This is a genomic window from Mycobacterium sp. E3339 (assembly GCF_001666915.1).
GTDB lineage: Bacteria > Actinomycetota > Actinomycetes > Mycobacteriales > Mycobacteriaceae > Mycobacterium.
This window is the reverse complement of the sequence record NZ_LZIZ01000057.1, coordinates 1-81,225: the sequence shown is the minus strand read 5'-3', so window position 1 is coordinate 81,225 and position 81,225 is coordinate 1. Positions and strand designations below refer to the sequence as shown.

The 81,225-nt window shown below is 69.3% G+C and carries 79 protein-coding genes, 1 tRNA gene and 1 pseudogene; 52 read left to right on the top strand and 29 right to left on the bottom strand.

What is annotated here, in order from left to right; all coding sequences use genetic code 11:
- The 3 genes from A5702_RS04990 to pimB all read left to right on the top strand — a co-directional run.
- A partial coding sequence (locus tag A5702_RS04990; RefSeq protein ID WP_082955949.1) for an NlpC/P60 family protein occupies nucleotides 1–288 on the top strand: 288 nt, incomplete at its 5' end.
- A gap of 34 nt (nucleotides 289–322) precedes the next feature.
- Nucleotides 323–1,168, top strand: a complete 846-nt coding sequence (locus A5702_RS04985) for a hypothetical protein (protein WP_068218717.1) — start codon at nucleotides 323–325, stop codon at nucleotides 1,166–1,168.
- A 47-nt stretch (nucleotides 1,169–1,215) separates the two neighbouring features.
- The gene (gene pimB / locus A5702_RS04980; protein ID WP_055401008.1) at nucleotides 1,216–2,358 is read left to right on the top strand and encodes a GDP-mannose-dependent alpha-(1-6)-phosphatidylinositol monomannoside mannosyltransferase; all 1,143 of its coding nucleotides are present in this window, start codon (nucleotides 1,216–1,218) and stop codon (nucleotides 2,356–2,358) included.
- An 82-nt stretch (nucleotides 2,359–2,440) separates the two neighbouring features.
- Here the strand turns inward: pimB and A5702_RS04975 are convergent, their stop codons facing one another.
- Nucleotides 2,441–4,243 carry a long-chain fatty acid--CoA ligase gene (locus A5702_RS04975; protein WP_067822290.1) on the bottom strand — a complete coding sequence of 601 codons (1,803 nt, stop codon included), beginning with the start codon at nucleotides 4,241–4,243 and terminating at the stop codon, nucleotides 2,441–2,443.
- A gap of 129 nt (nucleotides 4,244–4,372) precedes the next feature.
- Between A5702_RS04975 and A5702_RS04970 the strand changes: the two genes are divergently transcribed.
- From A5702_RS04970 to A5702_RS04950, 5 genes are all read left to right on the top strand, one after another.
- A complete protein-coding gene (locus A5702_RS04970) occupies nucleotides 4,373–4,762 on the top strand; it encodes a hypothetical protein (RefSeq protein WP_055401057.1) in 390 nt (129 codons plus the stop codon).
- A gap of 117 nt (nucleotides 4,763–4,879) precedes the next feature.
- Entirely contained in the window at nucleotides 4,880–5,314 is a 435-nt protein-coding gene (locus tag A5702_RS04965) for an SRPBCC family protein (RefSeq protein WP_055401004.1), read from the top strand.
- On the top strand, nucleotides 5,311–6,579 hold the full coding sequence (locus A5702_RS04960; RefSeq protein WP_197506502.1) for an ArsA family ATPase: 1,269 nt from the start codon (nucleotides 5,311–5,313) through the stop codon (nucleotides 6,577–6,579). The genes A5702_RS04965 and A5702_RS04960 overlap by 4 nt, the downstream gene beginning before the upstream one ends.
- Nucleotides 6,576–6,956 (top strand): hypothetical protein, encoded by a 381-nt coding sequence (locus tag A5702_RS04955; RefSeq protein WP_055401000.1) that lies wholly within the window; start codon nucleotides 6,576–6,578, stop codon nucleotides 6,954–6,956. The genes A5702_RS04960 and A5702_RS04955 overlap by 4 nt, the downstream gene beginning before the upstream one ends.
- A gap of 76 nt (nucleotides 6,957–7,032) precedes the next feature.
- Complete coding sequence (locus A5702_RS04950; RefSeq protein ID WP_055400998.1) at nucleotides 7,033–7,761, top strand: 1-acyl-sn-glycerol-3-phosphate acyltransferase; 729 nt, start codon at nucleotides 7,033–7,035, stop codon at nucleotides 7,759–7,761.
- A 10-nt stretch (nucleotides 7,762–7,771) separates the two neighbouring features.
- On the opposite strand, the gene A5702_RS04945 is transcribed toward A5702_RS04950, so the two are convergent.
- The gene (locus A5702_RS04945; protein WP_055400996.1) at nucleotides 7,772–9,067 is read right to left on the bottom strand and encodes a glycosyltransferase 87 family protein; all 1,296 of its coding nucleotides are present in this window, start codon (nucleotides 9,065–9,067) and stop codon (nucleotides 7,772–7,774) included.
- 108 nt (nucleotides 9,068–9,175) lie between these two features.
- Between A5702_RS04945 and A5702_RS04940 the strand changes: the two genes are divergently transcribed.
- From A5702_RS04940 to A5702_RS04930, 3 genes are all read left to right on the top strand, one after another.
- Nucleotides 9,176–10,042: a hypothetical protein gene (locus A5702_RS04940; RefSeq protein ID WP_156349465.1), complete on the top strand. Its 867-nt coding sequence runs from the start codon at nucleotides 9,176–9,178 to the stop codon at nucleotides 10,040–10,042.
- An 83-nt stretch (nucleotides 10,043–10,125) separates the two neighbouring features.
- Entirely contained in the window at nucleotides 10,126–10,665 is a 540-nt protein-coding gene (locus tag A5702_RS04935; RefSeq protein ID WP_067822278.1) for a polyadenylate-specific 3'-exoribonuclease AS, read from the top strand.
- Nucleotides 10,666–10,699: 34 nt separating this feature from the next.
- A complete protein-coding gene (locus tag A5702_RS04930) occupies nucleotides 10,700–12,088 on the top strand; it encodes a class II 3-deoxy-7-phosphoheptulonate synthase (RefSeq protein ID WP_055400990.1) in 1,389 nt (462 codons plus the stop codon).
- On the opposite strand, the gene A5702_RS04925 is transcribed toward A5702_RS04930, so the two are convergent.
- Complete coding sequence (locus A5702_RS04925) at nucleotides 12,085–13,314, bottom strand: protein kinase (RefSeq protein ID WP_197281134.1); 1,230 nt, start codon at nucleotides 13,312–13,314, stop codon at nucleotides 12,085–12,087. The two genes, A5702_RS04930 and A5702_RS04925, sit on opposite strands and share 4 nt — an antisense overlap.
- Before the next feature lie 80 nt (nucleotides 13,315–13,394).
- Between A5702_RS04925 and A5702_RS04920 the strand changes: the two genes are divergently transcribed.
- The gene (locus A5702_RS04920) at nucleotides 13,395–13,799 is read left to right on the top strand and encodes an Rv2175c family DNA-binding protein (protein ID WP_055400986.1); all 405 of its coding nucleotides are present in this window, start codon (nucleotides 13,395–13,397) and stop codon (nucleotides 13,797–13,799) included.
- Here the strand turns inward: A5702_RS04920 and A5702_RS04915 are convergent.
- Nucleotides 13,793–15,343: an alpha-(1->6)-mannopyranosyltransferase A gene (locus A5702_RS04915; RefSeq protein WP_068218710.1), complete on the bottom strand. Its 1,551-nt coding sequence runs from the start codon at nucleotides 15,341–15,343 to the stop codon at nucleotides 13,793–13,795. The two genes, A5702_RS04920 and A5702_RS04915, sit on opposite strands and share 7 nt — an antisense overlap.
- Nucleotides 15,344–15,347: 4 nt before the next feature.
- Nucleotides 15,348–16,397, bottom strand: coding sequence for a bifunctional (2E,6E)-farnesyl/geranyl diphosphate synthase (gene idsA2 / locus A5702_RS04910; protein ID WP_068218708.1), 1,050 nt, complete (start codon nucleotides 16,395–16,397; stop codon nucleotides 15,348–15,350).
- A 231-nt stretch (nucleotides 16,398–16,628) separates the two neighbouring features.
- On the opposite strand from idsA2, the gene A5702_RS04905 reads away from it, so the two are divergent.
- The gene (locus A5702_RS04905; RefSeq protein ID WP_055400979.1) at nucleotides 16,629–17,525 is read left to right on the top strand and encodes a mycobacterial-type methylenetetrahydrofolate reductase; all 897 of its coding nucleotides are present in this window, start codon (nucleotides 16,629–16,631) and stop codon (nucleotides 17,523–17,525) included.
- On the opposite strand, the gene A5702_RS04900 is transcribed toward A5702_RS04905, so the two are convergent.
- The gene (locus A5702_RS04900; protein ID WP_055401055.1) at nucleotides 17,522–18,169 is read right to left on the bottom strand and encodes a DUF3153 domain-containing protein; all 648 of its coding nucleotides are present in this window, start codon (nucleotides 18,167–18,169) and stop codon (nucleotides 17,522–17,524) included. The genes A5702_RS04905 and A5702_RS04900 overlap by 4 nt on opposite strands.
- Nucleotides 18,170–18,309: 140 nt before the next feature.
- A complete protein-coding gene (locus tag A5702_RS04895; RefSeq protein WP_055400977.1) occupies nucleotides 18,310–18,912 on the bottom strand; it encodes an N-acetyltransferase in 603 nt (200 codons plus the stop codon).
- Nucleotides 18,913–19,216: 304 nt separating this feature from the next.
- On the opposite strand from A5702_RS04895, the gene A5702_RS04890 reads away from it, so the two are divergent.
- The 20 genes from A5702_RS04890 to A5702_RS04795 all read left to right on the top strand — a co-directional run bounded on the left by A5702_RS04890 (nucleotide 19,217) and on the right by A5702_RS04795 (nucleotide 41,453).
- Entirely contained in the window at nucleotides 19,217–19,621 is a 405-nt protein-coding gene (locus tag A5702_RS04890) for a DUF3040 domain-containing protein (RefSeq protein WP_055400975.1), read from the top strand.
- 423 nt (nucleotides 19,622–20,044) lie between these two features.
- Nucleotides 20,045–20,476: a division/cell wall cluster transcriptional repressor MraZ gene (gene mraZ / locus A5702_RS04885; RefSeq protein WP_007170790.1), complete on the top strand. Its 432-nt coding sequence runs from the start codon at nucleotides 20,045–20,047 to the stop codon at nucleotides 20,474–20,476.
- Nucleotides 20,451–21,608: a 16S rRNA (cytosine(1402)-N(4))-methyltransferase RsmH gene (rsmH, locus tag A5702_RS04880; protein WP_156349459.1), complete on the top strand. Its 1,158-nt coding sequence runs from the start codon at nucleotides 20,451–20,453 to the stop codon at nucleotides 21,606–21,608. The genes mraZ and rsmH overlap by 26 nt, the downstream gene beginning before the upstream one ends.
- Complete coding sequence (locus A5702_RS04875) at nucleotides 21,605–22,774, top strand: hypothetical protein (RefSeq protein ID WP_055400971.1); 1,170 nt, start codon at nucleotides 21,605–21,607, stop codon at nucleotides 22,772–22,774. Before rsmH ends, A5702_RS04875 begins: the two co-directional genes overlap by 4 nt.
- Nucleotides 22,771–24,816, top strand: a complete 2,046-nt coding sequence (locus tag A5702_RS04870; RefSeq protein ID WP_055400969.1) for a penicillin-binding protein 2 — start codon at nucleotides 22,771–22,773, stop codon at nucleotides 24,814–24,816. The genes A5702_RS04875 and A5702_RS04870 overlap by 4 nt, the downstream gene beginning before the upstream one ends.
- 175 nt (nucleotides 24,817–24,991) lie before the next feature.
- Complete coding sequence (locus A5702_RS04865; protein WP_197506500.1) at nucleotides 24,992–26,542, top strand: UDP-N-acetylmuramoyl-L-alanyl-D-glutamate--2,6-diaminopimelate ligase; 1,551 nt, start codon at nucleotides 24,992–24,994, stop codon at nucleotides 26,540–26,542.
- Nucleotides 26,539–28,059: a UDP-N-acetylmuramoyl-tripeptide--D-alanyl-D-alanine ligase gene (gene murF, locus A5702_RS04860; RefSeq protein ID WP_068218703.1), complete on the top strand. Its 1,521-nt coding sequence runs from the start codon at nucleotides 26,539–26,541 to the stop codon at nucleotides 28,057–28,059. The genes A5702_RS04865 and murF overlap by 4 nt, the downstream gene beginning before the upstream one ends.
- Nucleotides 28,056–29,135 (top strand): phospho-N-acetylmuramoyl-pentapeptide-transferase, encoded by a 1,080-nt coding sequence (gene mraY / locus A5702_RS04855; RefSeq protein ID WP_068218700.1) that lies wholly within the window; start codon nucleotides 28,056–28,058, stop codon nucleotides 29,133–29,135. The genes murF and mraY overlap by 4 nt, the downstream gene beginning before the upstream one ends.
- Nucleotide 29,136: 1 nt before the next feature.
- The gene (murD, locus tag A5702_RS04850) at nucleotides 29,137–30,594 is read left to right on the top strand and encodes a UDP-N-acetylmuramoyl-L-alanine--D-glutamate ligase (protein WP_369817866.1); all 1,458 of its coding nucleotides are present in this window, start codon (nucleotides 29,137–29,139) and stop codon (nucleotides 30,592–30,594) included.
- Between the two features lie 6 nt (nucleotides 30,595–30,600).
- The gene (gene ftsW / locus A5702_RS04845) at nucleotides 30,601–32,199 is read left to right on the top strand and encodes a putative lipid II flippase FtsW (protein ID WP_068218697.1); all 1,599 of its coding nucleotides are present in this window, start codon (nucleotides 30,601–30,603) and stop codon (nucleotides 32,197–32,199) included.
- Entirely contained in the window at nucleotides 32,196–33,404 is a 1,209-nt protein-coding gene (gene murG / locus A5702_RS04840) for an undecaprenyldiphospho-muramoylpentapeptide beta-N-acetylglucosaminyltransferase (protein WP_068218695.1), read from the top strand. Before ftsW ends, murG begins: the two co-directional genes overlap by 4 nt.
- A 50-nt stretch (nucleotides 33,405–33,454) precedes the next feature.
- Complete coding sequence (gene murC, locus A5702_RS04835) at nucleotides 33,455–34,873, top strand: UDP-N-acetylmuramate--L-alanine ligase (protein ID WP_068218726.1); 1,419 nt, start codon at nucleotides 33,455–33,457, stop codon at nucleotides 34,871–34,873.
- Nucleotides 34,874–34,902: 29 nt separating this feature from the next.
- Complete coding sequence (gene ftsQ, locus A5702_RS04830; protein WP_068218729.1) at nucleotides 34,903–35,817, top strand: cell division protein FtsQ; 915 nt, start codon at nucleotides 34,903–34,905, stop codon at nucleotides 35,815–35,817.
- Nucleotides 35,818–36,044: 227 nt separating this feature from the next.
- On the top strand, nucleotides 36,045–37,196 hold the full coding sequence (ftsZ, locus tag A5702_RS04825) for a cell division protein FtsZ (RefSeq protein WP_055405771.1): 1,152 nt from the start codon (nucleotides 36,045–36,047) through the stop codon (nucleotides 37,194–37,196).
- Nucleotides 37,197–37,298: 102 nt separating this feature from the next.
- Nucleotides 37,299–38,006 carry a peptidoglycan editing factor PgeF gene (pgeF, locus tag A5702_RS04820; protein WP_068218692.1) on the top strand — a complete coding sequence of 236 codons (708 nt, stop codon included), beginning with the start codon at nucleotides 37,299–37,301 and terminating at the stop codon, nucleotides 38,004–38,006.
- A gap of 5 nt (nucleotides 38,007–38,011) precedes the next feature.
- The gene (locus tag A5702_RS04815) at nucleotides 38,012–38,800 is read left to right on the top strand and encodes a YggS family pyridoxal phosphate-dependent enzyme (protein ID WP_068218723.1); all 789 of its coding nucleotides are present in this window, start codon (nucleotides 38,012–38,014) and stop codon (nucleotides 38,798–38,800) included.
- A gap of 71 nt (nucleotides 38,801–38,871) precedes the next feature.
- Nucleotides 38,872–39,513, top strand: a complete 642-nt coding sequence (locus tag A5702_RS04810) for a cell division protein SepF (RefSeq protein WP_055403392.1) — start codon at nucleotides 38,872–38,874, stop codon at nucleotides 39,511–39,513.
- Nucleotides 39,514–39,658: 145 nt separating this feature from the next.
- Nucleotides 39,659–39,949 (top strand): YggT family protein, encoded by a 291-nt coding sequence (locus A5702_RS04805; RefSeq protein ID WP_007170773.1) that lies wholly within the window; start codon nucleotides 39,659–39,661, stop codon nucleotides 39,947–39,949.
- Between the two features lie 262 nt (nucleotides 39,950–40,211).
- Nucleotides 40,212–41,024 (top strand): DivIVA domain-containing protein, encoded by an 813-nt coding sequence (locus A5702_RS04800; RefSeq protein WP_068218689.1) that lies wholly within the window; start codon nucleotides 40,212–40,214, stop codon nucleotides 41,022–41,024.
- Nucleotides 41,025–41,120: 96 nt separating this feature from the next.
- Nucleotides 41,121–41,453, top strand: a complete 333-nt coding sequence (locus tag A5702_RS04795) for a hypothetical protein (RefSeq protein ID WP_055403390.1) — start codon at nucleotides 41,121–41,123, stop codon at nucleotides 41,451–41,453.
- Nucleotides 41,454–41,456: 3 nt separating this feature from the next.
- Here the strand turns inward: A5702_RS04795 and A5702_RS04790 are convergent.
- The 5 genes and pseudogenes from A5702_RS04790 to A5702_RS04770 all read right to left on the bottom strand — a co-directional run.
- Nucleotides 41,457–42,140, bottom strand: a pseudogene (locus A5702_RS04790) (phosphoribosyltransferase); the annotation flags it as partial.
- Nucleotides 42,141–42,155: 15 nt separating this feature from the next.
- On the bottom strand, nucleotides 42,156–42,527 hold the full coding sequence (locus A5702_RS04785) for an STAS domain-containing protein (RefSeq protein ID WP_055403388.1): 372 nt from the start codon (nucleotides 42,525–42,527) through the stop codon (nucleotides 42,156–42,158).
- The gene (locus tag A5702_RS04780) at nucleotides 42,524–43,615 is read right to left on the bottom strand and encodes a B12-binding domain-containing protein (protein WP_067816136.1); all 1,092 of its coding nucleotides are present in this window, start codon (nucleotides 43,613–43,615) and stop codon (nucleotides 42,524–42,526) included. Before A5702_RS04780 ends, A5702_RS04785 begins: the two co-directional genes overlap by 4 nt.
- Nucleotides 43,612–45,261: a PP2C family protein-serine/threonine phosphatase gene (locus A5702_RS04775; RefSeq protein WP_068218686.1), complete on the bottom strand. Its 1,650-nt coding sequence runs from the start codon at nucleotides 45,259–45,261 to the stop codon at nucleotides 43,612–43,614. Before A5702_RS04775 ends, A5702_RS04780 begins: the two co-directional genes overlap by 4 nt.
- Before the next feature lie 306 nt (nucleotides 45,262–45,567).
- Nucleotides 45,568–45,653 (bottom strand) — tRNA-Leu (locus tag A5702_RS04770).
- Between the two features lie 115 nt (nucleotides 45,654–45,768).
- On the opposite strand from A5702_RS04770, the gene A5702_RS04765 reads away from it, so the two are divergent.
- The 4 genes from A5702_RS04765 to A5702_RS04755 all read left to right on the top strand — a co-directional run bounded on the left by A5702_RS04765 (nucleotide 45,769) and on the right by A5702_RS04755 (nucleotide 49,313).
- Nucleotides 45,769–47,115 (top strand): M20/M25/M40 family metallo-hydrolase, encoded by a 1,347-nt coding sequence (locus A5702_RS04765; RefSeq protein ID WP_156669487.1) that lies wholly within the window; start codon nucleotides 45,769–45,771, stop codon nucleotides 47,113–47,115.
- A gap of 29 nt (nucleotides 47,116–47,144) precedes the next feature.
- Complete coding sequence (locus A5702_RS04760) at nucleotides 47,145–47,675, top strand: YbhB/YbcL family Raf kinase inhibitor-like protein (protein WP_067816128.1); 531 nt, start codon at nucleotides 47,145–47,147, stop codon at nucleotides 47,673–47,675.
- Between the two features lie 94 nt (nucleotides 47,676–47,769).
- Nucleotides 47,770–47,925, top strand: coding sequence for a hypothetical protein (locus A5702_RS26170; RefSeq protein WP_156669486.1), 156 nt, complete (start codon nucleotides 47,770–47,772; stop codon nucleotides 47,923–47,925).
- Nucleotides 47,922–49,313: an HNH endonuclease signature motif containing protein gene (locus tag A5702_RS04755; RefSeq protein WP_068218681.1), complete on the top strand. Its 1,392-nt coding sequence runs from the start codon at nucleotides 47,922–47,924 to the stop codon at nucleotides 49,311–49,313. Before A5702_RS26170 ends, A5702_RS04755 begins: the two co-directional genes overlap by 4 nt.
- Here A5702_RS04755 and A5702_RS04750 read toward each other — a convergent pair.
- Genes A5702_RS04750 through A5702_RS04740 form a run of 3 tightly spaced genes read right to left on the bottom strand, consistent with a single transcriptional unit; the run spans nucleotide 49,310 to nucleotide 51,731 of the window.
- Nucleotides 49,310–50,392 carry a quinone-dependent dihydroorotate dehydrogenase gene (locus A5702_RS04750; RefSeq protein ID WP_197506501.1) on the bottom strand — a complete coding sequence of 361 codons (1,083 nt, stop codon included), beginning with the start codon at nucleotides 50,390–50,392 and terminating at the stop codon, nucleotides 49,310–49,312. The genes A5702_RS04755 and A5702_RS04750 overlap by 4 nt on opposite strands.
- A 20-nt stretch (nucleotides 50,393–50,412) precedes the next feature.
- Entirely contained in the window at nucleotides 50,413–50,667 is a 255-nt protein-coding gene (locus A5702_RS04745) for a DUF5703 family protein (protein WP_055403381.1), read from the bottom strand.
- Entirely contained in the window at nucleotides 50,664–51,731 is a 1,068-nt protein-coding gene (locus A5702_RS04740; RefSeq protein WP_369817865.1) for a YncE family protein, read from the bottom strand. The genes A5702_RS04745 and A5702_RS04740 overlap by 4 nt, the downstream gene beginning before the upstream one ends.
- A gap of 110 nt (nucleotides 51,732–51,841) precedes the next feature.
- Between A5702_RS04740 and A5702_RS04735 the strand changes: the two genes are divergently transcribed.
- From A5702_RS04735 to A5702_RS04705, 7 genes are all read left to right on the top strand, one after another.
- Complete coding sequence (locus A5702_RS04735; protein WP_055403379.1) at nucleotides 51,842–52,144, top strand: hypothetical protein; 303 nt, start codon at nucleotides 51,842–51,844, stop codon at nucleotides 52,142–52,144.
- A gap of 79 nt (nucleotides 52,145–52,223) precedes the next feature.
- Nucleotides 52,224–52,988 carry a histidine phosphatase family protein gene (locus tag A5702_RS04730; RefSeq protein WP_068218675.1) on the top strand — a complete coding sequence of 255 codons (765 nt, stop codon included), beginning with the start codon at nucleotides 52,224–52,226 and terminating at the stop codon, nucleotides 52,986–52,988.
- 73 nt (nucleotides 52,989–53,061) lie between these two features.
- Nucleotides 53,062–53,649, top strand: a complete 588-nt coding sequence (locus A5702_RS04725; RefSeq protein ID WP_055403377.1) for a DUF3090 domain-containing protein — start codon at nucleotides 53,062–53,064, stop codon at nucleotides 53,647–53,649.
- Nucleotides 53,633–54,448 carry an SCO1664 family protein gene (locus tag A5702_RS04720; protein ID WP_068218672.1) on the top strand — a complete coding sequence of 272 codons (816 nt, stop codon included), beginning with the start codon at nucleotides 53,633–53,635 and terminating at the stop codon, nucleotides 54,446–54,448. The genes A5702_RS04725 and A5702_RS04720 overlap by 17 nt, the downstream gene beginning before the upstream one ends.
- A gap of 51 nt (nucleotides 54,449–54,499) precedes the next feature.
- The gene (locus A5702_RS04715) at nucleotides 54,500–55,300 is read left to right on the top strand and encodes a 3'(2'),5'-bisphosphate nucleotidase CysQ (RefSeq protein ID WP_055403375.1); all 801 of its coding nucleotides are present in this window, start codon (nucleotides 54,500–54,502) and stop codon (nucleotides 55,298–55,300) included.
- Nucleotides 55,301–55,324: 24 nt separating this feature from the next.
- A complete protein-coding gene (gene mshC / locus A5702_RS04710) occupies nucleotides 55,325–56,572 on the top strand; it encodes a cysteine--1-D-myo-inosityl 2-amino-2-deoxy-alpha-D-glucopyranoside ligase (RefSeq protein WP_068218669.1) in 1,248 nt (415 codons plus the stop codon).
- A 19-nt stretch (nucleotides 56,573–56,591) separates the two neighbouring features.
- Entirely contained in the window at nucleotides 56,592–57,473 is an 882-nt protein-coding gene (locus tag A5702_RS04705) for an SDR family oxidoreductase (RefSeq protein WP_068218666.1), read from the top strand.
- 161 nt (nucleotides 57,474–57,634) lie between these two features.
- Here A5702_RS04705 and A5702_RS04700 read toward each other — a convergent pair whose 3' ends face one another.
- On the bottom strand, nucleotides 57,635–58,525 hold the full coding sequence (locus tag A5702_RS04700; protein ID WP_055403372.1) for a PAC2 family protein: 891 nt from the start codon (nucleotides 58,523–58,525) through the stop codon (nucleotides 57,635–57,637).
- 386 nt (nucleotides 58,526–58,911) lie between these two features.
- Here A5702_RS04700 and metH point away from each other — a divergent pair, with 386 nt between their 5' ends.
- Entirely contained in the window at nucleotides 58,912–62,664 is a 3,753-nt protein-coding gene (gene metH, locus A5702_RS04695; protein WP_068218663.1) for a methionine synthase, read from the top strand.
- A 7-nt stretch (nucleotides 62,665–62,671) separates the two neighbouring features.
- Entirely contained in the window at nucleotides 62,672–62,950 is a 279-nt protein-coding gene (locus A5702_RS04690; RefSeq protein ID WP_055403371.1) for a hypothetical protein, read from the top strand.
- A gap of 23 nt (nucleotides 62,951–62,973) precedes the next feature.
- Here A5702_RS04690 and A5702_RS04685 read toward each other — a convergent pair whose 3' ends face one another.
- Genes A5702_RS04685 through A5702_RS04640 form a run of 10 tightly spaced genes read right to left on the bottom strand, consistent with a single transcriptional unit; the run spans nucleotide 62,974 to nucleotide 73,429 of the window.
- The gene (locus A5702_RS04685) at nucleotides 62,974–63,738 is read right to left on the bottom strand and encodes a mannan-binding family protein (protein WP_068218660.1); all 765 of its coding nucleotides are present in this window, start codon (nucleotides 63,736–63,738) and stop codon (nucleotides 62,974–62,976) included.
- Nucleotides 63,739–63,755: 17 nt separating this feature from the next.
- Nucleotides 63,756–64,454: a tetratricopeptide repeat protein gene (locus A5702_RS04680; RefSeq protein ID WP_068218657.1), complete on the bottom strand. Its 699-nt coding sequence runs from the start codon at nucleotides 64,452–64,454 to the stop codon at nucleotides 63,756–63,758.
- A gap of 30 nt (nucleotides 64,455–64,484) precedes the next feature.
- Nucleotides 64,485–65,744 (bottom strand): MlaD family protein, encoded by a 1,260-nt coding sequence (locus A5702_RS04675; RefSeq protein WP_068218654.1) that lies wholly within the window; start codon nucleotides 65,742–65,744, stop codon nucleotides 64,485–64,487.
- Entirely contained in the window at nucleotides 65,741–66,925 is a 1,185-nt protein-coding gene (locus A5702_RS04670; protein ID WP_369817864.1) for an MlaD family protein, read from the bottom strand. Before A5702_RS04670 ends, A5702_RS04675 begins: the two co-directional genes overlap by 4 nt.
- A gap of 11 nt (nucleotides 66,926–66,936) precedes the next feature.
- Nucleotides 66,937–68,067, bottom strand: a complete 1,131-nt coding sequence (locus A5702_RS04665) for an MCE family protein (RefSeq protein WP_068218648.1) — start codon at nucleotides 68,065–68,067, stop codon at nucleotides 66,937–66,939.
- The gene (locus tag A5702_RS04660; protein WP_068218645.1) at nucleotides 68,064–69,110 is read right to left on the bottom strand and encodes an MCE family protein; all 1,047 of its coding nucleotides are present in this window, start codon (nucleotides 69,108–69,110) and stop codon (nucleotides 68,064–68,066) included. The genes A5702_RS04665 and A5702_RS04660 overlap by 4 nt, the downstream gene beginning before the upstream one ends.
- Complete coding sequence (locus A5702_RS04655; RefSeq protein ID WP_068218643.1) at nucleotides 69,103–70,158, bottom strand: MlaD family protein; 1,056 nt, start codon at nucleotides 70,156–70,158, stop codon at nucleotides 69,103–69,105. Before A5702_RS04655 ends, A5702_RS04660 begins: the two co-directional genes overlap by 8 nt.
- On the bottom strand, nucleotides 70,155–71,717 hold the full coding sequence (locus A5702_RS26160) for an MlaD family protein (protein WP_068218641.1): 1,563 nt from the start codon (nucleotides 71,715–71,717) through the stop codon (nucleotides 70,155–70,157). Before A5702_RS26160 ends, A5702_RS04655 begins: the two co-directional genes overlap by 4 nt.
- 7 nt (nucleotides 71,718–71,724) lie before the next feature.
- Nucleotides 71,725–72,588 (bottom strand): ABC transporter permease, encoded by an 864-nt coding sequence (locus A5702_RS04645; RefSeq protein ID WP_055399360.1) that lies wholly within the window; start codon nucleotides 72,586–72,588, stop codon nucleotides 71,725–71,727.
- Between the two features lies 1 nt (nucleotide 72,589).
- Nucleotides 72,590–73,429 carry an ABC transporter permease gene (locus tag A5702_RS04640; protein WP_055399362.1) on the bottom strand — a complete coding sequence of 280 codons (840 nt, stop codon included), beginning with the start codon at nucleotides 73,427–73,429 and terminating at the stop codon, nucleotides 72,590–72,592.
- A 304-nt stretch (nucleotides 73,430–73,733) separates the two neighbouring features.
- Between A5702_RS04640 and A5702_RS04635 the strand changes: the two genes are divergently transcribed.
- The 5 genes from A5702_RS04635 to A5702_RS04615 all read left to right on the top strand — a co-directional run bounded on the left by A5702_RS04635 (nucleotide 73,734) and on the right by A5702_RS04615 (nucleotide 77,530).
- On the top strand, nucleotides 73,734–74,336 hold the full coding sequence (locus A5702_RS04635) for a TetR family transcriptional regulator (protein ID WP_068218639.1): 603 nt from the start codon (nucleotides 73,734–73,736) through the stop codon (nucleotides 74,334–74,336).
- 56 nt (nucleotides 74,337–74,392) lie between these two features.
- Entirely contained in the window at nucleotides 74,393–74,674 is a 282-nt protein-coding gene (locus A5702_RS04630; protein ID WP_055399366.1) for a phosphoribosyl-ATP diphosphatase, read from the top strand.
- A 2-nt stretch (nucleotides 74,675–74,676) separates the two neighbouring features.
- Nucleotides 74,677–75,534, top strand: a complete 858-nt coding sequence (gene hisG / locus A5702_RS04625) for an ATP phosphoribosyltransferase (RefSeq protein WP_055399368.1) — start codon at nucleotides 74,677–74,679, stop codon at nucleotides 75,532–75,534.
- 119 nt (nucleotides 75,535–75,653) lie between these two features.
- A complete protein-coding gene (locus A5702_RS04620; RefSeq protein ID WP_067816069.1) occupies nucleotides 75,654–76,163 on the top strand; it encodes a DUF4126 domain-containing protein in 510 nt (169 codons plus the stop codon).
- A complete protein-coding gene (locus A5702_RS04615) occupies nucleotides 76,160–77,530 on the top strand; it encodes an FAD-containing oxidoreductase (protein WP_068218637.1) in 1,371 nt (456 codons plus the stop codon). Before A5702_RS04620 ends, A5702_RS04615 begins: the two co-directional genes overlap by 4 nt.
- A gap of 4 nt (nucleotides 77,531–77,534) precedes the next feature.
- On the opposite strand, the gene A5702_RS04610 is transcribed toward A5702_RS04615, so the two are convergent.
- Both A5702_RS04610 and A5702_RS04605 read right to left on the bottom strand, forming a co-directional pair.
- Nucleotides 77,535–78,800: a DEAD/DEAH box helicase gene (locus A5702_RS04610; RefSeq protein WP_067816062.1), complete on the bottom strand. Its 1,266-nt coding sequence runs from the start codon at nucleotides 78,798–78,800 to the stop codon at nucleotides 77,535–77,537.
- 265 nt (nucleotides 78,801–79,065) lie between these two features.
- Complete coding sequence (locus A5702_RS04605) at nucleotides 79,066–79,938, bottom strand: RecB family exonuclease (RefSeq protein WP_068218635.1); 873 nt, start codon at nucleotides 79,936–79,938, stop codon at nucleotides 79,066–79,068.
- 73 nt (nucleotides 79,939–80,011) lie between these two features.
- On the opposite strand from A5702_RS04605, the gene trmI reads away from it, so the two are divergent.
- Entirely contained in the window at nucleotides 80,012–80,854 is an 843-nt protein-coding gene (gene trmI / locus A5702_RS04600) for a tRNA (adenine(58)-N(1))-methyltransferase TrmI (RefSeq protein WP_067816056.1), read from the top strand.
- On the opposite strand, the gene A5702_RS04595 is transcribed toward trmI, so the two are convergent.
- Nucleotides 80,851–81,150 carry a DUF503 domain-containing protein gene (locus tag A5702_RS04595; protein WP_055399380.1) on the bottom strand — a complete coding sequence of 100 codons (300 nt, stop codon included), beginning with the start codon at nucleotides 81,148–81,150 and terminating at the stop codon, nucleotides 80,851–80,853. The two genes, trmI and A5702_RS04595, sit on opposite strands and share 4 nt — an antisense overlap.
- Nucleotides 81,151–81,225 lie beyond the last annotated feature (75 nt).

The window sequence follows — 81,225 nt, the reverse complement described above, 5'->3', positions numbered from 1 at the left end:
GGTGGCGCCGCGCCCGGCGGATTCGACTGCTCCGGGCTGGTGATGTGGGCGTTCCAGCAGGCCGGCATATCGCTGCCGCACTCCAGCCAGGCGCAGGCCACGGGCGGCCAACCGGTGGCGCTGTCGGACCTGCAGCCCGGGGACGTGATCACCTTCTACAACGACGCGTCACACAGCGGCCTCTACGTCGGTGACGGCATGGTGATCCATTCCTCCACCTACGGCCAGCCGGTGCGGGTGGTGCCGATGAATGTCGCAGGCCCGGTCCACGACGCCCGCCGCTACTAATAGGGGCCCCCGGACGCCGCGCCAGCGGCTGACGATGCTGCTGGCCTGGGTATTCGTTGTCGAATTGATCGTCGCCGCGGCCGTGCCCTTCGACGCGGAAAGCGACAGCCGCGCACGCCCCGCGCAGCTGATCACTCCAGCGCGTAGCGAGGTCGCCGCGGCGACCAGGTCGCTGGTCGCCGGCGACCGCACCGTTCGGCTGCTGGGACTCGGCGGCGACCGCCTGCTGTCGCGCGTCTCCGCCGACATCGGCGGCGCGATCAACGCGGTCGAAGCGTTCTGGGGTGTCGACTGGTCGCGGGAGATCACCGTGATCGCGGCCCGCACCGACGAGGAGTTCCGCGCCGCCGCGGGCGGGGGCCCGCCGGCACAATGGGCCGACATCGCGGCGGTAACCGTCGTCGACCGTGTCGATCCCGCGCGCCGGGCGGCCATCAATGAGCGGATCGTGTTCGCGCCGGGTGCGGCCGGCATGACCGTGGGTGCGCTACGAATTGTGTTGGTGCACGAGCTTTTTCACTACGCCGCGCGTGTGGACACCGCCCCGGATGCGCCCCGATGGCTGGCCGAAGGGGTGGCCGACTTCATCGCCCGGCCCCAGACGCCGGTGCCCCCCGACGCGCTGCCGGTGCCGCTGACGCTGCCCTCGGACGCCGACCTGGACGCGCCCGGGCCGCAGCGCTCGCTGTCCTACGACCGCGCGTGGTGGTTCGCCCGCTTCGTCGCGGACACCTACGGGGCCGCCAAGCTGCGCGACCTGTATCTGGCGGTGTGCGGGGTCGGCCACACCGACGTGCCCACCGCCGTCCACGACGTCCTGGCCACCGATACGCCGGGCCTGCTCGTGCGCTGGCACGCCTGGCTGACCCACCCGGCCTGACGGATGCCCCGCACGGCCCGCGCGCGCCGCCAGGCTAGCCTGTCGCAGTGAGTCGGGTCCTGCTGGTAACCAACGACTTTCCGCCCCGGCCGGGCGGCATCCAGTCCTACCTCAACGACTTCGTCGGTCCGCTGGTCGCCGCCGGATCGCATTCGGTGACCGTGTACGCGCCGCAATGGAAGGGCGCCGACGCCTTCGACGACTCGGCCAAAGCGGCCGGCTATCGGGTGGTCCGCCATCCGGGCACGCTGATGCTGCCGGGTCCGGCGGTCGATTCCCGGATGCGCCGGCTGATCGCCGACAACGGCATCGACACCGTCTGGTTCGGCGCGGCGGCGCCGCTGGCGCTGCTCGCCCAGCGCGCCCGCCAGGCCGGGGCGACCCGGGTGGTGGCCAGCACGCACGGGCACGAGGTGGGCTGGTCGATGCTGCCGGTCGCGCGGTCGGTGCTGCGCCGCATCGGCGACACCACCGACGTCGTCACCTTCGTCAGCCGCTACACCCGCGACCGGTTCGCGCCGGCGTTCGGGCCGCACGCCTCGTTGGAATACCTGCCGCCGGGGGTGAACACCGACCGGTTCCGGCCCGACCCCGCCGCGGGCGCCGCGCTGCGCGACCGGTATGGGCTCGGTGAGCGGCCCACCGTCGTGTGCGTGTCCCGCCTGGTCCCGCGCAAGGGCCAGGACATGCTGATCAAGGCGCTGCCGTCGATCCGGCAACGGGTCGACGGGGCGGCCCTGGTGATCGTCGGCGGCGGCCCCTATCTGGACTCGCTGCGCAAGCTGGCCCGCGATTGCGGGGTGGCCGACCAGGTGACGTTCACCGGCGGTGTGCCGGCCGCCGAGCTCCCGGCCCACCACGCGCTGGCCGACGTCTTCGCCATGCCATGCCGCACCCGCGGCGCCGGCATGGACGTCGAGGGGCTGGGCATCGTGTTCCTCGAGGCGTCGGCGACGGGCAAGCCGGTGATCGCCGGCGACTCGGGCGGCGCTCCAGAAGCCGTGCAGCACAACAAGACTGGGCTGGTGGTCGATGGGCGCTCGCGGGACGCCGTCGCCGACGCGGTCAGCGCGGTGCTCGGCGATCGGGATCGGGCGGCCGCGATGGGCGCGGCCGGACGCGAGTGGGCGCTGGGCCACTGGCGGTGGGACGTGCTCGCGGCGCGGCTGGCCGGGCTTCTGCGGGCCTAGAGGGCGGCTCGAGCGTCACGCCAGCGTGGCGCCCGGCGTGCCGCGCCACGCCAGCGTGGCGCTCGCGGGCGAGGCGGGCGCGCTATTCCTTCTCGTAGATCGACTCGATGTCGGCGGCGAACTTCTCGGCGACCACGTTGCGCTTGACCTTCATCGTCGGCGTCAGCTCGCCGGTGTCCTCGGTGAAGTCGACCGGCAGGATGCGGAACTTGCGGATGGACTCCGCGTGCGACACCGCCAGGTTGGCGTGCTTGACGGCCGCATCCACCTCGGCGATGAGGTCGGGGTCGGTGGCCAGGTCGCCCACCGACGCGTCGGCGGCCTTGTGGTTGCGTTCCTTCCAGGCGCCGAACGCCTCGGGGTCGATCGTGATCAGGGCGCCGATGAACGGCTTGGCGTCGCCCACCACCATGGCCTGGCTGATCAGGGCGTGCGCCCGCAGCTGGTCCTCGAGCACCGCCGGCGCGACGTTCTTGCCGCCCGCGGTGACGATGATCTCCTTCTTGCGGCCGGTGATCTTCAGGAAGCCGTCCTCGTCCAGCGCGCCGAGGTCGCCGGTCTTGAACCAGCCGTCGGTGAACGCGTCGTTGGTGGCCTGCTCGTTGCGCCAGTAGCCGCTGAACACCACGCCGCCGCGCACCAGCAGCTCGCCGTCCTCGGCGATGCGCATGCTGTTGCCCGGCAACAGCGTTCCGACCGTCCCGATCCTGACGTTGCCGACCTGGTTGACCGTGATGGCCGAGCTGGTCTCGGTCAGGCCGTAGCCCTCGTGGATCGTCAAACCCACGCCGCGGTAGAAGTGGCCCAGCCGCGCCCCCAGCGGGGCCCCGCCCGAAACCGACGCGTGGCATTCACCGCCCAGGGCGGCGCGCAACTTGTGGTAGACCAGCCGGTCGAACACCGCGTGCTTGGCGCGCAGCACCAGCCCCGGCCGGCCGCGGTCCTGGGCCTGGCTCCAGTCGACGGCGGTCTGCACGGCGGCCGCGAAGATCCGCCCCTTGCCGTCGTTGACGGCGTTCTGCTCGGCGGTGTTGTAGACCTTCTCGAACACCCGCGGCACCGACACCACCACCGTCGGCTTGAACACCGCGAACATCGGCAGCAGGTTCTTGATGTCGCTGGTGAACCCGACCGTCACCTTGTTGGCGAACGCCGAGAGCGTCAGCGAGCGCGCCAGCACGTGGGCCAGCGGCAGGAAGATCAGCAGCCGCTGCCCCTCGTCCAGCAGGGTGGGCAGGCATTCCTTGGCGCCCCGGGTCTCGTACAGCAGGTTGGAGTGGGTCAGCTGGCAGCCCTTGGGCCGCCCGGTGGTCCCCGAGGTGTAGATGAGCGTGGCCGGGTCGTCGGCGCGCAGCGCCTCCTGGCGGGCGGTCAGCTCCGCGGGCTCGACCGACTCGCCGGCCTCGGCGAGCTGATCCAGCGCCTTCGGGCCCGAGCCGTCGATGTGCAGCACGCGGCGCAGCGCCGGCAGCTCGGCGGTGAGCTCGGTGACCATCGCGGCGTGCGCGTCGGTTTCGGCGAACGCCAGCACCGCCTCGGAGTCCTGCAGCACCCAGCGCACCTGCTCGGCCGACGACGTCTCGTAGATCGGCACGGTGACCGCGCCCACGGACAGGATCGCGAGGTCGATGATCGCCCACTCGTAGCGGGTGGCCGAGAAGATGGACACCCGGTCACCGGCCTGCACCCCGAGCCCGATCAGGCCCAGCGCCGCCGAGCGGACCTGTTTGGCCACCTCGGCGCAGGTGACGTCGGTCCAGACGCCGTCGACCTGGCGCCGGAAGATGACGAAGCCGGGGTCTTGCTGCTCGTGCTCGAAGACCATGGCCGCGATGTTGTCGTGCTCGCCGACGGAGAAGCGGGCGGGGACACTGTACTCACGCACTCTTACTGACCTCGTTTGGCTAGTGACGTATCCGGGGGACGGCTTGATGTCGTCCAGCCTAATCCGCGCATTCACGCAGGAACGGTGGCAGTCTGCCGGGCCTCGGGCGAGGTGTGTGAAGCTGAGGTGGTGAACAGCATCCAGATCGCCGACGAGACGTTCATCGCCGCCGACGGCGCGCGGGTCGGCGCCGCCGTCTCCGATCCGTCGTGCTGGCGTCGCTGGTGGCCGGACCTGCGCCTGCAGGTCGTCGAGGACCGCGCCGACAAGGGCATCCGTTGGGCGGTCACCGGCGCGTTGACCGGCACCATGGAGATCTGGCTGGAACCGTCGCTCGATGGGGTGGTGCTGCACTATTTCCTGCACGCCGAACCCACCGGGGTGGCGGCCTGGCAGCTGGCGAAGCTCAATCTGGCGAAAATGACACACCGCCGTCGGGTGGCGGGAAAGAAAATGGCCTTCGAGGTCAAAACGACGCTGGAACGCCTCCGCCCGGTCGGAGTTTCTCCGGTAGTTTAGCCGGGTCAGGTTTGCAGGGGAGAGTACCGTTTCGGACCGGAGGCCCGGGGGGTAGACCCGCACGGTAGTTTCCCCGCCGGCGGCGTCGACCGCTTGCAGGAGAGAGGGCAACACCAGGTGGCGGAGAAGACGTCGCAGACCATCTACATCGAGGCCGACCCGGGCACGGTGATGGACGTGATCGCGGATATCGATTCCTACCCGCAGTGGATCTCCGAATACCGGGAGGCCGAGGTCCAGGAGACGGACGCCGACGGCTACCCCAAGGTCGCGCGGGTGGTGCTGGACGCCGCGGTGCTCAAGGACACGTTGGTCATGTCCTACCAGTGGCCCAAGGACCGGCAGTCGGTCAGTTGGACGCTGGTCTCCAGCTCCTTGCTGCGTTCCCTGGAGGGCACATATCGGTTGGCGCCCAAGGGATCTGGCACCGAGGTCACCTACGAGCTCTCGGTCGACCTCGCCGTCCCCATGATCGGATTGCTCAAACGCAAGGCCGAGCGCCGGCTGACCGACACCGCGTTGAAGGATCTAAAGAAACGAGTCGAGGGCTGAGTGAGTCCAACGAATCGCGGGCGTCCACCCCGGCCCGGATCAGTCTATTCGTTGGCAAGGGCGGGGTAGGAAAATCCACGCTGGCGTGCGCCACCGCGGTCAGTGCCGCGAGCGCCGGCCAGCGGGTGCTGGTGGTGTCCACCGACCAGGCGCACTCACTCGGCGACGTGTTCGGCGTCCCCGTCCCGCCGAGCCAGGGCGAACTGGTTCGGGTGCTTGCCGATGACGAGCAGGCCGGCGGGGGCTTTCTCGACGCGCTGGCCCTGGACACTCTGGCCCTGCTCGAGTCGCGCTGGCGCGACGTGGTCGACACCCTGGATCGGCGGTTCCCCGAATCCGAACTGAGTACCATTGCGCCGGAAGAACTTTCGGCACTACCGGGCGTTCAGGAAGTGCTCGGCCTGCACGCCGTCGGTGAGCTGGCCGTCTCCGGGGGCTGGGACCGCGTCGTCGTGGACTGTGCCTCGACCGCCGACGCGTTGCGCATGTTGACCCTGCCCGCCACCTTCGGGCTCTACGTCGAGCGGGCGTGGCCGCGGCATCGGCGGCTGTCCATCGGCGCCGACGACGCCCGGTCGGCGGCGGTGGTGGAACTGCTCGAACGCATCAGCTCTAGCGTCGAGGGGCTGGGCGCCCTGCTGACCGACGGCGAATTGGTCAGCGCGCATTTGGTGTTGACCCCGGAGCGAGTGGTGGCGGCCGAGGCGGCCCGGACGCTGGGTTCGCTGGCGTTGATGGGCGTGCGCGTCGAGGAGCTGATCGTCAATCAGGTTCTGACCGAAGACGATTCTTACGAATACCGCAACCTGCCCGATCACCCCGCGTTTTACTGGTACGCCGAACGCATTTCCGAACAACGTGGTGTTCTCGACGAGCTCGACGCCACCATTGGTGAGGTGGCCCTGGTGATGACTCCGCACCTGTCCGGCGAGCCGATCGGCGCCAAGGCGCTGGGCGCGTTGCTCGACAGCGCGCGCCGGCTCGGCGGCGCCGCGCCGCCGGGACCGCTGCGGCCGACGGTGGACCTGGAATCCGGAACGGGACTTGGTTCCGTCTACCGAATGCGGCTAGCGTTGCCGCAACTCGATCCGTCTGGGCTGACGCTGGGTCGCGTCGATGACGACCTCATCATCAGCGCGGGCGGATTGCGGCGCAGGGTTCGGCTGGCGTCTGTGCTCCGGCGGTGCACGGTGCTGGACGCACACCTGCGGGGCGGCGAGCTGACAGTCCGATTTCGACCAGACCCGGAGGTGTGGCCTAAGTGAGTGAGGGTCATTCCGAGATCGGTCCGGAGCTGCGCAGGCTCGCCCAGGCGATCCTGGACGGGATCGACCCGGCGATGCGGACGGCGGCCGCGCTGACGGCGGGCCGGGGCGTCGGGACGGGGAAGTGTCAGCAGGTGTGGTGCCCGGTGTGCGCGCTGGCCGCGCTGGCGACCGGCGACCAGCACCCCTTGATCACCGTGATCGCCGACCACAGCATCGCCCTGCTCGAGGTGGTACGCGCCATGCTCGACGACGTCAACGGCGCGGCGCCTCCGCCACCGGACGGGCCGCCCGGCGACGGCGTCACCGAGGCGGAGACCCCGGACGCCGCCACCCGGACCCGCTATCAGCCGATCCCGGTCACCGTCGAGGAGTAACCGGCTGCGCCGAAGGTGGTCCCGTGCGCAAGCGATGGGTACAGTTGGCGCAGAACGGCGGGCGAGAGGGAGGGCCATGTGGTACTGGCTATTCAAGTACGTGCTCCTCGGCCCGTTGCTGGCCTTGCTCGGCCGCCCAAAAGTTGAAGGGCTGGAACACATTCCGAGTTCCGGTCCGGCGATCCTGGCCAGCAATCACCTGGCGGTGATGGACAGCTTCTATCTGCCCTTGGTGGTGCGTCGGCGGATCACATTCCTGGCGAAGGCCGAATACTTCACCGGAACCGGCCTGAAGGGTTGGTTTCAGCGCTGGTTTTTCACCGCCGTCGGCCAGGTGCCGATCGACCGGACCGACGCCGACAGCGCGCAGGCCGCGCTGACCACCGCCGAGCGGCTGCTGTCCCAGGGCAAGCTGCTGGGGATGTACCCCGAGGGCACCCGCTCGCCCGACGGCCGGCTGTACAAGGGCAAGACCGGCCTCGCGCGGCTGGCCCTGCACACCGGGGTGCCCGTGATCCCGGTCGCGATGATCGGCACCAACGTCGTCAACCCGCCCGGCACGAACATGCTGCGCTTCGGGCGGGTGACCGTGCGCTTCGGCAAGCCGATGGACTTCTCCCGTTTCGAGGGGCTGGCCGGCAACCGTTTCATCGAGCGGGCCGTCATCGACGAGGTGATCTACGAGTTGATGGGGCTGTCCGGCCAGGAGTACGTGGACATCTACGCCGCCAGCCTCAAGGAACGCCGCAACGGTGACGGATCGTCCAGCCAGGCCGAGCGGATCCCGGAAACCGCCGCCGGCTAGGTGTACCCGGTTATCCGGCGGCTGTCACCGGCGTCAATTGCTGCGGTGCCGTATCCCGCGACGGCGTGCGGGCGGTGACCGTCAGCCCGGCCACGACCAGGACCGCCAGCGCCCACCACACGTAGGACATCCCCGCCAGCTGGCGCCACCAGGCCGCGGTCGCCTCGTGGTGCTTGGGCAGCAGGTCGATCGGCGACCACCGCATCAGCGCGACACCGGCGAGGCCGACCACGGCCAGCGCCACGTTGCGGCGCCGCCAGGCCAGCACGGCGAGCACCACGACCGTCGGCAACCCCCACACCCAGTGGTGCGACCACGAGACCGGCGAGACCACCAGGCCAAAGAGCGCAACGCACACCACCGCAAGCGCGGGCTCGTCGGCCCGCAGCACCCTGCGCATCGCCCATACGGTCAGCGCCAGCACGAGCAGGCAGGCCGCCACCCACAGCAGGAAGCGCGGCTGCTCACCCAGGCCGATCCGGGCCAGCGCCCCGGCGATGTTCTGATCGGTGTTCAACGCCGCCTCGCCGATCCGGTCCGTGTGTTGCAGTGTGTGCGTCCAGTACTCCCACGAATCGCTCCACGCCAGAACGAAACCGACCGTCGTCGCCGCCACGAAGGACAGCACCGCCGTCAGCGCCGCACGGTTGTCGCGGCGCAGCAGGAAGTAGAGCAGGAAGACCGCCGGCGTCAGTTTGAGCGCGATGCCCAGCCCCAGCAGCAGGCCGCGCGGCCACGGCGTGCGACGGGGCATGCAGTCCGCGATCACCAGGGTCATCAGCACGACGTTGATCTGGCCGAAGGCGAAGTTGGAGGTGATGGGTTCCAGCCACAGCGTCGCCCCGACGGTGATGACGATGGCCAGCCACCAGCGGCGCAGCCAGGCCGGGCCGGGCAACGCCGACGAGGCGGCCCAGACGTCCAGGCGGGTCAGCACGATCACGGTCGACACCACCAGCAGCACCAAGGTCAGCGCGGTGATCGCGACGCTGGCGGCCGGCATGTGCAGCCAGGCGAATGGGCAGAACACGATCGCCGCCAGCGGGGGGTAGGTGAACGGCAGGTCAAGGCCGATCGGCGTGTGGAACAGCACCTCGCCGTGGTACAGCGAATGCCCGTGCATCCAGGCTTGCGCGCCCATCTGGTACACGTCTATGTCGATGCGGTAGGGGATGTGCCCGAACAGTTGCCAACCCGCGTAGCCCAGCCCCGCCGCCGCCAGCACCCAAAGTCCGCACCACAACAGCACCTGACCGGGGCCACGTTTGCTTGGTAAGCCCTGGTCGGGCGCCCGCCATTTACTCATGTCGCACAACAGCGTAATCGGTGGGTGGGCGTGGCACGTGGCACAGCGCGGCTCCCGCGGCGTCGGCGCTCACAGGCGTAGGTTTCAAGAGTGCTCCACTGGTTCGTGCTGCGGGTGACCCACTGGTTCGCGCACGACATCATCGAGGCCGGCCGGTTGCCCCTGCTGTGTTGCCTGGTGGCGTTCATCCTCACGTTCTTCGTCACCCGATCTTTCGTGCGCTTCATCCGCCACCGCGCCGACGCCGGCCGCCCCGCCCGATGGTGGCACCCGCGCAACGTGCACGTCGGTGGGATCCACATCCACCACGTGACGTTCGGGGTGGTGTTGGTGTTGCTGTCCGGCCTGACGCTGGTCACGCTGTCCATCGACGGGCAAGAGCCCGACTTCACCTTGGCCGCAATCTTTTTCGGGATCGGGGCCGCCCTGGTGCTCGACGAGTACGCGCTGATCCTGCACCTGTCGGACGTCTACTGGTCCGAGGATGGGCGGACCTCGGTGGACGCGGTGTTCGCGGCGGTGGGCGTGGCCGGTCTGCTGATCATGGGCCTGCACCCGCTGATGTTCTTCCTGCCGATCTGGGAGGGCGCCGAATCGTGGCCGCTGCGGGCCGCGGTGGCCGGCGCCTTGGTGTTGACGCTGCCGATGGCCGTGGTGGTGGTGCTCAAGGGCAAGGTGTGGACCGGTTTGCTCGGCATGTTCATCGTCGTCCTGCTGGTCATTGGCGCCATCCGGTTGTCGCGCCCGCACGCACCCTGGGCCCGCTGGCGCTATACCGTCCAGCCCGACAAGATGCGGCGCGCGCTGCAGCGGGAACGCCGGCTGCGCCGCCCGGTCGTGCGGGCCAAGTTGTGGGTCCAGTGTGCGATCGCGGGCACCCCGAGCCTGCCCGACGAACGCGCGGTCGACGCCCAGCTCGACCACGACGTCCACGCGGCACCCCCGCCCACCGAGCCGATCCTGATCGGCAGATAGCCGGCTCGCCCGCCGTATCGACGGGCCGCCTCCTTACTCGCGCGGTTCCCGCGCTCGCCGTCGCCGGCCGTAGGCTTGCTCCGGTGCGGTACTTCTACGACACCGAATTCATCGAGGACGGCCGCACCATCGAGTTGATCTCGATCGGGGTGGTCGCCGAGGACGGCCGCGAGTATTACGCCGTGTCCACGGAATTCGACCCCGAGCGCGCCGGCGCCTGGGTGCGCGCCAACGTGCTGCCCAAGCTGCCGTCGCCGGCGTCGCAGCTGTGGCGCTCCCGCAGGCAGATTCGCCTGGACCTGGAGGAGTTCTTCGGCGTCGCCGGCACCGAGCCGATCGAGTTGTGGGCCTGGATCGGTGCCTACGACCACGTGGCCCTGTGCCAGCTGTGGGGCACGATGCCCGAGTTGCCGCGGGCGCTGCCCCGCTTCACCCGGGACCTGCGGCAACTGTGGGAGGACCGGGGGTGCCCGCCGATGCCGCCGCGGTCCCGCGACGCCCACGACGCGCTGGTCGACGCCCGCGACCAGCTGCGCCGATTCCGTCTGATCACCGCTGCGGACTCCGGCGGCCACGGGGGCGATCCGGACGGGGGAGCACCGCCCGAACGACGTTCGCGCTGATCAGTCACCCTCGCGGCCCGGTTACCATGGACCGATGAACTGGACAGTCGACATCCCGATCGACCAGCTGCCGTCGCTGCCCCCGTTGCCGAGCGACCTGCGGGCGCGGCTGGACGCCGCGCTGGCCAAGCCGGCGGCCCAGCAGCCCAGCTGGCCTGCCGACCAGGCGACGGCGATGCGCACCGTCCTGGAGAGCGTGCCGCCGGTCACGGTGCCGTCGGAGATCCTGCGGCTGCAGGAGCAGCTGGCCCAGGTGGCCAAGGGCGAGGCGTTCCTGCTGCAGGGCGGCGACTGTGCCGAGACCTTCACCGACAACACCGAACCCCACATCCGGGGCAACATCCGCGCCCTGCTGCAGATGGCCGTGGTGCTCACCTACGGCGCCAGCATGCCGGTGGTCAAGGTGGCCCGCATCGCCGGCCAGTACGCCAAGCCGCGGTCGGCCGACATCGACGCCCTGGGGTTGCGGTCCTACCGCGGGGACATGATCAACGGCTTCGCGCCGGATGCGGCCGCCCGCGAGCACGACCCGTCGCGGCTGGTGCGCGCCTACGCCAACGCCAGTGCGGCGATGAACCTGGTGCGGGCGCTGACGTCCTCGGGGCTGGCGTCGCTGCATCTGGTCCACGACTGGAACCGGGAATTCGTGCGGACGTCGCCGGCCGGCGCGCGCTACGAGGCGCTGGCCACCGAAATCGACCGGGGCCTGCGGTTCATGAGCGCATGCGGCGTGGCCGACCGCAACCTGCAGACCGCCGAAATCTACGCCAGCCATGAGGCTTTGGTGCTCGACTACGAGCGGGCCATGCTGCGGCTGTCGGAAAGCGACGACGGCGAGCCGCAGCTGTTCGACCTGTCGGCGCACACCGTCTGGATCGGCGAGCGCACCCGCCAGCTCGACGGCGCGCACATCGCGTTCGCGGAGGTGATCGCCAACCCGATCGGCGTGAAGATCGGCCCGACGATGACCCCGGAACTGGCCGTCGAATACGTGGAACGGCTCGACCCGAACAACAAGCCCGGCCGGTTGACCTTGGTGAGCCGGATGGGCAACAACAAGGTGCGCGACCTGCTGCCCCCCATCGTGGAGAAGGTCCAGGCCACCGGTCACCAGGTGATCTGGCAGTGCGACCCCATGCACGGCAACACCCACGAGTCGTCCAACGGGTACAAGACCCGGCACTTCGACCGCGTCGTCGACGAGGTGCAGGGCTTCTTCGAGGTGCACCGCGCGCTGGGCACCCACCCGGGCGGCATCCACGTCGAGATCACCGGCGAGGACGTCACCGAATGCCTCGGTGGGGCGCAAGACATTTCGGACCTCGACCTGGCCGGGCGCTACGAGACCGCCTGCGACCCGCGGCTGAACACCCAGCAATCGCTGGAGTTGGCCTTCCTGGTCGCCGAGATGCTGCGCGACTAGAACAGTCCGTTCAGGTTGCTGCCGATCGTCCACGCCGCGGTGGCGACCATCCCGGTGAGCGCCAGCACCAGCGCGAACCAGATCAGCACCAGGCGCCGGCCGCGCTGGCGGGCGTATGCGAACTCGGCGATCGGAATGCCCGCGAATTCGCCTGTGACAGGGGCGTATTCGTAGTCCTCGTCGGGCTCGTCGTCGGACACCGGCGCGCGCGGCGGCTCCGAGAGGCCCTCGGGGCCGCGGGTCAGCTGGCGTGTGGGGTGGCGGACCGGTGCGGGCTGTTGCGCGCCGGCCGGACGCTGGCTCAGGCGGCTGTGGTGCAGCGCCGCCGACCGGTGTTGCGCGGAATTGCGCGGCGCGGGGACGGAGAAGTCCGGCAGCGCAAGCTCTTCGGCGATCGCGTCCAGCTCGGTGCCCATCTCGATCGCGTCGGCGTACCGGTTGGCCGGGTCGCGCGCGGTCGCGCGCCGCACGAACTCGTCGAACTGCGGGGGCACACCGTCGATCGCCGCGCTGGGCGGCGGCACCTCGGTGTCCAGCCGTTGGTACGCGATGGCCAGCGGCGAGTCGCCCGTGAACGGGGTGCGCCCGGTCAGCAGCTCGTAGGCGAGGATTCCGGCGGAGTACACGTCGCTGCGCGGGCTGGCGTCACCGTCGCGCACCTGTTCGGGCGACAGGTAGGCGACGGTGCCCAAAATGACGCTGGTGGAAGTGATTCCGGCGGCGGCCACGGCACGGACCAGGCCGAAATCGGCGATCTTGACGTCGCCGTCGTCGGAGATCAGCACGTTCTCGGGCTTGACGTCGCGATGGACCAGGCCGGACCGGTGCGCGGCCGCGAGCCCGCCCAGCACGGGACGCAGCACCGCGGCCACGGCATAGGGCGGCATCGGCCCGCGCTCGGCCAGCAGCTCGCGCAGCGTCCCGCCCTCGACGAGCTCCATCACCAAGAAGGGGTGCCGGGAGTCCAGGCCCTGGTCGTAGACGGCGACCAGGCCGGGGTCCTTGAGCCGCGCGACCGTGCGGGCCTCGCGCTGGAAGCGCGTCAGGAACTGCTCGTCGCCGGCGTAGCGGGAATCCATCACCTTCACCGCGACGGGGCGGTCGAGCCGGGTGTCGAGGCCGCGGTACACCGTCGACGTGCCGCCGCTGGCGATCTTCGACTGCACCAGGTAGCGGCCGTCCAGCAATGCACTGTCCAAGGGGTCTCCCGTCGGGGGTCCGGCCACGGGGCCATCGTAGGGGTGACGGTGCAATCGGGCGGAAAAACATGCCTTCACAAGGCCGTGGCAAGGCCTACACTTGCGCCGTGAGCAGTGTTCCTGCCGGCGACGACGTATTGGATCCCGACGAGCCGACCTACGACCTGCCGCGGGTCGCCGAATTGCTCCGGATTTCGGTCAGCAAGGTGCAGCAGCAACTCCGGGAAGGCCACCTGGTCGCGGTGAAGCGCGACGGCGGCGTGGTGGTGCCGCAGGTGTTCTTCACCAAGTCCGGTGAGGTGGTCAAGAGCCTGCCCGGGCTGCTGACCATCCTGCACGACGGCGGCTACCACGACACGGAGATCGTGCGGTGGCTGTTCACCCCCGACCCGTCGCTGACGATCACCCACGACGGCAGCCGGGATTCCATCAGCAACGCCCGCCCCGTCGACGCCCTACACGCGCATCAGGCGCGGGAGGTCGTGCGCCGGGCGCAGGCCATGGCTTACTGAGCGGCGAGCGCGGCTTCCTCGGCTTGGCCGGCCCGCCGGTCGGGGGCGCGGTGCAGGCTGTACCAGGCGATCAGCGCGCAGGCGGTGGCCAGCAAGAAGTGCAGCCACGAGTACATCCCGTGTGAGCCATCGGGTTTGAAGATCACCATCACCCACGTGGACAGGCCGGCGATGATCGCGATCGCCCGTCGGGACTGCGCCAGCGGGGCGACCACCGCCAGCGGCCAGGAGTAGTACCACGGCAAGGCCGCGGGGACGAACAGCACCACGACGAGCATCGAGATCGCGATGCCGGTCAGTGCCTCCCGATCGTCGCGCCGGAACCGCCACCACAACAGCGGCAGCGCCATGGCGATGACGGCGACCCCGACGAGGCGGGCGATCCGCAGCATCGGGTAGAAGTGCACCGGGAAGAACCCGCTGAACACGGCGTGGATGATGTTGGCGGCCGCGGTCGGCACCGTCAGCCAGTTGATGATCTTCACCGACCCGGCCAGCGCCGTCAGCCAGCCCAGCCCGACGCCGGCCACGGCCGACAGGATGCCGAACACGACGACGAAGATCAGCAGCGACATGGCCGCGGCGGCCACGAATGCCGTGGCCGGCCGGTAGCCGCGACGGTCGCGCAAGTGCCGCATCCACACCCACACCATGAACGGCAGGGCGATCCCGGCCGTGGCCTTGACCGCGATCGCCACGGTGATCAGCGTCGTGCCCAGGACGTGGCGCCCGGCGAAGCTCAGCGCGATGCCGGCGGCCATCAGTCCCACCATGAGCATCTCGTTGTGCACCCCGCCCATCAGGTGGATGAGCACCAGCGGGTTGAGCACGCAGATCCACAGGGCCGTCGAGCCGTCGTTGCCCAGGTGGCGGGCCAGGCGGGGGGCGGCCCAGATCAGCAGGGCCAGCCCCGGCAGCATGCACAGGCGCAGCAGCGCCGTTCCGGCCACCACGTTGTTGCCGACGGCCATGGTGACCAGCTTTGCCACCAGAATGAACGCGGGGCCGTACGGGGCGGTGGTGATCGTCCAGATGGGACTTACGTTGTCCAGCAAGCTGTTCGGGTTGGCGACCGGTCCGACGGCGTACGGATCCAGGCCGTCGCGCAGCAGCGCGCCCTGGGCCAGGTACGAGTAGGTGTCCCGGCTGAAGACGGGCACCGACACCAGCAATGGCACCAGCCAGAAGCCGGTGGTGGCCTTCATCATGAACTCGGTCACTTCGCCGGCCAGCACGCGCCGGCCCAAGCCCAGCCACGCGATCAGCATCAGGCCCACGCCGGTCCACAACACCACAGACGACAACACCAGGCCGTGGCCGAAACGCAGCCAGGACATGTGCATTGATTCCAGCAGCGGGTCGTGTTGGCGGGTGCTGCCCGCGCCAAGGCCGCCCACGGTGATCAGCGCCGCGCCGAGCATGCCCAGCTTCGCCGGCCGGGCGTCCTCGGAAACGGCGAACGCGCGCAACCGCGAAAAGCCGCCGCCGTCAGCCGGTTTCGCTGCCGGCGAGCCGGAGGGCGGGGTGTGCGTCGGAGTGGTCATCGGTTCAGGCGGACCGGTCGGTGGCCAGTCTGGCCAGGTCGGTGAGTCCGGCTTTGGCCGCCGCGTCGATGGGTGCGGCCGCCAGCGCGGCCAGCGCGCGTCGGGTCAGCTCGGCGATGCGTTGCTCCGCCGCGGCCAGGGCGCCCACCGACTCGATCACCTCGCGCAGCCGGTCCACCTGCGCGTCGGTCAGCTGCGCGCCGATCGAATCGCGTAACAGCTTGGCGGCCAACGGATCTGATCGCTCGGCCAACTCGACGGCCTCAGCCAGCAGCACGGTGCGCTTGCCCGACCGCAGGTCGTCACCCGACGGCTTGCCGGTCACCGCCGGATCCCCGAACACGCCCAGCACGTCGTCGCGGAGCTGAAACGCCACCCCGAGGTCGGTCCCGAACCGGCCGAAGACCTCCTGCACGTCGGGCCGGTCGGCGGCGGCGGCCGCCCCCAACTGCAGCGGCCGCGACACCGTGTAACAGGCGGTCTTGTAGGTATCGACGTTCATCGCCGACGCGATCGACTCGGCGGCGCTGGCCTCGGCGACGATGTCCAGGAATTGGCCGCCCAGCACCTCGGTGCGGATTTCGGCCCATACCCGCTGGACGCGCCGCGCGGCGTCGGGCGCCAGGCCCGCGCGAAGCACGATGTCGTCGGCCCACGACAACGCGAGGTCGCCGAGCAGGATGGCGGCCGACAGCCCGAACCGCTCCGGGGAGCCGCGCCACTGCCGGTCGCGATGCAGGGCCGCGAACCGGACATGCGCGGTGGGCCGGCCGCGGCGGGTCGAGGAGTCGTCGATCACGTCGTCGTGCACCAGGGCGCAGGCGTGCAGCAGCTCCAGCGCGGAAAACAGCAGCAGCACTTCGGAATCGGGTTCCCCGGCCGCGACGGCCCGCCAGCCCCAGTAGGCGAAGGCCGGCCGCAGCCGCTTGCCCCCGTTGAGCACGAAATCCTCGAGCGCCCCGACCATGAGTTCGTAGTCGCTGCCGATGTAGGCGGTGTCGGCGCGCCGGTCGCGCAGGTATTGCCGAAGCCGATCGGTGATCGCGCCGGTCAACTCGACGGTTGCCGCTGCCGCTGGGGCGTTGGGGCTCAGCGCGGCACCCCTTTCTGCTCGACTTTCTGCTCGACGCGGCACGGTTTGTCGCGGGCCCGACCAGTGTATTCGGCGCCGCACCGGGGATCTTGGCAAGTAGCCCCCCGCCTATGCTGTCGGGGTGCCGGGACCGCCCACTGCCGTGCGGCCGGGGAAGCTCAAGCCGCTAGTCGTCGGATGGAGAGAAGCCGCGTGACACTCAACACCATTGCGCTCGAGCTGGTGCCGCCCAACGCCGACGAAGGCCGGGAGCGGGCGCTCGAAGACGCGCGAAAAGTGGTGCAGTTCTCGGCGGAAACCGGTCTGGACGGCCGGCTGCGGCACGTGATGATCCCGGGCATCATCGCCGAGGACGACGACCGTCCGATCACGATGAAGACCAAACTGGACGTGCTGGACTTCTGGTCGATCGTCAAGCCCGAGCTGGCCGGGCTGCACGGCCTGTGCACCCAGGTGACCGCCTTCTCCGACGAGCCGTCGCTGCGCCGGCGGCTGACCGAGTTGCGCGCGGCCGGAATGGAGGGCGTGGTCTTCGTCGGCGTTCCGCGCACCATGAACGACGGTGAAGGCTCCGGCGTCGCCCCGACCGACGCCCTGTCCATCTACCGCGACCTGGTGCCCAACCGCGGGGTGATCCTGATCCCCACCCGGGACGGCGAACAGGGCCGGTTCAACTTCAAGTGCGACCAGGGCGCGACCTACGGCATGACCCAGCTGCTGTATTCGGACGCGATCGTGGGATTCCTGCGCGAATTCGCCGCCAGCACCGACCACCGGCCGGAGATCCTGCTGTCGTTCGGGTTCGTCCCGAAGATGGAGAGCCGGGTCGGCCTGATCAACTGGCTGATCCAGGACTCGGGTAACGCGGCGGTGGCCGCCGAGCAGGAATTCGTGAGGCGGCTGGCCGCCAGCGAACCGCCCGAGAAGCGCCAGCTGATGGTCGACCTGTACAAACGCGTGATCGACGGGGTCGCGGAGCTGGGCTTCCCGCTGAGCATCCACCTGGAGGCGACCTACGGCGTCTCGGCGCCCGCCTTCCAGACGTTCGCCGAGATGCTGGCGTACTGGTCACCCGCCCCGCAGGGCTAGCTCGGCGACTGGTCGCGCGGTGCGGTGAGCCGCGGGGAGCGGTCGCGGTTCATCCACGCCAGCAGCGCCACCACGCCGGCCGCCGCGAAGGACGCGATGCCCAGCCAGACGCCGGCCCCGGTGAACGACCGGGTGTTCGGGTCGGTGTAGCGGGCCTGGGCGGTCATCGTGGTCACCACGCCCGGCTTGAGTTTCCAGGACACCACGGTGGACTCGACCCGATCGCCGTTGGTGGAAGTCACCACGCCCGGGAAGGCGACGGTCAGCTCGACCTCGGCCTCGGAATCGGTCAGCGACGTCAGGTCCGCCCGGCCCTCCAGGATCACCAGGTTGCCGTTGCGGCGCAGCGACAGGTTGACGCCCTGCGCGTCGGAGTTCATGTTGGCCAGCTGCGGCAACTCCGCGAAGGTCAGATCGGAGAACACCGCCTGCGACCCGACGTAGCCGTCGCTGTCGTAGTTGGACACCGCCACCTTCTGGCTGAACGGCAGGTTGTTGCTGTCGAGCTGCGGGCCGGTGTCCTTGGGCGTCTTGGGTTTAGCGGCGGCGACGATCTCACCGGACACCAGGTCGTCGGGCGAGATGGTGAGCGACGCCCGCACCCGCAGGCACCCGGTGGCCAGCGGCACCAGCATGAGCAGCATCGCGATGGCCACCAAGCGGCGCCGCCGCGCGGTGAATCCGGCGGGTCGGCACGGGGCGAGGCTGGCGCGCACCAGGTCATCGTGCCAGATGCGGCGCGCCGCTTCGGCATGTCCGTCCGGGCGCGCCCCCGAGCCGGCGGTCACAGGGGCAGCTTGCGGCCCAGGATCGCGAACGCCCGTGGGTCACCCGCGAAGTGGTAGCGGCGGATGACGTCGGTGAAACCCAGCCGCCGGTACAACCGCCAGGCCCGGTTCGGCTCGCCGTTGGTCTCCGGGGTGGACAGCAGGACATTCTTTTCGGCCCGGCCGGCCAGCAGCCGCCGGGCCAGCGCCTCCCCGAGGCCGCGCCCCTGCGCGCGGGGGTGGATGTGCAGTTCGGTCAACTCGAAATAGCTGCTCATCAGGCCGGCGATCTCCTGGGCCGACAGCCCGCCGCGTTGCATGCCGAGGACGACCTGTTGCTGCCACCACTGCCCGGGCGCCCCGGGGTAGCCGTAGGCCACGCCGAGCAGCGGCGCCTTGCTCAGCTCCGCCGCCGGCGGGATCGGCGCGCCCTCGGCCAGTTCGACATCGACGACGCCCACCCCTTGCCACCCGTGGCGGCGGATGTGCTCGAGCCACATCGCCGCGCGCTGGTTCTCGGTGCCCCGCGGGTACCGCATCGCGTCCACATACACCTTCAGGGCGTCACCGAGACGGCGCTCCATATCGGTGGGCGGCAGATCGATGAGGAATATCGCCAACTCGCGGTGCCCTCCTCATCCCGTGGTCCAACGGCGCGCTGCCACCGTCATTATCGGACCCGCGGCGGGTTCCCCGACGAGCGGTCGCGGCAATGAACCGGGGAACCATGCCGGTTCGGCAAGGCGGTTGTAGCGCACCGCCGTTGCGGCTGCGGCTGATGCCCGGCCGCGGCGGGGATAGAATCGGCACCGAACCAGTGGTAAGGCACAGATTGACCTCGTATCATTTCGAATAGTTGCCCCCGCAACGGGCATCCGCGTGCTATCGATAGTTACGCGTCAAACTGTCGGCAAGGAGGGACGAATGCCACTCTCCGATCATGAGCAGCGGATGCTCGATCAGATCGAGAGCGCTCTCTATGCCGAAGACCCCAAATTCGCGTCGAGCGTCCGCGGCGGGGGGTTCCGCGCGCCCACCGCGCGCCGCCGCCTGCAGGGCGCGGCGCTGTTCGTCATCGGCCTGGCGATGCTGGTCTCAGGAGTGGCGTTCAAGGCCACCATGATCGGAAACTTCCCGATCCTCAGCGTCTTCGGATTCATCGTGATGTTCGGCGGCGTCGTGTTCGCCATCACCGGCCCACGGCTGTCCGGCCGGCCCGACCTCCCCGGATCGGCGTCCGGCTCGTCGCGCCAGCGCCGCAACAAGGGCGGCGGGGGTTCGTTCACCAGCCGGATGGAAGACCGGTTCCGCCGCCGCTTCGACGACTAGCGGCAACCGTCAACCCATCGGGGTAGCCCCGCGGCTACCCCTTTTTCACGCCCGCAGCGGGCCGGCGGCGCCATCATCGCCGACGCGACCCGGCCGGCCGGCGACCGTCGGGCGGTCGATGCCGTTTTGACGCCGGATCGAGCCCGAACCGAGTTTTGACGCAGGCCCCACGCCCCACCCGGCCCCACCGAGCGGCCCCACTATGCCCCACTGGCCCCGTGGCGAGGCCCTGAAGTGGGGTTTTCTTCCGTCCGCCGGGGTGCGCGACGTGGCCCTGGGAGCCACCGCGCCCCGATGGGAGCGGCCGTGGGTGGCGGATAACCCGAAAAACTCCGCCGCGACACCCTAGGAATGGGGCGAAGTGGGGGATTGTGGGGTATGGTGGCTGCAGTGTTTGGGTGACCCCACAGGGGAGGTGAGCAGGTGTTTCTCGGCACCTACACGCCCAAACTCGACGACAAGGGGCGGCTCACGCTGCCCGCCAAGTTCCGCGACGCGCTGGCAGGGGGGTTGATGGTCACCAAGAGCCAAGACCACAGCCTCGCCGTCTACCCGCGCGGGGAATTCGAGCAGCTCGCGCGCCGGGCGAGCAAGGCCTCGCGGAGCAACCCCGACGCCCGCGCGTTCCTGCGCAATCTCGCCGCGGGAACCGACGAGCAGCATCCCGACGCGCAGGGGCGCATCACGCTGTCGGCCGACCACCGCCGCTACGCCAACCTGTCCAAGGATTGCGTGGTGATCGGAGCGGTCGATTACCTCGAAATCTGGGACGCGCAAGCCTGGCAGGACTACCAGCAGACCCACGAAGAGAACTTCTCCGCGGCCAGCGATGAAGCACTCGGCGACATCATCTGAGGCGCATGCCCGTGCAACGTGGCCTCTGCCCGAACCGACCCTGGCGTACTTCCCCAACGCCAGGTTCGTGCCTTCGGACAGGGACCTCGATGCAGGGGCGTCTCGCCCGATCCGGGGAGGTGTTGCGGTGGCTGACGATTCGGGAGACTTCGGGCACGTACCCGTCCTGCTGGACCGTTGCGTCGAACTGCTCACCCCCGCGCTGACCCGTCACCACGCCGACGGTTCGGGCGCGGTGCTGCTCGACGCCACCCTGGGGGCGGGTGGGCATGCCGAACGCTTCCTGAGCGACCTGCCCGGGCTGCGACTGATCGGACTCGACCGCGACCCCAATGCGCTGGCAATCACCCGGGCGCGGCTCGACCGATTCGCCGACCGGATCACGCTGGTGCACACCCGCTATGACGGCCTGGCCGCCGCGCTGGCCGAAAACGGTTACGCCACAGCGGCATCGGTCGACGGGATGCTGTTCGACCTAGGGGTGTCGTCCATGCAGCTCGACCGCGCCGAGCGGGGCTTCGCGTACGCGCAGGACGCGCCGTTGGACATGCGGATGGACCCCGAGTCGTCGTTGACCGCGGCGGACATCCTCAACACCTACGACGAGGCGGCGCTGGCCGACATCCTGCACCGCTACGGCGAGGAGCGGTTCGCGCGCCGCATCGCCGCGCAGATCGTGCGCCGGCGCGCCCGCGCACCCTTCACCTCGACGGCGGAGTTGGTCGAGTTGCTCTACCAAGCGATCCCGGCCCCCGCGCGGCGCACCGGGGGACACCCCGCCAAGCGGACCTTCCAGGCCCTGCGGATCGCGGTCAACGACGAACTGAACTCGTTACGCAGCGCGATCCCGGCCGGGCTGGACGCGCTCGCCGTGGGCGGACGCATGGTGGTGCTGGCCTACCAATCGCTGGAAGACCGGATCGTCAAGCGGCTGTTCGCGGACGCGGTCGCGTCCCGCACGCCGGTGGATCTGCCGGTCGAACTTCCCGGCCACGAGCCGCGATTCCGGTCGCTGACGCACGGCGCCGAACGTGCGGACGCCGCCGAGGTGGAGCGCAATCCGCGCAGCGCCGCGGTGCGACTACGAGCTGTCCAACGGGTCCAGCAGGCAACCGGAAAGGGCGACGCATGAAAGCAAAGCGGGAGACGCCGAATCGCCGCGGCGGGCGCGACGGCTCCGCCAGGCGGGGCGGACGCTCGTCGGCCGATCCCGGCCCGGCGCGCCGGACCCGGCCGGGGCGGGCGTCGGCGCCCACGCGTGAGAGCCGTGCGCCCAAGTCCGGCCCGCACACCAGCCCCATCGCCCGGCCGGTCGAGCGGCCGGCACGGCCCAAGAACGCGAGTCAGGCGAAGGCCCGGGCCAAGGCGCGGAAGGCCAAGGCGCCCAAGGTGGTTCGTCCCCGCCTGAGCGAACGGTTGGCGGCCAGGCTGGCCTCGATCGACCTGCGGCCCCGCACCCTGGCGAGCAAGGTTCCGTTTGTCGTGTTGGTCATCGGTGCGCTCGGCGTCGGGCTGGGTCTCACGCTGTGGTTGTCCACGGACTCCGCCGAGCGCTCCTACAAATTGAGCCACGCCCGCGAGAAAACCCGGCTGCTGCAACAGCAGAAAGAGGCGCTGGAACGCGATGTGCGCGAGGCGGAATCGGCGCCGGCGCTCGCCGAAGCGGCCCGCAAACAGGGCATGATCCCGACGCGGGACACCGCGCACCTGGTCCAGGACCCGTCCGGGAACTGGGTGGTCGTCGGCACACCGAAGCCGGCCGACGGCGTGCCGCCCCCTCCGTTGAACAGCAAACTGCCCGAACAGGGTCCGCCGGCACCCCCGGCACCGCCGGCGCCGCCGGCCGAGGTGCCGATCCGGTTGCAACCCGACCCGGCGGCGCCCGTCCCCGCGCGGCCCGGACCCGAGGCGCTGCTGCGCGCACCGGACGGGTCAGCGACGCTCGGCGGCCAGCACCTGGGCCAGACCGCGCCGCAGCTGCCCGGCGCGCCGGCCGTGCCGGGGGCGCCCGTCACCGGGCAGGCCCCCGCCGCGATGCCCACGCCGGGTGCGCCGGTGCCGGGCTTGCCCGCGCCGGCCGGGCCGGCGCTCGCCCCCTTGCCCGCTGAGGTGCCGATCCCGTTGGGCGGCATGCCCGTTCCGCCGCCCGGCCAGGTGCCCGCACCGCTGCCCGCGGAGGTGCCGGTCCCGGTGCAGCGGGGGGCCATCCCCGCCGCGCCCGTCGTCCCCGCGGCGCCGGTGCTCGCGCCGCAGCCCGTGGCGCCGGGCCCCGTCGCGGCGCCGGGTGCGCCCCGATGAGCCGCGGCGACTCCGCGCGGGCCCGCCGGTCGCAGGCCACCCGCGGACCCCGGAAGGCGCAGGAAGCCAAGGGGATTCGGCAACCCAAGCGGCGCGCGAAGCAACAGGCGCAGGATCCGCGGGAACCGAAGCGATTCCGCAAGGGCAAGGCCAAGGACGCCAAGAAGGCCTCGGACGCGGTGGCGACCGGGCATTCGGCGCGGGAGCGGCGCACCCGGCAGCTCGTGCAGGCGGGCACCCGCGGCGCGTCGTTCGTCTTTCGGCACCGGGCCGGCAACGCGGCCATCGGGATCCTGGTCGTGGTGGCGGCGGTCCAGCTGTTCGTCCTGCAGGTGACCAACGCGCCGACGCTGCGCGCCCAGGCCGCGGGTCAGCTCAAGGTCACCGACGTCGAGAAGGCGGTGCGCGGCAGCATCGTCGACCGCAACAAGGATCAGCTGGCGTTCACCACGGAGTCGCGCGCGTTGACGTTCCAGCCCAAGCGGATTCGTAAGCAGCTGGAAGAGGCCAAGGCCAAGAACTCGGTGGCACCCGATCCCGCGCAGCGGCTGCGCGACATCGCCAAGGAGGTCTCCACCCGGCTGGGCAACAAGCCGGACTCCGCGACGGTGCTGAAGAAGTTGCAGAGCGACGAGACGTTCGTGTATCTGGCCCGCGCCGTCGACCCCGCGGTGGCCAGCGCGATCTCCGACAAGTACCCCGAGGTCGGTTCGGAGCGCCAGGATCTGCGGCAGTATCCCGGCGGGTCGTTGGCGGCCAACATCGTCGGCGGCATCGACTGGGACGGTCATGGGCTGCTGGGGCTGGAGGAGTCGCTCGACTCCGTGTTGTCCGGCACCGACGGCTCGGTCACCTATGACCGCGGCTCCGACGGCGTCGTCATCCCCGGCAGTTACCGCAACCGGCATCGGGCGGTCAACGGTTCGACGGTCCAGCTGACGCTCGACGACGACATCCAGTTCTATGTGCAGCAGCAGGTGCAGCAGGCCAAGAATCTCTCGGGCGCGCACGATGTTTCGGCCGTCGTGCTGGACTCGAAGACCGGCGAGGTGCTGGCCATGGCCAACGACAACACCTTTGACCCGTCGCAGGACATCGGGCGTCAGGGCGACAGACAGCTGGGCAACCTGGCGGTGTCCTCGCCGTTCGAGCCCGGCTCGGTCAACAAGGTCATCACCGCGTCTTCGGTGATCGAGTACGGCTTGTCCAACCCCGATGAGGTGTTGCAGGTGCCCGGGTCGATCCAGATGGGCGGGGTGTCCATCCACGACGCGTGGGAACACGGCGTGATGCCCTACACCACGACCGGCGTGTTCGGAAAGTCCTCCAACGTCGGCACTTTGATGCTCGCCCAGCGCGTCGGCCCGGAACGCTTCTACGACATGGTCCGCAAATTCGGCCTCGGGCAACGCACCAACGTGGGCCTGCCGGGCGAGAGCGCCGGCCTGGTGCCACCCATCGACCAATGGTCGGGCAGCACGTTCTCGAACCTGCCCATCGGGCAGGGCCTTTCGATGACTCTGCTGCAGATGGCCGGCATGTACCAGACGATCGCCAACGACGGGGTTCGCGTTCCGCCGCGGATCGTCAAGGCCACCATCGCGCCCGACGGCACCCGGACCGAAGAACCGCGGCCCGAAGGCGTGCGGGTGGTGTCGCCGCAGACCGCGCAGACCGTGCGCAACATGCTGCGCGCCGTCGTGCAACGCGACCCGATGGGTTATCAGCAGGGCACCGGGCCCGCCGCCGCGGTGACGGGTTACCAGATGGCGGGCAAGACGGGCACCGCCCAGCAGATCAACCCGGCCTGCGGTTGCTACTTCGACAACGTCTACTGGATCACCTTCGCCGGAATGGCCACGGTCGACAATCCGCGCTACGTCATCGGCATCATGATGAACAACCCGGATCGCAACGCGGACGGTACGCCGGGCCACTCGGCGGCCCCGCTGTTCCACAACATCGCCGGCTGGCTGATGCAGCGCGAAAACGTGCCGCTCTCGCCCGACCCGGGCCCGCCCCTGACGTTGCAGGCCACCTAGCGGCGACCCGCGGCGCGTGCGGTGACGGCGCCGAGCGTGCGCTGAGGGCGGAATTCGGGCCCGAATAACGCCCTCGGCGCACGCGCAAGGCCCACAACGCACACTCAATCGACGAGCCCACCTGCGTGGCAGGCGCCTCTCGGTAGGGTGTCATGGCCGATCATGAGGACCACGTGTGTGGACGGGAGGTTTGTCGGTGCCCACTGGTTTGCGTCCCAGCGCAGGCGCGGGAACGCGCCTGCCCGCGCTGGCGGCCCAGGTCGGCGCGGTGCTCGCCGACCGCGGCGCGGCGGTGCCGGACGTGGCCATCACCGGGGTGACGCTACGGGCCCAGGACGTGCATCCCGGCGACCTGTTCGCCGCGCTGACCGGGGCGTCGACGCACGGGGCCCGGTACGCGGGCGAGGCGATCGAACGCGGCGCCGTCGCCGTCCTGACCGATGCCGCCGGGGTCGCGGAGATGGGCGCGTCGGCGGCGGCCGTGCCGACGCTGGTGCACCCGGCGCCGCGCGGCGTGCTCGGTGCCCTGGCCGCCACGGTCTACGGCAACCCCTCGGAGCGCACGACCGTCGTCGGCATCACCGGAACCTCGGGCAAGACGACCACGACGTATCTGGTCGAGTCCGGGCTGCGCGCGGCCGGCCGGACGGCAGGACTGATCGGCACCGTCGGCATCCGCATGGACGGGGCCGACGTCCCGAGCGCGCTGACCACGCCGGAGGCCCCCGCGCTGCAGGCGATGTTCGCGGCGATGGCCGAGCGCGGGGTGGACACCGTCGTCATGGAGGTGTCCAGCCACGCGCTGGCGCTGGGCCGCGTGGACGGCACGAAATTCGCGGTGGGCGGCTTCACCAACCTGTCCCGCGACCACCTCGACTTCCACCCCACCATGGCCGACTACTTCGAGGCCAAGGCGAAGCTGTTCGATCCCGCGTCGCCACTGCGCGCCCGCCGGGTGGTGGTCTGCGTCGACGACGACGCCGGGCGCGCCATGGCCGCCCGCGCTGGAGACGCGATCACCGTCAGCGCCGCCGGCCAGCCCGCGCACTGGCGTGCCATGGACGTCACCCCGATGGGCGCCGGGGGACAGCAGTTCACCGCGATCGACCCCGCCGGCGTCCGCCACCGGGTCGGCATCCGGCTGCCGGGCGATTACAACATCGCCAATTGCCTTGTCGCGCTGGCCATTCTGGATGCGGTCGGGGTCTCGCCGGAGCAGGCCGCGCCGGGTTTGTTGACGACCCGGGTGCCCGGCCGCATGGAAGAGATCGATCGCGGGCAGGACTTCCTGGCGCTGGTCGACTACGCCCACAAGCCGGGCGCGCTGCGGGCGGTGCTGACCACGCTGGCGCGCCCGGGTCGCCGGGTGGCGGTGGTGTTCGGCGCCGGCGGCGAACGCGACCCGGGCAAGCGGGCGCCGATGGGAGCGACCGCGGCCGAGCTGGCCGACCTGGTCGTCGTCACCGATGACAACCCCCGCGGCGAGGACCCGGCCGCCATCCGCCGCGCGATCCTGGCCGGGGCGGCCGGGGCCGGCGGTGGGGCCGAGGTCGTCGAGATCGGCGACCGGCGGGCGGCGATCGAACACGCGGTGGCGTGGGCCGGCCCGGGCGACGTGGTGCTGGTCGCGGGCAAGGGCCACGAGACCGGACAACGTTCGGCAAGGGAGGTCCGACCCTTCGACGACCGGGTTGAGTTGGCCCGAGCGCTGGAGGGGCGGCGATGATCGACCTGACCATCGCGCAGATCGCCGAGATCGTGGGCGGCACGCTGGCCGACATCTCACCGGCCGCGGCCGCGGAGCTGCGGGTCACCGGCACCGTCGAATTCGACTCGCGGGCAGTCGGTTCCGGTGGCTTGTTCCTCGCGCTGCCCGGGGCCCGCGCCGACGGTCACGACTACGCGGGCGCGGCCGTGGCGGCCGGGGCGGCCGCCGTGCTGGCCGCCCGGCCGGTCGGCGTGCCCGCCATCGTGGTGCCGCCGGTGAGCGCCGCCGACGCGCGGGCCGGGGTCCTCGAGCACGACGCCGACGGCTCGGGCGCCGCGGTGCTTTCGGCGCTGGCCAAGCTGGCCAAGGCGGTGGCCGCCGAGCTGGTTGCGGGTGGACTGACCATCGTCGGCATCACCGGCTCGTCGGGGAAGACGTCGACCAAAGACCTGGTGGCCGCCGTGCTCGAGCCGCTGGGCGAGGTGGTCGCCCCGCCAGGGTCGTTCAACAACGAGCTCGGGCACCCGTGGACGGTGTTGCGGGCGACGCGTAACACCGACTACCTGGTGCTCGAAATGTCGGCCCGCCACCCCGGCAACATCGCCGCGCTGGCCGACATCGCCACGCCGTCGGTCGGGGTGGTGCTAAACGTCGGCACCGCCCACCTGGGCGAGTTCGGCTCGCGCGAAGCCATCGCGCGCACCAAATCCGAACTGCCGCAATCGGTTCCGCCGTCCGGTGTGGTGATCCTCAACTTCGACGACCCGGCGGTGGCGGCCATGGCCCGCGTCACCAGGGCGCGGGTGGTGCGGGTCAGCCGGTCCAGCCACACCGATGCCGGCCCCAGCGACGTCTGGGCGGACGGAGTGTCGCTGGACGCACTGGCCAGGCCGCGCTTTACCCTGCACGCGATGAACGGCGCGGCCGAAGTGCAGCTGGGCGTGTACGGCGACCATCAGGTCACCAACGCGCTGTGCGCCGGCGCGGTCGCGCTGCAATGCGGCGCGACCGTCGAGCAGGTGGCGGCCGCGCTGGCGCAGGCGGGGCCGGTGTCGCGGCACCGGATGCACGTGACCACCCGGGCGGACGGCGTCACGGTGATCGACGACGCCTACAACGCCAACCCCGACTCGATGCGGGCCGGGCTGCAGGCGCTGGCCTGGATCGCCCACGGCCGCGGGGCCGGCCCCACCGAAAAGCGCCGGAGTTGGGCGGTGTTGGGGGAGATGGCCGAGCTCGGCGAGGATGCGGTAGCCGAGCACGATCGCATCGGCCGGCTGGCGGTGCGCTTAGATGTGTCTCGACTGGTCGTCGTGGGAAGTGGGAGGTCGATGAGCGCCATGCACCACGGAGCGGTCATGGAGGGCTCGTGGGGGGCCGAGGCCGTCAACGTGGCCGACGCCGACGCCGCGCTGGAGTTGCTGCGGGCCGAGATGCAGCCCGGCGACGTGGTCCTGGTCAAGGCCTCCAACGCGGCCGGGTTGGGCGCGCTGGCCGACAAGCTGGCTCGTGACGACGGCGGGACGCGCCCGTGAGACAGATCCTGATCGCCGTCGCGATCGCGCTCGCCGTGTCAATCCTGTTGACGCCAGCGCTGATTCGCCTGTTCACCCGGCAGGGTTTCGGCCACCACACCCGTGAGGACGGCCCGCCCAGCCACCACACCAAGCGCGGCACCCCGTCGATGGGCGGGGTGGCGATACTGGCCGGCATCTGGGCCGGATACCTGGGGACGCACCTGGTCGGGCTGGCGTTCGACGGGGAGGGCGTCTCCGCGTCCGGTCTGCTGGTGCTGGGCCTGGCGACCGTGCTCGGCGGTGTCGGCTTCCTTGATGACCTGATCAAGATCCGCCGGTCGCGCAACCTCGGGCTGAACAAGACGGCCAAGACCGTCGGGCAGGTCGCGGCCGCGGTGGTGTTCGGGGTGCTGGCGTTGCGGTTCCGCAACGGCAGCGGGCTGACGCCGGCGAGCTCGGACCTGTCGTACGTGCGCGAAATCGCCACCGTCACTTTGGCTCCCGGCCTGTTCGTGTTGTTCTGCGTCGTCGTCGTCAGCGCCTGGTCCAATGCGGTCAACTTCACCGACGGCCTGGACGGGCTGGCCGCCGGCAGCATGGCGATGGTGACCGCCGCCTACGTGTTGATCACCTTCTGGCAGTACCGCAACGCCTGCGTCACCGCGCCGGGTCTGGGCTGCTACAACGTGCGCGACCCGCTGGATCTGGCGCTCGTCGCGGCCGCGACCGCGGGCGCCTGCATCGGATTCTTGTGGTGGAACGCCGCTCCCGCAAAGATTTTCATGGGGGACACCGGATCGCTGGCGTTGGGCGGCATCATCGCGGGCCTGTCGGTCACCAGCCGCACCGAGATCCTCGCCGTCGTGCTGGGCTCGCTGTTCGTGGCCGAGGTGTCGTCCGTGGTGCTGCAAATCCTGGCGTTTCGCACCACCGGGCGCCGGGTGTTCCGGATGGCACCCTTCCACCACCATTTCGAATTGGCGGGCTGGGCCGAGACGACGGTGATCATCCGCTTCTGGCTGCTGACGGCCATCACCTGCGGTCTGGGCGTGGCCCTTTTCTACGGTGAGTGGCTGGCCGCGATCGGTGCCTGACGTGGCCGGGCTCGATCCCCTGGCGCCCGGCGCGCCGGTGCTGGTGGCCGGCGGCGGCATCACCGGCAGGGCGGTGCTGGCGGCCCTGACAAGGTTCCGCGCGGTGCCGACCCTGTGCGACGACGACCCGGGCACGCTGCGGCGCCACGCCGAGGCCGGCGTGACGACCCTGACCACGTCGGCGGCCACCGAGCGCGTTGCCGACTACGCCCTGCTCGTCACCAGCCCGGGCTTCTCGCCGGAGACGCCGCTACTGGTCGCCGCGGCGGCGGCGGGCGTGCCGGTCTGGGGCGATGTGGAATTGGCCTGGCGGCTCGACGCTGCCGGCCGGTACGGTCCGCCGCGTCCGTGGCTGGTGGTGACCGGCACCAACGGCAAGACCACCACGACGTCGATGCTGCACGCGATGCTGACGGCCGCGGGCAGGCGAAGTCTGTTGTGCGGCAACATCGGTGAACCGGTGCTGGATGTGCTCGACGCGCCCGGGGACCTGCTGGCCGTCGAGCTGTCGAGCTTCCAGCTGCACTGGGCGCCGTCGGTGCGGCCCGAGGCGGGCGCCGTGCTCAACATCGCCGAAGACCACCTGGACTGGCACTCCACCATGGCCGACTACACCGCGGCGAAGGCGCGGGTGCTGGGCGGCCGGGTGGCGGTGGTGGGTCTCGACGACGAGCGGGCCGCCGCGCTGCTGGGCACCGCGGCGGCGCCCGTGCGCGTCGGCTTCCGGCTCGGCGAACCGGCGGCGGGCGAACTGGGCGTGCGCGACGGCCAGCTGATCGACCGCGCGTTCGCCGACGACCTCGCGCTCCTGCCGGTCGAATCGATTCCGGTGCCCGGGCCCGTGGGCATCCTCGACGCCCTGGCCGCGGCGGCGCTGGCCCGCAGCGTCGGCGTGCCCGCCGAGGCGATCGCCCAGGCCATCGCGTCCTTTCGGGTGGGCCGGCATCGGGCGGAGGTGGTCGCCGTCGCCGACGGCATCACCTACGTCGACGACTCCAAGGCCACCAACCCGCACGCCGCCCAGGCGTCCGTGCTGGCCTACCCGCGCGTGGTCTGGGTGGCCGGCGGTTTGCTCAAGGGCGCGTCGGTGGACGCGGAGGTCGCCAGGATGGCCTCTCACCTGGTCGGCGCCGTGCTCATCGGCCGAGATCGGCAAGAGGTTGCAGAGGCGTTATCGCGACACGCGCCGGATGTCCCCGTCGTCCAGGTTGTGACAGGCGAGGATGCTGATATGAATGCGACGGCTGTGGTTGTTGGTGCAAATGTGACAGAAGTGAAACATTCGGGCGGGGATCTCGGCACTTCCGTCATGACGGCCGCGGTCGCCGCGGCCCGCGACCTGGCGCAGCCCGGCGACACCGTGCTGCTGGCCCCGGCCGGCGCGTCGTTCGACCAGTTCAGCGGCTACGCCGACCGCGGCGACGCCTTCGCCGCCGCCGTCCGCGCGGCCACCCGGTAGGCGGGCGTGGGTAACCCGCTGGCCCGGCTGAGACGCCGGGGCAAGGACACTTCGGGGACGGCTTCTGAGCCAACCGCGGCCGCCGAACCGGGCGAGGCCGAGGCCACCGGCCCGATCGTCGGCACCTCCGAGGCCAAGCCTTCGGCGAACAAGCAGGCGGCCGAGGAACGCAACCGGTTCGGCGCCTGGCTGAGCCGGCCCATGACCTCGTTTCACCTGATCATCGCCGTGGCCGGGCTGCTGACCACGCTCGGCCTGATCATGGTGCTGTCGGCCTCGGGCGTGCGGTCCTACGACGCCGACGGGTCGGCCTGGGTGATCTTCGGCAAGCAGGTGCTGTGGACGGTGATCGGCCTGATCGCCTGCTATTCCTCCCTGCGCATGTCGGTGCGGTTCATCCGCCGCGTCGCCTTCACCGGGTACGTCGTCACCGTCATCCTGCTGGTGCTCGTGCTGGTTCCCGGCATCGGAAACCTGGCGAACGGGTCGCGGAAGTGGTTCGTCATCGCCGGCTTTTCGATGCAGCCCTCCGAGCTGGCGAAAATCGCGTTCGCCATCTGGGGCGCGCATCTGCTGGCGGCCCGCCGGCTGGAGCGGGCCTCGCTGCGCGAGATGCTGATTCCGCTGGTCCCCGCGGCGGTCATCGCACTGGCGCTGATCGTGGCCCAGCCCGACCTGGGGCAGACGGTGTCGCTGGGCATCATCCTGCTGGCGCTGCTGTGGTACGCCGGGCTGCCACTGCGCGTCTTCGCCACCTCGCTGGTGGCCGTCGTCATGGCCGGGGCGATCCTGGCCATGTCGGCGGGTTACCGCTCGGACCGGGTGAAATCCTGGATGAACCCCGAGAACGACCCCATGGACACCGGCTATCAGGCCCGCCAGGCGAAGTTCGCCCTGGCGCACGGCGGCATCTTCGGCGACGGCCTGGGCCAGGGCGTCGCCAAGTGGAACTACCTGCCCAACGCCCACAACGACTTCATCTTCGCGATCATCGGCGAGGAGCTGGGCTTCGTCGGCGCGTTCGGTCTGCTGGTGCTCTTCGGGTTGTTCGCCTACACCGGGATGCGCATCGCGCGCCGCTCGGCCGACCCCTTCCTGCGGCTGCTGACCGCGACCACGACGATGTGGGTGCTGGGCCAGGCGTTCATCAACATCGGTTACGTGATCGGCATCCTGCCGGTCACCGGCATCCAGCTGCCGCTCATCTCTGCCGGCGGAACCTCAACGGCCGCAACGCTTTTCATGATCGGAATCATGGCCAACGCGGCGCGTCACGAACCGGAGGCCGTGGCGGCCCTGCGCGCCGGCCGCGACGACAAGGTGAACCGGTTCCTGCGGCTGCCGCTGCCCCAGCCCTACGTGCCGACCCGGCTGGAGTCGTTCCGTGATCGCAAGCGGAGCGGCAAGCAACCGGCCAAGGGCGCCCCGTCCCGCAACGGCGCGCGCAAGCCCGCCCGCAAGGCCGAGGAACCGCTGCGGCCGGCCTTCTCCCGCACAGCCGGCCGGCCGGCCCGCCGGGCGGTGCATCATGGATCTGGCCAGCGATACGCCGGCCAGCGTCAGGCACGGCGCGCTCGCGCATTGGAAGGTCAGCGTTACGGGTGAACGACACGGTCAGCAAGCCGGCCGGCGGGTTGGGGGGAAGTCCCCAGCCCGCCGGTGCCGCGTTGTCGGCTTTTAAGCCGCTCAAACCCCTGTCGGTGGTGCTGGCCGGCGGGGGCACCGCCGGCCACGTCGAGCCCGCGATGGCGGTGGCCGACGCGCTCAGCGCGCTCGACCCGCAGGTGCGCATCACCGCGCTGGGCACCCACCGCGGCCTGGAGACGCGGTTGGTCCCCCAGCGCGGTTACCACCTCGAGCTGATCACGCCGGTGCCGCTGCCGCGCAAGCCGAGCGGCGACCTGGCGCGGCTGCCCCCGCGGGTGTGGCGCGCGGTCCGGGAGACCCGCGCCGTCCTCGACGCGGTCGACGCCGACGTCATCATCGGTTTCGGCGGCTACGTGGCGCTGCCGGCGTACCTGGCCGCCCGCGGTCTCGGCCGTCGCCGCCGGGTCCCGGTGCTCATCCACGAGGCCAACGCCAGCGCCGGGCTGGCCAACCGGGTCGGCGCGCGCCGCGCCGACCGGGTGCTGTCCGCGGTGCCCGACTGCGGGTTACCGCGCGCCGAGGTGGTCGGGGTGCCGGTGCGCGCGGCCATCACCTCGCTGGACCGCGCGGCGCTGCGCGCCGAGGCGCGCAGGCACTTCGGCTTCGCCGACGACGCCAAGGTGTTGCTGGTGTTCGGCGGCTCGCAGGGTGCGGTGTCGCTGAACCGGGCGGTGTCCGCGGCCGCCGCCGACCTGGCCGCCGCGGGCGTGTCGGTGCTGCACGCGCACGGCCCGAAGAACACGCTGGACCTGCGGGAGAGCCAGCCCAGCGAGCCGCCCTACGTCGCGGTGCCCTACCTCGACCGGATGGACCTGGCCTACGCCGCCGCCGACCTGGCGATCTGCCGGTCCGGTGCCATGACCGTCGCCGAGGTTTCGGCGGTCGGTCTGCCGGCCATCTACGTGCCGCTGCCGATCGGCAACGGCGAGCAGCGGCTCAACGCGCTGCCGGTGGTCAACGCCGGCGGCGGCATGGTGGTGGCCGACGCCGCCCTGACGCCAGAGCTGGTCGCCCGCGAGGTGGCCGGCCTGCTCAATGACCCGCCCCGGTTGGCGGCGATGACGGCGGCCGCCGCGCGGGTGGGGCACCCCGACGCGGCGCGCCAGGTGGCACAGGCGGCGCTGGACATCGCCAGGAAGGCAGCGGCGGGAGGGCGACGGTGAACGCCGAGCAGCTGCCGCCCGAGCTGCCCCCCGAGTTGGCAAGGGTGCACATGGTGGGCATCGGGGGAGCCGGCATGTCCGGCATCGCGCGCATCCTGCTCGACCGCGGGGCGCTGGTGTCGGGCTCGGACGCCAAGGAGTCGCGGGGCGTGCACGCGTTGCGCGCCCGCGGCGCGTCGATCCGCATCGGCCACGACGCGTCGTCGCTCGACCTGTTGCCGGGCGGTCCGACCGCCGTCATCACCACCCACGCGGCCATCCCGAAGACCAACCCCGAGCTCGTCGAGGCCCGGCGGCGCGGCATCCCGGTGATCCTGCGTCCGGCCGTGCTGGCCAGGCTGATGGACGGGCGCACCACGCTGATGGTCACCGGCACCCACGGCAAGACGACGACGACGTCGATGTTGATCGTGGCGCTGCAGCACTGCGGGCGCGACCCGTCGTTCGCGGTCGGCGGCGAGATGGGGGAGGCCGGAACCAACGCGCACCACGGCAGCGGCGATTGCTTCGTCGCCGAGGCCGACGAGAGCGACGGCTCGCTGCTGGAGTACACGCCCAACGTCGCGGTCGTCACCAACATCGAGACCGACCATCTGGACTTCTACGGCAGCGCCGACGCCTACGTCGGGGTGTTCGACGCCTTCATGGAGCGCCTCGCCCCGGGGGGAGCACTGGTGGTGTGCGTCGACGACCCGGGCGCGGCCGCGCTGGCCGAACGCACCGCCGCCCTGGGGATTCGGGTGCTGCGCTACGGATCCGCGCCGGATGCCGAGAACGCCGCCACCCTGGTGTCCTGGGAGCAGCAGGGCACCGAGGCCGTCGCGCACATCCGGCTGGCGGGGGAACAGCGCCCGCGCGTGATGCGGCTTTCGGTGCCCGGCCGGCACATGGCGCTCAACGCGCTGGGCGCGCTGCTGGCAGCGCTCGAGATCGGCGCTCCGCCCGACGCCGTGCTCGACGGGCTGGCCGGCTTCGAGGGCGTGCGCCGGCGGTTCGAGCTGGTGGGCAACGCCGGGTCGGTGCGCGTCTACGACGACTACGCTCACCATCCCACCGAGATCAGCGCCACGCTGGCCGCGGTTCGCACGGTCCTCGAGCAGAGCGGCGGCGGTCGCAGCGTGGTGGTGTTTCAGCCCCACTTGTATTCGCGCACAAAGGAATTCGCGGCGGAGTTCGGCCGCGCGCTCGATGCCGCCGACGAGGTGTTCGTCCTCGATGTCTACGGCGCGCGTGAGCAACCGCTCGCCGGCGTCAGCGGCGCCAGCGTCGCCGAGCACGTCAGCGTGCCCGTGCGCTACCTGCCCAACTTCTCCGCGGTCCCCGAGCAGGTGGCGGCCGCGGCCGGGCCGGGGGACGTCATCGTCACGATGGGCGCGGGTGACGTGACCCTGCTGGGCCCGGAGATCGTGACCGAGCTGCGGATCCGGGACAACCGCAGCGCGCCCGGCCGGCCGGGGGCGCCGCGGTGACCCAGCCGAACGACCCGACGCCGAGCGATCTGGGCGAGGTCGGCGGGCCACCCGAGGCAGGGGAGGCCGCCACCGAGCCGATATTCGTCGGGGGGCCCGAGGGCGAGATCACGCCCGAACCGGACGAATTCGAGGGGCCGCGCCGGCGGGCCCGCCGCGAACGCGCCGAACGCCGGGCCGCCCAGGCGCGCGCCACCGCCATCGAAGAGGCCCGCCGCGAGGCCAAACGCCGGCTCAGCGGCCGCGTGGCCGACGAGCCCAAGCCCGTCGCCCGGGGCGTGGTGCGCGGCTTGAAGATGCTGCTGGTGACGGTGCTCCTGGTCGTCCTCGGGATCGGGCTCGCGCTGATTCTCTACTTCACGCCGGCGATGTCGGCCCGCAACATCGTGGTCATCGGCACCGGCGTGGTGACCAGGGAAGAGGTGCTCGACGCCGCGCGGGTGCGGCCCGGGACGCCGCTGCTGCAGATCAACACCAGCCAGGTCGCCGATCGGGTGGCGGCGATCCGGCGGGTGGCCAGCGCCCGCGTGCAGCGCCAGTATCCGTCGGCGCTGCGCATCACGATCGTCGAGCGAGTTGCGGTGGCGGTGAAGGACTTTCCCGACGGCCCGCACCTGTTCGACCGCGACGGCGTCGACTTCGCGACGGGGCCGCCGCCCCCGGCGCTGCCCTACCTCGACGTCGCCGATCCGGGCCCCACCGACCCGGCCACCAAGGCGGCCCTGCAGGTGCTGACCGCGCTGCGACCCGAGGTCGCGGGTCAGGTGGGCCGGATCGCGGCCCCCTCGGTGGCCTCGATCACGCTGACCCTGGGCGACGGGCGCGTGATCATCTGGGGAACGACCGACCGCACCGACGAGAAGGCCGAGAAGCTGGCCGCCCTGCTGACCCAGCCCGGCCGGACCTACGACGTCTCGAGCCCCGACCTGCCCACGGTGAAGTAGGGGCGCCCGCCGGATTGTGACGGTGGCAACAGAAAAATTTGCGAGCCGCGCGTCGGCGCGCCTGCGTGGTTAGGGCGCGCCATGCCCATACCGTTCTGGTTGCGCGGAACTACTTGACATAACTCTAACTCTATGGTTGAGGTTGAGGGTTTGCCAGGGCGGACCGCGAACGTTCTCCGAGCAATCCCGTCGCGAAGAACTGAGCCCACCAGGGAGGAAAACGAATGATGACCCCCCCGCATAACTACCTGGCCGTCATCAAGGTCGTGGGTATCGGTGGCGGCGGCGTCAACGCCGTGAACCGGATGATCGAGCAGGGCCTCAAGGGCGTGGAGTTCATCGCGATCAACACCGACGCGCAGGCGCTGTTGATGAGCGACGCCGACGTCAAGCTCGACGTGGGCCGCGACTCCACCCGCGGGCTCGGCGCCGGAGCCGACCCGGAGGTGGGCCGCCGGGCCGCCGAGGACGCCAAGGACGAGATCGAGGAGCTGCTGCGCGGCGCCGACATGGTGTTCGTCACCGCAGGCGAGGGCGGCGGCACCGGCACCGGCGGCGCGCCCGTCGTGGCCAGCATCGCCCGCAAGCTGGGCGCGCTGACCGTCGGCGTGGTCACCCGGCCGTTCTCCTTCGAGGGCAAACGGCGCGGCAACCAGGCCGAAAGCGGCATCGCCGCGCTGCGCGAGAGCTGCGACACCCTGATCGTCATCCCCAACGACCGGCTGCTGCAGATGGGCGACGCGGCGGTGTCGCTGATGGACGCGTTCCGCAGCGCCGACGAGGTGCTGCTCAACGGCGTGCAGGGCATCACCGACCTGATCACCACCCCGGGCCTGATCAACGTCGACTTCGCCGACGTCAAGGGCATCATGTCGGGCGCGGGCACGGCGCTGATGGGCATCGGTTCGGCCCGCGGCGAGGGCCGCTCGCTCAAGGCGGCCGAGATCGCGATCAACTCGCCGCTGCTGGAGGCGTCGATGGAGGGCGCCCAGGGCGTGCTGATGTCGATCGCCGGCGGCAGCGACCTGGGGCTGTTCGAGATCAACGAGGCCGCCTCGCTGGTGCAGGACGCCGCCCACCAGGACGCGAACATCATCTTCGGTACGGTCATCGACGACTCGCTGGGCGACGAGGTGCGCGTGACCGTGATCGCCGCGGGTTTCGACGCCACCGGACCCGGCCGCAAGCCGGTCATCGGCGGCGCCGCCGCCGAGAAGGCCGGTGCGCACCGGATCGAGTCGGCGAAGGCCGGCAAACTCACCTCGACGCTCTTCGAGCCCGTGGACGCGGTCAGCGTGCCGGTGCACACCAACGGTGCCACGCTGAATATCGGCGGGGACGACGACGACGTCGACGTGCCGCCGTTCATGCGCCGTTGAGGGTCTCGATTTGCTTGCCGCTGCGCGACGAACCGGCCAAGAAACATAGGGGGCCGGATGGCGGTGCCCGTCGGCAGGCGGTGCGCTCCGGATACTGAGGGGGTGAGCGTGCGCATCCGGCGGGTAACCACCACCCGCGCCGGCGGTGTCTCCGGCCCGCCGTTCGACACCTTCAACCTGGGCGACCACGTCGGCGACGATCCGGCGGCGGTGTCCGCCAACCGAAAGCGGCTCGCCGCGGCCATCGGCCTCAAGCCGGAGCGTGTGGTGTGGATGAACCAGGTGCACGGCGACCGGGTGGAGGTGGTCGACGGGCCGCGGCCCGGCGCGGTCGACAACACCGACGCGTTGGTCACCACCACCGCGCGACTGGCGTTGGCGGTGGTGACCGCCGACTGCGTGCCGGTGCTGCTGGGCGACGCGCGCGCCGGTGTGGCCGCGGCGGTGCACGCGGGCCGCGTCGGCGCCCAGCTCGGGGTGGTGCCCCGCACGGTGGAGGCGATGCTGGCGCTGGGGGCCCACGCCGAGGACATCTCGGCCCTGCTGGGCCCGGCAGTCAGCGGGCGAAATTACGAGGTACCCGCGGCCATGGCCGACGAGGTCGAGGCCACGTTGCCCGGCAGCCGCACCACCACCGCGGCGGGCACTCCCGGACTCGACTTAAGGGTCGGAATCGCTTGCCAGCTAGAGCAATTGGGCGTCACGGCGATCGACTCCGATCCCCGGTGCACGGTGGACGACCCGGCGTTGTTCAGCCATCGCCGGGAAGCGCCGACCGGGCGACTGGCCTCGCTGGTCTGGATGGAGTGACCGCGATGACGGTAGGAAGGCCGACCCCAGACAGCGGCAGCGACCGCGAAACGGAATTGACCCACGCATTAGCGGCCGTGCGCTCGCGCCTTGCGGCCGCCGCGGAAGCCGCGGGGCGCAATGTCGGTGAAATCGAACTCCTGCCGATAACCAAATTCTTTCCAGCAACCGATGTGGTGACTTTGTCCCGATTGGGTTGCCGGGCCGTTGGCGAATCGCGGGACCAGGAAGCGTCGGCGAAAGTGAGCGAAGTCACCAAACTGTTGGCGGCCCCGTCGCGGTCGGATACTCCGGGCCTGCGTTGGCACATGGTCGGCCACATTCAGCGCAATAAGGCCCGCTCGGTCGCCCGCTGGGCGCACACCGCGCACTCGGTCGACAGCACGCACTTGGTCAGCGCGCTCGACCGCGGCGTGTCGGCGGCCCTGGCGGAGGGCCGGCGCGCCGATCCGATGCGGATCTACGTTCAGGTCAGCCTCGACGGCGACCAGGCGCGGGGCGGCGTCGACATCTCGGCCCCGGGGGCCGTCGATCAGCTGTGCGCGCAGGCCGAGGAGTCAAAATGCCTGGAACTGGCCGGGCTGATGGCCATCCCGCCGCTGGGCTCGGATCCCGATGCCGCCTTCGAGCGCCTGCGAACCGAGCACCTGCGCGTCCTGGAGTCCCATCCGAACGCCGTCGGACTGTCCGCCGGCATGTCCGACGATTTCGAAATTGCCGTCAAACACGGTTCCACGTGTGTGCGTGTCGGTACCGCGCTATTGGGTCCGCGGCCGCTACCGTCACCGTATTAAGTCACTGTAGTCACATCTTCATCACTGACACCAACCAACAGGGGCTAGAAGGGCTAGAAGGGGTCAACGCAATGAGCACACTGCACAAAGTCAAGGCCTATTTCGGGATGGCCCCGATGGACGACTACGACGACGAGTATTACGACGACCACGCTCCGTCCCGCGGTTTCCCGCGGCCGCGTTTCGACGACGGGTACGGCCGCTACGAGGGGCGCGACTACGACGACCCGCGCGAGCCCGGCGACTACCCGCCGCCGGCCGGCTACCGCGGCGGCTACGGTGACGAGCCGCGCTACGGCGCCGTCCATCCCCGTGAGTTCGAGCGGCCCGAGATGGGCCGGCCCCGCTTCGGGTCCTGGCTGCGCAACTCCACCCGCGGCGCGCTGGCGATGGACCCGCGCCGGATGGCGATGATGTTCGAGGAGGGCCACCCGCTCTCCAAGATCACCACGCTGCGGCCCAAGGACTACAGCGAAGCCCGCACCATCGGCGAGCGGTTCCGCGACGGCACCCCGGTCATCATGGACCTGGTGTCGATGGACAACGCCGACGCGAAGCGTCTCGTCGACTTCGCGGCCGGCCTGGCCTTCGCGCTGCGCGGCTCCTTCGACAAGGTGGCGACCAAGGTGTTCCTGCTCTCGCCCGCCGACGTCGACGTGTCGCCCGAAGAGCGTCGGCGGATCGCCGAAACCGGCTTCTACGCTTACCAATAACCGCGGCTCGTCGGCGGCCGTCGGTCACCGCTTCCGGCGGCCGGGCCGGTTGAGATGTGGCTGGACGCCCGGAGTCGGTACGCTGGCAGGCGCCGCGCAAGCCCGCGGCGCTTGACATCTCATCGGTAAGGTCGGGGCTCTTCAGTTGGTGCTGTTCTTTCAGATCCTTGGGTTTGCGCTGTTCATCTTCTGGCTGCTGCTCATCGCTCGGGTCGTCGTCGAGTTCATCCGCTCGTTCAGCCGGGACTGGCATCCCACCGGCATCACGGTGGTGATCCTCGAGATCATCATGTCCATCACCGATCCGCCGGTGAAGCTGCTGCGCCGGCTGATCCCACAACTCACCATCGGGGCGGTCCGGTTCGACCTGTCCATCATGGTGCTGCTGCTGGTCGCGTTCATCGGCATGCAACTGGCGTTCGGCGCCGCGGCGTAGCCCGGTTCCGCCCCCTCGCGGCAGGGCGCCTTCCGGGCCGGAGACGGTTCGGATACGTTTCAGCCTCGGTTTGATGCCCGCGATTTAAAAATTCTAAGGATTCGGATTTTATTGCTCTCAGCGTTTGCAATTGGTTCTTATTTATTGGCCTAAACAGCAACGGTCGCGCCTGGTGTGACAGGATGGACGGCAGTTGCACGACGGCTACCACTGCGTTCTACACTTTCGGGAACGTTAGACAGGATCTTGAGGGGACGAAACAATGCCGCTTACACCAGCCGACGTCCACAATGTGGCGTTCAGTAAGCCACCGATCGGCAAGCGGGGCTACAACGAAGATGAGGTCGACGCCTTCCTCGATCTGGTGGAGGCCGAGCTGACGCGGCTCATCGAAGAGAACAGCGATCTGCGTCAGCGGATCGAGGAGCTGGACCACGAGCTGGCCGCCGGCGGTGGCGCCAGCGCCGCTCCCGCCGCGGCCGCCGCCCCCACGCAGGCGATTCCGGTCGCCGAGCCGGAGCCGGCACCCAAGCCGGCACCAGCGGCGGCGGCCGCACCCGCCGCCTCCCAGGGCACCAACGAGGAGCAGGCCATGAAGGCCGCCCGGGTGCTCAGCCTCGCGCAGGACACCGCCGACCGGCTGACCAGCACCGCCAAGGCGGAGTCGGACAAGATGCTGGCCGACGCCCGCGCCAATGCCGACCAGATCCTCACCGAGGCCCGCCAGACCGCCGAGACCACGGTCACCGAGGCCCGGCAGCGCGCCGACGCGATGCTCGCGGACGCGCAGACCCGCTCCGAGACCCAGCTGCGCCAGGCCCAGGAGAAGGCCGACGCCCTGCAGGCCGACGCCGAACGCAAGCACTCCGAGATCATGGGAACGATCAACCAGCAGCGCACCGTCCTGGAAGGCCGGCTCGAGCAGCTGCGCACGTTCGAGCGGGAGTACCGCACCCGGCTCAAGACCTACCTGGAATCCCAGCTGGAAGAGCTCGGCCAGCGCGGATCGGCGGCGCCCGTCGACTCCAGCGCCGACGCCGGCGGATTCGACCAATTCAACCGGGGTAATAACTAGTTCCACGGCCGTGCCGGACACTCGCCTGACTGCGCGGCTGGCACACTGAGCCTGCACAAGAACTGGCTGTCCCGCTCGTCGCTTGGAGGATGACCGATGCTGATCATTGCGCTGGTGCTGGCCCTGGTCGGGCTCGTCGCGTTGGTGTTCGCCGTCGTCACCAGCAACGAGTTGGTGGCCTGGGTGTGCATCGGCGCCAGCGTGCTCGGCGTGGTGCTGTTGATCATCGACGCGTTGCAGGAGCGGCAGCGGCGTGACGCCGGTGTCACCGACCAGGCCCAGGACGAGGCGGGCGCCGGGGAAGAAGAGGCCGTCGACTATCCCGAGGAAGCCTCACCCGAGGCCGGCCCCGAGCCGTCGGAGCAAGTCGAGGCCACCGAACAGTCGACGGTTCCGGCGGAGGGCCGCGGCGACGAGGCCGCCAAGTAGCACTCAGCCGGTGGGCGCGGCCAGCGCCTCGCGCACCTCGTCGTCGCTGACCTGGTGGAAATCGGCGTAGACCTGGCCGACCGCTTCGAACCCGGGCGGCATGGTCACGCAAACCACCTCGTCGGCCTCGAGCCCGAGCTCACGGCAGGTGGACGCCGGTCCCACCGGCACCGCCACGACAATCGACTTCGGGCCCGCGGCCCGCACCGCCCGGACCGCGGCCAGCATGCTGGCGCCGGTGGCAATCCCGTCGTCGACCAAGATCACCACCCGGCCGCGCGGATCGGCCGGGGCGCGCCCGCCTCGATACGCCCGCTCGCGCCGCGCGAGTTCTGCCGTCTCGCTCTCGATCACCTCGCGCACCTGCTCGTCGGTGATGCGCAGGCTCGAGACCACGTCGTCGTTCATCACCACGCCACCGCCGCTGGCCAAGGCGCCCATCGCCAGTTCCGACCAGCGGGGCACCCCGAGCTTGCGAACCAGGAACACGTCGAGCGGCGCGTGCAACGCCGCGGCGATCTCCCGGGCCACCGGCACGCCGCCGCGGGCCAGGCCGAAGACCAGAACGTCATCTCGGTCGCGATAGGTCATCAGCTGTTCGGCCAGCGCGCGACCGGCCTCGCCACGGTCGTGGAACGTGCGCGTCGAAGAACGTCGGAGAAAGCCGTCGGGTGTCATCGGTCGCAGTCCAGCCTAGGCCGGTCAGCGAACCCGCGTCTCTCCCGGGGCGTTTTGGTTCTGGCTTCCCGCGTCGGCGTCGGGCCCGCTGACCAGGTGCTCGAAAGTGCCGGTGACGTCCAGGATGCGGTCGAGGAATCGCGGCCGATTGTCCAGGTGCAGGCGCACCCCCGCCTGGGAGCTGCGGCGATGGATGAGCAGCAGGCCGGAGAGGCCGGCCGAATCGCAGAAGACCAGCTCGGCCAGGTCCAGATGCAGGTGCGCCGGGGCGGGTTGCAGGTTGAGCAGCTCACCGGTGGTGCCCACCAACGCGTCCACGGTTTCGTAGACCAAGTCACCCGACACGTGCACGCGGGCCGACCGCTCGGTGGTGGCGACGCTCAGGGATAGGTTCATTCGGGCGCTCCTGGGCAGGCGACGAGGGCATCGTTTGCTGAACGCAGCAGCCGCTGGCTGCGGGGGAACTCGTGGAGCTGGGCTGCCAGCAAATCCAGCGCCGGGCTAAGCGACGCGGCCGGAACGCCGCGCGCGGCGAGGATGTCGGCGGTCCAGGTGACGAAGTCGGTGAACAACGCGTCGTCGTCGGTGTACAGGCTCACCGTGAGGAAGTCGACGATGTGGGCGATGTCTTCGACCGTGTGCTGCCGTTGCAGCGTCGAGTACGCCCGCACGGCGGGGAAGCGGTCCTCCATATCGGCCAGGGTGGACTTCACCAGCTGCGCCGCGCTGCGGCTCACCATCGTGTATTCCTGGTCGACCAGGTGCGGCAGGTCATCGACGGGCTGGCGGCTGGATGCGCGCCGCACGCTTGGGAATCCGCGGCGCAGCCGCTCCTCGGCGGTGCGCGCGTCGGGGGCCCACGCGTCGGCGCCCAGCTGGCGGGCGAAGCGGCCGTCCCGGCCGAAGGCGGCGCCGCCGGCCAGGACGGGGAAGCCGGCGGACTGGCACGCGACGATGGCGGCGTGCGCGTTGGGCAGCCGGGTGGGGATCGAACAGGAGAGTGCGACGACATCGGGGCCGTGCTCGTGCACGTGGGCGATCAGGTGCGGGGTGGGGACCTGCGCCCCGAGAAAGTCGACCTGCCAGCCGCGCAGCCGCAGGACCTCCGCGAGCAGCCTGGCCGGCAAAGCGTGCCACTCACCGTCGACGCACGCTAATGCGACCCGGCCGCCGTGGGCTGTGACTTTGCTGGCGGCGTGATGGGCCAGGGCGGCGATGACGCGGTCGTTGATGGCGGTGGCCGCGTGTTCCTGCGCGACGCTGATGCGGTTGGCTGCCCATTCGGCGCCCACCCGCTGCTGCACGGGGGCGATCACCTCCAGCAGCACGTCCTCTGGCGTCATGCCCGCTTCCAGGGCGGCGAACACGGTGGCCGCGGCCGCGTACTCGTCGCGGTCGGCGAGCGCCCCCCACAGCCGCTCGCGGATGAGCAGTTCGTCGGCGGCACTGGCCGCGGCCGCCGCGTCGGTGTCGAAGGAACTCACGCGACGTACCTGCCCCGGGTGTGGCCATCCACGGCGGACAGGTGGGTGCGCCGCGGGGCGGTGATAGCGACGACCGCGATGTCGTCGTGCACGCGCTGCCCCACCCATTGCGTGGTCAGCATCAGGACGCGCTCGACGATCGCTTCGGCCGGCATTCCGGCACAGCCGGTCAGCGCGTCCGCCAGGCGTTGCTCGCCGAAGAAGTCGTCGCCGAGCGGGCCCCCGCGCGCTTCGGTGATTCCGTCCGTGTACAGCACGCACGTCTCGCCCGGCGCGAGGGACGTTTCGCACGATTGCACGGTGATCCGCTCCAGCGCCCCGACCAGCGTGCCCTTGGTGTTGGCCTCTTCCACCTGCCCGTTGTCGCGCACGATCAACGGCGCGGGATGCCCGGCGGAGGTCAACCGCAGCACCACCTGACCGTCGCGGTAGGCCACCGAGGCCAACACCAACGTGGCGAACCGGGTGTGATCGGACGACAGCATGGCGCGGTTGAGCAGCGTGAGCACGCCCTCGTGGTCCTCCGCCAGCGGCGTCAGGGCCTGCAGCGTGTTCCGGATCTTGCCGGTCATCACCGCTGCCTCCAGGCCCTTGCCGCACACGTCGCCCAGCACCACCAGCGTCTCGTCCTCGGGGCTCGCCGCGGGGTGGAAGTCGTAGAAGTCGCCGCCGACGACCTCGTAATCCTTCGAAGCCCGGTACCCACCGGCGAATTCGATGCCGTGCAGCCCGTGCAGCGGCGGCGGCAACAGGTCGCGCATCAGGGTGCGGGTGATCGCGGCCTGCTCCGCGTAGAGCCGCGCGGCCGACAACGCCGCCCCGGCCCGCGCGGCGAACAACCCGGCGAAGATCTCTTCGTCGGCGCTGTACACCGGCCGATCGGCGCGGCGCAGCAACACCAAAGCCCCCGCCGAGCCCCCGTGCCCGGGCAGCGTCAGGATCATGACGGACCCGATCGGACCCGAGAAATGTTGGGGGACAAGCCAATTCGGTATGGTTACCGGGTCGATCCAGCCCGACGAGACCGGAGGGAACCCGTGCAGCGCCTCGCTCAAGCCCGCCACCGCCGCCGGGTCCGCGTCGATGCTGCACTGCTCCACCGCGCCGGCCGCGCCGCTGTAGAAGACCGGCAGTCGCCGGCCATGGCCGGCGGGAGCCACCAGCGCCGCCGCGTCCGCCAGGTGCTGCGCGGCCATCTGGACCGTCGCTTCCCGGCAGCGGTCGACATTGAGCGACGCCGTCAACACCGAGGACGCCTCCAGCAGGATCGCCGCGCGCTCCTGCTCGCGCGCCAACGCCTCTTGGGCCTCCCGCAACAGCTGGCCGGTGTCCTCGACCAGCGACCAGGCCACCTCGCCGCTGGGCAACACCGCGGCGTGCGCGTCGAACTTCCGGCTTCCCACGCTTCCCGAGACGACGGACGCGTCCGTGCCGGGGGGAAGTTGGACGAGACGATGGTGTGCGCGCGCCAGCCAGTCGACCGCGTCGATCCGGCCCCCCTGCGACGCGCCGGGGAGCAGGGCTCCGGCCGACCCGCTCAGCGCCCGGATGACTCCGTCGCGATCGATGACCACCGTGGGACAGGGCACGGCCGCCCACAGCGCGTCGAGGTCGATCTCGACGCCTGGGTGGGCACCATCATGCATGCGGTTGACCTGTCAACGCGGGAATTGCGGTTCGGCTCGTTCGCCGAATTCGCACGTACTTGATTGCAGGACAGCTTCGTTCGCGCTGGCCGTGCCTCGAAGGTGCAGCGGAGGAGCCTTTTCTCGACCCCGGTCGCGGGACTGCGGCAGGCCCCTTCTTCATCGCCTGCGCCACGCGTGTGATCGCGGCTTCGCCGCTCAACACACTCTATAGCCTCAGTCGCGTGTGATTGCGGCTTCGCCGTTCAACACACTCCATCGGCTCGGACATGAACGCGAGCGGTCATGTCCCTCGCCTCAGTCGCGTGTCCGAGGGGGGACTTGAACCCCCACGCCCATTAGTAGGGCACTAGCACCTCAAGCTAGCGCGTCTGCCATTCCGCCACTCGGACAAGCCAACCGCATGGGTTGGCAGCTAAGGCTATCGGATTGTCTCACGCCGACCCAATCCAGTAGGGCCGCTCAGCGCCGAGCCGAGCGGCCTCGGCAGTGGTAGGAAAGGTGGTTGTGACCGACCAGACCGCGTTCCCGGCCGAACCGAGTGACGACGTGGTCGAGGTGGTCAGCAGATTGATCCGGTTCGACACCACCAACACCGGCGAACCGGAGACGACGCGGGGCGAGGCCGAGTGCGCGCAGTGGGTTGCCGAGCAACTCGCCCAGGTCGGCTACTTGCCGCAATACGTGGAGTCGGGGGCTCCAGGCCGCGGCAATGTGATCGCCCGGCTAGCGGGTGCGGACAGCTCGCGGGGCGCGCTGCTGATCCACGGGCATCTCGACGTGGTGCCGGCCGAGCCGGCCGAGTGGAGCGTGCACCCGTTCTCCGGAGCCGTCAAGGACGGCTTCGTGTGGGGCCGCGGCGCGGTCGACATGAAGGACATGGTCGGCATGATGATCGTGGTCGCCCGGCGGTTGAAGCGGGCCGGGATCGTGCCCCCGCGCGACCTGGTGTTCGCGTTCCTCGCCGACGAGGAGCACGGCGGCAGCTTCGGCGCGCAATGGCTTGTCGACAATCGGCCCGACCTGTTCGCGGGCGTCACCGAGGCGATCGGTGAGGTGGGCGGGTTCTCGCTGACCGTGCCGCGCCGCGACGGCGGCGAACGCCGGCTGTATCTGATCGAGACGGCCGAGAAGGGTTTGTCGTGGATGCGGCTGACCGCCCGCGGCCCTGCCGGACACGGATCGATGGTGCACGACCAGAACGCCGTCACCGCCGTCGCCGAGGCGGTCGCCCGGCTGGGCCGGCATCAGTTCCCGCTCGTGCTGACCGATACCGTCGCCCAGTTCCTGGCCGCCGTCCAGGAGGAGACCGGGCTGACGTTCGACGTCTCGTCGGGCGATCTGGCCGGAGCGATCGAAAAGCTCGGCCCCATGGCGCGAATGCTCAAGGCCGTGCTGCACGACACCGCGAACCCGACGATGCTCAAGGCCGGGTACAAGGCCAACGTCGTCCCGGCGGTGGCGGAAGCGGTGGTCGACTGCCGAATTCTTCCGGGCCGCAAAGCGGCGTTCGAAGCCGAGATCGACGAACTGCTGGGGCCCGACGTCACGCGCGAGTGGATCAAGGACTTCGAGTCGTACGAGACCAGCTTCGACGGCGACCTGGTCGACGCGATGAACGCCGCCGTGCTGGCTCTTGACCCCGAGGGACGCACGGTGCCCTACATGCTTTCCGGCGGTACCGACGCAAAGTCCTTCGCCCGCTTGGGTATTCGTTGTTTTGGTTTCAGCCCGCTGCGGTTGCCGCCGGACCTCGACTTCACCGCGCTGTTCCACGGGGTCGACGAGCGGGTACCCGTGGATGCGCTGAGGTTCGGCACCGATGTGCTGGAACACTTCCTGACACACTGCTGAAGACACGACAGGTAACGAGAGGATCGCCCATGAGCACCGCGCCCGACCCGTACGCCGCCCTCCCGCAGCTGCCGACGTTCACGCTGACATCGGAATCGGTCACCGACGGCCAGTCGCTGGCCCAGCCGCAGGTCAGCGGGATCATGGGCGCGGGCGGAGAAGATGTCAGCCCGCAGTTGAGCTGGTCGGGATTCCCGGGGGAGACCCGCAGCTTCGCCGTCACCGTCTACGACCCCGACGCGCCGACGGCCTCGGGATTCTGGCATTGGGCGGTGGCCAACCTGCCCGCCGACGTCACCGAGCTGCCCGCGGGCGCCGGCGACGGCAGCGACCTGCCCGGAGGAGCGCTCACACTGGTCAACGACGCGGGCATGCGCCGCTACATCGGTGCCGCTCCGCCGCCGGGGCACGGGCCGCACCGCTACTACATCGCGGTGCACGCGGTCGACGTCGACAAGCTCGACCTCGGCGAGGACGCCAGCCCCGCATACCTCGGCTTCAACCTGTTCCAGCACGCGATCGCGCGCGCCGTCATCCACGGCATCTACGAGCAGAAGTAGCTCGCGCCGACTTGTCAGCGGGCGGTCGTATCATTCGAACATGTGTTCGAGTGATACCTACGATCGGCTTAACGCGGTACTTGATGAAGTCAACGTGTCGTTGGATCGCTTCCTCGCGTCCATCGACTCGCTGACGGCCGGCGAGCTGATCGAGGCTCGCGGCCGCTACGCGTTACTTACGGTGCGGCTGGACGCTCTGACCTATGAGCTGTCCAGCCCGTTCGGCTGCCCAACTGGGCGGCGCACATGACCTTGACGGACCGTGAGCAGATTCAGGCCGACGTTGACGCGTTGTGCGCTGTGGCTACTCGTTTCCAGGATCATGCGTATGCGGCGCTGACCAACCCGGAACGCTTGGGGATATTGGAAAAACTCGAAGGCGTAACACGGAAACTCCAGACGCCAAGTCACCAGCTCATCAATCAGCTTGGTGAGCAGGCGGATTCGGCAGAGCTGGGCGGCAAGCTGAGCTGGGCGTTGGCCGATCGGCTGAACATCACCCGTGGGGAGGCCAGCCGCCGCATCGCTGAGGCAGCCGAACTGGGTCCGCGGCGGGCGCTGTCCGGTGAGCCGTTGGCGCCGGTGCTGCCCGCCACCGCCGCGGCTCAACGCGCCGGTGCCATCGGGCCCGACCACGTGGCGGTGATCCGGCGGTTTTTCCACCAGCTGCCCGACTCCGTCGACGTGGGCACTCGTGTGGAGGCCGAGAAGGACTTGGCGGTCCGGGCCGCCGGGTTTCGCCCCGACACGCTCGCCAAGCTCGCCCGCCGTCTGATGGACTGCCTCAACCCCGACGGCAGCTACACCGACGCCGACCGGGCCCGCGCCCGCGGGCTGGTGCTGGGAAACCAGCAGGCCGACGGCATGTCAAAGCTGAGCGGGTGGTTGACGCCGGAAGCGCGCGCCAGCTGGGAGGCGGCGCTGGCCAAGCTGGCCGCGCCCGGGATGTGCAACCCCGACGATGAGACGCCGGTCGTGGACGGCGCACCGCCAGAAGAGGCGGTGCGGCGCGACACCCGCACGGCCGCCCAGCGCAACCACGACGGCCTCAACGCCGCCCTGCGTGCGTTGTTGGCCAGCGGCACCCTGGGCCGGCACAACGGGTTGCCGGCGGCCATCGTCGTGACGACCACACTCACCGAGTTGGAAGCCGCCGCGGGCAGGGGCTTGACCGGAGGGGGCACCATCCTGCCCATGTCCGATGTGATCCGCCTGGCGCGGCATGCCCACCACTATTTGGCGGTCTTCGACAAGGGCAAGCCGCTGGCGCTGTATCACGGCAAGCGCCTGGCCTCGCCGGGTCAGCGAATTGTCTTGTACGCCAAGGATCGCGGCTGTTCGCATCCGGGTTGCGACGTGCCGGGCTATTACTGCGAAGTCCACCACGTCGAAGACTGGGCCAGCACCCGCCGCACTGACATCGATCAGCTCACCCTGGCGTGCGGGCCGCACCACCGGCTGCTGGAGAAGGGGTGGGCCACCCGAAAACGCGCGAACGGCGAAACGGAATGGATCCCGCCGCCGCACCTGAATCGCGGGCAGCCCCGCGTCAACACTTTCCACCATCCCGAACGGGTCCTGGCCGAACAAGACGAAGAGGACCAAGACGATGAGAACGACGCGGCGGGCGCGGCTTAACTCGCCGCCCCGCTGGGGTCGGGCGCGGCCGACCCGACGGCGTCGCTCAGCGAGGCGAACCCGCCGTCGCGCAGCCGGCGGGCGATGCCGTCGTGAATGCGCTTGGGCCACAAGCCCCCTCCGTAGATGAAGCCGGTGTAGCCCTGCAACAGCGACGCACCCGCGGTGATCCGCTCCCACGCGTCGTCGGCCGTCTCGATGCCGCCGACGCTGATCAGCACCAGGCGATCGCCGACTCGGGCGTATAGCCGGCGCAGCATCTCGGTGGCGCGCCCGGCCACCGGCGGCCCGGAGATGCCGCCCGGGCCCAGCGCGTCCACCCCGGGCGTGCGCAGGCCCTGGCGCGACACGGTGGTGTTGGTGGCGACGATCCCGGCCAGGCCCAGCTCGACGGCCAGGTCGGCGACGGCGTCCAGGTCGGCGTCGGAAAGGTCGGGCGCGATCTTCACCAGCACCGGCGTCGACGTCTCGGCGAGGACGGCGGACAGGATGGGCCGCAGCGACTCGACGGCCTGCAAGTCGCGCAGCCCGGGGGTGTTCGGCGAGCTGACGTTGACCACCAGATACGACGCCAGGGGCCCGACCAGCCGCGCGCTGGCCCGATAGTCGTCGACGGCGTCGGCGGCCGGGGTGGTCTTCGTCTTGCCGATGTTGACCCCGATCGGGATGTCGGGCCGGTGCCGCGCGAGCTGGATCGCCAGCGCGCCTGCGCCGAGGTTGTTGAATCCCATGCGGTTCAGCAGGGCGCGGTCGGCGGGCAGCCGGAACATGCGCGGGGCGGGATTGCCGGGCTGCGCGTTGGCTGTCACGGTTCCCACCTCGGCGTACCCGAACCCGAGCGCGCCCCAGGTCAGTAGCCCCAGGCCGTCCTTGTCGAAGCCGGCGGCCAGCCCGAGCGGCCCGGGGAAGCGGACCCCGAACACCGTGCTCGCCAGCACCGGATCGGTGGGTCCGAGCAGCCGGTGCAACAACCGGCGTGCCGCGGCGACGGCGGTGGCGCCGCGCAGCACCCCGAAGACCAGCGTGTGGATGCGTTCGGGCGGAACCAGGAAGAACAGCCGTCGCAGCAGGCCGTACACCATGCCGTCGCGGGCCACCGTCACAGTTCCGGCTGGTCGGGCCGCCGGTTATCCAGCCGAGACTTCTTGCGGCGCAACAGAACCCGCCTGCTACCGTCGGTGTACAGCCGCACCCGGGTCAGCTCCCAGCCGCGGTACTCGGCCTCGATCGACAACCGGGTGGACGCGCTGAGTCGGGTCACTTCCGGGGGCAGCCGCAGCGGCACCCATTCGTAGTCGTCGGACAACTCGCTGTCCCAGCCCGCGGGCAACTGGCTTCGGCGCGGCGCGGTCAACGCGGCCCCGCCGCGTGTTCGATCACCTGCACCCCCGCACCGGACCCCGACACCACGTACAACGTGTCCGACGCTTCGTCGAAGGCAAGCGAGTTGGGTTGCTGCACGGTTGGGTAACGCACCTTTTCGACGGGAATTCCGGTGGACAGATCGTAACCAACCACGATATTCGAAGCGGTCTGGGTTACCCAGCTCAACTCGCGGGATCCGGCCAGGGCGTACGGCGCCTGGGGCACCGGATAGGCCTGCCGCAAGATCAGCGGGTCGACCCCGTAGACCAGCAGCTGGCCGCCGCGGGTGTCGGCGACCAGAACCCGGCCCCACGGGTCCGCGGCCATGGTGGTTGCGCCTTCGCCCGCCCGCAGCGCCTGTTGGACCTGGCCGTCGCCGCCGATCGTCGTGACGGAGGTCTGCCCCCGGTCCAGCACCACCGTCGTATTCCCTTGGGTGGCAAGCCAATCGACCCGTGCGAAAATCTTGCTCCGGCTGCCGACGGTCGCGCTGCCGGCGGCGCCCGGCGCCGGCGAGGCGAGGGTGTAGACGGCCCCGTCGACGCTGCCCAGCACCAGCTTGCCGTCGGCGCGCAGGGCCACCGCGGTGAAATCGGCCTGCGAGGCGTCGGCGACGTTCACCCGCGCCGCGCGGCCCGTGGACAGGTCGACCACGAAATAGCCACCCCGCGCGGCGAGGAACAGGGTGCCGCGGCCGTCGTCGGTCAACGCGGTCGCCGGTCCGGGCAGGCCGACGACCCGCGGCGCGGCGCTCGTGCCACCGAACACGGTGACGGTGGCCGGTCCCTTGGGATCGGCGCCGGGCGCCAGCACCGCAAGCTGGTGAGTGCCGCCGTCGAAGGCCGCCGCGGCAGCGTGGGCGGCCATCGGGCGGACCTGCCCGGCCGGGTTTTGTGACGCCGGCGGCGACACCGCGGCCACGGCCGGTTCGATGGTGGGCGGCGCCGATTTGAATGTATTGGACGAACATCCCACGACCGCGGCCAGCAAAAGCGCGACGCCGAGCACACCGTGATGCACTGGCGGTTTACTGCGCATGTGTCCTGACAGCAATTATCATCCCTCGCGTAGCGCCGGTGGAGTTCCCAGGTTAAGGAACGCCTTCGCATCCAATATGGCCATGTCGCCGACATCAAGCCCCACGGGCGAGGTATCGTCGCCTCATGGCCGTCACCGTTGACCGGCATATCGCGGAGAAAGAGTTTGCTGTCGAGGACATGTCGACAGGCATTTTCGCCAGCGGCTATGGACATGTCGGTGATGGGCGCAGTTTTTCGTTTCATATCGAACACCGCTCGCTCGTCGTCGAAATTTACCGACCACGCCTTGCCGGGCCGGTTCCCCAGGCCGATGAGGTGGTCGCCACGGCCGTCCGCAGCCTGGTCGAGATCGACCTGACCGACGAGCGCAGCCTGATCGCCGCCGTGCGCGACTCGGTGGCGCATGCGACGCCCGTCTCGCCGTAGCCGTTAGCCCGCCCGCACCGGGTACGGTCGTGGTCGTGGTTGCGCCAACCTCTCCGATGCCCCGGTTGGGCCGCGCGGGATGACGGTCATCCTGTTGCGGCACGGCCGATCCAGCTCGAACACGGCCGGCGTCTTGGCGGGCCGCTCGGAGGGCGTCGACCTCGATGACAAGGGCCGCGATCAGGCCGCCGGGTTGATCGACCGGATCGGCGACCTGCCCATCCGCGCGTTGATCAGTTCGCCGTTGCTGCGGTGCCGGCGCACCCTCGAGCCGCTCGCCGAGGCGCTCTGCCTGGAGCCGCTGATCGATGATCGGCTGGCCGAAGTGGACTACGGGGACTGGACCGGCCGCAAGATCGCCGAGCTGGCCGCCGAGCCGCTGTGGCGGGTCGTGCAGGCGCACGCGAGCGCGGCGGTGTTCCCCGGCGGCGAGGGGCTGGCGCAGGTGCAGGCGCGCGCGGTGGCCGCCGTCCGGGAACACGATCGCCGGCTGGCCGCCAAGCACGGCGGCGACACCCTGTGGGTGGCCTGCACTCACGGTGATGTCATCAAGGCGGTCGTCGCCGACGCCTACGGCATGCACCTGGACGCGTTCCAGCGGGTGACCGCCGACCCGGCTTCGGTGAGCGTGATCCGCTACACCGAATTGCGCCCGTTTGTGTTGCACGTCAACCACACCGGAGCGAAATTGGCTGCGGCGCTGCGGGCGGGCCCACCGCCGCAGGATGAGGCCCAGGATGGGTCGCGGGCCAAGACGGACGGCGAGTCCCCGGCGGCACCAACGGAACAGCCGGCCGCGGTCGTGCCGTCCGGCGACGCGGTGGTCGGCGGCTCGACTGATTAATTCCGCTTAAAACAGGCGGGGCGGGGCAATCGGATCGCACGGCGAAGGCAACAGCCGGTATTTTGGAGGTGCCATGGCCCGCGCAATTCACGTCTTCCGGACACCCGACCGCTTCGTGGCCGGGACCGTTGGTCAGCCCGGAAACCGCACCTTCTACATCCAGGCGGCGCACGACTCGCGGGTGGTGTCGGTGGTCCTGGAGAAGCAGCAGGTCGCGGTGCTGGCCGAGCGCATCGGTGCGCTGCTGCTGGAGGTGAATCGCCGGTTCGGCACGCCGGTCCCCCCGGAGCCGGCCGAGGTGGACGACCTGAACCCGTTGATCACACCGGTGGATGCCGAGTTCCGGGTCGGAACCATGGGGCTGGGCTGGGATTCGGAGGCCCAGACCGTGGTGGTCGAGTTGCTGGCCGTCACCGACGCCGAGTTCGACGCGTCGGTGGTGCTCGACGACACCGAAGAGGGCCCCGACGCGGTGCGGGTGTTCCTGACGCCGGAGTCGGCGCGGCAGTTCGCGACGCGCTCCAACCGCGTCATCTCGGCGGGGCGTCCGCCGTGCCCGCTGTGCGACGAGCCGTTGGACCCGGAGGGCCATATCTGCGCACGCGCCAACGGTTATCGGCGCAGTGCGCTGCTCGGGCCTGACGATGAACTTGAGGCCTGACGACCGTGAGGTGTTGCGGAACGGCGAGCTGACGGTCATCGGACGCATCCGCTCCGCCAGCAACGCCACCTTCCTGTGCGAGTCCACGCTCGGCGAAGCGACCGTGCACTGCGTCTACAAGCCGATCTCCGGGGAGGCCCCGCTGTGGGATTTTCCCGACGGAACGCTGGCCGGCCGGGAACTCGCCGCCTACCTGATCTCGACGCAGCTGGGGTGGAACCTGGTGCCGTACACCATCATTCGCCACGGGCCGGCGGGGCCGGGCATGCTGCAGCAGTGGGTGCAGCAGCCCGGGGACGCGGTGGACAGCGATCCACGGCCGGGGCCGGACCTGGTCGACCTGTTTCCCGCCGGCAGCCAGCAGCCGGGCTACCTGCCCGTGCTGCGCGCCTACGACTACGCCGGTGACGAGGTCATCCTGATGCACGCCGACGACATCCGGCTGCGGCGGATGGCGGTGTTCGACGTGCTGGTCAACAACGCCGACCGCAAGGGCGGCCACGTCCTGCGCGACCTGGACGGCCACATTTTCGGGGTCGACCACGGCGTGTGCCTGCACGTCGAGAACAAGCTGCGCACGGTGCTGTGGGGCTGGGCCGGCAAGCCGATCGACGACCAAACCCTGAAGGCGGTCGCCGGCCTGGCCGACGCCGTGGGCGCGGAGCTGGGGGATGCGCTGGCCGAGCACATCACCCGGGCGGAGATCGCCGCGTTGCGCAAACGGGCGCACGCGCTGTTGAACGATCCGGTGATGCCGGTTCCCAACCGGCACCGGCCCATTCCGTGGCCGGCCTTCTAAGGCGATGCCACGGGTTCAAACTTCGCAGGGGCCGTCGGAGATACTGATTCGGTGAGCCAGGGCCCGGACGAGCTGACCGACGCCGCACTGGCTGCCGAACTCGCCGCCGACGCCGGGGAACTGTTGCTGAAAGTGCGCGACGAGGTCGGCTTCGGTCACCCGTGGGCGTTGGGCGACGCCGGTGACGCCCTGGCCAACGAGCTGATCCTGCGGCGGCTGCGCGACGAGCGCCCCGACGACGCGGTGCTCAGCGAGGAGGCCTACGACGACCTGGTCCGGCTCAAACGCGACCGGGTGTGGATCATCGACCCGCTGGACGGCACCCGGGAGTTCTCCACGCCCGGCCGCGACGACTGGGCGGTGCACATCGCGCTGTGGCAACGTCCCACCGGCGACCCCGCCAACGGCCGCCGGGAGATCACCGACGCCGCGGTGTCGCTGCCGGCCCGCGGGAACACGGTGTACCGCACCGACACCGTGACCGCCGACGCCGCGCGCGTCGGCATCCCGCACACGCTGCGGATCGCCGTGAGCGCCAGCCGGCCGCCCTTCGTGTTGCACCGCATGCGCCAGTCGCTGGCGATCCAGCCGGTGGCGATCGGGTCGGCGGGGGCCAAGGCGATGGCCATCATCGACGGCGACGTCGACGCCTACCTGCACGCGGGCGGCCAATGGGAATGGGACAACGCGGCGCCGGCCGGGGTCGTGATGGCCGCTGGCATGCACGCCTCGCGGCTGGACGGTTCGCCCATGCGCTACAACCAGTTCGATCCGTACCTGCCCGACTTCGTGATGTGTCGTGCCGAGGTGGCGCCGATCCTGCTCGCCGCCATCCGCGACGCGTGGCGCTGAGCCAGCGCGTTTAGAGTCGTTGGCATGCAGTCGTGGGCGTCCCCGCCGGTTCCGGTTTTGCCGGGACGTGGGCCGGAGCTCCGGCTGTTCGACACCTCCGATCGTCAGGTGCGCCCGGTGGCGTCCGCCACTGGCCCTGGTTCGGACGCGACCATGTACGTCTGCGGCATCACCCCGTACGACTCCACCCACCTCGGCCACGCGGCGACGTACCTGACCTTTGACCTGGTGTATCGGCAGTGGCTGGACCTGGGCCACACCGTGCACTACGTGCAGAACGTCACCGACGTCGACGATCCGCTCTTCGAGCGGGCCCTCCGCGACGGTGTCGACTGGCGGGAGCTGGGCGATCGCGAGGTCGCCCGGTTCCGCGAGGACATGGCGGCGTTGCGGGTCCTGCCGCCGCGCGATTACGTCGCGGCCACGCAGGCGATCCCCGAGGTGGTCGAGCTGGTCGAGAAGATGCTGGCCTCGGGCGCGGCCTACGTGCTGGACGGCGATTATCCCGACGTCTACTACCGGGCCGACGCCACCCCGCAGTTCGGCTACGAGTCCGGCTACGACCGCGAAACCATGCTGCGGCTGTTCGGGGAGCGCGGCGGCGACCCGGACCGGCAGGGCAAGAGCGACGAGCTCGACGCGCTGCTGTGGCGGGCCGCAAGACCGGGCGAACCGAGCTGGCCGGCACCGTTCGGCGACGGCCGGCCGGGCTGGCATGTGGAGTGCGCGGCGATCGCGCTCAGCCGCATCGGCAGCGGCTTGGACATCCAGGGCGGCGGGAGCGACCTGATCTTCCCGCATCACGAGTTCACCGCCGCGCACGCCGAATGTGTCCGTGGCGAACGGCGATTCGCCCGGCACTACGTGCACGCGGGCATGATCGGCTGGGACGGGCACAAGATGTCCAAGAGCCGCGGCAACCTGGTGCTGGTGTCGACGTTGCGGGCGCAGGGCGTCGAGCCGGCGGCCATCCGGCTGGGCCTGCTGTCCGGGCATTACCGCGCGGACCGGTTCTGGAGCCAGCAGGTGCTCGACGAGGCTGCCGCCCGCCTGGGGCGCTGGCGCAGCGCGACGGCGCTGCCCGCCGGCCCGGACGCCGCCGACGTGATCGCGCGGGTGCGCCAATACCTGGCCGACGACCTGAACACACCCAAAGCGCTTGCGGCGCTTGATGGTTGGACCACCGACGCGCTCGAATACGGTGGTCACGACGTGGACGCGCCGAAGCTGGTGGCCACCGCGATCGACGCGCTGCTTGGGGTGGAACTGTGAAAGCGGTACTTTGACGCCCATGACGTCGCTGCAGGACAAAGTCGTTTTCATCACCGGCGGTGCCCGGGGAATCGGTGCCGAGGTGGCCCGCCGGCTGCGCGACAAGGGCGCCAGGCTGGTGCTCACCGATCTCAACGACGCCGAGCTGAGCGCGCTGGCCGCCGAGCTCGGTGAGGACCGCGTGCTGACCGCCGTCGCCGACGTGCGCGACCTGCCGGCCATGCAGGCGGCCGCCGCGCGGGCCGTCGAACGGTTCGGCGGCATCGACGTCGTCGTGGCCAACGCAGGCATCGCCAGCTACGGGTCGGTGCTGCAGGTCGACCCCGAGGCGTTCAAGCGGGTCCTGGACATCAACGTCCTCGGCGTCTTCAACACCGTGCGGGCCACGCTGCCGGCGGTGATCGAGACCCGCGGCTACGTGCTGATCGTCTCGTCGCTGGCCGCGTACGCGGCGTGTCCGGGGCTGGCCCCCTACAACGCGTCGAAGGCCGGCGTGGAGATCCTCGCCAACGCGTTGCGGCTGGAGGTGGCGCACCGCGGCGTCGCGGTCGGGTCGTCGCACATGTCGTGGATCGACACCGCGCTGGTCCGCGACAGCAAGGTCGACATACCCGCCTTCGGCGAAATGATCGCGAGGCTGCCGTGGCCGCTCAGCAAGACCACGACCGTAGACAAGTGCGCGGACGCGTTCGTCAAGGGCATCGAGGGCCGGAAGAGCCGGGTTTATTGCCCGCAGTGGGTCGGCCTGCTCCGCTGGTTCAAGCCGGTGCTGTCCACCCCGGTTGGCGAATTGCCCATCCGCAAGATCGCCGACGAGCTGTTGCCCCGGATGGACGCCGAGGCCGCCGCGCTAGGGCGCTCCACCAGCGCCTACAACCAGGGACTGGGCAAGAAGGTTTAGTTCGATGGTGGCGACCCGCTTCGCCCGGCTGCGCCGCGCTCGCGCTCGCCGCTAGCCCGATGGCGGCGACCCGCTGCACTCGGCGTCGCCGAGTTTGCGATCGCCGCTAGCCCGATGGCGGCGACCCGCTGCACTCGGCGTCGCCGAGTTTGCGATCGCCGCTAGCGCCCGAAGCCGGGCCGGCGGCGGCGCAGATACCGCTCGAACTCGGCGGCCAGCGCGTCGCCGTCGATCTTGCCCAGCGCCTCGTTCATGTCGACCTCCGCATCGCCGCGCTGTTCCAGCGACAGCACGTATTCGGCCAGGTCCTCGTCCTCGGCGGCCATCTCGGTGATGGCCTGCTCCCACTCCTCGGCGTCGGTCGGCAGGTCGGCCAGCGGCACCTCGATGTCGAGCACGTCCTCGACGCGGCGCAGCAACGCCACCGTCGCCTTCGGGTTGGGCGGCTGAGACACGTAGTGCGGCACGGCCGCCCAGAACGTCACGGCGGGGATCCCGGCGGCCACGCAGGCGTCCTGGAACACCCCGGCGATGCCGGTCGGTCCCTCGTAGCGGCTCTCCTCGAGCCCGAAGCGTTTGGCCGATTCGGGGGAGTACGCCGCGCCCGACACCGGAACCGGCCGGGTGTGCGGCGTGTCAGCCAGCAGGGCCCCCAGGATGACCACGGTGTCCACGTTGAGTTTGTCGGCGATGGCGACCAGCTCGGCGCAGAAGGTGCGCCAGCGCATGTTGGGTTCCACGCCGTGCATCAACACCACGTCGCGGTCGCTGCCCGGCGGCCGGCAGTGGGAGATGCGCATCGCCGGCCACACCAGCTCCCGGGTCACCCCGTCGACCTGACGAATGACCGGGCGGTTCACCTGGTAGTCGTAGTACGCCTCGTCGTCGATCTCCAGGATCGGGTCGGCTTCCCAGATGGCCTCGAGGTGCTCGAGCGCGTCACTGGCCGCGTCGCCCGCGTCGTTCCAGCCCTCGAATGCCGCCACGACGATGGTGTTGTGCAGCTCGGGCAGTTTGGCTTCACCGAAGGGTGGGCCATCGGACGGGGTCACAGAATCAGCGTACGGCCTTTGCGGCCGATGTTCGGCCTTCCCCGGCAGGGACCCGTTATCCTCCGGGGGCATTCCCTTCCGACGACTATCCTGAATGGGGTGACTGCCGACCTGACCCGGGACGACGTCAACCACCGGCGACCCGGTCGAGACGAAATACGCTCGGCGTCAAACTGGTTAACCTTGGTAACTACCCCGTCGCCGACAGGATCCGCGAGCTGGTGGTCGCGGCGATGGGTTGGGCGTCCAGACGTCGGGTGACAACGTAGACTTTCCACCGTCGAGAGGCGTTGCAACGGATCCGGGTCCCCCGTCGGTATCCGCCACGCTCGGCAGAGTCGACGTTGTTGACGAGAAGGACGCCTTCCGCTACGGAAGGAACGTACGTGACCGCTCTTGAGCCGAAGTTCAGCCCCGAGCCGAACATCCGTCCCGACTGCACCGACGACCTGACGGCAGCCCTGCGCCAGCGAATCATGGTGATCGACGGCGCGATGGGCACGGCGATCCAGCGGGACCGGCCGGATGAGGCCGGCTACCGCGGGGAGCGGTTCAAGGACTGGCCGAGCGATCTCGTCGGCAACAACGACCTGCTCAACCTGACGCAGCCGCACATCATCGAGGGGATCCATCGCGAGTACCTCGAGGCGGGCGCCGACATCCTCGAGACCAACACGTTCAACGCGAACGCGATTTCGCTGTCCGACTACGGCATGCAGGAACTGAGCTACGAGCTGAACTACGCCGGCGCCGCGCTTGCGCGGGCGGCGGCCGACGAGTTCAGCACCCCGGACAAGCCCCGCTACGTCGCCGGCGCCCTCGGGCCGACCACGCGGACCGCGTCGATCTCGCCGGACGTGAACGATCCCGGGGCGCGCAACGTCTCGTACGACCAGCTGGTCGCCGCCTACCTCGACGCCGCCCGCGGCCTGGTCGACGGTGGTGCCGACCTCATCATCGTCGAGACGATCTTCGACACGCTGAACGCCAAGGCGGCGGTGTTCGCCATCGAGACCCTGTTCGAGGAACGCGGGCGCCGCTGGCCGGTGATCATCTCGGGCACCATCACCGACGCCTCCGGGCGGACGTTGTCCGGTCAGGTCACCGAGGCCTTCTGGAACTCGATCAGGCACGCCCGGCCGATCGCGGTCGGGCTCAACTGCGCCCTGGGTGCACCGGAGATGAGGCCGTACATCGCCGAGATGTCGCGCATCGCGGACACCTTCGTCTCCTGCTACCCGAACGCCGGTCTGCCCAACGCCTTTGGCGAGTACGACGAGTTCCCGACGCGGCAGGCCGGTTACATCGCCGAATTCGCCGACGCCGGGCTGGTGAACCTGGTCGGTGGTTGCTGCGGGACGACGCCGGCGCACATCGCCGAGATCGCCAAGGTCGTCGAGGGCAAGCCGCCGCGGGACGTGCCGGAGATTCGGGTGGCCACCCGCCTCGCCGGCCTGGAGCCGCTCAACATCACCGACGACTCGCTGTTCGTCAACATCGGTGAGCGCACCAACATCACCGGTTCCGCCCGGTTCCGCAACCTGATCAAGGCCGAGGACTACGACACCGCGCTGTCGGTTGCGCTGCAGCAGGTCGAGGTCGGCGCGCAGGTCATCGACATCAACATGGACGAGGGCATGATCGACGGCGTCGCCGCGATGGACCGGTTCACCAAGCTGATCGCGGCCGAGCCGGACATCAGCCGCGTCCCGGTGATGATCGACTCGTCCAAGTGGGAGGTCATCGAGGCCGGCCTGAAGAACGTGCAGGGCAAGCCGATCGTCAACTCGATCTCCATGAAGGAGGGCGAGGAGAAGTTCATCCGCGAGGCGCGGCTGTGCCGCAAGTACGGGGCGGCCGTCGTCGTGATGGCCTTCGACGAGCAGGGCCAGGCCGACAACCTGGAGCGTCGCAAACAGATCTGCGGTCGCGCCTACCGGATCCTGACCGAACAGGTCGGCTTCCCGCCCGAGGACATCATCTTCGACCCGAACTGCTTCGCGCTGGCGACCGGTATCGAGGAGCACGCGTCCTACGGGATCGACTTCATCGAGGCCTGCGCCTGGATCAAGGAGAACCTGCCCGGCGTGCACCTCTCCGGCGGCATCTCGAACGTGTCGTTCTCGTTCCGGGGCAACAACCCCGTCCGCGAGGCCATCCACTCGGTGTTCCTGTTCCACGCCATCAAGGCCGGTCTGGACATGGGCATCGTCAACGCGGGTGCGCTGGTGCCCTACGACTCGATCGACCCCGAACTGCGGGAGCGCATCGAGGACGTCGTGCTGAACCGCCGCGAGGATGCGGCCGAACGACTACTGGAAATCGCGGAGCGGTTCAACAGTTCGGAAAAGTCCGAGGACCCGGCGGCCGCCGAGTGGCGCGGCCTGCCGGTCCGCGAGCGGATCACCCACGCCCTGGTCAAGGGCATCGACGCGCACGTCGACGAGGACACCGAGGAGCTGCGGGCCGAGATCGCCGCCGCGGGTGGTCGCCCGATCGAGGTGATCGAGGGCCCGCTGATGGACGGCATGAACGTCGTCGGCGACCTTTTCGGCTCGGGCAAGATGTTCCTGCCCCAGGTGGTGAAGTCGGCCCGCGTGATGAAGAAGGCCGTGGCGTACCTGCTGCCGTTCATCGAGGAGGAGAAGGAGCAGAACGGCACCGCGGCGGCGAAGGACACCAACGGCACCATCGTGATGGCGACCGTGAAGGGCGACGTCCACGACATCGGCAAGAACATCGTCGGGGTTGTCTTGCAGTGCAACAACTTTGAGGTGATCGATCTCGGTGTGATGGTGCCCGCGAGCAAGATCCTGGATGCGGCGAAGGAACACAACGCCGACATCATCGGGCTGTCCGGCCTGATCACCCCCTCGCTGGACGAGATGGTCAACTTCGCCGCGGAGATGGAACGCGAGGGCTTGGAGATCCCGCTGCTGATCGGCGGCGCGACCACCTCCCGCGCCCACACCGCGGTGAAGGTGGCGCCGCGCCGTTCCGGGCCGGTGGTTTGGGTCAAGGACGCGTCGCGCTCGGTGCCGGTCGCCGCGGCGCTGCTCGACGACAAGCAGCGTCCTGGCCTGCTCGAGGCCACCGAGGCCGACTACGCATCGCTGCGGGAACGGCACGCGCAAAAGAACGAGCGGCCGATGCTGACCCTGGAGAAGGCTCGGGCGAACCGGACGCCGGTCGAGTGGGACGGCTACACGCCGCCGGTGCCCGCGATCGGTGCGGTAGTACGGGAATTTCAGGACTACGACCTCGCCGAGTTGCGCGAATACATCGACTGGCAGCCGTTCTTCAACGCCTGGGAGATGAAGGGCCGCTTCCCCGACATTCTCAACAACCCGGCCTCGGGCGAGGCCGCCCGCAAGCTGTACGACGACGCCCAGCAGATGCTCGACACCGCGATCAAGGAGAAGTGGCTGACCGCCAACGGGGTGATCGGGTTCTTCCCGGCCAACGCCGTCGGTGACGACATCGAGGTCTACACCGACGACACCCGCTCCGAGGTGCTGACCACGCTGCACAACCTGCGCCAGCAGGGCGAGCATCGCGACGGCATCCCGAACCGGTCGCTGGGCGACTACATCGCGCCCAAGGACACCGGCCTGGCCGACTACGTCGGCGCCTTCGCCGTCACCGCGGGGCTCGGCAGCCAGGAGAAGATCGCGGAGTTCAAGGCGGCGCTCGACGACTACAGCGCGATCCTGCTGGAATCGGTCGCCGACCGGCTGGCCGAGGCGTTCGCCGAGCGGATGCACCAACGAGTTCGCAAGGAGTTCTGGGGATTCCAGCCGGACGAGCAGCTGGACAACGAGGCGCTCATCGACGAGAAGTACGTGGGAATCCGCCCCGCGCCCGGCTACCCGGCCTGCCCGGAGCACACCGAGAAGGTGACGCTGTGGAAGCTGATGGACGTCAAGGAGCGGACCGGCATCGAGCTCACCGAGTCGATGGCGATGTGGCCCGGTGCGGCCGTCAGCGGCTGGTACTTCTCGCACCCCCAGTCGCAGTACTTTGTGGTCGGCCGGCTGGGCCAGGACCAGGTCGCCGACTACGCGAAGCGCAAGGGCTGGACCTTGAAGGAAGCCGAACGTTGGCTCGCGCCCAACCTCGGCTACAACCCGGAGGATTGATCCAGAGTTGAACCGCATCGCCGATATCGCCACCGACATTGTCGCCGAAGCCGTCAATGTCACGGTCCTGCACGTCCGACGCATCGTCGGGGCGCTGGGTACCGCGGTCGACCGCACGAAGCGCGAGGTTGGCGATTTAGCCTGGGATTACGGCGATTTGGCGGCCAGTGTCCGTTCCTCGGCCCGCCGCAGCCGCACGTCCACCGGGGGCGACGGCCAGGTGACGCACGGCGAGTGCGGCGCCGACGTGATATCGATCGATCGGCGTCGTCGAAAGGCCAACTGAGACAACGCCCATAGGTGCAGGCCCTAGATGTGCAGCACGGAACCCAAGGCGGACAGCGGGATATGCGCTTGCACCGTGCCCCCGTCCATGAACCACTGCATGGCACCGGGCGTGAAGTTGAGCGGCTCGTCGTGAGCCACGGGGTAGTCCGGCATGTACAGGATCAATTCGTCCGGCGTCAACGCCCAGGCCTTGTAGGCCCCGGAGTAGACCTTGTCGGGAGTCCAACGGTCGAGGACAAACGGGTAGGTGCCCGGATCATGCGGTGGGGGAGCCTGATTGAGCGCCGTCTCAACGAACGGCGCGGCCACCGGCGGGATCGCGGTCAGCGGGTTTGACGTTGTCAGGTCGGCCAGCTGCACCCGACGGCCGCTTGCCATGTCGAATGTGAAGGTCCGGTAGGCGTTGTTCGGCTTTGGCCCGTCGGCGTGGTAATCCTCGTGGAACACCGCGCTGAGCAGGTTGCCGTGCCGGAACACTTCGAAGTTCTCCTCGCCGTAGCTGTCGGCGGCCATGCTGGTGTTCGCCGTCTTCCAGTTGTTTACCAGGGTTTTCAGATAATCGCGCACCACCGGGCCGGTAGTCGGGTTGTCGACCAGGTCGGGCACCGCGACCTTGATGTCCCGCACGGCTTTGCGTTCCGATGTGACCGAGGTGTGACAGTACTGGCCGTCCCAGTCGCCGCCCAGCTCCCCGCAAAATGAAGGAGCGGACGCACTTGCCGGGACGGCGGTGGAAATTGTTGTGGCAACTACCAATACGGCTGCCGTCGACAATTCCTTGAGCATCACATCATCCCGTCGGCTCAGAGGAGCTGGACTTTACTTGCCCGCCAGCGACCGTCGACCTTCTCCATGGTCATCTTGATCCTGCTGCGGTCGATGCGCGGGTCGGGAGCGGCGGTATTGGTGACGGTCTGGTCGATAAAGACCAGCACGACAACCCTATTGGTGGACGCCGACTGAACCGCCGAGTCCACCACGACGCCGTGCGCGGTCGCCTTGTTGTCGATCAGCAGCTGGCGAAGTTTGACGCTGGATTGGGTGTACATGTCCTTGAACTCGCCGGTCGCACCGTCGAGAACCTGCCGAAAGTTGTCGTCGACCTTGTTTGAATCGATGCTCGTCAGTACCTGCGCGTAGGCGATGGCCGCCTGTTGGGCCTGCTCGCCCGCGAGCCTGACTTGATGCTCTTGCCACTGCCGCCAGCCGAGGAACCCCGAAAGGGCAAGCGAGGCAATCAGCAGCATCGGCAGGGCACCGCTGCGCAGATAATGTTTCCAGGGCCGCTTGCGGCGCTCGGTATCGGGGCGCTTGCGCCTGAGCAACGCGCCCTCGCCCTCGCCCTCGTCCTCGCCCTCGCCCTCGCCCGTGGTCGTGTCGTCGAGACCAGCGCACGCCTCGTCGGCGTCGTCGTCAGTGACGTCCGAAGCTGCGGCGCCCGAGTCCGCTTCGGCTTGCACGTCGGCCTTTGGGTTCTTCTTGGTGGTCACGGCCACGATCATCTCCTAGGGATCGGCTCGAATGGTTGGGGTTCAGTGGGGTGGTTCGATCGGCAGAGGCGGGCCACCGTAGGGGGTGGGAATGGTGTAGCGGCCCCGCGGGGTCGGATCTGTGCGCGCGCCCAGGTCGGCGCCCGGCGGCGGCCCGGCGGTGTCGTCGCCCCCGGGCCGGGGCGCGTTCTTGGCGCCGCGGATGGAGACGGCGGGGTCGTCGTCCCGGCAGTAGGTGTACATGAACGGTTCGTAGTAGTCGGCGGCCGAGGAGGCGTGCGACGGTGTCCCGTAGTCGCACACATAGCGGGGGTAGAGGTCGGCCGTCGCCCACACGCCTTGATCGTGAAAAGTGCTTGCGACGGCGTCCAATACCGATCCGCGGTAGTCGGGGAACAGCGCGTTGAGTGCGGGCACTCGCACATAGAGCAGCTGCGACATGGTGGCCATGCTGCCCAGCAACTGCACCATGGTGTCGGAATTGTCGGTGAAGAGATTGTCGACGGAGGACAGGGTGCGCGGCGTCTGCTCGGTCAACCGCCGATATCCGGTCTGCATCCGGGCGACGCCGGTGAGCGTCTGGTTGAGTTCCCTTGCGGCAGCGCCCAAGCCGGCGTTCTTGTCGTTTGCCAGGGTGAGAACGACCCGGCTGGTCTTGATGATGCTGGTGGTTTGCGGCAGCACGGAATCGAGCGTCGAAAGCAGGAACGTGCCGCCGTCGACAATCGCGGTCAGCTTCGCCGGGCCTTCCTTGCTCAAGCTCAATTCCTTCTTGATCAATTCGATCTTGCGGGGGTCGACTTGGGCCAACAGTCCGTCGGCGTCACCGAGCAACTGCGCCAGGCTGACCGGGACGGTGGTGTGGTCCAAGGCGATGAGGCTGCCGTCGCGCAGATACGGCCCGGCATCCGAGGCGGCTTCGAAGTTGATGTACTGCTCGCCGGCCGGCGAGAGCGCGGACACGTGGACAACGCTGTTCGCCGGGATTCGCACCGTCGACGCGATGCTGGCGACTGCGTTCACACCGTTGTCGGTGATCTGCAAAGACTCGACACGACCAACGCGCACTCCGCGCAGCGCGACGTCTTGATTGGGCAGTAGGCCGCCCGAGTCGGGCAACTGCACGGTGACGCGGTAGGACGAGGCGAACGGCTTCACCCGCAGCGCGCCGATGAGCAGATAGGCGGTCGCAACGACCAGGATGAGCACTAATCCGGCCACCGATAGCCAGACCTGTTGCCGATGGCCGGTGCGTACCGCGCGGACGATGAGGTTGGCGACGTCGTCGATGGCGCGGGTCATGGGTTCGGTCCTGGCGGGGGTCCGGGGGCGACGTCGATTTGACCCGGAATGTTCGGGTCCGGAATGACCGGAACCTGCGGTGAGTTCGGGCCGCGGCCGACCACCCGCTCCTGCAGACGCCACAGCGTGTATTTGAGCGTGCCGACGAGCAGGTTCACGTTGTAGTGGTGTGGTCCGTGCAGCCCGATGTCACCGGGGAAACCGATGTCGGGTATCGACCCGAGCATGATCTTGTCGACGCCCACATTCACCGAAATCGAATTGCCCGCCGTGGATTTGACCAACGCGGGTATCAGCCGGTTCAGCGCGAGCCAGCTGGTGTCCGGGCTCACCGCAACGTCGTTGGCGGCCGCAGCGACCGTGTTCAGGTCGCGGATCAGGCTACGGCCGCTGGTGTCCGTCCCGCCGATCGAGGGAAACCTGGCCAGCAACCGGGACGTGTCACCCACCTGCACAGCCAGGTCGGCCAGCTGGGTGGTGTTGCCGGCCAGGGCCGAAGTGGCGGGACTGGCGGCCCCGACCAGGTCGCTGATGGTTTGGTTCTTGGCGTCGAGTTGGTCGGCCAGGCGCGACAATTGGCTCAATGCGGCGGTGATCTGATCCGACCGGGAATCCAATCGCCCGAGCAGCTCGTTGGACTTGCGGATCATGTCGCCGAACGCCTGGCCCTGGTCACCGGTTGCCTTGCCGAAGCCGTTGATGATGTTGGTGAAATTGCGAACTGCCCCCCCGTTCACCAGAATCGCCGCCGAGCTCAGCACGGACTCGACGGTCGCCGCCGCCGCCGTCGAATCCAGGCCGATGGTGTCCCCGTCGTTCAACGGGGGCCCGTCCGGATCGCCCGCGGCCGGCGGCTTCAGCGCGACGAACACGTCGCCCAACGGTGTCGCGGTGCGCAATTCCGCGGTGCTGCCGCGGGGCAGTTGCACGCCGTCGCGGATGCGCAGTCGCGTTACCGCGGTGTAATTGCGTGCCACCATCGATTCGAGCTGTCCGACATCGGCGCCGGCGAGCTTCACCTTGGCATTCATCGGCAGGTTGAGCGCATTGGAGAAGACGGCGTTGAGCGAATAGCCTCCGGACCCCAGCCCCGGGGCCGGAAGGGGCAGGCTGGCAAGGCCGTTCGTGGCGCATCCCGCGGTAACCATTGCCGCGGCAGCCGCCGCCAGCGTTGCCCGCATACCCGCTGCCATCATTTCTGCCCCATCGCGGCCATACCGTCCAGCACATAGGTCAATCCGAAGTCGGGACCGAAGTCCTGGATCGTCCCGGTGCTGCAGCCGAGTTGCCGAAGGCCCATGAGGTTGCAGATCTCTTTGGTGTACTGACTGTCGAAAAGCAGCCGATCGGTGAGGAAGCGGGCACGCACGCTGCCGTTCGCACGGTCCACCATGTTGTAGGCGTTGTCAGCCACCAGCGGGGCCAGATCCAGAAGTTCGGCCAGGTCGCGCCGCTGGTCGGTCACCATCTGCAGCGTCGCGTTGCCGCCCCGCGCGGACTGCTTGATGTTGTCGCGGTTGGCGTCGAGCAGGTCGCCGGCGCGCTGGATCAGTTCGTTGAGCCCGCGGCCGGTGGTTCCGCTGCCGATGTCCTCGTCGGCCATGATCTGGCTGACTTGGTGGATGGTGGAGGCGAATTCGCGCAACTTCGTGTCATTGGCGGTCACGGCGTCGAACAGCGTGCTGATGTTCTTGACGATCGTGGTGATCTGCTCGCGAGTCGTCGCACCGCGGTCGCTGGACAAGCGCAGCGCCGTCGACAGTTCACCGAGCGCCGCTTTGATCTTCTCGCCGTTGCCCTTCACTACATCGGCGCCGCCGCCCAGCACGTCGGCGACCGGACCGCCGCCGCGGCCGTCGCCCTCGAGCGACTTGGTCACCTTGTCCAGAACATTGAGAACGCTGCTGAATTCGACGGGCGTCTTGGTCCGGGGCAATCCGATGGTGTCGTGGTTCTGAAGGGCCGGTCCGCCCCGATACGGCGGGGTGAGTTCGATTTGGCGGTCGGTGAGGATAGAGGTCGACACGGTGACCGCTTGCGCGGTGGCGGGAACTTTGACGTGGCGGTCGACGGTGAACTCGACTTCGACGTAGCCGCCCTTGGCCGTGATCTTGGTGATGTTGCCGACGGGCATGCCCAGCACCGCCACCGCATTGCCTTCGTATAGGCCTGAGGCGCTGTCGAATTGGGCGGTCAGGGTAATGCTGTCCTCGTCGGACCCCAGGTACCACCAACCGACGCCGATCGCCGCGGCGATCACCGCGATGGTGGCGGCGACGGCAAGCACCTTCGTTCTAACCGTGCCCGCGGCCCGGCGCCTCACTGGCAGTCCTTGAAGTACTGGATCATGCCGAACTGCTTGGCGCGGCCGCTGATTGCGCACATCCACGAGTCGATCAACGGAACGTTGGGGGCGTTGAAGTTGATCGCGTTGCCGTCGCCGGTGAGGTTGGCCGCTTCCCGGAAGAAGATCGGGCTGGTCTGCAGCATGCTGTGCAGCAGGTCGTCGTGTTGAGACATCAAGTTGGTGAAGTCGCGCATGTCCTTGATCAGCGATTCCAGGCCCGAGCGATCATTGACCACGACCTGACCCATGGTGTCGACAAGGCTGGACAGGGATCGCATCATCGCGTGGAAAACCGCTCGCCGCGCGACGAATTGGCCGAGCAGGTCTTGACCCTGATCGACCAGATTTCCGATACCGGCCTGCTGGCGCCGCAGCGTGTTGGTCACCTGCTCCGTACTGCGCAACAGCTGTCCGAGTTGGTCCCGCCGGATCGCGATGATCGAGGACAGGGTGTGGATGTTTGAGATCGCCTGCGGCACAACGGCCGGCAGGCCCTCGAGCTGCTTGCCGAGCACCGCCAGCGATTGCGCGAACCTGTCGGAGTCGACCTGCTCGAAAGTGGTGCTGGCATCCTGCAATGCGGCCTGCAGGTCGTAAGGGACTTCCGTGTGTGCCAGGTCGAAGGTGTTGTCGGGCAGTCGCGCGGGGCCGTTGGGTTCCAATGCCAGGTAGCGCGAGCCCAGGATAGTTGTCACCTTGATCTGTGCCCGGGAGTCCTTGCCCAGGGTGATGTTGTCCCGGACCTTGAGCCCCGCCTCGACGTGGTCGCCAACGAGTTTCATGCTCGTGACGTTGCCCACCGGAATGCCCGCGACCACGACGGGGTTGCCGGGCCGGAGCGAGGCGGCCTGCAGGAACTCCGCGGTGTAGTGCCGGTAGCCGGCGCCCAGGGCGTGCACGAGCAACATGACTCCGATGACCACCGCGACCACCGCGACGGCGATGAACCCAAGCCACGTCTTGTTGTAGCTTTCCAGCGGACGCTTCCTCATCCGCTCCCACACGGACGCGTCAGCCATCGGCCGTGCTCCTGCATCTCGGGCTGTGCCACGCCTTGTTACCCGGCGTGGCGGCGTTGACGATGATCGGCACGACATCGTTGAGGCCGGGGAAGAACCCCATGAAGTTCACGTCGCAGACGTAGGCGTTTCCATAGGCGCCCTGATTGCCAACCCTGGTGAGTCCCTTGAGCAGCAGCGGTATGTTGTCGCCGAAGAACGCGACCTGAGGTTCGACGTCCATGAGGTGTTTGGTGACACCGGGCTGACGGTCAATGAACTCGCGCAGCGCCGGGTACACGTCCGCCGCGGATGTCGACAGCCGCCCGGTCACCCGAGCCAGGGAACCCACCGAGGCAACCAGTTCCGGCCGGCGCACGTCGAGCTCGCCGACGATGCTGCGGGTCTCGGTGATCACGCCGTCGAGGTCGTCGTTCTGCCGGGCGAGGTTGCCCATAACCTTGTCGAGGCTGGTGATCACGCTTCCGAGCGCCTGGTCTCGGCCCGCGAATGTCTCTGTGAGAGTGGAGGTTTGGCCGACCAGCGTGGCCAGCGAAGACGTGTCGCCCTGCAGCGACGCAATGATGCCCTTGGTGAGGTTGTCGGCGTCGTGGGGGTTCAGCAGGCTGAACAACGGTTCGTAACCGTTGAGCAGCGTGGTTACGTCGAATGATGGTTCGGTGCGGTCCAGCGGGATGGTGCTGCCCGGTGGCAGCAGTTCCGGGCTGCCCTCCTTGCCCAGCGACAGTCCGAGGTAGCGCTGGCCGACGATGTTCTGGTATGTCACCGACGCGAGGGTGTTGCCGAAGAGCCGCTGTTCCTGCTGCACCACGAACCAGACCTTCGCCAGTTTCCCGTCCAACTCGATCTTTTCCACACGACCGACGCGGACTCCGGCCATGCGGACGTCGTCGCCTTCGCGAAGCCCGTACACGTCGCTGAACACCGCCGCATACTTGGCGGTATCGCCGGCCACGTCGCGCCGCAGGCTCACGTACACCAGCCACGTGAGCGTCACCGAGACGACCATGAACAGGGTCAGGGCGATGAGTGGGCCGCGAAACTTCATTTGGCCTCCCCGGCCGGCTGCGCGAGTGACACCGTGGTTCCCCGGGCGACCGGACCCAGCAGCAGCTCGGTGGCTTCACTCGGCGGACCGCCGGTGATCACGCCCAACATGGTGCGTTCGTACTGGCTCCCAACGGGTCCCACATTCCCCCCGAAATGTGGGACGCCGAACGACGCCTGCGGAATCCAGGGCGCCTTGGGTGCCACCGGCGCGACCCACGGTTCGTGCGGTTGCGGTGTCGCGGGCGCCCCGGGCGAGGGGTTATCGGGATTCGCGCTCCCGGGCACGGGGGGCGACGGGGTAACCCCCGCGGGCAGGGGAGGGTTGGGATCGGACAGGTTGGGATTCGGGTTGATCAGCGGCGGGCCCACGGCGACGAGGTTGCCGTCGGGACCGATGACCGTGCCGGGGGGCGGCGCCAGATCCTTGGGTGGCTGATAGTTCTGCGGCAGCAGCACTTCGGGCAGATCGGGGCGTACGGGGACCAGCGGTGCGGTAAAACAGCTGGGTCCCTTCAGCTCGCGGTAATGCGGACAGTCAGCACGCGTGTAGGTGGAGCTGGGTGTGAACGTCAGCATCGCGCGCATGTTGCCGACGTTCGTCCGTGGGTTCCACACCTGCTCCATGAACTGGGTGGCCAGGTTGTCCAGCTTGACCACCGCGGGCACGAAGTTGTTCGACTTTTGCGCCAGCACTCCGAGCACGGGGGTGAAATCGGTGGTGATCTGGATGAGTTGGTCGGGAAACTGGCGAAGGTCTGGTTCGTGGTGCAGCAGGAACAGCGGCTCTTCGGCAACACCCTCGCGTCGGTGACATACCAGAACATCGTCGGCCAGCGCTACCTCGGACTGTCGCTGGGCAAGGTGGGCAAGCCCGGTGGTCGCATCCAGCAGTGCGGATACCGTCGACGGGCCGGTGTCAGTGCTCACGATCGAATTGAGCTGATCGAGAAGGCGATTCAATTGGGCACCGGCGTCCAACAGGGCGACGCGGCGGTGGTCGGTGGCGGCGCCCAGCGCGGCCAGAATCCCGACGGACCGGTCGTCGCGGCCACGCCCCGCCGCGGCAAGCACATCGCGTAACTTGCTCACCGTCGTCTGAAACAAAACGGTCGGAAGCCGCTTGTCCTCCGGAATGTGGGCGCCGCCGCGGACTTTCTCGCCAGAGCCCCCCTGGTTGGGGGAGCCCACCAACTGAACCGACGACACGGCGAAGACATTGCTGGGCACCACCCTTGCGGTCACGGTGGCCGGAATCGACTTGGCGAATTCCTCTTTGAGGTCGATGTGGACATAGTTGGGCTTGCCCTGCGCCGCGGGCACGACGCCGTTGACCGAGCCGACCAGCACGCCGTGGTATTTGACGTCAGACTTTTGCGGAAGGCCGTCGCCCACGTTCACCAGATCGGCGATGACTCGCACGTAATCATCAAGTTTTCCAGTGGATTTCACCAACATGCCGGTGGTGACCAGGGCGCCGACAACGACGACCGCAATGCCGATGGCGAACAGCTGCCGGTCAGACGGGCCGCGTCCGTCCAGCTCAAAGGAATTGGGCATGGTCCACCTAGCCGCCGAACCGTGCGCCGGAGTCGACGCCCCAGAGAGCCATGGTGAGCAGCATGTTCACGATGATCACGACGGTGATGCTTGCTCGCATCCCGTGCCCCGCGGCCACCCCGACGCCTTCCGGGCCACCGCTCGCGTAATACCCGTAGTAGCACTGGATCGTCGATGCGATCCAGACGAAGATGACGGCCTTGATCAGGGAATAGACGATGTCCTGGCCGGCCAGCATCAGCGTGAAGTAGTGCAGGTAGGAACCGGTCGATCCGCCACTGCTGATTCCGACGACCAGCTGAGTGCTCAGGTAGCCGATCGCCAGGCACGCCGCGTACAGCGGGACGATCGCCACCACCGAAGCGATCAGCCTCGTGGTCACCAGGTAGGGGATCGGGCGGATGGCGATCGATTCCATGGCGTCGATCTCCTCGGCAATGCGCATGGACCCCAGCTGGGCGGTGAATCGGCAGCCGCCCTGCATGGCGAAAGCCAGCGATGCCATCAGAGGCGCCAGCTCGCGCGTGTTGACCAACGAGGAGACGAACCCGGTCGCGGGTCCGAGCCCGAGCAGATCCAGGAAGTTGTAGCCCTCGATGCCGACGAGCGCGCCGACCGTCATGCCGAGCACAACGGCTACCCCGGCGGTGCCGCCACCCACGACGATCGAACCGTTGCCCCAGGTGATGTTCGACAACAACCGCAAGAACTCGCCGCGGTATTGGCGCAGCGCCAGCGGCACGGCGACCGCCGCCCGGACGAAGAAGACCAGCAGATGGCCGAGCCGGATGATCGGCACCTTGCCCCTGCGGTAGATCCGGACGAACGGCACCGAAATCGGCGCGAGCGGTTGGTACGCGGAAGCGGTCATGTCACAGCCCCGTCCTGGGCGACAACATGATGTAGAGCTGGCTGATGGCGACGTTGACGATCATCAGCAACAGGATCGCCTCGACGACCGCCGCGTTAACCGAGTTGGCCACGCCCGTCGGTCCGCCCTTGGTCGACAAGCCTTTCTGGCTCGCCACGATGGCCACGATGGCGCCGAACACGATCGCCTTCAGCAGCGCCAAGATCATGTCGCCGGTCGTGGCGAACGACGCGAATGTCGACACGAAGCTGCCCGGCGCCCCGTTCTGGAAATACACGTTGAACATGTAGCTTGCGAAGAATCCGGCGAAGCACACCACGCCGGTGAGGGCCACGCCGATCATCACAGCGGCGGCCAAACGGGGGACGACCAGCCGGCGGATCACCGAGACGCCCATCACCTCCATCGCGTCGGTTTCCTCGCGCATCTTCCGCGAACCCAGGTCGGCGGTGATGGCCGATCCGACGGCCGACGCCATCAGCACCGCGGCCACCAGCGACGCCCCCTGACGGATGACCGCGAGGCCGCTGGCCGCCCCGGCCAGCGATGTAGCCCCGACCTGCCCGGCCAGCAGCGCGAACTGGATGGAGAGGGTGACGCTGATCGGCAGTGACACCAGGATCGTCGGCAATACGGCGGTGCCGGCCATGAAGGCACCCTGACGGACAAACTCTTGCCACTGGAATCGCCCGGTCAGCAGGTCGACGAAGAAGTATTGAGCGGTGCGCACGCCCAGAACGAACTGCTCGCCGACCGTCGTCAGCGAGGCGACGGGGTGGCGTTTGACATAACCGACCGACCAATCCCGAACGGCGCCGACGCCGTCAACCTGTGTCGTCATACTGGCGTGACCCGGGGTGCGTCCAGCAAACTCGCGGCAAGGGTCATCGCGTTCCAGCTACCGCTTCCATCGGCTCTCTTTCCGCCCCCGTATTCCCAAGTGCCGAGCGGACGACCGCCGCGTCTTCGATGGCAATTTTTATTAAAATAATGTCAACAAGGATAAAGACTCTGCAGTTCATCGGCGTGGGCTGCATCACAATAACCTACTTGATAGGGACTTTCAATAGTGTAGAGTCACTCATCTGAAATCGCCGCTGGGCGGCGCCGCGGTGTTGGACTGTCGTACTGACGAAGGTGATCGCATGCCCTCAGCAAACAACGGCTCGCTGCGGGACAGGCGGCGGGCCGCGCTGCTGTCGCAGATCCAGCAGACCGCGCACCGGCTGTTCGCCGAGCGCGGCTTCGAGGCGGTGACGACGGAGGACATCGCCGCCGCCGCCGGCATCTCCATCAGCACCTATTTCCGGTACGCGCCCACGAAGGAGGGCCTGCTGGTCGATCCGGTCCGGGAGGCTGCCGCCGAGATCGTCGGGTCCTACAGCGCGCGGCCGGCACACGAGTCGCCCGTCGAAGCGTTGATTCAGCTATTCGTCACGCGCGCGAAGGATGTCAGCGCAGTCGACGATCTCGGGCCGTGGCGCCACGCCGTCGCAACCGCGCCCCACCTGCTGAGCAAATCCGTCTTGGTGAGCGAAGCCGACCACGACAAGCTGATCGAGCAGGTGGCATACCGGATGGATGTCGACACTGCGGTCGACATCCGGCCCGCGTTGTTGGTCCACACGAGCTTGGCCACAGTGCAATTCGTTCTCGATGGCTGGCTGAACCCGGATATCGCTGCCAGCGCGCCTTTTCACGTGCAATTAGAGGAAGCGCTGCGGCTTACCCTCGCCGGATTCGACTGACCGGGCGGCCCGAATCGGCGGCCGAGCGAAACTGCCGTGACTTTGCTTGTCGCCGCGTGACACAATCGCTGGCCGTGAAGACCTTTGAGGAGCTGTTCGCCGAACTGGGGGAGCGTGCCCGCACCCGACCGGCCGGCAGTGCCACGGTCGCCGCGCTCGACGGCGGCGTCCATGGGCTGGGCAAGAAGATCCTCGAGGAGGCCGGCGAGGTGTGGCTGGCCGCCGAACACGAACCCGACGAGGCGCTGGCCGAGGAGATCAGCCAGTTGCTGTATTGGACGCAGGTGTTGATGATCGCGCGTGGCCTGTCGCTCGACGACGTCTACCGGAAGCTGTGACGATGCTGCGAGTAGCGGTTCCCAACAAGGGCACGCTGAGCGAGCCGGCCAGCGAAATTCTCGCCGAGGCCGGCTATCGGCGGCGCACCGATTCCAAGGACCTCACCGTCATCGACCCGGTCAACCAGGTCGAGTTCTTCTTCCTGCGGCCCAAAGACATTGCGATCTATGTGGGTTCGGGGCAGCTGGATTTCGGCATCACCGGACGGGATCTGGTCCGCGACTCGGACGCCCCCGTGAAGGAACGGCTGGCGCTGGGTTTCGGGTCGTCGAGTTTCCGTTATGCCGGCCCGGCCGGCCGCGATTGGACGACGGCCGACCTGGCGGGCAAGCGAATCGCCACCGCCTACCCGAACCTCGTCCGAAAAGACTTGGCGGAGCGTGGTATTGAGGCAACCGTCATCCGGCTCGACGGGGCGGTGGAGATTTCGGTCCAGCTCGGCGTGGCCGACGCCATCGCCGACGTGGTCGGCTCCGGGCGCACGCTGAGCCTGCACGACCTGGTGGCCTTCGGCGATCCGCTGTGCGATTCGGAGGCGGTGCTCATCGAGGGCGCCGACCCCGATGGGCAGGAGGGGACCAGGGCCGCGCGCGACCAACTGGTGGCCCGGATTCAGGGTGTGGTGTTCGGCCAGCAATATCTGATGCTCGACTATGACTGCCCGCGCTCGGTGCTCGAAAAGGCCACGGCGATCACGCCGGGACTGGAGTCACCGACCATCGCGCCGCTCGCCGACCCGGACTGGGTCGCCATCCGCGCGCTGGTGCCCCGTCGGGGCGTCAACGAGATCATGGACGAGTTGGCGGCCATCGGCGCCAAAGCGATTCTGGCGTCCGACATCAGGTTCTGCCGGTTCTGACCGAACGGGTGCGCCGTCGGCGGCTGTGTTAGCGTCCGCCTAGGGCTGTTCGCCCGTGTCACTCCCATGGGCCGCCATCCCTTGCCGTTGCCGGGCTGTTCGTCCCCAGGAGGGTATTCGTGACACACGCGCTTGTTCTGCTGCTGGCTTTACTGATCGGTGTCGTCGCCGGGTTGCGTTCGCTGACGGCTCCCGCCGTGGTCGCCTGGGCGGCCTACCTCGGTTGGCTCGACCTGCATGGCACGTGGGCCGCCTGGATGGCCAACATCATCACGGTCATCGTGTTCACCGTTCTCGCGGTCGGCGAACTGGTCAACGACAAGCTGCCCAAGACACCCGCCCGCACGGCGCCGCCGATCTTCGCCGCCCGGATCATCATGGGCGGCCTGGCCGGGGCGGCGCTGGGAGCGTGGCCGCACTGGACGTTCACCGCGCTCGGGGCCGGTGTCATCGGTGCGGTGCTCGGCACCCTCGGCGGCTACCAGGCACGCAAGCGGCTTTCGGCCGTGGCCGGCAAGGACCTGCCCATCGCGCTGCTGGAGGACGTGGTCGCGATCGTCGGCGGGTTCGCCATCGCCGCGGTGACGGGTCATGTGCTGACGGAATACATCCTGACGGCGGTTAAGTGACAGAGCATTTCGACGCCGTCATCGTCGGCGCCGGCCAGGCCGGCCCACCACTGGCGGGGCGGCTGACGGCGGCCGGGCAGCGGGTCGCGCTGGTGGAGCGCAAGCTGATCGGCGGCACCTGCGTGAACACCGGCTGCATTCCGACGAAGACGCTGGTGGCCAGCGCGTACGCCGCCCACCTGGCGCGCCGCGGCGCCGACTACGGGGTGGCGACCGGACCGGTCAGCGTGGACATGGCGAAAGTCAAGGCGCGCAAAGACGAGATCATGTTGGGCGACCGTAAGGGCGTCGAGGACTGGTTGGCGGGCATGGACGGCTGCACGGTGTTTCGCGGGCACGCACGTTTTGCGGATCCGCACACGTTGCGCGTCGACGACACAGTGCTGCACGCCGACCGGATCTTTCTCAACGTCGGTGGCCGTGCGGTGGTGCCCGACATCCCCGGACTTTCCGACGTCGAGTTCCTCACCAATGTCTCGATCCTCGAACTCGACACGCTGCCAACGCATCTCGTCATCCTCGGCGGCAGCTACATCGCGCTGGAATTCGCGCAGATGTACCGGCGCTTCGGTGCGAGGGTGACCGTGGTCGAGAGGGGTTCGCGGTTGGCCTCTCGCGAGGACGAGGACGTGTCCGCCACGGTCCGCGACATTCTCGAGGGCGAGGGCATCGACGTGGTCGTCGGCGCCGATGACGTCCGAATCGCCAAGACCGGCAACGGTTTTGAACTCACGCCCAGTGCGGGCGCCGCCCCGATCGCCGGAAGTCACCTGTTGGTGGCCGTGGGCCGCCGGCCCAACACCGACGACCTGGGGCTCGATGCGGCCGGTGTGCAGACGGATGCCCGCGGCTACATCGTGGTCGACGACCAGCTCAAAACCAACGTCGACCACATCTGGGCCATGGGGGATTGCAATGGCAAGGGCGCCTTCACCCACACGTCTTACAACGATTTCGAGATCGTCGCCGCGAACCTGCTCGATGACGACCCGCGCAAGGTGAGCGACCGCATCACCACCTATGCGCTCTACATCGACCCACCGCTGGGGCGCGCCGGCATGACCGTCGATCAGGTCCGCGCGTCGGGACGCAAGGCACTGGTCGGCAAGCGGCCAATGACCCGGGTGGGTCGGGCGGTGGAAAAGGGTGAGACGCAAGGCTTTATGAAGGTGGTGGTGGACGCCGACACCCGGGAGATCCTGGGTGCGGCCATCCTCGGCGTCGGCGGCGACGAGGCCGTCCACGAGATCCTCGACGTCATGTCGGCCAAGGCGCCCTACACCACGCTGGCCCGCACGATGCACATCCACCCCACCGTCAGCGAGCTGATTCCCACGATGCTGCAGGAGATGACCCCGCTGCAGTAACTCGTTACCGCGATGCGGTGGCGGGGCGACGGGACCGGCGTCGCCTGCTGCGCGCGGCCGTCGGCCCCGGCCGGTGCACCGGTGGCGGCGCGATGACCTCGCGGGGCGCGGCCTGCCCGGCCAAGGCGCCGATGACGGGTGAGGCCGCGGTGACCTGCTGGGCTTTCGCGCGGATGGCCGCCTTGCGCATCATCGATTCGGTGTCTCGGCGTTGCTCGGGCAGCGCGATGGTCACCACGTCGCCGGAGGCGCCGGCCCGGGCCGTGCGCCCGGACCGATGCAGGTAGGCCTTGTGCTCCGCGGGCGGGTCGACGTGGACCACCAATCCGACGTTGTCCACGTGCACGCCGCGGGCGGCGATGTCGGTCGCGACGAGCACCCGCGCGTGACCGGCCGCGAACGCCGCCAGGTTGCGGTCGCGCACGTTCTGGGACAGGTTGCCGTGTAACTCGACCGACGCGATGCCCGATTGAGTGAGCTGACGGGCCAGCTTGCGCGCCTGGTGCTTGGTTCGCATGAAGAGGATTCGCCGGGAGTCTCCCGCGGCCAACCGGTGCACCAACTCCTTCTTGGCCTGCGGCCCGTCGACACAGAAGAGGTGATGTGTCATCGCGGGAGTCACCGACACCGGTTCGGCGACCGACCGCGTTACCGGGTTGGAGAGGAATCGCTTCACCAGGGTGTCGACCGCGGCGTCGAGGGTGGCCGAGAACAGCATTCGCTGGCCGGCCGCGGGCGTGGCCGCCAAGATGCGGGTGACCGTGGGCAGGAAGCCCAGATCGGCGAGGTGGTCGGCCTCGTCGATGACGGTGACCTGCACCCCGCTCAGGTCGACGAGTCGTTGCTTCATCAGGTCTTCGAGGCGGCCCGGGCAGGCGACGACGATGTCGGTGCCCGACTTCAGCGCGGCAACCTGCCTGTGCTGCGGCACCCCGCCGAAGATCGTGGTGACCCGCAGGCCCCGGACGGCGGCAAGCGGCTTGATGGTCGCGGCGATCTGTGTCGCCAGTTCGCGGGTGGGTGCCAACACCAGACCGGTCGGCTTGCCCGGTCGCCGATCAGCGGCGTCGAGCCGGCTCACCAGCGGAATCGAAAACGCCAGCGTCTTCCCGCTACCGGTCTTGCCGCGCCCCAACACGTCACGGCCGGCAAGCGTATCCGGCAAGGTTTCGACCTGGATCGGGAACGGCCGCTGCGCGCCAAGCCCGGCGAGCGCGTCGACCAGCGGTGGGCTCACCCCGAGGTGAGCAAAAGTGTTGTCTTCCAGCATGTTTCAAATGTCCTAAGCATCGGTGGTAGCGAGATTGCCCTGATGGCAACATCGATCGCCGCGACTCGAGGCTGTGCGGTGCGCACCTGGTCATCTCGGACTCGGCGCCCCGCGGGGATCTGAGAAGAAATAACGAATCGATCACGACGTGCCGGCAAGCCGTTCGGCGCCAACGTTGGTAGCAGCTTAGCGCATTCGACGGTGGGCCGGTTAACCGGCGGCCGAGCCGAACGAGACCTTCGTCACATCGCTGAGGGGTGACCGCTCACGCCGCTGGCTGGGTTGGGTGTGAAACCGCTTGCACGAGTGCGTCATTCGGCCAACCCGGGTAAGGCGGCGGCGTTCCGCCGAACAGCGGGCAGTACTGCTGGTGGGGGCACCAGTCGCACAACCGCGACTGGCTGGGCCGGAAATCGCCCGTCTGTCCGGCGGATTGGATGGCCCGCCAGATCGCCGTCAGGGTCTTTTCGAAGCGCAGTAACTCGTCGTGGTCCGGCGAGTAGTCCAGCACCTGCCCGTCGGCGAGGTAGATGAGCCGCAGCCGGGTGGGCAGCACGCCGCGCGTGCGCAGCAGCGCCACCGCGTAGAACTTCATCTGGAACATCGCCTTGAACTCGGCCAGGGCCCGCGCGGCCGGCGGCGCCTTGCCGGTCTTGTAGTCGACCACCCGCAGCTCGCCGGTGGCCGCGACGTCGATGCGGTCGATGAAACCGCGCAGCAGCGTGCCGTCGGCGAGCTCGACCTCGACGCGCTCCTCGCAGCACTGCGGGTCGAAGCGGGTCGGGTCCTCGAGCCGGTAGTAGCCGGACAGCAGGTCGCGGGCCTCGGCGAGCAGCTGGCTGCGTTGCTCGGCATCGAATTCGCCGACCAGTTCGGGCGCCGCCGCGACCACCTGCGCCCAGGCCGGCTCGATCAGCGACAGCGCGGTATCGGGACCGCGCTGCGCGGCGGGCAGGCCGTAGAGGTGCTGCAGGGCGGCGTGCACCACCGAGCCGCGCAGCTGGGCGACGGACGGCGCCTCCGGAAGCCGGTCGATCGCGCGGAACCGGTACAGCAGCGGGCACTGCTTGAAGTCGGCGGCCCGCGAGGGCGACAGCGCCGGTCTGGAAGCCGGCCGCGGCGGCGGCTGGTCGGTCATGTCCGCAGCGTAGAACCGGGCCCCGACAACCCCGAGCACCGCCCGCGGCGAGTCGGCTGGCACGCTAGACGGCGTGTCCGCAACCGGCCCGTTCACCGTCGGGGAGCGCGTCCAGCTCACCGACGCCAAGGGCCGGCACTACACGATGTCGCTCACGCCCGGCGCCGAGTTTCACACCCATCGCGGCTCGATCGCCCACGACGCGTTGATCGGCCTGGAACAGGGCACGGTGGTCAAGTCCAGCAACGGCGCACCGTTTTTGGTGCTGCGCCCCCTGCTGGTCGACTACATCATGTCGATGCCCCGCGGACCGCAGGTCATCTACCCCAAGGACGCCGCGCAGATCGTGCACGAGGGCGACATCTTCCCGGGCGCGCGCGTGCTGGAGGCCGGGGCCGGATCGGGGGCCCTGACCTGCTCGCTGCTGCGCGCAATCGGGCCCGACGGGCGGGTGGTCTCCTACGAGCAGCGCCCCGACCACGCCGAACACGCCCGGCGCAACGTGTCGGTGTTCTATGGCGGGCCGCCGGACAACTGGGAGCTGATCGTCGGCGACCTCGCGGACTCCGATCGGCCCGACGGCTCGTTCGACCGGGCCGTGCTCGACATGCTCGCGCCGTGGGAGGTGCTCGACGCGGTGTCGCGGCTGCTGATCCCCGGCGGCGTGCTGATGATCTACGTGGCCACGGTGACCCAGCTGTCGCGGGTCGTGGAGGCGCTACGGGCCCAGCAGTGCTGGACCGAACCGCGGTCGTGGGAGACGCTGCAGCGCGGGTGGAATGTCGTGGGCCTGGCCGTGCGGCCGCAGCACTCGATGCGCGGGCACACGGCCTTCCTCGTCTTCACGCGCCGGCTCGCGCCGGGCGTCATCGCGCCCGCGCCGTTGGGGCGCAAACGCGAGGGCCGTGACGGCTAACCGTCGTCGTCGCTGCGGCGCAGGCCGCGCCGCACCGACAGCAGCTCGAACTCGGGGTGGGCGGCCACCAGTCGTTCGGCCGCGTCGAGGACGTCGACGGTGTGGCTGCGGTCGCCGGACACCAGGGCCACGCCGATGCCCGCGCGTCGATACAGCTCGTGGGAACCCGTCTCGGCCGCCGACACGCTGAACTTGCGTTGCAGCTCCGCCACGACGGGGCGGATGATCGACCGCTTCTCTTTGAGTGATCGGACGTCGCCGAGCAGGACGTCGAACTCGAGCCAGCCGATCCACATGCCGCGGCTCAACCGGGTGGGCTCGGGGAGGGACTCGGCTCCGGGGATCGGTCGAGCAATCCCGCGATCGCCCCG

Bases quoted from the DNA above. Each gene is read 5' to 3' on its own strand.
- mshC (WP_068218669.1), top strand. From the start codon at position 55,325: ATGCAGTCGTGGGCGTCCCCGCCGGTTCCGGTTTTGCCGGGACGTGGG.
- murC (WP_068218726.1), top strand. From the start codon at position 33,455: ATGGTGGGCATCGGGGGAGCCGGCATGTCCGGCATCGCGCGCATCCTG.
- A5702_RS04985 (WP_068218717.1), top strand. From the start codon at position 323: ATGCTGCTGGCCTGGGTATTCGTTGTCGAATTGATCGTCGCCGCGGCC.
- A5702_RS26160 (WP_068218641.1), bottom strand. From the start codon at position 71,717: ATGCCCAATTCCTTTGAGCTGGACGGACGCGGCCCGTCTGACCGGCAG.
- A5702_RS04645 (WP_055399360.1), bottom strand. From the start codon at position 72,588: ATGACCGCTTCCGCGTACCAACCGCTCGCGCCGATTTCGGTGCCGTTC.
- A5702_RS04685 (WP_068218660.1), bottom strand. From the start codon at position 63,738: ATGCTCAAGGAATTGTCGACGGCAGCCGTATTGGTAGTTGCCACAACA.
- A5702_RS04635 (WP_068218639.1), top strand. From the start codon at position 73,734: ATGCCCTCAGCAAACAACGGCTCGCTGCGGGACAGGCGGCGGGCCGCG.
- hisG (WP_055399368.1), top strand. From the start codon at position 74,677: ATGCTGCGAGTAGCGGTTCCCAACAAGGGCACGCTGAGCGAGCCGGCC.
- A5702_RS04640 (WP_055399362.1), bottom strand. From the start codon at position 73,429: ATGACGACACAGGTTGACGGCGTCGGCGCCGTTCGGGATTGGTCGGTC.
- A5702_RS04950 (WP_055400998.1), top strand. From the start codon at position 7,033: ATGTGGTACTGGCTATTCAAGTACGTGCTCCTCGGCCCGTTGCTGGCC.
- murF (WP_068218703.1), top strand. From the start codon at position 26,539: ATGATCGACCTGACCATCGCGCAGATCGCCGAGATCGTGGGCGGCACG.
- A5702_RS04605 (WP_068218635.1), bottom strand. From the start codon at position 79,938: ATGACCGACCAGCCGCCGCCGCGGCCGGCTTCCAGACCGGCGCTGTCG.
- A5702_RS04730 (WP_068218675.1), top strand. From the start codon at position 52,224: ATGACGGTCATCCTGTTGCGGCACGGCCGATCCAGCTCGAACACGGCC.
- A5702_RS04660 (WP_068218645.1), bottom strand. From the start codon at position 69,110: ATGGCTGACGCGTCCGTGTGGGAGCGGATGAGGAAGCGTCCGCTGGAA.
- A5702_RS04800 (WP_068218689.1), top strand. From the start codon at position 40,212: ATGCCGCTTACACCAGCCGACGTCCACAATGTGGCGTTCAGTAAGCCA.
- A5702_RS04610 (WP_067816062.1), bottom strand. From the start codon at position 78,800: ATGCTGGAAGACAACACTTTTGCTCACCTCGGGGTGAGCCCACCGCTG.
- A5702_RS04930 (WP_055400990.1), top strand. From the start codon at position 10,700: ATGAACTGGACAGTCGACATCCCGATCGACCAGCTGCCGTCGCTGCCC.
- A5702_RS04725 (WP_055403377.1), top strand. From the start codon at position 53,062: ATGGCCCGCGCAATTCACGTCTTCCGGACACCCGACCGCTTCGTGGCC.
- A5702_RS04875 (WP_055400971.1), top strand. From the start codon at position 21,605: ATGAAAGCAAAGCGGGAGACGCCGAATCGCCGCGGCGGGCGCGACGGC.
- A5702_RS04675 (WP_068218654.1), bottom strand. From the start codon at position 65,744: ATGACCCGCGCCATCGACGACGTCGCCAACCTCATCGTCCGCGCGGTA.
- A5702_RS04785 (WP_055403388.1), bottom strand. From the start codon at position 42,527: ATGAACCTATCCCTGAGCGTCGCCACCACCGAGCGGTCGGCCCGCGTG.
- A5702_RS04670 (WP_369817864.1), bottom strand. From the start codon at position 66,925: ATGCGGGCAACGCTGGCGGCGGCTGCCGCGGCAATGGTTACCGCGGGA.
- A5702_RS04815 (WP_068218723.1), top strand. From the start codon at position 38,012: ATGACGGTAGGAAGGCCGACCCCAGACAGCGGCAGCGACCGCGAAACG.
- A5702_RS04720 (WP_068218672.1), top strand. From the start codon at position 53,633: ATGAACTTGAGGCCTGACGACCGTGAGGTGTTGCGGAACGGCGAGCTG.
- A5702_RS04775 (WP_068218686.1), bottom strand. From the start codon at position 45,261: ATGCATGATGGTGCCCACCCAGGCGTCGAGATCGACCTCGACGCGCTG.
- A5702_RS04680 (WP_068218657.1), bottom strand. From the start codon at position 64,454: ATGATCGTGGCCGTGACCACCAAGAAGAACCCAAAGGCCGACGTGCAA.
- A5702_RS04890 (WP_055400975.1), top strand. From the start codon at position 19,217: ATGCCACTCTCCGATCATGAGCAGCGGATGCTCGATCAGATCGAGAGC.
- A5702_RS04795 (WP_055403390.1), top strand. From the start codon at position 41,121: ATGCTGATCATTGCGCTGGTGCTGGCCCTGGTCGGGCTCGTCGCGTTG.
- A5702_RS04735 (WP_055403379.1), top strand. From the start codon at position 51,842: ATGGCCGTCACCGTTGACCGGCATATCGCGGAGAAAGAGTTTGCTGTC.
- A5702_RS04655 (WP_068218643.1), bottom strand. From the start codon at position 70,158: ATGAAGTTTCGCGGCCCACTCATCGCCCTGACCCTGTTCATGGTCGTC.
- ftsZ (WP_055405771.1), top strand. From the start codon at position 36,045: ATGACCCCCCCGCATAACTACCTGGCCGTCATCAAGGTCGTGGGTATC.
- A5702_RS04945 (WP_055400996.1), bottom strand. From the start codon at position 9,067: ATGAGTAAATGGCGGGCGCCCGACCAGGGCTTACCAAGCAAACGTGGC.
- A5702_RS04755 (WP_068218681.1), top strand. From the start codon at position 47,922: ATGACCTTGACGGACCGTGAGCAGATTCAGGCCGACGTTGACGCGTTG.
- A5702_RS04810 (WP_055403392.1), top strand. From the start codon at position 38,872: ATGAGCACACTGCACAAAGTCAAGGCCTATTTCGGGATGGCCCCGATG.
- A5702_RS04900 (WP_055401055.1), bottom strand. From the start codon at position 18,169: ATGCTGCTCATGCTGGTGCCGCTGGCCACCGGGTGCCTGCGGGTGCGG.
- rsmH (WP_156349459.1), top strand. From the start codon at position 20,451: ATGAAGCACTCGGCGACATCATCTGAGGCGCATGCCCGTGCAACGTGG.
- A5702_RS04870 (WP_055400969.1), top strand. From the start codon at position 22,771: ATGAGCCGCGGCGACTCCGCGCGGGCCCGCCGGTCGCAGGCCACCCGC.
- A5702_RS04915 (WP_068218710.1), bottom strand. From the start codon at position 15,343: ATGACCACTCCGACGCACACCCCGCCCTCCGGCTCGCCGGCAGCGAAA.
- A5702_RS04705 (WP_068218666.1), top strand. From the start codon at position 56,592: ATGACGTCGCTGCAGGACAAAGTCGTTTTCATCACCGGCGGTGCCCGG.
- A5702_RS04760 (WP_067816128.1), top strand. From the start codon at position 47,145: ATGAGCACCGCGCCCGACCCGTACGCCGCCCTCCCGCAGCTGCCGACG.
- A5702_RS04595 (WP_055399380.1), bottom strand. From the start codon at position 81,150: ATGTGGATCGGCTGGCTCGAGTTCGACGTCCTGCTCGGCGACGTCCGA.